Consider the following 95,360-nt stretch of genomic DNA (forward strand, 5'->3'; position numbering starts at 1 on the left):
TATTCCGGCCGTCCCCATCAGAGAATGACCCCATGACCGACCTGTTTTCCAAGTTCGACGCCCTGATCGGCGAGCGCGAGGCTTTGCTCTCGCACGGCGTGCGCGATCCCTATGCGCTGGTGATGGAATCGGTTAAATCGCCCACCGTGGCGATGTGCAACGGCAAGGAAACGATCCTGCTGGGCACCTACAACTATATGGGCATGACCTTCGATCCCGACGTGCTCGAGGCCGGCAAGACAGCGCTCGACAATTTCGGATCGGGCACCACCGGCAGCCGCGTGCTCAACGGCACCTATGCCGGGCACCGTGACTGCGAAGAGGCGCTGAAAGAGTTCTACGGAATGGACCACGCGATGGTCTTTTCCACCGGATACCAGGCGAACCTTGGCATCATCTCGACCATGGCGGGCAAGGACGATTACATCATCCTCGACACCGACAGCCATGCCTCGATCTATGACGGCTGCGCTTTGGGCAATGCGCAGATCGTCGCCTTCCGCCACAACGATGTCGAGGCGCTCGAAAAGCGGCTCAAGCGACTGCCGCCCGAGGCGGGCAAATTGGTAATCCTCGAAGGCGTCTATTCGATGATGGGCGATATCGCCCCGCTCAAGGAGATGGTCGCTGTCTCCAAGGCGGCCGGCGCTATGGTGCTGGTCGATGAGGCGCATTCGATGGGCTTTATCGGCGAGAACGGGCGCGGCGTCGCCGAGGCGGCAGGCGTGATGGACGATGTCGATTTCATCATCGGCACCTTCAGCAAGTCTGTCGGCACGGTCGGCGGCTTCTGCGTCTCCAACCACCCCAAGTTCGAGGTGCTGCGGCTCGTCTGCCGCCCCTATGTGTTCACCGCGAGCCTGCCGCCGTCGGTCGTCGCAACGGCGGCGACCAGCATCCGCAAGCTGATGCACGCGGGCAACAAGCGCGCGCATCTGTGGGAGAACTCCAAGCGGCTGCACCAGGGCCTGCGTGACCTCGGCTTCCAGCTCGGCACACCCGAAGCGCAGAGCGGCATCATCGCGGTGATCATGACCGATATGCTGAAAGGTGCCCAGATGTGGGAAGCGCTGCTCGACCGCGGGCTCTACGTCAACCTTGCCCGCCCGCCTGCAACCCCTGCCGGCATGACCCTGCTGCGCTGCTCGCTGTGCGCGGAACATACGAGCGAACAGGTCACCGAGATATTGGGAATCTTCGAGGCTGCGGGCAAGGACGTCGGGGTTATCTGATGTCCCTCACCGTTCTCCGGCGAAAGCCGGAGTCCAGGGGCGAGATGGCACTTTAGCCGCTCTGGACTCCGGCTTTCGCCGGAGAACGTGGGAACAGCGGCGTTCATCATACCGACCCCTTCAAAACCCCGAAAATTGCTGTATGGGCGGGCGAGAACAGTCCTCCCCAGACAAGGCTTATGCCATGACCGAACTGCTTGCGTTGCGCGATGCCGTACGCGCACACCACCGGGCCGATGAAGGTGCGGTGCTCGATCATCTGATCGCGAACTACGCCCCCTCGCCCGAGCTTCGCGCCCGCATCCGCGCGCGCGCGGTGCGCGTGGTAGAGGATGTCCGCGTGGCGTCCGGACCCACGCTGATGGAAAGCTTCCTCGGCCAATACGGGCTTTCGAGCGACGAGGGGCTGGCGCTGATGACGCTGGCCGAAGCGTTGCTGCGCGTGCCCGATGCCGAGACGATCGATGACCTGATCGAGGACAAGATCAGCCCGGCAAACTGGCGCGAACATTTCGGCAAGTCGGAAAACACACTGGTCAACGCCAGCACCTTTGCGCTGTCGATGACCCAGTCGGTGCTCGAAGGCCCGTCGAGCAGAGGCCCGCTCGATGCGTTGCGCGGTGCGATCAAGCGGCTGGGCGAGCCGGTGATCCGCGCCGCCGTGCGCCGGGCGATGAAGGAGCTGGGCAACCAGTTCGTGCTCGGCGAGGACATGGGCGAGGCGCTCAAGCGCTCGCGCAAATGGGCCGACGACGGCGCGACCTTCAGCTACGACATGCTGGGTGAAGCAGCGCTGACCTTCCCCGATGCCGACCGTTATTTCGCGTCTTACATGGACGCGATCCGCGCGATCGCGGCTGCCGCCAAGACCGACGACATGCGCACCAATCCGGGCCTGTCGATCAAGCTGTCCGCACTCTATCCCCGCTACGAGATGAGCAAGGCCGACGAATGCGTCCCCGCATTGGCCGACCGCGTGCTCGAACTGGCCCGCGCTGCGCGCGATGCCCGGATCGGGCTCAATATCGATGCCGAGGAGGCCTATCGGCTGGGCATGTCGCTCGACATCATCCAGCTGGTGCTGAACGATCCCTCGCTCGCCGGTTGGGACGGCCTTGGCGTCGTGGTGCAGGCGTTCGGCAAGCGCGCCAGCTTCGTGATCGACTGGCTTTATGGCCTCGCCCAGTCGCTCGACCGCAAGATCATGGTGCGGCTGGTCAAGGGCGCGTACTGGGACACCGAGATCAAGCGTGCGCAGGTTGATGGCGTGCCCGATTTTCCGGTCTTCACCAGCAAGGCTGCAACCGACATCTCGTATATCTGCTGCGCCGCGCAGTTGCTCAAGCTGACCGACCGGATCTACCCGCAGTTCGCTACCCACAATGCGCACAGCGTCGCGGCGATTCTCGAGATGGCGGGCAATCGCGACGACTTCGAGTTCCAGCGGCTGCACGGCATGGGCGAACCGCTGCACAATGCGCTGCTGCGCAACGAGAAGGTGCGCTCGCGGATCTATGCGCCTGTCGGCAAGCACCGCGAACTGCTCGCCTATCTGGTGCGCCGCCTGCTCGAGAACGGAGCAAACTCGTCGTTCGTCAACCAGCTTGCGAACCACGCGGTTCCCGCCGAGGCGATCGCGGCGGACCCGTTCGAGCAGCTCGAAGCCGGGCGCGTCGAAGCCGACCGCAAGATCGTCCGTCCGGCTGCAATCTTCGCGCCGTCGCGGATCAACTCGCGCGGCTGGGACCTGGCCAACCGCGCCGACCTCAACGAATTTCTCGAATCGCGCGGCAAGTTTGCAGATAGCCAGTGGCAGTCAGCGCCGATCCTTGCCGGCCATGATCCCGCGACCGCCGCCACCTGCGAGCCGCGCGCAGTCTACAGCCCTGCGCAGCCGGATCGCCAGATCGGATCGGTGATCGATGCGAGCGAAGCGCAGGCCAATGCCGCGATCGCCGCAGCAAAGATTTGGGCCGCACCGGTTGCCGAACGCTGCGCTGCTCTGGGCCGCGCCGCCGATCTGCTCGAGCAGCACCATGGCGAGATTTTCGCGCTGCTGGCGCGCGAGGCGGGCAAATCCCCGCCCGATGCGATCGCCGAACTGCGCGAGGCGGTCGATTTCCTGCGCTATTACGCGGCAGAAGCGCTGGCGGACCCGGATGCCTCGCCGCGCGGCATCATCACCTGCATCTCGCCCTGGAACTTCCCGCTGGCGATCTTCATCGGTCAGATTGCAGCCGCATTGGCGCGCGGCAACGCCGTGCTGGCCAAGCCTGCCGACCAGACCCCGCTGATCGCGCACCTCGCCACCCGGCTGCTGCACCAGGCGGGCGTGCCTGCCGATGCGTTGCAGCTGCTGCCGGGACCCGGCAAGGTCATCGGCACCGCGCTGACCGGAAACGCCGCGATCGGCGGCACCTGCTTTACCGGATCGACCGCCACCGCACAGACGATCAACCGCAACATGGCCGAGCACTGCCCGCCCGATGCGATGCTGATCGCCGAAACCGGCGGGATCAACGCGATGATCGTCGATTCTACCGCGCTGCCTGAACAGGCGGTGCGCGACATCGTCGCATCGGCGTTCCAGTCCGCAGGGCAGCGCTGTTCGGCACTGCGGATGCTCTACGTCCAGCGCGACATCGCCGAACCGCTCAAGGAGATGCTGTTCGGTGCGATGGATGCGCTGACCCTGGGCGATCCGTGGTGGTTGGCCAACGACGTGGGGCCGGTGATCGACCCGCAAGCACGCGACAAGATCGCCGCGCATATCGAGGCGGCCAAGCGCGACGGTCGGCTGCTCAAGCAGCTCGAACCGCCAGCTAATGGATGGTTCGTCGGTCCTGCAGCGATCGCGGTCGACGGCATCGACGATCTCGCCGAGGAAATCTTCGGCCCGGTGCTGCATGTCGCCACTTTCGAGGCGGGCGAAATCGGCGCGCTGATCGACCGCATCAACGCGCGCGGCTATGGCCTGACCTTCGGCTTGCAGACCCGGATCGATGGCCGTGTCGACGATGTCACCGCGCGGGTCCATGCGGGCAACATGTACGTCAACCGCAACCAGATCGGCGCCGTCGTCGGCGCGCAGCCGTTTGGCGGCGAGGGCCTGTCGGGCACCGGCCCCAAGGCAGGCGGGCCACGCTATCTGCCGCGCTTTGCCGAAGCGCCCGGGCCACAGTTCGATTTGCCGCCGCTGACCCGGATCGCCGCGCGCGCCGAGGTCGAGACTGCGCTTGGAGCGCTGCCGCGCGTGACAGAACTCCCGCTCGACACGATGACGATGCCAGGGCCGACCGGCGAATCCAATGTATTGTCGACCTATGCGCGCGGCCGGGTGTTGTGCCTGGGGCCGACGGTCGATGCGGCGCTGGAGCAGGCGCAGGCGGCGCGGTCCGAAGGGTGCGCGGCGCTGATCGTGGTCCCCGGGGCCAAGGGGGTTCATGCAATCGACGGGTTCATCGAGCGCGCCGACCTTGCGCATATGGAAGGTTTCGACGCGGTCGCGGCATGGAGCACCACCGACGACCAGCGCGCGATCCGCCGCGCGCTGGCCGCGCGCGAAGGCGCGATCCTGCCGCTGTTCACCGAAGAGCACTACGCCGCCCGCTGCGTCCACGAGCGCCATGTCTGCATCGACACGACCGCAGCTGGCGGGAACGTCTCGCTGCTGGCTTAACCCACTCCCCTCCCGCACTTTACCTAGCCTCTCCCTTGATGGGAGAGGCAGCACTTTCTGGCCTCTCGCTTGATGGGAGAGGCAGCGAGACTTGGCAGCTTGCTGCCTTAGTCGCAGCGGTGAGGGTGATGGCGCGGCTGGGTATTGGTCGTGCGCTGCAAGAGCCATCGCACAATCCGGAGAGATCACCCCCACCCAACCCTCCCCCATCGAGGGGGAGGGCTTTCGGAAGGGAGAGGCCTAAAGCCGCTCGATCTTCTGCGCGGCTTCGTCGAGGATGGCGGCGACGCGGTGCTTGAATTCGGCATCGGTCTCACCACTGCCGAAACGGTGCGCCATCGCGGCCATCAGGTTGCCGACCGCACGGCCGATCTGCGGACCGCCCGCGCGCTGTTCGCGCTCCTCGCCTGCTTCTGACAACCGCGCCAGCAGCGCATCGGCCTCGTCGCGCTTCTCGGAAAGTTCGGCGATCCCGGCATCGGTGATGCGGAATGCCTTGCGCGAACCTTCGGTTTCGACCGAGGCGATGAGGCCGGTGTCTTCGAGCAGGCTGAGCGTCGGATAGACAACGCCCGGGCTCGGCGCATAGTCGCCGCCGGTCATCTCCTCGATGGCCTTGATCAGATCGTAGCCATGCCGCGGCTCCTTTTCGATCAGCGCGAGCAGCACGATGCGCAGCTCTCCGCTGTCGAACATCCGACGTCGTCCGCGACCTCCCCGGCCGCCTCCGCCGCCGCGACCACCCCGGCCGCCGCCGTCGAAGCTCCAGTTGCCGAAGTCCCAGTCATTGCCCCAGCCACGGCCACCGCCGCGCCCGAAGCTCATTGCGATAAAGGGGTTGCCCGAACCGCGCGGGCCACCGCCCATTTTGAAACGCATACTCATATCGAATCTATCTCCTGCATGTCTCGATTGTTCTAAGATATATCTTAGATACGGTTTGACAAGGGCTATTGTGCGACGGATGCATTTTTCATCCTCTTCCCCCTGTCCGTGGCACCCGCTAGCGTTCCAGCGATGAGTGACCTGTTCGAAACCCTGCCCCCCGCCACCAGCAGCCACCAGCCCGCCGCAGATGCGCCGCTGGCCGACCGCCTGCGCCCGGCGAACCTTGGCGAAATCATCGGTCAGGATCACCTGACCGGGCCCGAAGGCGCGATCGGCCGCATGGTGGCGGCGGGCAAGCTCTCGTCGATGATCCTGTGGGGGCCACCCGGCACCGGCAAGACCAGCATGGCGCGGCTGCTCGGCGAGGCGACGGGGATGCGCTTCGTCGCGATCTCGGCGGTGTTCTCCGGCGTCGCCGATCTCAAGAAAGCCTTTGCCGAGGCCGAGAAGATGGCGGGCGCAGGGCAACGTACCCTGCTGTTCGTGGACGAGATCCACCGCTTCAACCGCGCGCAGCAGGATGGGTTTTTGCCCTTTGTCGAGCGCGGCACCGTCGTATTGGTCGGCGCAACGACCGAAAACCCCTCGTTCGAGCTCAACGCCGCTCTGCTCAGTCGCAGCCAGGTGCTGATCCTGCGGCGGCTCGACGAGGCGGCCTTGGGCGAACTGATCGCGCGGGCAGAAGCGCTGACCGGACGCTCGCTGCCGCTCACCGACGATGCCCGTGCTGCGCTGATCGCTTCGGCCGATGGCGACGGGCGCTTCCTGCTCAACCAGGTCGAGACATTGCTGGCGGTGAAGATCGACACGCCGCTCGATCCGGCAGGGCTGGCCGCGCTGCTCCACCGCCGGATGCCGGTCTACGACAAGGACCGCGAGGGCCACTACAACCTCATCTCCGCGCTCCACAAGGCGATGCGCGGGTCCGATCCGCAGGCTTCGCTCTATTATCTCGCGCGGATGCTGGTGGCGGGCGAGGAGCCGCTGTACGTGCTGCGCCGGATCACCCGCTTTGCCAGCGAAGACATCGGCATGGCCGATCCGCAGGCGCTGGTGCAGTGCCTCGCCGCCAAGGATGCCTATGCGTTCCTCGGCTCACCCGAGGGCGAGCTGGCGATCGTGCAGGCGTGCCTCTATTGTGCCACCGCACCCAAATCGAACGCGATCTATGCCGCGCAGAAAGCCGCCTGGAAAAGCGCGCGTGCCACCGGATCGCTGATGCCGCCGCCCAACATCCTCAACGCGCCGACCAAGCTGATGAAGGACATCGGCTATGGCAAGGGCTATGCCTATGACCACGACCAGGCCGAGGGCTTTTCGGGCGCGAACTATTGGCCCGAGGAAATGGACCCGCAGCGGTTCTACCAGCCGGTAGAACGAGGGTACGAGGCGCGCATCGCCGAGCGGATGCGGGTGTGGGAGGATTTGCGGAAGGGGAAGGGCTAGGCGGCTTTGGAAATGTTCTCGAACAGGTCCCTGACCGCTCCGATGGCATCTCCCTTGTACCGATAGGCGACTGTGCTCTGGCCGATCACCGCGCCCGACTTGTCGCTCAGAAGCCAGCGCCATTGGTCGTCAGGGCCGCGAAACAGCGAAAAGCCTGCCCGCTTTTGAAGTTCCGAAACATCGTTGAATGCCGCCCACTCAGGATCGTCCTCGATTGCGCGCTCGATATCGTCTTCGGTCATGGCGTCCAGCCGTGCCCAATCGGTCAGCGACTCTCTAGGTGCCTCGCCCAAACGCATTCTGGTAATCTTTTCGCTCATATCGCCTTGCTCGCCTCAACGAGATGATCCGGGTTACGCCGTTGCGCATGGTATATACCACAGCGACGATGCGATCGTCATGGTTTATCGTGCCAATGGCCGTCACACGGCGTTCGTCATGTCGGGATTCGATGACGTAGTGATCGAGTCGCGGCCTCGCCCAAACCTCGCCCACATCGATAAAATCGATCTTGTGCTTTTCCAGATTGATCAAGCGCTTGGCTTCGTCCCATTCAAATTCCATAACGCCCTGCCCCATTTGGAGTCCCGATCATGCCGAAGCTTTTCTGTTCTGCCCACGTTTTGAAAGCTATGGCAGGCCTGTCACTGGCACTAGGGTTCATTAGCACACCGCTCAGCGCGCAGCTGATAACACCCGCCGAACCCACCCGGATGGATCGCGCGCAGGCCGCAGGGTACAAGGCGCAGTTCGTCTGCTCGGGGCTGTGGAACGGCAACAAGACGATGGCCGATATCGAGGCGGACGAGCTCACCGGCATCTATCCGCACATCGCCGCGATCGTGCCGACTCTGACCGCCGACATCGACGAGCCCGCGCACCAGGTGAGCGTTGCGTTTGCCGAGGACATGCCGCCGCGCATCGCCCGGCACAATCCGGTCACCGGTTGCACTTCGATGCCGATCGGCTGGACCAGTGACGGCCGCCGCCTGCCCGCCGAATCGCTCGAACGCGCGCAGCCGGGCAGCGCCGATGCGCAAGCCTGGCCGCTGGGCGATGCCAACGCCAGCGACTCACGCATCATGATGATCACGCCGTTCGATACGCTGGTGGAAAGCGCGTTCGACGCGAAAGCGTTCGGCGGCAGGACCAGCGGCGTGGTGATCGTCCACAAGGGCCGGATCGTGCAGGAGCGTTACAAGCCCGGCCACGACATGCACACCGCGCAGCGCACCTGGTCGGTCGCCAAGTCGATCGCGGGCACGTACGTGGGCTTCGTCCGCCAGAAGGGCTTTGCCATCCCCGATGCGCCCGTGCGCGAGTGGAATGTCGAGGGCGATCCGCGCCGCGCGATCACCGTCGATCATCTGCTCCGGATGGGCAGCGGATTGGTCAGCGATAGCCCGGGCAACCGTACCGACGCGGTGTACATGGCTGCAGGCGACGTGCGCCAGTGGACGACCTTGTGGCCGATGCTGCACCAGCCAGGCAGCAGTTTCCGCTATTCCAACAACGACATCCTGCTCGCCACCTTCGCCGCGCGCGATGCCGCGCCCGACCTTCACCCGCACCAGATGTTCGACGCGCTGGGCATGACCCGCACCTGGGCCGAAACCGACTGGCAGGGCAACTACATCCTCTCCAGCCAGGTATGGACCACCGCGCGCGACATGGCGCGGATGGGGCTGCTGTATCTGAACGGCGGCAGCTGGAACGGCTCACGCGTACTCCCTGAAGGTTGGCGCGATTACGTCACCAAACCCAGCGGCCCGCAGCCCGAGGGCGGCGAGTTCGGCTATGGCGCGAGCTTCTGGCTGATGAACAAGAGCGAGGGTGTCCCTGCCGATGCGTTTGCGGCACTGGGCAATCGCGGGCAGCATCTGGTGATCATCCCGAGCCGCGATCTTGTCATCGTACGGCGCGGCTATGACAGCGCGGGCGACCAGTTCGACATCGCCAAATTCACCGCCGAGGTCTTGAAGCTGATCCGCTGATCGATGCGCAGGTTTGAACATTACGCCTGCTTCGACTGGTCGGGGCAGGCGGTGGCGCGGCCCAAGGGGCTGGCGCTCGCGACCATCGGCGCGGAAGAAGGCGCGCGGCCGGTGCTGCTGCGCCCTCAGGGAGGCTGGTCGCGCGGCGCGGCGCTCGAATGGATGCTCGCGCACGCGCAGGCCGGCACGGACATGCTGATCGGACTGGATCTGTCGCCGACATTCCCTTTCGTCGATGCGGGCGGCTATTTCCCCGAATGGGATCAAAGCCCCGCCGATGCCCGCACCCTGTGGGCGATGGTGGACCGCATCTGCGAGGGCGATGCCCATATGGCCGCCAGCAGCTTCGTCGGTCACGTTGAGGCGCGGCGCTATTTCCGCCACGGCAAGGGCGATACCGGCGACCGCTTCGGCCTCTCGGGCGTCGGCCGATTGCGCGAAGTCGAGCGGCACCAGCGGCTGACCGGTCAGGCCAACAGCCAGAGTTGCTTCAATCTGGTCGGCGCGGCGCAGGTCGGCAAATCCAGCCTGACCGGCATGCGGCTGCTGCACAGGCTTGCGGGCCGCATCCCGATCTGGCCGTTCGATCCGGTGCCCCAGGCAGGCCCGGTGATCGTCGAGATTTACACCAGCATTGCCGCGCGCGCAGCGGGCCTTGGTCGCGCGCGCAGCAAGGTGCGCGATGCCGATGGGTTGCACAGCGCGTTGGATCAGCTCGGCGCGTTTCCGCCCGCCCCGTTGATCGCGCATGACGACCACAGCACCGATGCGCTGATCACCGCAGCCTGGCTGCGCAATGCTGTCCATGACATTGACCTGTGGAACCCGCCGGCACTCGATGAGTCGATCCGCGTCACAGAAGGCTGGACCTTTGGCGTCAAATAGAGCATTGGACGCGGCGCAAACGCGCCTTTAGCGCCGCTTTAGCTCAGCTGGTAGAGCAACCGCCTTGTAAGCGGTAGGTCGTTGGTTCGATTCCGACAAGCGGCACCATAAGACGAATATCAGGGGCTGGGGGGCCGAAAAGGTACAAGAGCTAGCCCGCTGATGGAAATACCCCGCACCGAAACCCCTGTTGACGGCATGGCCTGGCATGGCCGCGCACGCGCCTGGATGCGATCGAAACTGGGCGAGCGGACCGGCGGCGTGATCTTTGCCCTGCTGGCAGAAATCCTGATCATTCTTGCTCTGCTTTCGCTGTCGATCTCGCCTCCCGGATCGCGGGTGGACGAGCAGACGCTTACGGTGTTCGGCGTGAGCGAGCAGCCGTCCGAGGACCCGGTCGAAGAGGAAGTCCCTGCCCCGTCCCAGGATGCCGCGCAGTCGCCGCAGCCACAGGAAGCAGAGGCGGTACCAAGCGAGATACCCAGCCCCGTCGTCGCGGCCCAGCCATCGCCATCCCCCGTGCCGCCCGCGATCGTGCCGATGCCATCCGCGCAGCCTGCCCAGCCCAGCGCCTCACCGCAGATCGCCAAACCAAAGGCCAACCCGGGCCGGGTTTATGGCCCGGCGGACAAAGGCGTGCCAGGCGATACCGAGCGCGTCGGGTCCGCCCCCAATGGCGAGCCGCTCTATGCTGCCGCCTGGTACCGCGAACCTTATGACGATGAATTGTCGGGCTATCTGTCGACCGCGCGTGGACCCGGCTCGGCCTTGATCGCCTGCCGCACGGTCCCGGATTTTCGGGTCGAAGATTGCGTTCAGCTGGGCGAAACGCCGACAGGATCGGGAATTGGTCGCGCCGTCATCGCGGCGGCCTGGCAATTCCGGGTCAGGCCGCCGCGCGTCGGCGGGGTTTCAAAGGTGGGAGAATGGGTGCGCATCCGCATCGATTACACCACCCGCAGGCAATGATCACCGCAGGTCAAATGCAGGTCAGCTGATGCCGAAAACGCCGCAGGCGACGCGGTCACCACTCTCGCCCGATGGATCGGTCATCTGATCGTCAGCATCGGCATGGATGACGAAAGCCGCGCCATCGGCATCGAGCATTTCCGAAACCGACGTCCCTTCGATGGTGTACTCCATCTGGCCGGTGCCATCGCCCCCGATCGTCAGATTGGGCATGTCGCCATGATGCTGGCCTTGCGGGTTGCTGAGGCCATGCTTGGCACCCGTCGGGTTCCAGTGGCTACCGGCGGTCTCGAATTTCGGACCTTCGCATTTGCCGGTCGCATGAATATGGACGCCATGATCGCCCGGGGTCATCCCGGCGGCGGTCACGGCCACCACGATGTCGCGCCCACGGCCAGTGACGGTGACCGTTCCTGCGTCGGTCCCGTCGGCCGTTGACAGCGTGGCCATCGCCACCTGCGGCGTTTCGGTGACAGCGGCGGTGGTGGCGTCGTTCGCGGCGGGCTGCGAATCCGGCGTGCCGCCACCGCATGCGGAAAGCGCGAGCGCGGCCGGCAGCGCCGAGGCCGCGAGGAAAAGACGGGTGGGGGTCATGCTAGAGCTCCTGTTGTTTGGTCAACTACGGATCAATGCAGCTGACGTTCCGAAAATGCCGGAGCACCGGTCAATCGGCATTTGACACCCAGCGGTTTTCGCGATTGGCTGGCGCGGTTAACACAACCCCACGCCGGAGCCTCATGACACACACAGCCCCATCCCCCGTACAGACCCTCAACACCACACTGGGCTTCGTCCGGATCGTCGATATCAAGCCAGAAGGGCAAGCGACGCTGGAGTTTCAGGCCGGTCCTCACATGTGCCATTCAGGCGGCGTGGTGCAGGGCGGGTTCGTCACCGGGTGGATCGATGCCGCGATGGCGCACGCCGCGATGGCGATGGCAGGGCCCGATGTCGTGCCGATGTCACTCGAGCTCAAGGTCAGCTTTTTCGCCCCCGCCCGGCCCGGTCTGGTAACGGCCAAGGCCTGGGTGGAACGCCGCGGACGCAGCACATGCTTTTTCGAGGGGCAGTTGCTCGACGCGTCCGGCAAGGTGCTGGCCAAGGCGAGTTCGACCTTGATGCTCGCGGACAAGACGCGGGTGGAACAGGCGTCAAGCAAGGCGGTTGCCGACACGCAATAGCGCCCGGCGCATCGACATCGATGTTAATTGGGCGCGGCGGCCTTCAGATCCTTGAGGAAATCCCGGATGCGCTTGGCGTTGACGCCAAGGTCGCTGCGTCCCACGCGCGAGACCGAACGGACATCGACCTGGCTGCTCAGGCCGCCGGGACCGGGTTGAACGCGAACAACCACATCGTCCTTGAACTTGAACAGCGACACGGTGTCCACGGCCTCCAGTCGCCCTTCCTCGGGGTTCGCGACGGCGATTTCCCAGCCGCGGTTGCGCGCGACCTCCTCGGCCAGCGTCACCGCCTTGTCGACCGGAAGCGGCAGCGTCACCGTGCGCAGGTCGCCATAGGCTTCGCGGTGCAGCAGCTGCCAGCGCTCCCTGGCGTCCATGCCCGCATATTTCGCCTCGCCCCGCCCCGGGATATCGGCAAAATCATCGGGCCGCAGCTTCAGCACCTGAAATTCGGGCGGATTTTCGAGGTTGGTGGTGATGTCGTGAATCTGGGGCACGCTCCTGCCGACGTTGACCCAGTAGCCGATCACCCCCAGAAATCCGACCGCGCATACCAGCCCGATCAGCGTCAGGTTGCGGATCGCGACGCCCTTCTTGCGGTAGAGCAGCAGCACGATCAGGCAAAAGACGAGCGCGACCAGCGCGAGCACGACCGCCGCCATGACGATGCTGAGCCCGTCGAGCTTGGGCCACCAGTCCTGCCCGGCCCCGATCGCTCCGACCAGTGCCATGACCACCGATCCCGCCCCCAGCAACAGGCACAAGCGCGCCAGCCAGATCGATGCGTGCGGTTTTTCGATGGATGTCATGATCGTCCCCTGTTGCCCGTATGACACACATAGGAAAGGAAGGCGGTTTTGGCAAATCGATTAGCCAGCCAGCACCACTGCGGGAAATGATGCTCGACTTGGGGCCTGTGCCTGCCTAAGGGCGCTAGCTCTGTGACCTCATGCAAGCCCGTCTGGAACGATGACAGAATTCACCATAATTCCGCTCGATCAGGTCGATCCCGCCTGGGTCGATGACCTGCTCGATCAGGTGTTCGGGGCCGAGCGCAGCGGGCGGACGATCTATCGCGTGCGCGATAGCCTGGAAGCGCTGCCCGCGCTCAGCTTCGCCGCCATCGATGGCGAAGGGTATCTCGTCGGCACCATCCAGTGCTGGCCGGTTGCGCTGACCGATCCCGACGGCCTGGCCTATCCGATGATCCTGGTCGGCCCGGTCGGCGTCGCACCCGATCATCAGGACCAGGGGATTGGCCGTGCCTTGATGGCGGCGGTGTTCGGCGCGATGGGCGTGGGCGAAAAGATGCCGCTCGTGCTGCTGGGCGATCCCGAATATTATGGCGCCCGCTTCGGCTTCAGTGCCGAGCGGACCGGCGGCTGGTCGCTGCCCGGCCCGTATGAACAGCACCGGCTGCTGGCCTTGGCGCGTCCCGATTCGGTCATGCCGGACAAAGGCACATTGGGTCCCTGGCGGCTGACATGAGCTGCGATTTCGGGCGCCGGGCTTTGCATAGCGTGCCACGCGTGCTTATCTGACAACCCATGCCCTACGATGCCCCCCCCGAGATGCGGGACCTCTCGCTCGCCGAAATCGCCGAGCTGGTTGCCGCGCGCAAGCTGCCCCCGGTCGAGCAATGGTCGCCTGCCGCCGAGAGCGACAGCTATATGCGGATCGCTGCCGATGGCCGCTGGTATCACCAGGACGGCCTGATCTCGCGCCCCGCGATGGTGCGCCTATTCGCCAGCGTGCTGCGGCGCGAGGATGACGGGCGATATGCGCTGGTCACCCCGTTCGAAAAGCAGTGGATCGAAGTCGAAGACGCGCCGTTGCTGGCGGTCGAGGTAAAATCGGAAGGCAGCGGCGAGCAGCGGCGGCTGGCCTTCCGGCTCAACACCGACGAGCTGGTGGTCTGCGGCGCGGACCGTCCCTTGGTGCTGCGCGGCAGCGTCGATGAACCGCGCCCCTATCTGGGCTTGTGGCGCGGCCTTGAAGCGCGGATCGAGCGCAGCGTCTATTATGATCTGGTCGAACTCGCGCTCGCCGAACAGGGCGAAGCCGGCGAAGATGGCGCAGGCCTGCCGATCTGGAGCGACGGCACCTGCTTTCGGCTGGACCGGATCAGCGCTGCATGAGCCTGTTCGACAGGCTCGAACGCGCGCTGGCGGCGAGCGCCGATCATGAATTTGCCGGAATGGATGAGCGCCATATCGCGCCCGAAGGCGGGGTGCACATTCCCGCCGCCGTGCTGATCGCGGTGACCGATCGGCCCGAGCCCGGCGTCATCCTGACCCAGCGCCCCGACTATCTGCGCAGCCATCCCGGCCAGATCGCCTTTCCCGGCGGCAAGATCGACCCGACCGATGCGCACCCGACCGCGGCGGCATTGCGCGAGGCCGACGAGGAACTTGGCATTGCGCCGCATCACGTCCGCGTAATCGGCGAGGCCGACGTGTACCGCAGCGGCAGCGGCTTCGAGATTACACCGGTGCTGGGGATCATCCCGCCCGATCTCACCTACACCCCCAACCCAGGCGAGGTCGCCGACTGGTTCGAGGCACCGCTCGCCTTCGTGCTCGATCCGGCCAACCACGTCCAGCACAGCACCCAATGGAAGGGCGCGGAACGCCGCTATATCGAGATCATGTGGGGTCGCAGACGCATCTGGGGGGTGACCGCGGGCATCATCGCCAACCTCTCGCGCAGGCTTGAAGGGGTGATCGCATGACCCGGATCGACGCCGCATGGGCGCAGCGCGAGGATATCGCCGCGATGCTGGCGGTCTTGGACCCGCAGGGCGACCAGTGCCGCTATGTCGGCGGCGCGGTGCGCGATGCGCTGCTTCAGATCGAGGCGACCGATGTCGACATCGCCACCCGGCTGCTGCCCGATGAGGTCATCGCCCGGCTGACCGGCGCAGCGATAAAGGCGGTGCCGACCGGGATCGAGCACGGCACGGTAACGGCAGTGCTGGAGCTGGGCCCGGTCGAGATCACCACGCTGCGCCGCGATGTCACCACCGACGGTCGTCATGCCGAGGTCGCGTTTACCGACGACTGGCGCGAGGATGCGGCGCGGCGCGATTTCACGATCAACGCGCTGTTCGCCGACCCGCGCACGCTGGAGGTCAGTGACTATTTCGGCGGCGAGGCCGACCTTGCTGCGCGGCTGGTGCGGTTCATCGGCGATGCCGATGCGCGCATCCTGGAAGACCATCTGCGGATCTTGCGCTTCTTCCGCTTTCACGCCCGCTTCGGCGGCGCTGCAGATGCCGATGCGCTGGCCGCGTGCGCCCGGCATGCCGACCGGCTGAAAGCGCTGTCGCGCGAGCGGATCGCGCGCGAACTCCTGCTGCTGCTGGGCAGTGCCGACCCCCTGCCCGCCGCGATGCTGATGGCGCAGGCCGGGATCTGGCCGGTGATCCTGCCCGAAATGGCGGGCGATGGATTGGACAGGTTGCGCACCCTGCTGGCGCGCGAGGCCCGATTGGGTGCAGCGGCCGATCCGCTGGTACGGCTCGCCGCATTGCTGCCGATCGAGGCGCAGGTTGCCGAGACGGTCGCGGCACGGCTGCGGCTATCGAAGGCGCAGCGCGCGGTGCTGGGACGCTACGCCGCACCCTGGCCGGGCAGCGGCACCGCGCGACAGGTGGCGGCTGGCGCCCAGCCGACCGATAACGTCGCCAACTGGCTGCTGCTGCGCGGCCCCGACGCGATGCTGACCCCCGGTTGGGAAAGCCTCAAGGGCTGGAGCGTCCCCGACTTCCCGCTGGGCGGGCGCGATGTTCTTGCGCTTGGAGTCAATGCAGGTCCAGCCGTCGCCCGCGTGCTGGGAGAGACAAAGCGCAGGTGGATCGCCGAGGATTTTCCCGATCGCGACCGGATACAGGAAATCGCCGCGCAGGTTGCAGCGTCGGGAGGCTGACGGCTGATCATCCCATGCGGGTGATCATGTACTCGTAAGCTTCGTCGGCGGGAACGGGCCGCGAATAATAATAGCCTTGGCCGAACGAACAGCCCAGCGCCGCTAAAGTCTGCGCGATCTCGAGCGTCTCGATACCCTCGGCCGTGGTTTCCATGCCGAGCGCACTGGCCAGCGACAGGATTGCGCGGACGATCGCCACCTTGTCACGCTCCTGCAGCATCTGGCTGATGAAGCTGCGGTCGATCTTGAGCACATCGATCGGCAATTGCTGCAGATAGGCGAGATTGGAATAGCCGGTGCCGAAATCGTCCATCGCCAGCGACACATCGAGCCCGCGCAGTGCGGTCATGACCTTGGCCGCGCGGGCCGGGTCGCTGACCACCACCGATTCGGTAAGCTCGAGGCACAACCGTTGCGGGCGCGTCTTGTTGGCGCGCAGGATGCTCGACACCATGCTGGGGATATCGTCGCGCGCAAACTGCGCGGCGGACACGTTGACGCTGACCTTCAGCGGAAGTTCCTCGCCCGCCTTGCGGTCCCATTCGCCCAGCACCTGACAAGCCCGGTCCAGCGCCCAGCGACCCAGCGGCATGATCAGCCCGCATTCCTCTGCGACGGGGATGAACTCGACCGGAGAAATCATCCCGTAATCGGGGTCTTTCCACCGCGCGAGCGCCTCGAACCCGGTGACGAAGCCGTTGGTCATGTCGATCAGCGGCTGGAAATACAGCTCGAGCCGGTCGAGCTCGATCGCCTTGCGCAGTTCGGTCTCGAGCGTGAAGCGGCGGCGCGCCTTGTCGAGCTCTTCGGGCGTGTAGATTTCCGCCTGGCGGGTGTGCTTGGCGCGCTTGAGCGCAATCTGCGACTGACGGATGTAGTTGGCGCAATCGGCCTGCCCGGTCTTGCTGAGCGCAATCCCGATCGCCCCGTCGATCTGGATTTCAAGATCGGACAGGCGATAGGGTTTGAGGAAGATATCGCGAATCCGGCTGGTGATCCGCGACAGTTCGCGCGGATTGGACCCGCGCAAAGGCACGAACAGCGCAAATTCGTTGCCACCGATCCGTGCGACGATATCGGTCTTGCGGACCCGCCCCATCAGGCGGCGTGCGACGGTGATGATCAATTCGTCACCGACGACGCTGCCGGCACATTCGTTGATCTGGCTGAACCGGGCGATATCGAGCGTGATGATGGCGAACCCGGGCATCGCAGCGCGTCCGTCGGTGCCGTGCTCTGCCAGCCGTGTTTCCACCGCGTCTTCGAATCCTGCGCGATTGGGCAGCCCGGTCAGACTGTCGCGCATCGTTTCGCGGCGGAAGCTGTCGTGGGTTTCGATCTCGCTGGTACGATCGATCAGGCTGATCAGGAAATGCGGCCATTCCAGCCCGTCCATCTCGATCCGCGCGGCGGTCACATCATACCGGCGGGTCTTGATCGGATCGACTGCGGTCCATGGACGATGGGCCCTGCCGCTTTCGTTGCGGCTGGCGATCGAAACGAGGTCGGCCACCAACAGCATGTCGATCTGCGACGTGCTACCCGGCATCAGCTGCCGTTCGACAAAGGCGGGGTTGGCCAGCACGATCTGCGGCGTGCCTTCGGCGCGGGTCACGATTGCTGCTGGAATGGGCAACGGGTCGAGCACCGCAGCCACGCCCGGATGCCTGCCAACCGACCGGTCCTTGAGGGACATATCCGGCGCGGATGGCGCGCGCGATCTGGAAGACGGGTTCGGGCTGGGCATATTGGCTGCAGGATTAGCCGCACAATTGTAAAATTAACCTAAACACGCGCAAAAAACGCGTGCGGTCCGAACTATAACTCAGCCATCAAACCGGTTGTTGCGTGGGAAACCATTGGGCGGCAGACGCCCCGCCGCGCCGCGCGCGACGCGCCACAGACCCATGTCCTTTTCGGTGCGTGTCCGACCGCTCTCTCCGCCCATCGTCCAGCTGAGCCCCTCGTCGAGCCGGAATGCCGTGGCATCGGAAAGCGAACCGTCGCGGTAACGCTGGAGCTGCACGCCTTGCCCGCGCGCCATGACCGGCAGTTCGCTGATCGGGAACACCACCAGCTTGCGGTTCTCGCCCACCACCGCGATATGATCGGCGCTGGCAGGGACCGGTCGGATCACTGACAGCTTTACGCCTGTCTTCAGGTTGACGACCTGGCGGCCCTTACGGGTTTCGGCGATCAGCTCGGCCATCTCGGCAAGGAAACCGCGGCCGTTCGAGGCGGCAAGCAGCAATCGGCCTGCCGGATCGTAGGGCATCAGCGCGATGATCTGCGCCTCGTTCTCCATGTCGAGCATGTTGCGCACCGGCTCGCCAAAGCCCCGCGCACCGGGCAGATTCTGGGCACCCAGCGTGTAGAACCTGCCATTGTCGAGCATGATCAGCAGCTTGTCGGTCGATTGCGCGTGGAACGCGAAGGCCGGGCCATCGCCTTCCTTGAACTTGGTGATCTCGGGCACCGCAAGGTCGGCATGGCCCTTCATCGCCTTGATCCAGCCGCGCCGCGACATGATCACGGTCACCGGCTCGCGCTCGATCATCGCCTCGAGCGGGATTTCGCGTGCGGGCGCGGCCTCCTGCAGATCGGTACGGCGGCGGCCCAGTTCGGTGGTCTCGGAATACAGCGCGCGCAGGCTCGCCAGGTCCTTCTTCAGCCGCTTCTTCTGCAGCTTGGGGTCGGCGAGCAGCTTTTCCAGCCCCTCGGCCTCCTTGACCAGCGCATCGTGCTCGCGCCGCAGCTCCATTTCCTCGAGCTTGCGCAACGAGCGCAGCCGCATGTTGAGGATCGCCTCGGCCTGACGGTCGGTCAGCTCGAACTCCGCCATCATCACCGGCTTGGGTTCGTCCATCGTGCGGATGATCTCGATCACCCGGTCGAGGTTGAGATAGGCGATGATGTAGCCGCGCAGCAGCTCGAGTCTTGCCGCGATCTTGTCGAGCCGGTGGCGGCTGCGGTTGGTGAGGATGATGATCTGGTGCCGCAGCCAGGATTCGAGCAGCGGCTTGATCCCCATCACGCCCGGCGTGCGGGTCTCGTCGAGCACGTTGAGATTGAGCGGGAAGCGGACTTCCAGATCGGAAAAGCGATAAAGCGCATCCTTGAGATCATCGGGATCGACGTTGCGGCTCTTGGGCTCGAGCACGATGCGGATCGTCTCGTCGGATTCGTCGCGGATATCGGCGAGGATCGGCAGCTTCTTGTCGGCGATCAGCGTCGCGATCTGCTCGATCAATTTGCCCTTCTGCACCTGGTACGGGATTTCGCTGAGCACCAGCTGCCAGGTGCCGCCGGGCAGTTTCTCGATGCCCGAGGCTTCCCAGTTGCCATCGGCATCCTTGCCGGTGGAATAGCGCGCGCGCAGCCGGAACGCGCCGCGTCCGGTGCGGTAAGCCTGCGAAATCGTCTCGGCAGTATCGACCAGCAGCCCGCCGGTGGCAAAGTCGGGGCCGTGGAACACCTCCATGATCTGCTCGTGCGTCGTCTCGGGCGTGTCGATCAGCAGCATGGCTGCGTCGATCACCTCGGCGGCGTTGTGCGACGGGATCGAGGTCGCCATGCCCACCGCGATGCCGCTGGCGCCATTGGCGAGCAGATTGGGGAACAGCCCGGGGAAGATTTCAGGCTCTTCCTCCTCGCCGTTGTAGGTCGGCTTGAAGGTGACGGTGCCATCGTCGAGCCCGGACATCAGCTCGATTGCGGTGCGCGTCAGCCGTGCCTCGGTATAGCGATAGGCCGCCGCGTTATCACCATCGACGTTGCCGAAATTGCCCTGCCCGTCGACCAGAGGATAACGCAGCACGAAATCCTGCGCGAGCCGGACCATCGCGTCGTACACCGAAGCGTCGCCGTGCGGGTGGTACTTGCCGATGACATCGCCGACGACGCGCGCGCTCTTCTTGTAGCTGCTCGCCGGATCGAGCTTCAGTTGGCGCATCGCCCAGAGCAGCCGTCGGTGCACGGGCTTGAGGCCATCGCGCAGGTCGGGCAGCGAGCGCGCGGTGATGGTCGAGAGCGCATAGACGAGATAACGCTCCGACAGCGCGCGGTCGAACGAGGTGTTCTCGATTTCGGGAATGTCGTCGCCAGACCCGGCGCTCGCGTCTTTAGCCATATGTCAGCCGCGTAGCAGCGCGAATGCGGCAAGGCGAGAGGGGGAACCCGGTTTTCTGGGGAAAATTTGCGGTTACAGCGCTTCAAGAACCGGCGATCACAACGCCACGCCGCCCCTTGCGCTGGGCAAAGCCGGTGGCCCAGCTCAAAATTGCGCCAGTCGGCATTGCCTGACGGCACAACCAAGCCCGGCGCACGCTGGCATCGGCCTTTCCCTTGGCAACCGGACCGGCAGCTTTTGCGCGGACAGGGAAGAAACCGGAAATTCTGTTATCGACCCCATAGTCGACATTACATCAATCGTCGCTCAGGATCTGGCTTGCCGCATAAATCGCGATCAGCTCGTCCGGTTTCGCTTGTGTAGCGACATGAAGGATCAAGGTCCGTTGGAGTTCGACATCGGGATGAAACGCACAGTTCCCGGCGAACCATAGCGCTTCCGACATTGGTTCATCGGAATGCCAAGTCGTCATGACGAACTTTTCATCCGGTATGTGGCCGTAATTAAAGGTTTCAAGGACCGCCCAATCAACCGCGTCGTGCCACTTTTCGCACTCGGCCCCCCAAGCGATTGCATACAGGCAACCGCCTTCTACCAACCATTGGGCGATGCTGTTGCGCCAGTCGTCGGTCACCGTGGTCTCGGAGACAATGACTGCCCGAAGCGGCCCGATGGGTAGCTGTGGTGGAGTCTCGTTTGGAGGCAGATGCACGTATTCCGGTTTCATGCGCTCAGCTTAGGGGAACGGTTCCAATCGGCAATCCCTTGTCCGACAACCACCCATTGTCGGCCATCCGCACTGTTTGAAGCGCCGCCCAATAGCGGACATTGCCATCGGTGCCGAAACCACCTCCCTATCCGGTTTCATGACAGGCCAAATACACGCGCAGACAGCACAATTGCGCGCGCCCGCACAAGCGTCTATAGCGGCGCTGAACTACGCCCCGGCACTGCGCGCTTTGGCCGCCGCTCCGGGGCGTCATGCATTTTATCGGAGTTACCAGCCCATGACCCGCCGCCGTCAGATTTACGAAGGCAAGGCCAAGATCCTTTACGAAGGTCCCGAGCCCGGCACGCTGATCCAGTATTTCAAGGACGACGCCACCGCGTTCAACGCCCAGAAAAAGGGCACGATCAACGGCAAGGGCGTGATCAACAACCGGATCAGCGAGTACGTGTTCACGCGCCTCGCGCATATCGGCATCCCGACCCACTTCATCCGCCGCCTGAACATGCGCGAGCAGCTGATCCGTCAGGTCGAGATCGTGCCGATCGAAGTGATCGTGCGCAATGTCGCCGCCGGATCGATCTGCACCCGGCTGGGCCTCGAGGAAGGCCAGCCGCTGCCGCACACCTTGATCGAATATTGCTACAAGGACGATGCGCTGGGCGACCCCTTGGTCGCCGAAGAGCACATCGCGTGCTTTGGCTGGGCGACGCAGGAAGAGATGCAGGACATCTCGTCGATGGCGATCCGCATCAACGATTTCATGTGCGGCATGTTCGCCGCGATCGGCATCCGGCTGATCGACTTCAAGCTCGAGTTCGGGCGCCAGTTCGATGGCGATTTCTCGCGCATCATCCTGGCCGACGAGATCAGTCCCGATGGTTGCCGTCTGTGGGATCTTGAAACCGGCGAAAAGCTCGACAAGGACCGTTTCCGGCGTGATCTGGGCGGCGAAGTCGAGGCCTATCAGGAGGTCGCCCGGCGTCTGGGCCTGCTCAACGAAGGTGGCGAAAACGAGGTCCTCGATCTCGACAGCCACCGCCGCCGCAAGGGCAAATAAGCGCCGAATTTTTGGCTGATCGCTTTACGTTTCCGTCATCTTGCGTGGCGGGGGCGCGCATGCAACATTTTCGTCACACGCAAACAACAAGCGGGCGGAGATGGATCGAGGCGCGAGGCTTTCATATCGGACGGGACGATCGCTGCTGGCCTGGCTGGCCGCAGTCGCAGTTGCGCTGGGCTCCGCGCCTTCTTTCGCCAATCCGGACGCATCGCCGCCGCCATCGACGCAGACCAGCCAAGCTGAATCCAGCGCCGCAGCTGTCCTTCCGCGCGACGAGGCAGCTGTCGCCAAAGCCTGGGACTATGCCGACAGCGACCTGACCCCCGATCCTGCGATCCGATTCGGCGTGCTGCCCAACGGCATGCGCTATGCCATCCGCCGCAACACCACGCCTCCAGGCACCGCCGTGATGCGGCTGCTGATCAATGTCGGCTCGACCGCCGAAGCCGAAGATGAGCGCGGGCTTGCCCATTTTATCGAACACATGGCGTTCAACGGCACCACCAACGTGCCCGAAGGCGAAATGGTCAAGATCCTCGAGCGGCTGGGGCTGGCGTTCGGCGCGGATACCAACGCGTTCACCAGCTATGACCAGACCGGATATCTGCTCGACCTGCCCAATGTGAACGCCGAGACCGTGGATACGGCGCTCTACCTTTTGCGCGAAACCGCAAGCGAGATCGCGTTCGACGCGGAAGCGATCGAGCGCGAACGCGGCGTGATCCTGTCCGAACTGCGCACCCGCGCAAATTACGCGCAACGCAACCGCGAATCGCTGTTTGCCTTCACCGTGCCCGGCACCCGTATCGCCGATCGCTCCCCGATCGGCGACAGATCGGTGATCGAGACCGCTCCGGCGGAACGCTTCCGCAGCTTCTACGATCGCTTTTACACCCCGGGCCGCGCCACCTTGGTGGTGGTCGGCGACATCGACGTTGCACAGATCGAAGCCAAGATCGTCGCTGGCTTTGGCAACTGGCAGGCCAAGCATGGCGAGGCGCCCGATGCGCCTTTGGGGTCCATCGACATCGCCCGCGCCGACGAGGCCAACATCTTTGCGCATCCCGCGATCGACGAAGTGGTCACCGCGGTCCGCTTCGCACCATTCGTCGACGAGCCAGACAGCCGCGCCGCCCGGCGCGCCAAGCTGACGCGCGCGCTGGGGTACAACATCATCGGGCGCAGGCTGGGCCGGATCGCGCGGCAGGAGAACGCACCTTATGTCGGCGCATCGATCGGGCGATCGGATGTGTTCCGCATGGCCAACCAGTCGGTGCTCAACGTCGCCACCCGCGATGGCGAATGGCAGCGCGGCCTGGCCGCCGCCGAGCGCGAGGTCCGCGCCGCGCTGCGCTACGGGTTCACCGAGGCGGAGCTGGCCGAGCAGCTCGCCAATTTCACCACCGGCTATGAGAACGCGGTGCGCGGCGACCAGACCCGGCCCAACGACCAGCTGGCTGACCAGATTCTGGCAATGGCCAAGGACGGTATGATCGTCACCACCCCCGAGAGCCAGCTCGAGCGATACCTCGCGCTGCGTGATACCCTGACGCCCAAGATCCTGCTCAAGGCGTTGCGTGAGGATTTCGGCACGCTGGACAAGCCGCTGATCCACCTTTCCACCAAGGTCGATCCTGCAGGCGGACCCGACGCAGTGCGCACCGCCTTTGCCGATGCGCGCAAGGCGAAGGTGATGAAGCCCAAGGCGCGCGATGCGCAGGCGTTCGCCTATCAGGATTTCGGCACGCCGGGGGCGGTCGTCGCGGACAGCACGATCGATGATCTCGGGATTCGCACCATTCGCTTTGCCAACAATGTCAGGCTCAACCTCAAAAAGACCGATTTCGACAGGAACCGCGTGCTGGTCTCGCTGCGCATTGATGGCGGCGACCTGCTGTCGTCGCGCGAGAAGCCGGAGGCCACCAGCCTGATGAACATCTTCGTGCGCGGCGGGCTTCAGGCGCACAGCCTGGACGATCTGTACTCGATCTTCGCAGGCCGCGCGGTCTCGCTCAACTTCGGCTCGGGCGAGGATTACCTCGGCGGCTATCTCTCGACAACGCCCGACGACCTGAAGCTGCAGATGCAGGTGCTGACCGCATTCACCACGCAGCCCGGGTATCGCAGCGAGGCGATCAACCAGTATCGCAGCTATCTGCCCAACTTCTACGCGCGGCTGAACGCCACACCCGAAGGCGCGATCGGCAGCAACATTGGCGCGATCCTCTCCGACAACGACCCGCGCTTCTCGCTGGCGGACCGGCACGTGTTCGAGCGGCTGACCTTCGATGACCTGAAAGCCGCGATCGGCGATCGGCTCGAGCGGGGCGCGATCGAGATCGGGCTGGTCGGCGATTTTGACGAGGAACAGGCGATTGCCGCAGTTGCCGCGACCTTTGGCGCGCTGCCCGAGCGCGAAGCGGAGTTTCGCGATTACGGCGAGGCGCGCGCGCGCCGCTTCACCGACAACCGCACCCCGCGCGTGCTCCATCACAAGGGCGAGGCCGACCAGGCGATCGTCGAATTCTATTGGCCGACCACCGACGACGGTGATTACCGCGAGGACGTCCGTCTCCGCCTGCTGGCAGAACTGCTGCAGATCAAGGTGACCGACGAGCTGCGCGAGAGGCTGGGCGCGAGTTATTCGCCGGTGGCGCGCTCGTTCACCTCGTCGATCTATCCGGGCTATGGCTATATCCAGATCAGCACCAACGTCGCATCGCACGATGTCGAGCGGGTGTCGGATGCGGTGCGGCATATCGCGGCGGAGCTTTCCGCCCCGGTGCCGATGGCGGATGCAGTCGTACGCCCCTCGCCGATCGCCGACGACGAGCTGGCGCGGGCACGCACCCCGATCCTGGAAAACATCGCCAACAGCGCGAAGACCAACACCGCCTGGCTGGGGATCGTCGATGCCGCGCAAAGCAAGCCCGCCAAGCTCGACCGCTTCCGGAGCGGCGGCACCGCCTTCGGCACGGTGAGCGCAGACGAACTGCTGGAACTGGCGCGGACCTATCTGCCCCCAGAGCGCGCGGTGCTGGTCCAGTCGCTGTATGACGATGCCGAAGATACCAGCCAGCTGGCCGCGCGCACCGCGCCCGTCATCACCAACGCATCGCCCCGCTGACCGATGTCCTGCCTTCAGTCGCGCGTGCGATAGCCGCTGATGATGCCGAAAAGGAACGCCATGAACAGCGCCAGCTGCACCCGGCCCTGCGGATCACTCCAGCCGACGATCTCGTGACCGAAGCCGAACAGCGCGACAAACATTGCAATTGCCAATCCAGCCATAATGCCCCCGTTTCGGGGAAAAAATATGCGCCACATATTTCCACACGCTTGTTAACGAAGGTTAACGCTGGAGCGCGGTGCGCGGGCTTTGACGCGATAGTGCACGCAGCCCCCTTGCCCCGACGCTGCCGCACGGTATAGGGCAGGCCATTCATTCTGCCAGGAGGACGCCGATGAAGGCCCGCATCCATGTGACCCTGAAAGACGGCGTGCTCGATCCGCAGGGCCGCGCCATCCACCATGCGCTGGAAGGCCTGGGATTTGGCGGCGTCGAAGATGTCCGCGCGGGGCGCCTGATCGAGCTGACGCTGGCCGATGGCACCAGCGAGGCCGATATCGATGCGATGTGCCGTAAGCTGCTGGCCAACATGGTGATCGAAAACTACCGCGTCGAGCTGGTCTGATGAAATCGGCGGTCATCACCTTTCCGGGATCGAACTGCGACCGCGACCTTGCGGTGGCGATCGAACGGGTCACCGGCCATTCGCCGATCCGGTTGTGGCATGGCGAACAGACGCTGCCCGACGGTCTTGACCTGATCGGTGTGCCCGGCGGCTTTTCCTATGGCGACTATCTGCGCTCCGGCGCGATGGCTGCGCGCTCCCCGGTGGTCGGCGCGGTGGTCGAGGCTGCCGAGCGCGGTGTTGCGGTGCTGGGCATCTGCAACGGCTTCCAGATCCTGACCGAAGCAGGGCTGCTGCCCGGCGCGCTGATGCGCAACGCAGGCATCCGCTTTGTCTGCCGGACGGTGCCGCTGACGGTGGAAAACAACTCCAGCCGTTTCACCAGCGGATATGCGCAGGGCGAGACCATCCATATCCCGGTGGCGCATCATGACGGCAACTATTTTGCCGATGACGCGACGCTCGACCGGATCGAGGGCGAAGGCCAGGTCGCGTTCCGCTATGCCGAGCCGGTCAACGGGTCGGCCCGCGACATCGCAGGCGTGCTCAACGCAAAGGGCAACGTGCTGGGCATGATGCCGCACCCTGAACGAATGGTGGAGCCGCAGCACGGCGGCACCGACGGCGCCAGACTGTTCGAGACGCTGGCGCGATCGGTGCTCGAGCGCGCCTGAGCGTTACCCGAAGACCGCAGCGCGGTACTCGCTGAACAGTGCCTGCACGTCCTCGGCGCCCATCGGACGGCCGTAGAAATATCCCTGGATCTTCTTGCACCCCAGGTTGCGGATGACGTGAACCTCGTGTTCGGTTTCTGCGCCCTCTGCGGTCGTGGCCATGCCCAGACTGTCGGCCATCGCAACCACCGCGCGGATGATGGCGATGCTTTCGGGCAGGCCGCGCGCTGCACCCTGAACGAAGCTGCGATCGACCTTGATCGTGGTGAATCGCGTCTTGCTGAGATAGCCGAGCGCCGAATAGCCGGTGCCGAAATCGTCGAGCGAGAGCCCCACGCCCAGCGCCAGTATCTGGTCCAGCGTCTCGCCAGCGCGCGAGCCTTCGCGCAGGAAGACGCTTTCGGTGACCTCCAGCTCGAGCCTTTGCGGGGCCAGGCCCGTCTCCGACAGCGCTTCGACCACGGTCTCGACGAAATCGGGTTCGTACAATTGCTCTGCCGACACGTTCACCGCCAGGCGGATATGTTCGGGCCATAACACGGCCTGCTGGCAGGCGCGGTGCAGAACCCAGTTGCCGATTGGAACCACCAGTCGCGCGTCTTCTGCCAGTGGAATGAACTTGGCGGGCGATACGTGCCCGAATTCCGCGTTGTGCCAGCGGATCAGCGCCTCGAACCCCACCAGCGATTCGCTTTCCGCATCAACGACCGGCTGATAGGCCAGCGTGAACTCGTCCTTTTCGAGCGCCTTGCGCAGCGCCATTTCCATCACGCGACGTTCCTCGGCATGGCTGTGCAGCTTGGGTTCGTACACATTATGGCGTCCGCCGCCCTCGTCCTTGGACCGATACAACGCAAGATCGGCGCTGCGCATCAGCATTTCCACGGTGCGCCCGTCGCGCAGGCCATGCGCAGAACCGATGCTGGCGCCGATGAACAGCGTGTGCTGATCGACCTCGTACGGCCGCGACACGACATCGATGATCCGGGCAGCGAGCTCGGAAATGCGCATGCCGTCGCCGGTGTCGCGCATCACGACGGCAAACTCGTCACCGCCCAGCCTGCCGCACATCTCGTCCTTGCCCATCAGCGAACGCAGGCGAAGCGAGACCTGCGCCAGCAGACGGTCACCGACCAGATGGCCAAGCGTATCGTTGACCGACTTGAACCGGTCGAGATCGATCATCAGGAATCCGCAGCGGGTGTTCCACTGTTCGCACTCCTTCAGCGCCCGGTCGAGCGCCTCGGTCAACTGCAGGCGGTTGGGCAATCCGGTGAGCGTGTCGAAGCGCGCCAGACGGGCAATCTTTTCCGCGCTCTCGCGGCTCTCGGTGACGTCCGATCCCACGCCGCGAAAGCCGATGAAGCGGCCGTTTTCGTCGTACCGGGGCGATGCCGAAAGCGACCACCAGCATGTCCTTTCGGTCCCGACCACCTTGACGACGAGGTTCGAAAAGCTCTCGCGTTTGGTCAGTTTGTCGGAAAGGATATGCAGGCTGGGAGGCAGGTTGCCGCTCTCCCAGTGCTTGCCAGCGATGAGCTGGGTCAGCGGCATGCCTTCGATGTCCTTGGCCTCATATCCTGCGGCAAAGGCGAAGCGCGCGCTGGCAGCGACGATTCTGCGCGAGGCATCGATCTGCCACAACCAGTCGGCATCGCCTTCCTCGAATTCGCGCAGCAGCAGGCTGACCACCTCGTCCTTTTCGGCAAGGCCGACTTCGGAGAGCTTGAACATCAGGAAGGCCCGCGCATTCTCGAACCCAGACAGCGCCAGCAGAATGGAAAAGCATACGATCGCCCCGATGGTGACGATGTCGCCCACCCGCGCAAACGCAACGATCGATGCAGCCATCAACACAAGGTTGAACAGCACCGCGCCCAGCGGAAGGGCGTTGAGCAGCAGCGTTCCGCCAACCACCAGCGCGGCCACGATGGTCCATACCGTCGCCAGCTCGAGCGGCCCGGCCTGGGGCGTGAATGCCAGAATCGGGATGACCCACACAAATGCGATCAGGCTGGTCGCTGCGACCAGCTGCAGCACGGAGCGGCGCGAGACATGGTCGTGATTGACCATCCCGCTCTGCCGATAGACGATGGTGGGAAAATACAGCGCCCCGCTCAGCATCGCCAGCCATCCAGCCAGATGCCACCAGGGGATGAAGCCGGCAAAAAGCTGGCAGACCATCAGCCCCAGCACCAGATTGGTCACCACCCGCAAAATCGCATAGCGGGCCAAGCCGGTATACTGGATGGCGCGGAAATGGTCCCAGTCCCCTGCCGCCGAATCGCGCAGGCCCAGGATGGCCATCACGGGCAGGTCACGCGCCGTGGACGGGTTATGTTTGGTGATGCTCACATGAGCGGGATAGCCAAACAAAGTTAGCGAAGGGTAACTTTAACGGGCGAAAAAGGGTGTCGGCGATCGGTGTCGGGCGTGTCGGGGAGGGTGTCCACCTTCCCCGCAGCGGTGTCATCGACACGCGCTGCGGGCGAAGGGGAAGCTGGCCGCGCCGCCGATTGATCGGCGGACGTGGTTCAGATAACGGCCAGCATGATGACGGCGCTGCTGACGAAGGCAGCGGCCAGATTGAATGCGATACGCATGACGAACTCCTGTCGAATAAGGGAATTTGCCGTGCAGACATCCTGCTCTCTGGGGCGGGAAATAGGTCATAATTGCTGCCATACAAGTGCAATTGTTTTCCATGCACTTGCATTCTTTGCATGTCATTCGTCGCTGGCTAGGCTCGCCCTGGCCGCATCCCAGTTCCGACCGTCAAAAGGCTGAACCTGGTATTCAAGGCCGTGATCGTCATCCAGGCAGCGGAAATCAACGGACCACGCCTCAGGATGAGAACGCGGCTGATAGAAGCTGCGAATGCCGCATATCCGGCAGAACAGATGCTCGGCCGCGCCGGTGCCGAAGCGATAGCTCGACAGGTGATCACCACCTTGCAACAGCCGGAAATCCTGGTGCGGCACGATCAGATGGAGGAACCCGGTCTTGGCGCACATCGAGCAATTGCAAGACAGCAGCCGAACGCTGCGCGCCACGTCCGCCTCGAACCGCACCGCGCCGCAATGGCAGCCGCCGGTGACGGTGACGGGCTGATCAGGGGGGATCGCCAGCGACACTTGCGGTCACTCCACCGTCACCGACTTGGCCAGGTTGCGCGGCTGATCGACATCGGTGCCCTTAGCGACGGCGACGTGATAAGCGAGCAACTGCACTGGGACCGCATAGACCAGCGGCGCGATCAGCGGGTGAACCTTGGGCATCTCGATCGTCGCCAGGCACCCCTCGCCTGCTTCGGCCAGCCCTTCGGCATCCGAGATCAGCACCACCTTGCCGCCGCGCGCGCGCACCTCCTGCATGTTGCTTACCGTCTTTTCAAACAGCGGGCCTGATGGCGCGATGACGATGATCGGCACCGCCTCGTCGATCAGCGCGATCGGGCCGTGCTTCATCTCGCCCGCAGCATAGCCTTCGGCATGGATGTAGCTGATTTCCTTGAGTTTCAGCGCGCCTTCCAGGGCAAGCGCATAATCGGGGCCGCGCCCAAGATACAGCACGTCGCGCGCCTGCGCGATGGTGTGCGCCATCGCCTCGATCTCGGCGTCATACCCCAGCGCCTCGTTGATCGCTGCAGGGGCTTCGATCAGGTGGCGGACGATCTCGGCCTCTTCCCCAGGCGTCAACCGCCCCTTGGCGCGCGCCAGGTTGACCGCCAACGCCGCCATCACCGCGAGCTGGCAGGTGAACGCCTTGGTCGAGGCCACGCCGATTTCGGGGCCGGCATGGGTGGGCAGCAGCAGATCGACTTCGCGCGCCATCGAGCTGGTGGGCACGTTGATGATGCCTGCGGTGGTCACCCCGCCCGCCTTCATGTGGCGCAGCGCCGCCAGCGTGTCGGCGGTCTCGCCCGATTGCGACACGACCACGCCCAGCATGCCGGGTGTCAGCACCGGGTCGCGATAGCGGTATTCAGACGCGACATCGACCTCGACCGGAACGCGCGCCAATTGCTCGATCCAGTATTTTCCGATCATCCCGACATAAGAGGCGGTGCCGCAGGCGATGATCGTCACCCGGTCGATGTCCGAGAGCTCGAAGTCCATCTGCGGTAACGCCACCTTCTGCTCGACCGAACGGATATAGCTTTGCAGCGTCTGCGCGACGACCACCGGCTGCTCGAAGATTTCCTTCTGCATGAAGTGGCGATGGTTGCCCTTGTCGATCAGCGCGCCGGTCACACCCGACAGCGTCACCTCGCGCTCGACCGGCGCATTGTCCGCGCCATAGACCTGCGCGCCCTCGCGGGTCAGCACCACCCAGTCGCCTTCTTCGAGATAGGCGATTCGCTGCGTCAGCGGGGCGAGCGCCAGCGCGTCCGAGCCGAGATACGCCTCGTCGTCACCATAGCCCAGCACCAAAGGCGAACCCAGCCGCGCGCCGATCAGCAGATCGGGATGCTGGCGGAACGCGATGGCGAGCGCGAATGCGCCGCGGAGCTGCGGCAGCACGGTCTTGACCGCGTCCTGCGGGCTGTCGCCGGCCTCGATCCGCTCGCTCAAAAGGTGCGCAACGACCTCCGAATCGGTCTCGCTTTCGAACTTGCGGCCGCGCGCGATCAGCGCATCGCGCAAGCTCTTGAAGTTCTCGATGATGCCGTTGTGCACCAGCGCGACTTCGTCCGTCGCATGCGGGTGCGCGTTCGACGTGGTCGGCGCGCCGTGCGTCGCCCAGCGGGTGTGCGCGATCCCGACATGGCCGGGTGCTGGGTCCTTGGCCAGCACATCTACAAGATTGCGCAATTTGCCCTCGGCGCGCCTGCGCACCAGCTTTCCGTCGTGCACGGTGCACACGCCTGCGGAATCATAGCCGCGGTACTCCATCCGCTTCAAGCCATCGACCAGATCGCCCACGACATCGCGCCGAGCGAGAATTCCAACGATACCGCACATGCAGGAAGGTGCCTTTCAAAGCTGGTAGGGAACGCGGATACCCGGCATCTCTGCCGGAAAATCCTTGGTATTTCGTGTCACAAGCACCCGGCCGCGAATTTGCGCGGTGGCCAGGATGATGGCGTCGGGTGATTTGAGCCGGGGCCTTTCGCGACGAAGGGCTGCAGCCCTGCGCGAAATTTCCTCGTCGATCTCATCGAGTCCAAAGCGGGACAAGAAGCTTGTCGTCCCGCGCACTACTTTATCGTCGCCTTTCGAGAGCACCTCAATCCACGCCATGCGGCTGATCCAGGGGCGCGTACCGAGTTCGACTGCCCGACGTATTTCTGACCGCGCGGGCGGAAACCCGGCGAGAGCATCTATCAGGATGTTGGCGTCGAACGCATAGCCGCTCACTTGGACCCCGGCATCATGACGGGTGGCATCTTGCCTGCTATCATATCCAGGTAGATCTGCCGTTGGCGGTCATCTTCCTCATCGAACATCTCGGGCGACTCGGCGCGGACCTCCTCATAATCATCGTCCCAGTAGTGGGTCCATTCGGCCCGCTTTATCCGGTCGTATTCGCGAGGGTCGCAGCCGATACCAGCGTCCGCCCATATCCCGAACGCCTGGTCAATCCAGCTGGTATCGCCCTCGGCGGGCTGAGGATGATAGGCCGCAACGGCGTCACGCAGAACCGCTGCGCGCGACTTGCCCTGCTCGGCGGCCATCTGGTCGAGTCGTTTGATGTCGTCTTCGGGAAGGTCGGCGAGGATCCGGGGCATGATGATATACTGATATCATATCATGATATCATGTCAAGCTTACACAATGGCCCAATCTTGTCACCGAGGTCAGCACTCCTCCGGACGCCTCGCATTCAACCGCACGCCAGACCATAAAGGCAATCCCGGCGACCAACAGCGCGCACAGCACAAATATGGGGAGAAGCGGATGCTGCCTCATTTGCCCTCGCGTTTCTTCCTGCGCATCGCGTCGTGGAAGCGGTCGGCCCAGCCGGGTTTGACCAGTTGCTCGGCGCGCACCAGGCGCAGTTCGCCATCGGCGACATCGCGCGACACCGCGCTGCCCGCCGCGACGATCGCATCGCGGCCGATCTTGACCGGGGCGATCAATGAGCTGTTCGATCCGATGAACGCGTTCTCGCCGATCACGGTCTGGTATTTGAAATAGCCATCGTAATTGCAGGTGATCGTGCCTGCGCCGATATTCGCGTTCGCACCCACGGTGGCATCGCCCAGATACGTGAGGTGGCTGGCCTTCGCACCGGGGCCAAGCACCGCCTTTTTCATCTCGACGAAATTGCCGACCTTGGCGCCCTGCTGCATCTCCGCACCGGGCCGCAGCCGCGCGAACGGGCCGACCGAACAACCGCTGGCGATGGTCGCGCCTTCGAGATGGCTGAAGGCGTGGATGACAACGTCATCGGCGATGGTGACCCCGGGGCCGAACATGACATTGGGTTCGATCACGACATCGCGCCCGATTACCGTATCATGCGCGAACCACACGGTTTCAGGCGCAATCAGGCTCGCACCATCGGCCATCGCCTGCGTGCGGCGGCGCGCCTGCCAGATGGCTTCTGCTTCGGCGAGTTCGGCGCGGCTGTTGATGCCGATGAGTTCATCGGGGTCGGTCTCCACCACCACCGCGCGGTCACCATCGGCAATCGCCAGCATCACGATATCGGGCAGATAATATTCGCCCGCCGCATTGTCGTTGCCGACGCGTTCGAGCAGCGGCCAAAGATCGGCGGCGCGCACCGCGGTAACACCCGAATTGCACAGCTTCACGCTGCGTTCGTCGTCGCTCGCGTCTTTGAACTCGACCATCTTAGCGATGTTGCCGGCATCGTCGGCGATGATCCGACCATAGGCCTTGGCGTCATCGGGGGTAAACCCCAGCACCGCAACGCGCGGCGCATCGGGCGCGGACAGACGCTCGGTCAGGCGGCGGATGGTATCGGGCTTGAGAAAAGGCGTATCGCCAAAGCAGACAATCGCGATGCCACCGAAATCGGCCAGCGCAGCCTTGGCCTGCAGCGCGGCATGCGCGGTGCCCAATTGCTCGGCCTGATGCGCGATGGCAACGCCGCGCGGTGCAACCGATGCCTCCACCTGCTCGCGTCGTGCTCCCACAACGACGACCTGGCGCGCGGCCCCCGCCGCGCTCAGGCTCTCCAGCAGGTGATGCAGCATCGGAAGACCGGCAACAGGGTGAAGCACCTTGTGCAGATCGGACTTCATCCGTGTGCCCTGGCCTGCCGCCAAAATGATCGCGGCCAGCGCCTGCTCACCCATATTCGAAGTTCTCCGCGTTTCCCAAAGCAGATCGCACAAAGTCTTGCCACGAACCGCTTGCATCTTCCACCTTTTTCGGGCGATGCACGCGCTCATGACAGATTTTCCCTACCAAATCATTGGCTTTGATCTTGATGGCACGTTGCTCGACACCAGCCCCGAACTGACGGTTTCGGTCAACCACACGCTGGCATTGGCGGGGCTGCCGACGCTGACCCAGGACGAGGTCAAGCCGATGGTCGGCCTCGGCGCCAAGCACATGCTGCAGGTCGGACTCGAGCGCGCAGGCAACACCGATCCTCAAGCGTTGCGCGACTATCTGCCGATCCTGCTCGACCATTATGGCGACAATCTCGGCAGCGGATCACCGCCCTATCCCGGCCTGCTCGACGCGATGGCGCGGTTCGACGCGATGGGGGTGAAGATGACCGTCGTCACCAACAAATACGAAAGGTTCGCGGTCAAGCTGCTCACCGAAGTCGGCCTGATCGACCGCTTCGCCTGCGTCATCGGCGGCGACACCATGGGCAAGGGCAAATCCAAGCCCGACCGCGCGCCGATCGACGAGATGATCCGCCGCAGCGGTGGCGAACCGGGGGTGACATCTGCCGCGTTCATCGGCGACAGCATCTACGACGTGATGGCCGCGCACAATGCGGGCATCCCGTGCGTCGTGGTGAGCTTCGGATTTCTGCATCAGCCGGTCGAAAGCCTGGGGGCGGATGCGATCATCGATCATTATGACGAGTTCGTGCCCACACTGGAGCGGATTGCGGCGGGGGGCTAGCTCCCTTTATTCACCCCTCCCCGCCTGTCCCGAGCCCTTCGGCTGGCTGGCAAGCCAGCCGCTCAGGATAAACTTTCCGGCGAGGCCGGAAAGTCGAGGGACGTGCGCGCAACCGTTCGGACATACGTCCCTCGACTTCGCTCGGGAACGCGGAGAGGGAGGCGCATGGGGTGGGCAGGCTACCCTAGCCCCGGTGCCCCTTGCGCCACTTGGTCCACAGGTGCCGCGCCAGCATCGCAGGCGGCATCCGCAGCAGATGCGAGCGAATGTAGAACGCCTGGCGGGTGAGCTTGCGGGTCTTGCGGCCCCAGCCATCGACCGCGGTGATCCGGCGCAGGAACAGCGCATCGCTCGTCGATCCCCTGCCGTTCTCCGGCGAAAGCCGGAGCCCAGGGCCGGCTTGCGCTGTATCCGCCCTGGATTCCGGCTTTCGCCGGAAAACGATAGGGGTGCCGAACAACTGCGCCGACAGTCGCAATGCCCGACCAACCGCGTCGGACAACCCATGCAGTTTCGCGCGCTGCGCCAGTGCCTCGGAAAACCCTTCTTCCTCAACGACAAACTGCCGCACCAGCCGGTCGATGTCCCACAAGTTGCGCATGCCGCCCGACAGATCCCCATCCGCGATCAGATGCGCGGCCGCATGGCAGATGATGTCGGCGGGGCTCAGCACGTAAAGCCCGGACGGCAACACCCGCGCGCTGGCGATCAGCGCGGCGGCATCGGGCTTCGGCCCGGCGGTCAATGGCAGGATCGTGTGATGCACGTCGATCATCCGGTCCCGTGTCGCATGGATCATCGGCGGCAGCTCGTGCATCCATTGCCGGTAATAGGCATCGTCATACGGATCGGGCTTGACCCATTCCCACCCAGCCTTGAACAGCAGCGCCTCGACCTGATCCAGCCCCGAACGCGCCACCAATATGTCGAGATCGCCGATCGAGCGGCCCAGAGCGGCATCATAGCCCGCTGCGGCAAACGCGGTGCCCTTGAGCAGCACGACCTTGCCTGGGTAATCGGCGAGCGCCAGCTTCGCACATTCGGCCTCCCACAACGCCTGGCGCTGGCCGGCGACGTTGGAATGGCGCACATCGGCAAGCACGCGCGCGACATCGGCTGGAACAGGCGCATCGGCAAGCACTTCGGCCAGCGTGCCGATCAGCGAGAGCGCGCGCGCGGCGGACAGCAGGTGCGTCCAGCCGGTCGAATCGAGCCTGGCGACCGAGTCCGGATCGGTGAGCGCGCGCGCGACCGACCAGCCATCGGTCATGCCGCTGCTGCCCTTGCCCCCACTTTGCCCCCCTGCTCGGACCAAAGCCGCTCGACCATCTCGACGCCCTCTTCGCCATCGGCGTAATCGATCGCGCAGGCGGACATCGCGCGGACGAAGCCGGTGAGCGCATCGAACCCGCGCTCGCCCAAGGCGACGTAGTTGGTCGAGGCCTGGGTCAGCCGGACGAAGCTCTCCGCCTCATCGACCCGGCGCACGGCGCGCGGATAGCCGAAGCGCGGGAACAGCAGCAGCGCAGGCCGCGTTTCGCGCGCCATCAGCTCGATCGCCTCGGTGCGCGGGCGCAAGTGGCGGATGGTGCCCTTGGGCGTATCGTGCATCACCGGGCCGAAGCGAGTGTCGTCATCGACCTCGCGCTCCATCGCGGCGATCGCGGTGTTCTTGAGGCTGACCGGGCGCGGAAACGGCGCGATCATCCCGGTATCGGGATCGAGCAGCACGAATTCGTCGCCCAGAAACCGCCAGCCGCGCTCACCGAGCAGCGCCGACAGCGTGGATTTCCCCGCGCCCGACACCCCGGTCATGATCACCGCACGGCCATTGCGCGACACCGCGCTCGCATGCAGCAACAGGTGCCGCCGCCAGCCCAGCGCCATCTGCAGGTTCATCGCCATTTCGGCAGCGAGCAACGCTTGCACGAGCGGCAGCGGAGCCGCATCGGGCAGTGTGAAATCGCCTGCGATGGCGACCTGCGGCTTTATGAAACGCCGCAGCGCCGAGGTCGCCTGCAGCCGCACGGTGAAATCGGGAACGCCCTCGTCTTGCGGGTAATCCTGATACAAATCGCGCAGCTCATCGACCGGCGCGCGCCAGTCGCTACCGATACGGAATCGGGCCGGTCCAACATTGATGGAACAGGAGTGGCGCATGTCTCGCGCCTTACAGCGGGCAGGCACGCTGACAAAATGGAAACAGAAGCTTAGCAGGCCAGGTGAAGCCGATTTGCATCACCCTGATGCAAGCGTGTCACGCATCGGTTACGATTGTTACAAGTCCCAGCGCGCCGAGCTCTGCGAGCCGCTCGCCGACCACGGCTTCGGGCGCTTCGCCGGGATCGTCGCCAACGATATCGAACCGCTCGGCCACCAGCGCGAGCACCTGAGCAGCCGTGGCGCATTGACCGGATTCCAGCCGCGCCAGCGCATCGAGCAGGTCCGGCACCGGTTCGGCCAGCAGATGGGTGATGCCCGATGGCACATGATAGATCGCTTCAAGCCCGCCGAGCGGCACGCGCTTGAGCGCGGCTGTCGGCAATGCCGCAAAGCGTTGCGCGGGCATCGAAATGCGCAAGCCTCCGATCAGCGGCGCGGCATCTGCAGCGAGGCATAGCAGGTAAACCCGCTCTGCCCGTTCTGCAGCTTGCGAATATAGTTGAGATAGGCCTGCGACTGTTCGCGCGAGGTGCCGGGGAGATTTCTGCCCTGCAGCGCCTGGCGGACCTCTTCGCCGGTGAAATCGCGCGGGGATGGCGGGAAGGCTCCGGGCGTATCGGGCGACACCAGCTTGCCGGCGGAATCGATGAACATGCCCTTGCCGCGCTCGGGCACAGGGATCGTGCAGTTGAGCACAGACCCTGCCGTCTGCGCCAGCGCCGGGCGGATGCTGACGACTGCGGACGTGGCGACCGCACCGATCAAGAGCGTGCGCCGAGATGCCGTCCCCCGCGCCAACGGTTCGCCAGCCGCGTCGCGCCCGCCTGTGCCCTTGTCGGCGGCGTCACCCTTGTTGTCGTCGTCAGCGCTCATCTGATATTCCCTGGTGCACTGCATGATCGGCGCACATATTCGGCACAAACCTAAAGACCTTGGGCCCGGCAAAGCAAGCCATTTGATCCGCTGTCCTGCCGCGGGACAGGCGCGATGCGACAGGTAAATCACTCCCGCCCCGTTTCCCCGATAGCGCAGCGGCGCCGGGGCTGATATGTGAGGAGGCCATGGGAGACACTTCGGGATCGGGTCTGAACGGCGGCCGCTTTCTGTTCGCGACAGCCTTGCTGGGCGCGGGCGTAGCGATCAGCCAGTTCGGCAGCAACGGCACGGAGCAGGCGATGATCTGCTTTGCCGCAGGGCTGGTCGCGATCGTGGCGATGGCCGACCTGTCGAGCCCTGCCAAGCACAATCCGCAGGCCGCCGCTCCGATCCGCGAGCCCGAGATCAAGCCGATCAGCCAGCACCGCGACTTCACCAGCTTCATCGACGGCCTCGCCGATCCGGTGCTCGTGCTCACCGGCAACAACGTCCGTCGCGCCAACAGCGCGGCACGCAAGCTGCTGGGCGAATATTGCGTGGGCGAGGATATCCGGCTGGTCATCCGTCACCCGGCGGCAGCCGACCTGCTGGTCGAAGGCTCGGCCGCGGCCGAGGGTCCGATCCAGCTGGTCGGCATCGGCAGCCGCGACCAGCGCTGGGAAATGCTGGTGCGCGACATGCCCGGCGGCGAGCGGATATTGCACCTGTGGGATCGGTCGGGCGTCTATGCCGTCGAGCGGATGCGGACCGATTTCGTCGCCAATGCCAGCCACGAGCTGCGCACGCCCTTGGCCTCGATCAAGGGCTTTATCGAGACGCTCGAGGATAACGAGGCCGGCGCCGATCCTGATACGCGGGCGCGGTTCCTCAATGTCATGTTCCGCGAAGCCAACCGCATGCAGAAGCTGATCGACGACCTGATCTCGCTGTCGCGGATCGAGGCGGAGAAGTTCCGCGTGCCCGACACCCCGGTCGATCTGCCCGATCTGCTGCGCGAGGTGCAGACCGTGCTGCGCCACAGCCATCCCGAACGCGGCGCGGACATCGTGCTCGATATCGCGCCCGGTCTGCCGCCGATGCGCGGCGACCGGATGCAGCTGTCGCAACTGCTGCACAATCTGGTGTCGAACAGCATGAAATACGGCCAGCCCGGCACGCCGGTGACGATGCGGCTGCGCACATCGCGCAACGGCGCGCTGGTGCGGCTGTCGGTCAGCGATTGCGGCGAGGGAATCGCGCCGGAGCATCTGCCGCGACTGACCGAACGCTTTTACCGCGTCGATTCGAGCCGCAGCCGCGCGATCGGCGGCACCGGGCTTGGCCTGTCGATCGTCAAGCATATCGTCGAACGCCACCGCGGCAGGCTGGAAATCGACAGCGAGGTGCAAAAGGGCACGACCATCACCATCACCCTGCCCGCCGACCCGCGCACGCCCCAGATCGGCGGCACCGCCGCGAATCCCGATCTCAGCGTGCCCGCCTGACCCGGGCTGCGAGGTGCTGACGGGTACCTTGTCATAAATCCGTCATGCGGTTGTCATCTTTGGGCAACCCCCCCTCCCTATCCGCACCCGTGTCGGGGGCCGCCATTTCCAGGGAATCGCTGATTTGCGTGTTTCTGGAAGGGCCATGCGTGTCCCTGTATTCCGGATGGACAGGGCTGCGCGGGCGGCCCTGGCTTTAAGAGAGGTTGGGGTTTTGATCAGGAAGCTTGCTTTTGCCTGCCTTCCAGCATTGCTGCTGGCAGGGTGTCAGGACCCGGCATCGACCAACCAGGGCAGCAGCCGGAGCGAGATCCGCATCGTCGGCTCGTCCACCGTGTTCCCCTTCGCCAAGAAGGTGTCCGAGGAGTTCGTCAACTTCGACCCCGAGCGGCGCTCGCCGATCCTCGAATCGACGGGCACCGGCGGCGGAGTCGAATTGTTCTGCTCGGGCGTCGGCGCCAATACCCCCGATATCGTCAACGCATCGCGCCGGATGAAGGCCAGCGAGTTCGAACGGTGCACCGCCAATGGCGTCGATGGCATCATCGAGATCGTCATCGGATTTGACGGCATCGCCCTCGCCCAGTCCCAGAACGGCCCCAAGATCAGCCTGACGGTGGAAGAGTTCTACACCGCGCTCGCGGCGAACCCCTTCGGCAAGGGCCCCAACACGGCGACCCGCTGGCCCGCGATCAACCCGGCGCTGCCCAACACCCGGATCAACATCTTCGGCCCGCCAGCCACATCCGGCACGCGCGACGCGCTGGAAGAAATCATCATGGAAAAGGGCTGCAAGACCGATCCTGCGGTCAGCGCGCTGTCCGACAGCAACAAAGACAGGTTCGAGGAAATCTGCCACTCGGTCCGCACCGATCAGGGCTACACCGACACCGGCGAGAACGACAACCTCATCGTCCAGAAGCTGTCGACCAATCCCGATGCCGTAGGCATATTCAGCTACAGCTATCTGGCCGACAACGCCGATACCGTGCGCGGCGTGCCGATCAACGGCGTCGAGCCAAGCTATGCCACGATCGAGAACGGTACCTATCCCGGCGCCCGCACGCTCTACATCTACGTCAAGAAAAAGCATGTCGACGTCATCCCCGGCCTGCGCGAATATCTTGCCGAGTTCATGCGCGGCGGAGAGCATGAAGGGTATCTCACGCGCATCGGCCTGATCGCGGCACCTGATCGGCTGCGCAATGAAATGCTGGGGCGGATCAAGGCGTTGACCACGCTCAACGGCGCCGAGCTGGAATAGGCCAGGCCATGACCAGCACCGCCATCCTGTTCCTGATTGCCGGCCTCGGGCTGATTACATGGGTGTTCGCGCGCGCACGCGCGGGCCGCTTCATCCAGTCGGGCGCCCCCAGCGTCCACTCGCTGCCCAGCTATCATGGCTGGTACGCCGCGATGTGGGCCGTCGTGCCTGCCATCGCGTTCCTGATCGTGTGGAGTTCGGTCGCGCCGGCGCTCGGCAGCTATGCCGTGCTTGAAAGTCCGCTTGCCGCGCAGCTGCCGTCCGACCCGTTCACCCGCGCCGCGATCCTGTCCGAAGCGCGCGATCTGTCGCGCAACGCCAACCTCAGGGTGTTCAACGATGCCGCCGTGCAGCTGGCGCCGTTGTATGCCGCAGCCGACCGTCAATATGCGCTGATCGGTGCCCTGTGCGCGTTTCTTTTGTGCTTTGCCGGCGGCGCTTATGCCTTCACCCGCATCCGCCCGGATTTTCGCGCGCGCACCCAGGTGGAACGCACGGTGATGCTGGCGCTGCTGTGCGCCTCGCTGATCGCGATCCTGGCGACCTTGGGCATCGTCGCTTCGCTGATCTTCGAGACGGTGCGGTTCTTCAACCTCGTCTCGCCGTTCGAGTTTCTGTTCGGGCTGAACTGGAACCCTTCGGACAAGGTGGTCGATGGCAAGGCAACCGGGTTCGGCGCGGTGCCTTTGTTCTGGGGTACGGTGTTCATCGGCGCGATCATCGCCATGGCGGTCGCAATTCCACTGGGGCTGATGAGCGCGGTCTTCCTGACCCAATATGCCACGCCGACCGTCCGCAAGTGGATGAAGCCGATCCTCGAAATTCTCGCGGGCGTGCCCACCGTGGTCTATGGCTATTTCGCCGCGCTGACGGTGGCGCCTGCGCTGCGCAATTTTGCCGTGATGATCGGGATCAGCGATGCCTCTTCGGAATCGGCGCTGGCTGCGGGCCTGGTGATGGGGGTGATGATCATTCCGTTCGTCTCCTCGATGGCCGACGACAGCATCGCCGCGGTCCCCGGCAGCATGCGCGACGGGTCGCTGGCGATGGGCGCGACCAAGAGCGAAACGATCAGGCAGGTGCTGATCCCCGCAGCGCTGCCCGGCGTGGTCGGCGGGGTGCTGCTCGCGGTCAGCCGCGCGATCGGCGAGACGATGATCGTGGTGATGGCCGCAGGGCTTGCCGCCAACCTGACCGCCAATCCGTTCGCCAGCGTCACCACCGTGACCACCCAGATCGTCCAGCTGCTGACCGGAGATACCGATTTCAACAGCCCGATGACGCTCGCCGCCTTCGCGCTGGGGCTCACCCTGTTCGTCGTCACGCTGCTGCTCAACATCGTCGCGCTGCAGATCGTCAAAAGATATCGGGAAGCTTATGACTGAGGCCGCTACCATGCCCGCAGCCGGGTCCGCCGCAGCGAGCGCATCGCGCAAGACCGACTGGATGGGCGATGCCATGCAGAAGCGGATCGCATCGCGCTATGCCGCCGAGCGGCGCTTCAAGTTCATGGGGCTTGCAGCGGTCGTGCTGTCGTCGCTGTTCCTCGCCTTCCTGCTGTTCGTCATGGTCGGCAATGGCGCCAAGGGCTTCATCAGCACCGAGGCCACGCTGACCGTCGATCTGCCCGCCGCCACCGGCGGCGTGACGCCCGACCAGCTCACCGGCCCGCGCCTGTCCGCCACCATGGCCTCGATCGACATCCGGCGGATCTACGACGACGCGGTGGAGGCGCAATACGGCAGGGACGGCCATCGATACTTCGCCACCACCGCCTGGACCGCGCTGCGTGCCCAGCTGACAGCCAAGCCTGACCTGGTGACGGGCAAGGCGAACTTCTGGCTGCCGACCTCCAGCGAGATCGACCGCGCCGCAAAGGACACATCGACCCCGGAAGCCGAGGCCGATTATTCCAGGCTGCGCCAGGCGGGCGACGTGCGCCAGACGTTCAACTGGAATTTCCTCACCGGCTCCGATGGCACCGATCCTGCACAGGTGGGTATCTGGGGCGCGCTCAAGGGGTCGCTGATCACGATGGTGGTCACGTTGTTCCTTGCATTCCCCGTCGGCGTGCTCGCAGCGGTGTACCTTGAGGAATATGCCGCCAAGAACCGGCTGACCGACCTGATCGAAGTCTCGATCAACAACCTTGCTGCGGTCCCGTCGATCATCTTCGGCCTGCTCGGCCTGGCGGTGTTCCTGCAGTTCTTCGCGATGCCGCGCTCGGCGGCGATCGTCGGCGGCCTGACGCTGGCGCTGATGACGATGCCGGTGATCGTCATCGCCGCGCGCAATGCGATCAAGGCGGTGCCGCCCTCGATCCGCGAGGCGGCCATGGGTGTCGGCGCCAGCCCGATCCAGGTCGTCTTCCACCACGTGCTGCCGCTGGCGATCCCCGGGATCATGACCGGAACGATCATCGGCATGGCGCGCGCACTGGGCGAAACCGCGCCGTTGCTGATGATCGGCATGCGCGCCTTCACCACCACCCCGCCCGATGGCTTCACCGATCCGGCAACGGTGCTGCCGGTGCAGATCTTCCTGTGGTCGGACGAGGTCAACCGCGGTTTCGTCGAAAAGACGTCCGCCGCGATCATCGTCCTGCTCGTCTTCCTGCTCACCATGAATGCGGTCGCGGTCTATCTGCGCAACCGCTTTGAAACGCGATGGTAACGAAATCCATGACCGAATCCGCTCCTGCTCCCAAGATGTCCGCGCGCGACGTAAAGGTTTATTACGGCGACAAGCAGGCGATTAAGGGCGTGTCGATCGACATCGACATGGACAACGTCGTCGCGTTCATCGGCCCGTCGGGCTGCGGCAAGTCGACGTTCCTGCGCACGCTCAACCGGATGAACGACACCATCGCCAGCGCACGAGTCGAGGGCGACATCACGCTCGATGGCGAGAACATCTATTCGAGCAAGATGGACGTGGTGCAGCTGCGCGCGCGCGTCGGCATGGTGTTCCAGAAGCCCAACCCGTTCCCCAAATCGATCTACGACAATGTCGCTTATGGTCCGCGCATCCACGGTCTTGCGCCCAACAAGGCAGAGCTCGACCAGATCGTCGAGAATTCGCTGGTGCGTGCTGGCCTGTGGAACGAGGTCAAGGACCGGCTGAGCGAAAGCGGCACCGCGCTGTCGGGCGGCCAGCAGCAGCGGCTGTGCATCGCGCGGGCGATCGCTGTCGATCCCGAGGTCATCCTGATGGACGAGCCATGCTCGGCGCTCGACCCGATCGCCACCGCCAAGATCGAGGAGCTGATCCACGAATTGCGCGGGCGCTATGCCATCGTCATCGTGACCCACAACATGCAGCAGGCCGCGCGCGTTTCGCAGAAGACTGCATTTTTTCACCTCGGCACCATGGTGGAATATGGCGACACGTCCGATATCTTCACCAATCCGCGCGAAGAGCGGACCCGCGATTACATCACGGGTCGGTATGGCTGATGAGCACATAGATCAGCGACACGGATCGCCGTTCCGGGTTACCCTGGGAAAGACGGCCCCGCCAGCGACTTGATTTGGAAGAAAACGATGAACCACAGCCTGAACGAACACACGCTCAAAGCCTTTGATGGCGATCTGATCACCCTGCGCGGCCTGATCGCCGAAATCGGCGGGCGTGCCGAAAAGGCGGTCGAAGGCGCGATGATGGCGCTCGCCAACACCGACCTCGAACTGGCCAGGCAGGTGGTCGAGGGCGACAAGCGCATCGATGCGCTCGAGGAGCAGATCGACCGCATGGTCATCCAGACGATCGCGCTGCGCGCGCCGATGGCGGACGATCTGCGCGAACTGGTCGCGGCGCTGAAGATTTCGGGCGTGGTCGAGCGGATCGGCGATTATGCCAAGAACATCGCCAAGCGGGTCGCGCTGATCGATCCCGGCCAGCATATCGAGGCGGCCCGGATGCTGCCGGCGATGGCCGATGCCACCCGTCAGCTGGTCGACGACGCCTTCACCGCTTTTGCCAAGCGCGATGCGGATCTGGCAGTGGCCGTCTGCGCACAGGACAAGACGGTCGACGATTTCTACAACAGCATCTTCCGCGCGCTGATCGCGCACATGATCGAAAACCCCGAGCACGTTGGCGCGGGCACGCATCTGCTGTTCATCGCCAAGAACCTCGAGCGGATCGGCGATCATGCCACCAACGTTTCGGAGATGGTCTATTTCGCGGTGACCGGCCAATCGATGAACGAACGCGAGCGTGGCGACGATGCGCTGGCGCCCGACCCCGAATGACCGCATCAACGTTTTGATCGCGACCATTCGCACAAGAAAGCACGAAGACGATGACAACACCCCATCTGCTGCTGGTTGAAGATGACATGGCATTGGCAGAGCTTGTCTCCTGGCACTTCGACAAACAGGGCTTTCGTGTCAGCCAGACCGCCGATGGCGAAGAGGCGATGCTGATCGCGCGCGAGGAACGCCCCGATATCGTGCTGCTCGACTGGATGATCGAGAACCTGTCGGGGATCGAGGTGTGTCGGAGGCTGCGCCGCGACAACAACACCTCGAACATCCCGATCATCATGATGTCGGCACGTGGCGAAGAGGAAGATCGGGTGCGCGGACTGGACATCGGCGCGGACGATTACGTCACCAAGCCGTTCTCCCCGCGCGAGCTGATCGCCCGGGTCAACGCCGTGCTGCGCCGGGTGCGTCCGGCACTCGCTGGCGAAGCGCTGAGCTTCTCCGACATCGAGATGGATACCGTGGGCTACAAGGTGAAGCGCGCAGGCCAGACCATTCCGCTCGGCCCCACCGAGTTCCGCCTGCTGCGCCATTTCCTCGAGCATCCCGGCTGGGTATTCTCGCGCGAGCGGCTGCTCGACAGCGTCTGGGGGCATGACAGCGACATCGAGATTCGCACCGTCGACGTGCATATCCGCCGGCTGCGCAAGGCGCTGAACGCGCATGGCCAGCCCGATATCATCCGCACGGTGCGATCTGCCGGCTATGCGCTGGACAGCGAACTGGCCTGATCGCCGTAACGTCAGCGGCGCTTTACGCGAACGTCAATCGCGCCTGCGGCTGTCCAGGGTCCGCTTGGTGCTTGCCAAGCGCGGCAACATGGCTAAAACCCGCGCCATTCCGCGCGCATTTGCCGCGCCCTGTGTAAAACCTGCCTGAGAGGATTCCTGCCATGACCATCAGTTTCAAGGACCGCGTTGCCATCGTTACCGGAGCAGGCGGCGGCCTGGGCCGTGCTTATGCGATCGATCTGGCCGCGCGCGGCGCCAAGGTCGTCGTCAACGATCTGGGCGGATCGCGCGACGGCACCGGCACCTCGGATGCCGCCGCGCAGGTGGTCGAGGAGATCAAGGCTGCAGGCGGCGAGGCGATGGCCAATGGCGGCTCGGTCACCGAATACGAGCAGATGGTCGAGATGGTCGCCAAGACCAAGGAAGCCTGGGGCGGCGTCCACGTGCTGATCAACAACGCCGGCATCCTGCGCGACAAGAGCTTCGCCAAGATGGAGCCCGCCGATTTCGATCTGGTGGTCAAGGTCCACCTGATCGGCTCGGCCAACTGCACCAAGGCGGTGTGGGAAACGATGCGCGAGCAGAACTATGGCCGCATCCTGATGACTGCTTCGTCGACCGGCCTGTACGGCAACTTCGGCCAGGCGAACTATGGCGCGGCCAAGCTCGGCCTCGCCGGCCTCACCAAGACGCTGTATCTTGAAGGCGCGAAGAACAACATCAAGGTCAACACGCTGGCGCCCGTCGCCGGAACGCGGATGACCGAAGACATCTTCCCGCCCGAAGCCTTTGCCGCGTTCAAGCCCGAGAACGTCGTTCCGGCCGCGGTGTATCTGGTGTCCGAAGACGCGCCGACCAACATGATCATAGGCGCAGGTGCAGGCGCGTTCCACGCGGCCTATGTCACGATGACCCAGGGCGCGGCCCTTCCCGAGGGCGAGCGCACCGCAGAAGGCGTCGCACGGATCTTCGACAAGATCACCGACCGCACCGGCGAGACCGTGCCGCAGTCGGGCAGCGAACAGGCAATGACGATCATGCGCCTGCTGCAGGGCTGATCAGGCAAGAGGCGCCAATATCCCGGATCCGTCACCCCCGCGAAAGCGGGGGTCCCGCTTCTCCGGACGCCAAGGCGCTAAAGCGGGATTCCCGCGTTCGCGGGAATGACGATTGAAATGCGCGAGAGTTACGAGAAATGGGCGCGGCGAGCGATCGTCGCGCCCCTTTTGATTCCGCGCGAAACTGGTGCGCCGCCATCGCGATTCATCACTCGGTGACATTGAGCCGCTATTGCTGCTGCCACCGGAATTGGTGTCGCCGGAATTGGCGTTGGATGTCAGGGGCATTGAGCATGAGCATTTCAGACGGCTTGCGCGGAATAATGACCTTGATGGCTGGCCTTGTCGTGATGCTGTCCGGTTGCGGCAGCGCCTTGCCGGATTATCGCTACCGGCTGACGGTCGAGGTCGAGACGCCCGAGGGGTTGAAGACCGGGTCCAGCGTGGTGGAGGTGTCCACCGCCATCGCGGGCAAGAACAGCATTCCGTCGCCAGGCTATGTTTCCCGCAGGGCGCGGGGTGACGCCGTTACCGTCGATCTGGGCAAGCGCGGCGTTCTTTTCGGGCTGCTGCGGTCTGACGAGAACAGCGACTGGGCTGCTGGCGTGATGTTCGGCTTTGCCCCGGATGTGCCGATACCGCGTGACGCTGATGGCAAATATGACACCGCCGCTCATTTTCGCGCCAGGTACATGGCCATGCTGGAGAACCGTAAGCTGATCGTGCTGCCGGAACGGTTCAAAAGCTCCAAGGGTCTGGCCCGCCCGATGCTGGTGCGCTTTCGCGATATCACCGATCCGACCACTGTGGAGCGCGTCGATCCGGACGATCTCGCGATCAGTTTCGGCGAGGGCGTCAGGCTCAGGCGGGTTACCATTCAGCTGACGGATGACCCGGTGATCACGGGGATAGAGAAGCATTTGAGGTGGTTAGACAGCTACCGCTCGAATAAATTTGACGGCAGCAAATCGAGTATAACTGACAGGCGTAAGAAAAATCTCGCAAGCCAATTATCAGCAGGATCGTTCAGTACGGAGTTTGCCCGATGAACCAAGACGTATTTCTATCCATTCTTACGATGGATGCATACGACCGCGCCTATGGAATTACAGTGACAGGCGCAATCGCCGCCAAACAGCTCGCGTGCCATTGAACACATCGGTCGGCGAAATCGGCGAACCCCTATTCGCTCCAATCACCCCGCGCGATGCCCAGTGCGTGAAGCAGCGCGGTCCAGTCGCCATGCGCGATGTGCGCGTCCGCCGCAGCGATTGCGGCGGGCTTGGCGTGATAGGCGATGCCCGTCCCTGCAGCCTTCAGCATCGGGATGTCGTTGGCGCCGTCCCCCAGCGCGATGACTTGCCGTGCTTCCAATCCTTGTGAGACCGCCTGCTCCATCAGGATCGCCGCCTTGCGCGCGGCATCGACGATGGAGCCTTCAAGCGCGCCGGTCATATGGCCGTGCTCGATCACCAGCCGGTTGGCAAACACCGCGTCGAAACCCAGCTCGGCGCCGATAACATCGGCGAACGAATGAAACCCGCCCGAGACCAGCACGCAATCCGCGCCGCGCTGTGACAGCGTGCGCACCAATGTCCGCGCGCCGGGCATCGGGCGGATGCGATGGCCCAGGCAATCGGCGATCACGTGCTCGCTCAGCCCTTCGAGGAGGGCGACGCGCTCGCGCAAAGCCGCCTCGAAATCGAGCTCGCCCTGCATCGCGCGTTCGGTGATCGCGGCGACCTGCGGCTTGATCCCGGCATAATCGGCAAGCTCGTCGATGCACTCGTTGACGATCATCGTGCTGTCCATGTCCGACACCAGCAGGCGCGGGGCACGCGCGGCTTCATCGAGCACAAGGACGTCGCATGCGGCGCGCAATGGTTCCAGCGCGGCGTCGGCTGTCGCGCGGTCGCCGGTGAAATGCACCTCGCCCACCAGCCCGGTCTCGACCCAATGGCTTTGCCCCACCACCAGCCCAGCCTGGTGCAATCTGTCGGCGGCAGCGTTTAGCTCTCCCGCTGGCAGGGGCTCTGCTGCTATCAGCACGGCTATGGGCACAATCTTTTCCCCCGATACGACCGGAAACACCCCGGCGGTGGCGCTTATTGCCGGACCGACCGCCAGCGGCAAGAGCGGATTGGCGGTGCGCTATGCACAATGGCTTGAAGCGCGCAGCCAGCGGGCGGTGATCGTCAACGCCGACAGCGCGCAGGTCTATGCCGATCTGCGGGTGCTCAGCGCGCGGCCCGAGCCTGCCGAGATGGGCGGGATCGACCACCGGTTGTTCGGCTATATCGATGGCGCCGAGGCGTGTTCCGCCGCACGCTGGGCCGCCGATGCAAGCGCCGAGATCGCCGCAGCGCATCGCGCAGGCGCGCTGCCGATTCTGGTCGGAGGCACCGGCATGTATATCCAGACCTTGCTGCACGGCATCGCCCCGATCCCGCCGATCGACCCTGCGATCCGCGAGGCGGTGCGTGCGATGCCGGTCGGTGAGACCTATGCCGCGCTGAGCCAGGAAGACCCGGCGAACGCCGCGCGGCTCAACGCTGCGGACACGACGCGGGTGGCGCGTGCGCTCGAGATCATCCGATCGACCGGCCAGCCGGTCGCGCACTGGCAGGCGCGCAAGGTGGGCGGCATCGGCGACCAGATCACGCTGCGCCCGCTCATCCTGTACCCCCCGCGCGACTGGCTGCTCGAACGCTGCGACCGCAGATTCGCCGCGATGCTGGGCGGTGGCGCGCGCGAAGAGGTTGGCGCGCTGCTGGCACGCAAGCTCTCCCCCGACCTGCCCGTGATGCGCGCGATCGGCGTGCCTGAGGTTGCTCGGCTGCTGCGCGGGCAGAACGATGCTGCCCAGTGCCTGGCCGATGGCCAACTCGCGACGCGGCAGTATGCCAAGCGCCAGTACACCTGGTTTCGCAACCAGCCGCCTGCGGACTGGAAACGGCTCACAGAACCACTTTCGGATAGTATTTTCATTGATGTTGATATTTTATTCTAACATTAGCCGTTGACACGGCATTTTGTGTCGCATAGAGCGACCCTCACAAGACGTTGCTGCCAGCGTCCTGCCAAAGGTCACACGAATTCCAACCCGGCGCGGGCTGCCTGCGCCGGGTTGATTTTCGCCGGTTTCGATTCTGGCGCGACGTTTGGCAGCTTATGGTTTTGCAACATCGGCCCGCTTTGTCTAAGCGGGCCTCGGTTTTCTTCGAGGATGGGCTTTTTATCATGGCCGAACTGAGCGGCGCGCAGATACTGGTTGAAACGCTGATCGAGCAGGGTGTCGAGGTGATCTTCGGCTATCCCGGCGGCGCGGTGTTGCCGATTTACGACGCGATCTTCGGCCACCCCTCGCTGCGCCATATCCTCGTCCGGCACGAACAGGCCGCCGCGCACGCCGCAGAAGGCTATGCCCGCGCCACCGGCAAGCCCGGGGTCGTTCTGGTCACCTCGGGCCCCGGTGCGACCAACGCGGTCACCGGAATCACCGATGCGCTGATGGATTCGATCCCGATGGTGGTCATCACCGGCCAGGTCGCGACCAACCTGATCGGCACCGATGCGTTCCAGGAGGCCGACACCATCGGCATCACCCGCCACTGCACCAAGCACAATTATCTGGTGAAGGACCCGGCCAAGCTCGCAGCGACGGTGCGCGAGGCGTTCCATATCGCAACGCAAGGCCGCCCCGGTCCGGTGTTGATCGACATCCCCAAGGACGTGCAGGTCGCCAGCGCACCGTATGATCGCGATACACCAGCCCGGCCCAACCCGCGCTACGCGCCGGTGACCGCAGGCATGCCCGACGATATCGAACAAGCTGCGCGGATGATCAGCCAGGCCACCAGCCCGGTGATCTATTCGGGCGGCGGCGTGATCAACGCCGGGCCGCAAGCGAGCGAATTGCTGCGCCAGCTGCAGGCGATGACCGGCGCGCCGGTCACCTCGACACTGATGGGCCTTGGCGCCTTCCCGTCCGAGCACCCTGACTGGCTGGGCATGCTGGGCATGCACGGCACCTATGAAGCCAACATGACGATGAACCGCGCCGATCTGGTGATCTGCGTCGGCGCGCGGTTCGACGACCGCGTCACCGGGCGGCTCGATGCGTTCTCGCCCGAATCGAAGAAGATCCACATCGATATCGATCGTTCGTCGATCAACAAGACCGTGCGGGTCGATCTTGGCATCGTCGGCGATTGCGCCATGGTGCTGCAGCAGATCATCGACCAGCTCAACGCCATCGGCCACGACAAGCGCGATCTTTCCGAATGGCAGGCGCGGATCCAGGGCTGGCGTGCGCGCGAGTGTCTGGCCTATCCGCCCAGCCCCAGCGAGATCATGCCGCAACAGGCGATCGAGCGGCTGTACGCGCTGACCAAGGACCAGAGCCCGATCATCTCGACCGAAGTCGGCCAGCACCAGATGTGGGCGGCGCAGTATTTCCGCTTCGAGCAGCCCAACAAGTGGCTGACCTCGGGCGGGCTTGGCACCATGGGCTATGGCCTGCCCGCCGCAATCGGCGCGCAACTTGGCAATCCGGATGCCCTGTGCATCGATATCGCCGGCGAAGCCTCGATCCAGATGAACATCCAGGAGCTGGGTACCGCGACGCAGTATCGCCTGCCGGTCAAGATCTTCATCCTCAACAACGAATATATGGGCATGGTGCGCCAGTGGCAGCAGCTGACCTATGAGAGCCGCTATTCGGAAAGCTATTCCGATGCGCTGCCCGATTTCGTTGCGTTGGCAGAGGCCTATGGCTGGAAGGGCATCCGCATTTCCGAACCCAGCGAGCTCGACGCAGGCATCCAGGCGATGATCGATCATCCAGGCCCCGTGCTGGTCGATTGCCGCGTCGCCAAGCTCGCCAACTGCCTGCCGATGATCCCCTCGGGCGCGGCACACACCGACATGATGCTCTATGGCGATGAAGTTGCCGGCACGATGGAAGACGAAGCGAAGGCGCTGGTCTGATGCACATCCAGCAAGCAGCATCCGAGCGCCACGTCCTCACCATCACCGTCGACAACGAGGCGGGCATCCTTGCCAAGATCGCCGGGATGTTCACCGCGCGCGGCTACAACATCGAGAGCCTGACGGTGGCCGATATCAGCGAGGACCACGCGGTCAGCCGCATCACCATCGTCACCGTCAGCCCGCCTGCGGTGATCGACCAGATCAATGCGCAGCTCGATCGGCTGGTCGCGGTGCACCGCGTCGCCGATCTCACCGAGCTTGGCCCGCATGTCGAGCGCGAGCTGGCGCTGGTCAAGGTTGCAGGCGCGGGCGATCACCGCATCGAAGCGCTGCGGCTGGCGGACATCTTCCGCGCGCGGCCGGTCGATACCAGCACATCGAGCTTCGTCTTCGAGATCTCCGGATCGTCGGAAAAGATCAACCAGTTCATCGCGCTGATGCGCGAGGTTGGGCTGGTCGAGGTCGCCCGCACCGGCGTGGTCGCGATGACCCGGGGGGCGACCGCGGGATAGAGTCAAGCTAACCACCACATCGTCACCCCCGCGCACGCGGGGGTCCCGCTTCTGCACCAGACATAGCGGGATTCCCGCGTTCGCGGGAATGACGAAACAGATTAGAAATGGGGAAATGACATGCGCGTTTATTATGATTCCGATTGCGACCTCAAGCTGATCGCCGACAAGAAGATCGTCATCGTCGGCTATGGCAGCCAGGGCCACGCCCATGCACAGAACCTGCGCGACAGCGGCGTCAAGGATGTGGCGATCGCGCTGCGCTCGGGCTCTGCCACCGCCAAGAAGGCCGAAGACGCCGGCTTCAAGGTGATGAACAACGCCGAGGCCGCCGCCTGGGCCGATATCGTGATGATCCTGGCGCCCGACGAGCACCAGGCCGCGATCTACGCTGACGATTACCATGCCAACATGAAGCCCGGCGCGGCCTTGGCGTTCGCGCATGGCCTCAACATCCACTTCGGCCTGATCGAGGCGCGCGAAGACTTGGACGTGATCATGATCGCACCCAAGGGCCCCGGCCATACCGTGCGCAGCGAATATGTCCGCGGCGGCGGCGTGCCCTGCCTGATCGCGGTCGAACGCGACGCTTCGGGCAACGCGCATGACGTCGCTTTGGCCTATGCGAGCGGCGTCGGCGGCGGCCGCAGCGGCATCATCGAGACCAACTTCCGCGAAGAGTGCGAGACCGATCTGTTCGGCGAGCAGGCGGTGCTGTGCGGCGGCCTGACCCACCTGATCCAGGCCGGGTTCGAAACGCTGACCGAAGCGGGCTATGCCCCTGAAATGGCGTATTTCGAGTGCCTGCACGAGGTGAAGCTGATCGTCGACCTGATGTACGAAGGCGGCATCGCCAACATGCGCTATTCGATCAGCAACACCGCCGAATATGGCGACATCACCACCGGCCCGCGGATCATCACCTCGGAAACCAAGGCCGAGATGAAGCGCGTGCTCGAGGACATCCAGCAGGGCCGCTTCGTCAAGAACTTCGTGCTCGACAACCGTGCCGGCCAGCCCGAACTCAAGGCCGCGCGCAAGCTGGCAGCGGCGCACCCGATCGAGAAGACCGGCGCGCAGCTGCGTGCGATGATGCCGTGGATCGGCGCCAACAAGCTGGTCGACAAAGACAAGAACTGATCCGTCCTTGGCAACGCCGCCATTTGAAACCCATGCCGCGCAACTCGAATCCCTGAAAAGGGGTTCGAGATTGCGTGCGCTTGGGCCACGCGCGGGCAAGGACTTCGCCTCGAACGACTATCTGGGGCTGGCAGGCTCGACCCTGCTGCACGATGCGCTGCGCGAGGGCATGGCGCTCGGCCTGCCCGCAGGATCTGGCGGATCGCGGCTGCTGCGCGGCAACCACGCAGCGCACGAGGCGCTCGAGGCCGATGCGGCGACGCATTTCGGGTCTGAGGCGGCGCTCTTCTTCGCAACCGGCTTTGCCGCCAATGCGGCGCTCTTCGCCACGCTGCCTCAGCGCGGCGACCTGGTGGTGCATGACGCGCTGATCCACGCCTCTGCGCACGACGGCATGCGGCTCGGGCGCGCCGAGTGCCGCCCCGCCGCGCATAACGATGCGCAAGGATTCGACGACGCCATCACCGCCTGGCGCTCCGAAGGTGGCACCGGGCGCGCGTGGATCGCGGTCGAGAGCCTCTACAGCATGGACGGCGACTGCGCGCCGCTCGCCGATCTGGCCGAGGTCGCGGCGCGACACGACGCGGTAATGGTGATCGACGAGGCGCACGCCACCGGGGTGTTCGGCCCCGGCGGCGCGGGCCTTGCGCACCACCTTGCCGGGCAGCCCAATGTCATCACCCTGCACACCTGCGGCAAGGCCTTGGGCTGCGAAGGCGCGCTGGTCTGCGCACCGCGCGTGGCCATCGATTTCCTCGTCAACCGCGCGCGGCCGTTCATCTTCTCGACCGCGCCTTCGCCGCTCATCGCGCACATGGTGCGCCGTGCCATCGCCATCGTCGCGGCCCATGACGACTGGCGCGACGAGCTGTTCGCTTGCGTGGCCGAGGCCCGGTCCCTGCTGGCGCCGCGTCTGGACGCGCAGTCGGGCGCGACTCAGATCCTGCCCGTCATCATCGGCGACGATGCCCGCACGATGCGGATCGCCGCCAGCCTGCAACGCCAGGGCTTCGACATTCGCGGCATCCGCCCGCCCACCGTTCCGCAGGGCACCGCGCGCCTGCGCATTTCCATTACCCGCAACGTCTCGATGGGTGATATCGGCGCGCTCTCCGAATCACTCAACAGGATCATGATCCCCGCATGAAACCGCGATTTGTTGTAACAGGCACCGACACCGATATCGGCAAGTCGGTGTTCAGCGCCGCGCTGGTGCAGGCGCTCGGCGCAAAATACTGGAAGCCGATACAATCCGGCCTCGAGGGCGAGACCGACACCGGCTTCGTCGAGCGCATGGTCCCCGGATCGAGCCTGCCAGAGGCCTGGCGGCTGGTGACCCCGGCCTCGCCGCACCTCGCCGCCGAGATCGATGGGGTGACGATCGATCCCGATGCACTGACCCCGCCCGATATCGATGCGCCGCTGGTCATCGAAGGCGCCGGCGGCGCGCTGGTCCCCGTCACCCGCCAGACGCTCTACGCCGATGTCTTCGCCCGCTGGCAGATCCCGGTGATCGTCTGCGCGCGCACCGCCTTGGGCACGATCAACCACAGCCTGATGACGATCGAGACATTGCGGTCGCGCGGCGTTCCGATCCACGGCATCGCGTTCATCGGCGATTCCGTGCCTGACAGCGAAGCGACGATCGCTGCGATCGGCAATGTCCTCCGTCTGGGCCGCCTTGCCCGGCTCGACGCGCTGACCCCGCAGAGGCTCGCCGCCGGATTTGCCGCCGGGTTCGACATCGCGGACTTCGCATGACCGGCTCGCCCGTCTGGCACCCGTTCACCCAGCACGGCCTGGGCGAGGACATTCCGCTGATCGCGCGCGGCGACGGCGCGGTGCTGCACGGCGCGGATGGCCGCCAGTGGATCGACGCGATCTCGAGTTGGTGGGTGACGACGCACGGCCATGCGCACCCCCGGATCATGGCCGCCATCCGCGAACAAAGCGAAAAGCTCGACCAGATCATCTTCGCCGGATGGACGCACGAGCCCGCCGAAGAACTCGCGCGCGGCCTGATCGAGATCACGCCCGAGCCGCTGACCCGCGTGTTCTTCAGCGATTCGGGCTCCACTGCGGTCGAGGTCGCGCTCAAGATGGCGCTAGGCTATTGGCACAACCGCAAGCAGGACCGGCACAAGATCATCGTGATGGAACACAGCTATCACGGCGACACCATCGGCGCGATGTCGGTGGGCGCGCGCGGGGTGTTCAACCGCCCCTACGCGCCTTTGCTGTTCGATGTGACCAGCGTCCCCTTCCCCGCTGCCGGTGCCGAGCAGGCGACGCTCGACGCGCTCGATGCAGCGTGCCGCGACGGCGCCGCCGCGTTCATCGTCGAGCCATTGGTGCTCGGCGCCGGCGGCATGCTGATGTACTCGCCCGCCCTGCTCGCGCAGATGGCGGCGATCTGCGCGGTGCACAACGTACTGTTCATCGCCGACGAGGTGATGACCGGCTGGGGCCGCACCGGCACGATGCTGGCCTGCGACCAGGCCGGCGTCGTCCCCGATATTCTGTGCCTGTCCAAGGGGTTGACCGGCGGATCGGTGCCACTTGCGGTGACGCTGGCGCGCGAGAAGATCTTCGCCGCGCACCTGTCGCAGGACCGCGCAGACTGCTTCTTCCACTCGAGCAGCTACACCGCCAACCCGATCGCCTGCGCGGCGGCCAACGCCAACCTTGCGATCTGGCGCGACGAGCCGGTGCAGGCGCGGATCGATGCGCTGGCAGCAGCGCAGGCCGAGCATCTCGCAGCGATCGCCGGGAATCCTCTGGTCACGCAGACCCGCCGATGCGGGACGATTGCGGCCTTCGATCTTGCCGACAAGGCGGACGGGTACCTGTCGAACTGGGCGGTGCATATCGGCGCATGGGGGCGTGCCAACGGCGTGCTCATTCGCCCGTTGGGGAACACGGTCTATGTGATGCCGCCCTATTGCATCACGCCCGACCAGCTTGGCGATGTCTACCGGGTGGTGCGCGAAAGCCTCGATCGCAGCTGACAGGGTGCATCGGTCATTGACTCAATAGCCCACTGCACCCCATTTTAGCGCACCTTTCCCCCTCCCGATGGAGTCTCATCATGCGCAAAACCCTTGCTATTCTTGCCCTTGCCGCCGCAACCCCGCTGATCGCACAAGGCGCGCAGATTCCTGGCCAGCAGGACGCCAGCCGCGTCACCGCCGGCAGCTATGCCACCGATCCCGGCCACACGCTGATCGGTTGGCGCGTCAGCCATTTCGGCTTCAACGATTATTTCGGCATCTTCGGCGATGCGACCGGCACGCTCGAGATCGATCCTGCCAACCCGTCTGCCGCCAAGGTCGACATCACCATTCCGGTGTCGAAGGTGACCACCGCCAGCTCTGGTTTGACCGACCATCTGCTGCGCGCGGGCAAGGACGGCGGCAAGCCCGACTTCTTCGGCCCCTCGCCCGCCGATGCTCGCTTTGTTTCGACCAGCGTCGCGGCGACCGGCAACACCGCCAAGATCACCGGCAACCTGACGCTCAACGGCGTCACCAAGCCGGTCGTTCTCGACACCGAGTTCTCGGGTGCAGGCGCCAATCCGTTCAACAAGAAGGAAACCGTCGGCTTCCACGCGACGACCACGATCAAGCGCAGCGAATTCGGCGTCGCTTACGGCCTGCCGATGATCAGCGACGATGTCGAACTCGATATCAGCGTGGCGTTCGAAAAGAAGTAAGGCGCAATTCTCTCCCCGGCCGCGTGCCGGGGAGAGAATATATGTCTATATATACACTGCGGCCTGCGGAGACGCGTTTTGGCCGTGCTGGCCGTATGGCAAGCGTCATCCTCCCATAAGAAGACACATTTCATGTCATTGCGCTTGCTCTGCTGCGCCGTCGGTTCTGCTCTTCTGGTCTCGCCAGCCTCGGCCACCGAGGACGATTTCAACATCTGGCTCGGCCAATTCGCAACGATCAACGCGAGCGATGACGTCTATGTAAGGCTCGAGGCGCAGGAACGATTCACCAACGATGCGGACCGGCTGGGACAGTTGCTGCTGCGCTCGCTGGTCGGCTATCGCCTCAACAAGGACGTGAACATCGGGGTGGGCTATGCCTATGTCCGCACCAATCCTGTCGGTCCGGTCGAACTGAACGAACACCGATTCTATCAGGAGCTCAATGTCCGCCTGCTTTCGACCGAAGGCGGCCTCACGCTCGATTCGCGCACCCGGCTGGAACAGCGCACCTTCGTCGAACGCGGCGGCACCGCGTGGCGGCTGCGGCAGTTCGTGCAGATGCGCGTGCCGATTACCCCGCACAACAAGATCGTCGCTTATACCGAGCCGTTCGTGGACCTCGACCGAACCAGCGTGCAGCGGGGCGGCGTATCGATCTGGCGCAATTTCGCCGGGGTTTCAGTTCCGCTCGCCAAGGGCGTGGACGTGGTGCCGGGGTATCTCAACCAGTACGTAGTGCGCGACGGGCAGGACCGCGCTGATCACACCTTCAACGTCAACCTGTTCGCGACCTTCTGACCGTAGACCGCGCCGCTTTTTTGCAGAACCTTCGCCTCGCGCTACCATTTTTTTGTTGCGCATATTGCCTTGTTCGCGCAATGACACTGCGATTATGACCGGATCGGCCCTCCTTCTTGGACTGCGACTTACACGCCCTTAGGCGTGTACCGACCGTGTGCGCCGATGCGGCGCGCCACGCCTAAGGGCTTTTTCACCTGCCAGTACGCCCAGCGCCGATCACCGGTTGCGCTGTTTGCTGGCCACCCTTATCGCACCACCAAACAGTCAGGGGCGCCTTTCAGCCATGCCGATGCTCACCGATCCTTCGCAGAAATACCGATCCTTCCCGCGTGTCGATCTGCCGAACCGAACCTGGCCCGACGCGGTGATCACCACGCCGCCGCGCTGGCTGTCGACTGACATGCGCGATGGCAACCAGGCGCTGATCGATCCAATGAATGCGGCCAAGAAGCAGCGCTTCTTCGACCTGCTGGTCAAGATCGGCCTCAAGGAGATCGAGGTCGGTTTCCCGTCTGCTGGCGAAACCGAGTTCAACTTCATCCGCGGGCTGGTCGACGGCGGCAAGATCCCCGATGATGTGACCGTACAGGTGCTCACCCAGTCGCGGCGTGACCTGATCGAGAAGACGTTCGAGAGCCTCGCCGGCGTCCACCGCGCGATCGTCCACCTCTACAACGCGGTCTCGCCCGCCTGGCGCGAGATCGTGTTCGGGCTCGACCGCGCGGGCGTCAAGGCGATCGCGGTCGAGGGCGCCAATATCCTCATGGAACAGGCGGCAAAGTATCCGCAAACCGACTGGCACTTCGAATATTCGCCCGAAACCTTCTCGACAGCCGAGCTCGATTTTAGCCTCGAGGTCTGCGAGGCGGTGATGGAGGTGCTGCAGCCGACGCCGCAAAAGCCGCTGATCCTCAACCTTCCCGCGACGGTCGAGGCATCGAGCCCCAATATCTATGCCGACCAGATCGAATGGATGTGCCGCCACATCAGCAAGCGCGACTGCGTGGTGATCAGCCTGCACCCGCACAACGATCGCGGCTCGGGCATCGCTGCGGCCGAACTGGGGCTGATGGCGGGCGCGGACCGGATCGAGGGCTGCCTGTTCGGCAATGGCGAGCGCACCGGCAATGTCGATCTCGTCGCTTTGGGGCTCAACATGTACACGCAAGGCATGCACCCGGGGCTCGATTTTTCCGACATGGACGAGATCGTCAAGACGGTCGAATATTGCAACCAATTGAAGGTCCCCGAGCGGCACCCTTATGCGGGCGAACTGGTGTTCACCGCGTTCTCGGGCAGCCATCAGGACGCGATCAAGAAGGGCTTTGCCGCGCAGGAAAAGCGCAACGACGAGTACTGGCAGGTGCCCTATCTGCCGCTCGACCCCGCCGATATCGGGCGGTCGTATGAAGCGGTGATCCGGGTCAACTCGCAATCGGGCAAGGGCGGCGTCGCCTGGGTGCTCGAGCAGGACCAGGGGCTGAAGCTGCCCAAGCGCCTGCAGGCCGATTTCAGCAAGACCGTGCAGGCGCTGGCGGATGCGAAGAGCATGGAGCTGTCCTCCGCCGACATCTGGCAGGCGTTCCAGACGCGGTATCGTCTCGATGGCCAGGGCAAATACCAGTTGGTCGATTACGAGGAGCGCAAGGCGGGCAACGACCGGCTGTTCGTCGGGCGGATCATCGCAGGCGGCAAGGAAATCCCGGTCAGCGGGCGCGGCAACGGACTGATCTCGGGCGTGGTCGATGCGCTGTCCGGGGCGCTGGGTATCGCCATCGACATTGCCGATTACCGCGAACACGCAATCGGCGCGGGATCGAAGGCGCGCGCGGCGGCCTATGTCGAATGCGCGGTCGATGGCCGTTCGCCCTGCTTCGGCGTGGGCGTGGACGAGGATGTTGCGACCGCCTCGATCAAGGCGGTGCTGAGCGCGCTCGAGGGGATATGAGGCTTTCAAATCCTACCCCAGCTTGTCTGGGGGGGGTGGGGACCATCCGCAGGATGGTGGAGGGGTTCTTAGCAACCGTCGTTATAGAGCCCCTCCACCATTCGCTGCGCGAACGGTCCCCCTCCCCGAGCAAGCTCGGGGAGGATTTCCATCGCCCCAAGCCGTTTTCATTCAAAACTTAATCGGCTGATTAAGTTTGCCTCTGGACAGCCCATCAACCATGGCTAATGTCGCGGCCATGACCATGCCATCCCCGCTTTGCGACAACCTGCGCCTGCCCGTCATCGGGTCGCCGCTCTTCATCATCTCCGGCCCCGAGCTCGTCATTGCGCAATGCAAGGCAGGCGTGATTGGGTCGTTCCCGGCACTGAACGCGCGGCCGCAGAGCCAGCTCGACGAATGGCTGCACCAGATCACCGAGGAACTGGCCGAATACAACCGCGCCAACCCCGATGCACCCGCCGCGCCCTATGCGGTCAACCAGATCGTCCACAAATCCAACGACCGGCTGGAAGCGGATATCGCCACCTGCGCCAAATGGCAGGTGCCGATGGTCATCACCTCGCTGGGTGCGCGCGAAGACCTGAACAAGGCGGTGCACGACTGGGGCGGCATCACCATGCACGACGTGATCGACGACCGCTATGCCCGCAAGGCGATCGAAAAGGGCGCCGACGGCCTGATCCCGGTGGCCGCGGGCGCCGGCGGCCATGCCGGTGTCACCTCGCCCTTCGCGCTGATGCAGGAAATCCGCCAGTGGTTCACAGGGCCCGTGGCGCTGTCGGGATCGATCGCCAGCGGCGCTGCTATCCTCGCCGCACAGGCGATGGGTGCGGACTTCGCCTATATCGGTTCGGCCTTCATCGCGACGGCCGAAGCGCGCGCTGACGATGGCTACAAGAACGGCATCGTCGAGGGCAAGGCCGCCGACATCGTCTATTCCGACCTGTTTACCGGTGTCTCGGGCAACTATCTGCGCAAGTCGATCGTCAACGCAGGTCTTGATCCCGACAACCTGCCCAAGGGCGACTACAGCACGATGAACTTCGGCTCGGGCGGCAACACCGACGCCAAGGCATGGCGCGACATCTGGGGCAGCGGCCAGGGCATCGGCGCGGTCGACAAGGTCGATACCGTCGCCGACATGGTCGGACGCCTTACCCGCGAATACCACGCGGCGAAGGAATCGCTGCTGGCGCGCTCCGCTTACTGATTTTCGCGAATAAGCGCCTGGATGCAGTTGAATGGCCATCTGGTCATCCGCCGTTAAGGCCGGGTATCGCCTATTCCCCTTCGTTACTTGCCAGTATCGAGGGGGATGGGGCCATCATGCGAGTTTTTAGTGTCGTAGCGACCGTATCAATGGCGATTTCAGCGCCCGCATCGGCGGCCCCCAAATCAGCCCTCCCCGACGAGCTTGTGCTGCGCGGCGACAATGTGATCGATGTGACCATCAACGGAACGCCGCTGAGGCTGGAGGTGCGACCGGAAGCGGCCGATGCCCCCACCCTCAACCCCGACATCGCGGCAAAGCTCGCGCTGAAACCCGGGATGCTGGCGTTCCGCAGCATGGTGGGGTCCGAGAAGGTCAGCGGCAACTCCGCCGTGCACAAGGTCGATTATGGTGCCGGCGCCAAGAACCAGCGGATATTCTGGGCGGACCGCGCGTCGTCTACGCTGGCCGATGGCACGATCAGCCCTGCCTCGCTGCCTTACAAGCGAATCACCTTCCACCTCGGCGCACCGTCTGGCGGGGACCGCGACCTGGCGTTCCCGCTCGACAATTTCGGCTTTCTCGGCCGGCTGGGCGTCGGGACCACGCTCGACATGGATGGAGAGAAGGTCCGCTTGCAGTTCAGCCTGCAGCGTGACGAGACGCTGGTGAGCGCACCCACCGGCAACTGGCTTGCACGCACGCGCGGCGGCAAGTTCACCGGCCGACCGCAGCAGACGTTGATCTATTACGGGATCATGCGTCCCACACGCGAGATGACGCTTGCCCGTCCGCTGCCGTTGGGCGCGCGCCAATTGGCGACAGCCGATGTCCGCTACAGCGATTATGGCGATGCCAGCGGTATTGCCGCCGCCGATGCGGCAGATGCGGATTCGGACGAGATCGTCGTGGTCGGCGAGAAAGAGAAGAAAGTGGACCTGCGCATCGTCGCCGGGAGGCGTTTCCTGCAGGGTTGCTCGACGCTGACCTATGACATGCAGAAGCGCAGCCTGAACTTGCGCTGCGCAGGCAGCTGACCGCTGCCTAGAGCGACCGCGATCCGGTCACATCATAGGCGGTGATGGTGCGGTCATGAATGCCGTGGGCTGCGCTATCGGCCCGCCACTGCGCCATATGCGCGCTGGCGGCATGGGCATCGAACGCAGCCTGATCGACCCCGGCTTCGCTCACACGGATCATTCCAGGTTCGATCACGTCGTGCGCAAAGGCATAATGCACGCAGCCCGGCTCGGCGCGGCTGGCCTCGATCATGCGGGCCATCGCCGGCTGGATCGCCGCCAGCTGCTCTGGCGGGAAGCGGTAATGGCCAGCGATCACGATCATGGTCTGCCCCTTCAGATTTCCAGCTGGCTGCCCAGTTCGACCACCCGGTTCGAAGGCAGGTTGAAGAACTCCATCGGGCTCGCCGAGTTGCGCAGCATCCACGCGAAGATCTTCTCGCGCCACACCGGCATTCCGGGTCGCTCGGCGGTGAGCAGGGTCTGGCGCGAGAGGAAGAAGCTGGTCTGCAGCATCTCGAACTTGCCGCCGCACAGCTCCTTCACGTCCTTGAGCGCCGCAGGAACGTCGGTCGACTGCATGAAGCCATAGCGCAGGATCATGCGGAAGAAGCCATGACCAAGCGCCTCGACCTCGAAGCGGTTGGCGTCGGTGACATAGGGGACTTCCATGATCTGCACGGTCAGGATGACGACGCGGTCATGGATGACCTTGTTGTGCTTCATGTTGTGCAGCAGCGCGGTCGGCACCCCAGTGGTGGCCGATGCCATGAAGATCGCGGTGCCCTTGACCCGGGTGGCGGAGCCTTGCGCGGACTTGACGAACACCTCGATCGGCAGCGCACTTTCGATCATCGTCTCGCGCATCAGCTTGCGCCCGCGCGCCCAGGTGGTGAGCAGCGTGAAGGTGAACGCGCCGATCACCAGCGGGAACCAGCCGCCATCGGGGATCTTGGTGGCGTTGGCGAGGAAATAGGCACCATCGACGACAAGGAAGGTAACGATGACCGGCACCGCCATCCACAGCTTCCATTTCCACATCGCGGTGAACAGCACCGCCATCAGGCAGGTGTCGATCAGCATCGCACCGGTCACCGCGATGCCATAGGCAGCGGCAAGGTTGCTCGACGACTGGAAGGTCAGCACCAGCAGGATCACCGCGATCATCAGCACCCAGTTGATCAGCGGGATGTAGATCTGCCCGCTTTCCGACGCGCTGGTGTGCTTGATAGACAGCCGCGGGATATAGCCCAATTGGATCGCCTGATGGGTGATCGAGAAAGCGCCCGAGATCACCGCTTGGCTGGCAATGAAGGTCGCCGCCGTCACCAGCAGCACGAGCGGCAACCGTAGCATCTCGGGTGCGAGCAGGAAGAACGGGTTCTTGACCGTTTCGAGCGCCTCGATCGGTCCCAGGCCGATGATCATCGCGCCCTGTCCGAAATAGTTGATCAGCAGCGCGGGCATGACGAAACCGAACCACGAGAGCCGCATCGGGCCGCGCCCGAAATGGCCCATGTCCGAATACAGCGCCTCCGCGCCGGTCACCGCGAGCACCACCGAACCGAGCGCGAGGAACGCGAACCAGCCATCGTTGATGAAGAAGCGCACCGCATACCAAGGGTTCAGCGCGAGCAGGATCTCCGGGTTGAAGGCAATGTGATAAACGCCCAGTATCGTGATGGTGATGAAATAGACCACCATGATCGGCGCGAACAGCTTGCCGATCTTGGCGGTGCCCCGCGACTGGATGAAGAACAGGAAGACCAGCAGCCCGACCGCGATCGGGATCACCAGCGGCTGCAGCCCGGGATTGACCACGGTCAGCCCCTCGACCGCAGACAGCACCGAGATCGCCGGGGTAATCATGCTATCGCCGTAGAACAGCGCGGTGGCGAACACGCCGAGCAGGATCAGCAGCCAGCCATAGCTGGTGCGGCTGATGCTGCGCGAGATCAGCGCGACCAGCGCGAGGCTGCCGCCCTGCCCCTTGTTGTCGGCGCGCATCAGGAAGGTCACATATTGCACGCTGACCACCAAGGTCATCGACCAGAAGATCAGGCTGACGACGCCGAAGATATGCTCGGCATCCGGGGTGAGCGGATGATGGCCGGCAAAAGTTTCGCGGAAGGCATAGATCGGGCTGGTGCCGATATCGCCGAACACGATGCCGACTGCGCCGAAAGCGAGCACGGCGACCGAACTGCTGTGCGTGTCGGCATTGCCAGGCTGCTGTGCGACCTGCTCACCCGCCATCGAACCGGCGGACGGCTGTTGCGAAGGCGTGTCTGAAGAATTGTCAGTTATCATCGGGCAGTGTGCGAACGCGAGAAGGCATGCCAGCCCGCGATCATCGTCCCCTTTCGCCTATCGCCAAATCGGCGATGGCACGCGGATTAGCATGGGCCATGATGCGGTGCAATATAATCGCAAACAAGGGATTATGGTTGTATTTCAACGGGTTGGCCGGGAACTGGAGACGACGGGACCGCTCCGGGCATGCCCGGAACGGGCGCTCCGCTCTGCTGGGCGATCACAGCGTCGATCTGAGCGAGTCGTCCGGCCAGGTCCTCGCGCCATTCCGCGTCGGGCGGCGACCGCTCGAGCAGCTCGGCCCAAATGGCGCGCGCCTGCGGCAACCGGCCCGATGTCGCGAGCGCCAGTCCCAGGAAAAACGGCGGCGCGGGGTGGTCGGGCGAGAGCGTCGCGGCCTTCTGATAGGCAAACTGCGATGCAGGCGTCAGCAGCCCGTTGCTGTGCCCAACCAGCGCATTGCCCAGCGCCACCCAAAGGTCGGTGTCCTCGGGGAAGGTTTGCAATCCCTTGCTCAGCGCGGTGGCGGCGGTGGCGAACTTGCCCTGGCGGCTCTGTGCGTCGGCCAGCACCAGCCAGGCGCGGGCATCGCCGAAATTGCCGCCCATCTCGTCGCGCTGCTTGGCGAGGTCCTCATCGAACATGCCAAGCTTTTCGACCGGCTCCTTGGGCGATCCGGCGAGCGAGGGCTGGCCCTGCCAGGCATAGCCCGCAATCCCCAGGAACAGCGCCGCGCCGGACAGTTCCCACGCCTTGCGCGGCAGCTTGCCCAGCCAGATCATGCCGGCCATGATGGCGACGGCCACCAGCAGAACGATCACCCACGCCATCAGCTTTTGTCTCCGGTCGGCCTGTCCCTGCCGAAGCGTTTGCGCGCGACGACCGCGGCGAGCAGCAGCAGCACGACCGGCGCCGCGAACAGCGGCCAGGTCATCGAGGTTATCTGCGGCTGATACGATACCCAGTCGCCATAGCGCTCGATCAGCCATGCGCGGATCGCCTCGGGGTCCTCACCCGCAGCGATCCGGGTGCGCACCTGATGGCGCATATCGCCGGCCATCGGTGCATCCGAATCGGCGATCGACTGGCTCTGGCAGGTCAGGCAGCGCAGCGTCATCATCAGATCCTGCGCGGACTTTTCCTTCGCGGGGTCATCGAGCTGCTTGTAGGCATACGGCGCGGGCGGGAGGGTATCTTGTGCGGTAAGCGGAGCGGCAAGCATCGCCAGCACCATGACCAAAAGCCACATCACCGAGTTCCCGAGCGAAGTCGAGGGACGTGCGCGCAAGGGTAGCGAAAGGTCCCTCGACTTCGCTCGGGAACACGGACCCTTTTTGCGCACACTGAAAATCACTGCGCTTCCTTCAGTTTCTGCAGGATCACAGGCACGTGCTCGCGCCGGATGTCGCCGATATGCTGGTAGCGGATGATGCCCTTGCCATCGATGACAAAGGTCTCGGGCACGCCCGATGAACCCAGATCGAACTGGATCTTGCTGACGTCATCGGCCCCGATCCGCGCATACGGGTTGCCGTTGCGCGCCAGAAACTGCTGCACGTCCGGGCTGCGATCGCGGATCGCGACGCCGTTGATTTCGACCCCGGCATCGGCCAGCTGCTGCAGATAGGGTGCTTCGGCGACACAGGGCACGCACCAGCTGGCGAACACGTTGAGCAGTTTGGGCTTGCCATCGGTGAAGTTGGCGGTGGCCACTGCGGGCCGATCCGGTACCGCCTGCGGCAGATCGAACGCGGGCAGCGGCTTGCCGATCATCTGCGACACGATGGTGCGATCGCCCGGCGCAATCAGCCCGGTGGCGAACAACGCGAACAATCCGCCGAACAGCGCCAGCGGCAACCAGATGGCCCAATGCTTCATGATAGGACGTGCTTCATGCGAGGGCCTCGCGGCCTCCGACGGGCTTTGGTTCGCCATGGGGATCGTCAGGCGCGGCCACCGGTTCGTATTCGGGCTGGTCCTTGCGGCGCAGATCGCGCGCGGTGCGGCCCACCAGCGCCAGGATGCCCCCCAGCCCGATCAGCAGCCCGCCATACCAGATCAGCGGCACGAACGGCTTCCACCACAATCGCAGCTGCCAGCGGCCATCATCGCCCTCTTCACCCAGTACGACATACAACTGCCCGTTCCAGCGGGTCAGCAGCGCAGCATGGCTGGTTGCGGTGGGCGGGGATGAGAACATCCGCGACTGCGGGTTCAGCACCGTCTGGGTCGCGCTGTCGCCATAACTGGTGACCAGCCGTGCCTCGAGCGCGGTCCAGTTGGGCCCGGCAATGGGGTCGATCCCTTGAAGTTCGATCGACCACGGGCCGACCGTGTGGGTCTGGCCGATTTCGCTGGCGACGAGCTTTTCGGTGTTGAACGCGGACTCGGCAGCCATTCCCGCCAGTGCGACCGCAATGCCCAGATGCGCGAGCACCATGCCATAAATGTGCGCAGGCGTGCGGCGCAGGTTGCGCTTCCACAGCGGCAGGATGCTGGCCACCGCAAGCCCAGCGGCAAAGATCAGCCCCAGCAGCGGCAGGATGGCGATATCGCCTGCGAACAGGACGACCAGCGCCAGCGCCACCGCCAAAGCGAGAGCAGGCGCCGCCATCATGTTGACCAGTTTCTTGCCGTTGTCCTGGCGCCAGCGCATCAGCGGACCGACCGCCATGATGACCAGCATCGGGAACACGAAGATCGCGCTGACCGGATTGAAATAGGGCGGCCCGACCGAAACCTTGGTGCCGAACGCCTCGGTGACCAGCGGATAGAGCGTACCCATCAGCACGATGCCCAGAATGCCGACGAGCAGCACGTTGTTCATCACCAGCGCGCCTTCACGGCTGAACAGATGGAAGCGCGAACCTTCGGTCACCGTCGATGCACGCAGCCCGAACAGCGCGAGCGCACCGCCGATGTAGATCGCAAGCAGCGCCAGAATGAAGCTGCCGCGCTCGGGATCGACCGCAAACGCATGCACGCTGGTCAGGATGCCCGAGCGCACGAGGAATGTGCCGACCATCGACATCGAGAACGCGACCACCGCGAGCATCACGGTCCACGCCTTGAGCGCGCCGCGCGTTGCCAGAACGCTGACCGAATGCAGCAAGGCGGTGGCGGCAAGCCAGGGCATCAGCGAAGCGTTCTCGACCGGGTCCCAGAACCACCAGCCACCCCAGCCGAGCGTGTAATACGCCCACCACGAGCCAGCGACGATGCCCAGCGTCAGGAATATCCACGCGCCCAGCACCCATGGGCGCATCGCGCGGGCAAAGGTGGGCCCGACATCGCGCGTCACCATCGCACCGATGGCGAACGAAAACGCGATCGAAAGCCCGACATAGCCGATGTAGAGCGTCGGCGGATGGAAGGCGAGACCGGGGTCCTGCAACAGCGGATTGAGGCCGTTGCCTTCGGTCGGGGCCGGGTTCAACCGTTCGAACGGGTTGGAGGCAAACAGCAGAAAGGCATAGAAACCCAGGCTGACGAAAGCCTGCCCGGCCAGCGTGGCGATCAGCGTGCGATCGTTCAACCGGCGCTCGAGCAGCGCGATCAGCCCGCCTGCAAGACCCATGACGGTGATCCACAGCAGCATCGAGCCTTCATGGTTCCCCCAGGTGCCCGAAATCTTGTAAATCAGGGGCTTGAGCGAATGGCTGTTGGCCGCGACCAGCTTGACCGACAGGTCGCTGCGCACGAACAGGACGATCAGCAGCGCGAACGACACCGCCACCAACACGCCCTGCGCGACAGCCACAGGGCGAACGGCGGGCAGAAACTGCGCGCCCTTGACGGTCAAAGCGTAGCTGCCGAGCCCAAGCTGCAACAGCGCCAGCGCGGCGGCCAGCCACAGCAGCGCCAGCGCGAATTCTGCAATCATGGCTGAGCCACCGTGCCCGCAACCTTTTTGACGTCGGCGCTGGTCATGTCCTTCATCTCGCGCGGGACGTAGTTCTCGTCATGCTTGGCGAGCAGATTGTCGGCCACGAAGAACCCTGCGCGGTCCATCCGGCCTTCGGCGACGACGCCCGATCCTTCGACGAACAGCGCAGGCGTGATGCCCGAGAAGCGCACCGGAACCGTACCCTCGCCGTCCTCGACGATGAAATCGATGGTGACACCGTCCGCCTGCTTCTTGATCGATCCGGTCTGCACCATCCCGCCGAGGCGGATCGCCTGGCCCGGCTCGACCTGCGCTGCGGCCAGTTCGCCGGGCGTATAGAAATAGCTCGCCTGCCCGCGCAGCGCATAGGCTGCGATCAGGCCTGCCGCCAGCAGCCCGACAAAGGCGATGCAGATCAGCACGAGGCGCTGGTGTTTGGCTTTCATCGTGCCGGGTCTTTGGGGGGTGGGCATGTCGGGTGTATCCGGTTCACTTGCGCTTGAGCGCATCCAGCCGCGCTTCGGTGCGCCGCAATGCCATCCAGCAATAGCCGATCAGGGCGATGGTGCCACCTATTCCGAGCCCATAGGACATTATGACATAGGTCCATTGGGTCATGCCGCAGCCAATCTGCGCATCCGCGCCTCGATCCGGATATCGGCAAGCAGGGTGCGCATCCGCATCAGGATGATCGCGCCGAAGATCAGCGAGAAGCCGATCACGGCCATGCCCAGCGGCCAGAGGAACGCCGGATCGATCGCGGACTTGCCCATGGTGATGCTCGCCGGCTGGTGCAGGCTGTTCCACCAGACGACCGAGCGGTTGATGATCGGAACGTTGATCGCGCCGACCAGCCCGAAGATCGCAGCGACACGCGCCGTGCCGTTGCGCCCGGCAGCGGCATCCTTCTGACTCGCGTCAGCCAGCGCCATGTAGCCGAGGTACAGGAACAAAAGCACCAGCATCGAGGTCAACCGTCCGTCCCACACCCACCAGGTGCCCCAGGTCGGCCGCGCCCAGATCGATCCTGTGGCGAGGCACAGCGCGCAAAAGAACGCGCCAGGAAGCGCAGATGCGCGCGCGGCGATGCCTGCGAGCGGGTGGCGCCAGACGAGCTCGACCAGGCTTGCGATGGCGATGCTGGTCCAGCCTGCCATGCCCAGCCATGCGGCGGGAACGTGGATGTACAAGATGCGCACCGTATCGCCCATCAGCCGGTCGGCCGGGGCGTTGAACAGGCCAAGGAACAGGCCGATCGCCACCATGATCACACCCGTGATCAGCAACGCCGGAGTCAGCGGCCGGGCAATCGACAGAAATCGCGTAGGATTGGCAAAACCATGCATGAGCGAGCGTTGCGTCAGCTTCCTTGCGCCGAGGCATATCGGCGTCGTCCCTTGTTGCCACGATGCAGGCACCGCCTCAAGGGAATTTGCGTGGTGGGGGATGCGATCTTCAGCTGTACCCACCTCCGCTCATCCTGAGCTTGTCGAAGGACCCGCGCCCACGCTGGCTATATAGCGGGGCCTTCGACAGGCTCAGGCTGAGCGGAAATGGTTGCGGTCGGCAAACGTGCGTATCAACCCCGACCGATCAGCTTCTGTGCCATCGCGTCGGCGACCGCAGCGGGCGACTGGCCGGTGCTGCGGCTTTCCTGCCAGATGCCGGTCAGCCGCTGGGGGATTCCCGTCAGCCGCGAGTGGACCTCGTCGACCTGCGCGGTGCGGCCTTCGGCCTGCGCGAAATATTCGAGCGCGACCGAGATGATGCCACCCGCGTTGATGACGTAATCGGGCGCGTACAGGATATCGCGATCGACCAGCATGTCGGCATGATGCGGCCGCGCGAGTTGGTTGTTGGCGCCGCCTGCGACGATCTTGACGTTGAGCTTCTCGATGCTTTCCGAATCGAGGATCGCGCCCAGCGCGTTGGGGCTGAACACATCGGCCTCGACCTGCATGATCTGATCGGCAGACACTGTCTGCGCGCCCAACTCGTCGGCCAGCGCCTGCGCGCGATCTGCGTTGACGTCGGCGAGCGTCAGATCGGCGCCTTCTGCCGCCAGCAGCCGGGCCAGCCCGCCGCCGACGCTGCCGGTGCCCTGCACCGCGATGCGCACGCCCTTGAGCCGGTCGGTGCCCAGCTTGAACTGGACCGCAGCCTTCACGCCCTGGAAGATGCCATTGGCGGTAAACGGACCGGGATCGCCACCGGCAGAACCTTCCTGCTGGACCGGCAGGCCCGAAACGAACTTGGTACGCTTAGAGATCGCGACCATGTCGGCATCCGACATGCCGATGTCCTCGGCGGTGACATATCGCCCGCCCAGCGCCTCGATCGCATCGCCGAACGCGGCGAGCATTTCGGGGGTCTTGCGGCTGTCGGCATCGGCGAGGATCACAGCCTTGCCACCACCCATCGGCAGGCCGGCCATGGCGTTCTTGTAGCTCATGCCGCGCGACAGGCGCAGCGCATCGGTGATGGCGCGGCCCTTGTCGGCATAATGCCAGAAGCGCGTACCGCCGCCTGCGGGGCCCAATTTGGTCGAGTGGATGGCGATGATCGCCGACAGGCCCGAGGCGCGGTCGTGCACATATTGCACGGCTTCGTGCTCGTCGAAGTCAGGCAGATCCCAATAGCTTTGCACGCGCCCGTCTCCCCCGGCTGTTCATGACGCGGCGGGGGCTTTGAAGCCTCGACGAAAAGGGCAGATGGGGCGACCGAGGGGTCTCGAACCCCCGACCTCCGGTACCACAAACCGGCGCTCTAACCAACTGAGCTACGGTCGCCACACACTGCACACGCCACGCGGAGGCGCTCCTTAGGAGCGCGCAGGGACAATCGTCAAGCGACGATTGGCGCGGCTCGCTATCTTACAAAGCACAGGGCCAATGCAAGGGAAAATGCGGGAATCGGATGTTTTGGCGCAATTAAATTATGTGGACGTTCAAGGCTCGCCGATCCGCCGGGCGATGATCCGCGCCGGCGTCAGCTGCGCGTCGAGCAGGCTGGTCTGCCGCCAGCGACTCTCACCCTGCGCGATCACCAGATCGAGTTCGAACCAGCGGCTGACGATCTGCGGCTGGGCTTCGATCTCGGGCCCGAAGGTTTGCGACTGCAGCGCCAGCGGCCGCCAGAAATCGGCGATCCGCGCATAGCCCAGTGCCGGGCGTTCGGCGATCAGCCGCCGTGCGCGCTCGAGCGGGATCCGGCCCGGCGCCAGCATCATGATCAAAGGCGCCTGTTCGGGCAGCAGCGTGTTGACGTTGATCGGCGACAGGATCGCATCGGGTAGCGTACAGACCCAGGGTTCGAGCGTGGCGTAAAGCTGCGGCGTCATGCCGTGCAGCGCCTGCACCTCGCCCTTGTCGCGCAGCAGCTGGCCGGCAGTGCGATAGGGTGCATCGCCCTGCATGTAGAACTGGTCCTCGGCGCCTGCGGGCAGCGGCACGGAATCGGTGTCGATCCAGTCGGCCAGCGCATCGGCAAGCGTCGCAGCGTCCTGCGCTGGCACGCCCAAGGCGGTCATCAGCCCGGCGAACTGGCCTATCCCGACCGGCCGCGCCGAAAGGTTGCCCGGCTCGCCTGCGACCACCGAGTTCAGATTGAAGCAGTTGCCCCCGTCGCGCACCGTCGCAGTGACCACCGCGCCCGAGCCGTCGTCGAGCGGCAGCACCGTGGGTGCCCCCAGCCAGCCACCGAAATTGACCGTGCGCGCCGGGCTCTGGTCGAGCCGTCGCTTGATCTCGCGCGCGGCGAAGCTCTCGGCGCCCAGCGCCGCGAATCGCGCGCGGTCGGCAGCGCCGGCATTGCCCGCCAGCCGCACCGCCAGGTTCACCCGGTCGAGGATCAGCGTCGTGACGATCGCCATCACCGCGACCAGCAGCAGCACGCTGAGCAGCGCGATGCCGCGTTCCGAAGGCTTGCCCGGCGCGCTCATCCCCCGCCCCCTGCGACCAGGAATTGCATCACCAGCGGCGCGCCGGGATTGCCGACTTGCGCCAGGGTCAGTTCGATCGCGATCGGCAGTTCGTCGGTCCGCTGCGGACGCCAGTCGGGCTGCCACAGACCCTGCTTGTCGCGAAAGCGCAGCTGCGCCGATCCGATACCTTCGAGGATCGGCACCGGGGCGCTCGTCGCGGCGCCATCCGCCTTGGGCGCGATCGCGCGGGTCAGCCGCCCGTCGGTCAGCGCCCATTCGACCCGCTGCAGGCTCGACGAGCCCGCCTGCGGATCGATCTGCGGCACCTGGCGAGTGAAACCGAGCAGAAGGCGATCGCCGCTCATCAGCGCCACGCGGTCGCTGCCGACCGCATCGCGCGACGGGCGCGGCAGCATCAGCGTCATGTCCTGCGCCATGATCGCCGAAAACCGGCGCAGATCGCCCATCTCTTCGAGCCGCAACGCGCTGCGCGCCTCGGCCTCGACGCTCTGGCGCAGCAGCAGGACGGAAGCGCTCGCGATCATCCCGAAGATGAAGAGAGCGACCATCATTTCGACGAGGGTGAAGCCGCGTTCACCCTGCTTGCACCCCTCCCCGCCTGTCCCGAGCGAAGTCGAGGGACGTTGCGCAACGGTCGCGCGCACGTCCCTCGACTTCGCTCGGGACAAACGGGGGTGGTGCGCACTGGGCTCAATCACAACACCGGCCTCAGCACGGTCAGCGTCACCTCGGGCCCGGCCGCCTGCTTCACCGCCAGATCGACCTTGAGCATCTCGCCGCCCTCGAGCGCGGTCGTGGTACGCCGCCAGGTGAAGGCACGTCCGGCGTTGGTCGCGGCGCCTTGCGAATCGCCCAGCGAGGGCGGGTTGGGGTCGGTCAGCGCTTCTACGGCCAGATTGCGGACCACCACCTCGCTGTACAAGCGGCTGTCGAGCTCTGCGGTCTGCATCAGGCTCGCCCCCTGCAGCTTGATCAGCGCCAGCGCGGCGATCGAGAACACCGCCAGCGCCACCAGCATTTCCAGCAGGCTGAAACCGGCTGATCCGGCAGGGGAACGGTGGCGCAGGGGCATGGGCGCTCATTTAACCGTCAATGCCCTGACACGCCAGCCGTTTGCAGGGTTGAACTGGCGTTGAAATGCGGGCTAATCGGCGGGCGGACACCAGCCGCGCGTGGATCGGACCAATGAGCGAACCCAACACCGCCAGCAATCAATGCAACGTTGCCGCCCTGATGAAGGTACCCGGCATCCAGCGGGTGCCCACGCTGCGGCTCGAGCTGTTCATTCTGCGCAATTTCCTGACGCCGGAGGAATGCGCGACGTTCGTCGCCAAGATCGACACCGACCGCCGCCCCTCGACCATTGCCGACCCCAATGGCGACCATTATTTCCGCACATCGGAAACCTGCGACATGAGCGCCGAGGACCCCGATGTCATCGCGCTCGACGAAAAGCTCAGTGCCCTGTCGGGAATCGACCGCCGGTTCGGCGAGACGATGCAGGGGCAGCGTTACGCCGTGGGGCAGGAGTTCAAGGCGCACACCGACTATTTCGAACCCGGCGGACAGGACTTCGAACGCTATACCAGTGTCGCAGGCCAGCGCACGTGGACCTTCATGATCTACCTCAACGAGCCGGTGGCGGGCGGCGCGACGCGTTTCAAGACCATCGACAAATCGATCAAACCCGAGACCGGCAAACTGGTCGCGTGGAACAACCGCAGGCCCGACGGATCGCTCAACCCCGCCACCATCCACCACGGCATGAAGGTGCGCGAAGGCGCGAAATACGTGATCACCAAATGGTACCGTGAAAAAAGCTGGGGCTGGTGAGGCTCAGAACCTACCGCCCCGGGCCGGCGATGCTGGTCACCGCAGCGTTCATCGGCCCCGGGACCGTCACCGCCTGCGCCAGCGCGGGGATCGGCTTTGGCTACGGCCTGCTCTGGGCGCTGGTGTTCGCGACCGTATCGACGATCATCCTGCAGAATATGGCGGCGCGGGTCGCGATCGTCACCGGCCAGGGGCTGGCCGAGGCGATTCTGGCGGCAGCATCCAGCCCTGCGTTGCGCTGGGCGATGGCGGCGCTGATCTTCGCCGCGCTCGCCATTGGCAACTCGGCCTATCAGGCAGGCAATATCAGCGGCACGGGACTGGGACTGGCGCTGCTGGGACTGGGTGACGATGTCGTTCCTGCTTCGATGCGCGCGCTGGTGATCGGCGTGCTGGCGGCCGTGCTGGTGATCGTCGGCAAGCCCGGCTGGCTCGAGAAATTGCTGATCGCGCTGGTGCTGGCGATGGCGCTGGCATTTGTCGGCGGGCTGATGGTGATCGATGTAGACTGGTCCGCCGCCGCGCGCGGTCTGGTCCCCGGGCTGCCCTCCGCCAGCGTGTTCACCGCGATCGCGCTGATCGGGACGACGGTGGTGCCCTACAACCTGTTCCTCCACGCCGCATCGGTGCGCGGCCAGTTCAGCGCCGACCGGGAGGGAATTGCCGCTGCCAGCACGGACACGGCGGTCTCGGTCACTTTGGGCGGGCTGCTGTCGATGGCGGTGGTGATAATGGGGGCCGCGACCAGCGCGATGGTATCTGCCGGAGGCGGACCGCTGGACGATGTCGCGATGCGGCTTGAAGAGCTTTTCGGAAGCCCGGCGCGGATCGTGTTCGCGCTCGGGCTGGTCGGCGCAGGGTTCAGCTCCTCGCTCACCGCGCCGCTCGCCACGGGCTATGTGCTCGCAGAGATGCTAGCCAAAAATCCGGCCAGCGGGGGCGACATCGAACGGCGCACGCGTATCTTCAAGCGCACCGCAGTGGCGGTGATCGCCATCGGAACCACCTTCGCATTCTTTGCGGTCAACCCGGTCGAGCTGATCCTGATCGCCCAGTCCGCCAACGGCCTGCTGCTGCCGATCCTCGCCGCGTTCCTTCTGTGGGTCGCATCGCGCAAGGCGAGCCTGGGCAGTTTCGCCAATGGACCGGTTGCCAATTTGGCGGGCGGCGGCGTGGTGCTGGTCTGCACATTGCTGGGGCTACGGCTGATCCTGCGCGCGGCGGGCGTCTGGCCATGACCGGCTCGATCGACATCAACGCCGATCTGGGCGAAGAGCCGATGGAAGAAGCGCGCGACATCGCATTGATGCAGCACATTTCCAGCTGCAACATCGCCTGTGGCGGCCATGCCGGGGACGCGGGCAGCATGGCGCGGATGCTGCGCGCCGCGCGCAACGCAGGCGTGGCTCCGGGCGCGCACCCCTCCTATCCCGACCGCGCGGGCTTCGGCCGGACGTCGCTCGATATGCCGGTAGCACAGCTGATCGAATCGCTGCTGGCGCAGGTCGGTGCGCTCGCCGCGATCGCCGAAGACCTCTCGATCCCCCTCACCCACATCAAGCCGCACGGCATGCTGTACAACGACCTTGCCGATCGGCCGGACATGGCCGATCCGGTCGCACAGGCGCTGCACCGCGCGTTCCCGAAACTGGCGTTGGTAGGCCTGGCCCATGGCGCGTTCGAGACAGCGGCGGTCAAGGCGCGCGCGCGCTTCATCGCCGAAGGGTTCATCGATCGCGGCTATACGGCGGCCCGCCGCCTGATCCCGCGCAGCCAGCCGGGAGCGCTGATCACAGGCGACGACGCCCGCGCGGCGCAGGCGCTCGCCATCGCCACCGGGCAACCGCTCATGGCCGATGACGGCTCCCTGATCCATGTCGCGGCACAAAGCCTGTGCCTTCATTCCGACAGTCCCGGAGCGGAACAAACCGCTTTGCGGATCGCCGAGGTGATGGCAAGCAAGGGCATAAGCATAAAAGCACCCGGAGAGCCGCCCGATGACCCTGCCGATCTATTGCGCCGATGACTGGTTGATGATTCGATCGCTTGGCCGGGATCAGGTGGCAGGGCTGGCGCAGGCGGCACGCGATCAGGGGTGGGAAGACGTGGTGCCGGGGCTCGACAGCCTCTCGCTGAGCTGGAACCCGGCAGAAAGATCGCTCGAGGCCGCGCGCAGTGCTGCCGAAGCCTTGCTGGCCGTTGCGCCCGAAACCGTGCCGGACACCACCCCGCCGCCGATCACGCTGCATATCTGCTATGACAGCATATGGGCGCATGATGCCGAAATCGTCGCCGAACTGTTGGGCATCGCCACCGATGCCCTGCCCGGATGGCATGCCGCGCAGACCTGGTGCGTGGCGATGCTGGGGTTCCAGCCCGGGTTCGGTTATCTCACCTGCGATGCGGCAATCCCTGAAATCCCCCGCCTGTCCGATCCGCGCACGCAAGTCGCAGCGGGCTCGGTCGGGCTGCTCGGCCACATCTGCGGGCTGTATCCGCACGCTGGCCCCGGCGGATGGCCGATCATCGGGCGCATCGCCGAGACGCTGTTCGATCCGTACGCGCCATCACCGGCGTTGCTCACCCCCGGCCAGAAGGTGGTGTTCGAGCGGGTTGACCATGCCACGCTGACCCGGATGGCGGGAGAGAGCGCATGAGCTTCACCGTGATCAAGGCCGGCGTCCAGTCGAGCATCCAGGCGGCGCCGTTTCGCGGACTGCGCCGGCTGGCGGTGCCTTCGGGCGGCGCGGCCGACATCCTGAGCCTGGCATTGGCCAACCGGCTGGTCGGCAAGCCGCACGAGGCTGCGGCGATCGAAATTACGCTGGGGCCGGCCGAGTTCCGCGCCGATCGCCCCCTCGCCATCGCGGTCACCGGCGCCCCTTGCCAGGTCGCGATCAACGGCGAAGACGTCGAGCAGCACGAGACGCTGCAGCTCGCCGCCGGAGACACGATCAGCATCGGCCGCGTCTGGGCAGGGTGCCGTATCTATCTGGCGGTGTCGGCGGACATCGCGGTCGCGCCGGTGCTGGGGTCGCAATCCACGCTGATTGCGGCCGGGTTCGGCGGGATCGAGGGTCGTGCGCTCGTCGATGGCGATGTGATCGCGCTGAATGATGGCGCAGAGCAGCTGCCCAGGATCACCACCCCGGCGGAGCTGCAACCGTTCTTTGGCCATGGCTTCGTGCTGCGCGTGGTCGCGGGGCCCGAATCCGACCGGTTGGCGCTCGGCATGTCTGCACTGGCGCGCAAGCGCTGGCGGGTTTCATCGCGCTCGAGCCGGATGGGACTCAAGCTGCAGGGCACCACGATCGATCTCAATTCGGCCGCACCGATCCGCAGCGGCGCGGTGTTCCCCGGCATCGTCCAGTGCCCGCCCGATGGGCTGCCGTACCTGATCGGCTGCGAAGGCCAGACCACCGGCGGCTATCCGCGCGTGGGCCAGGTGATCCGCGCCGACCGGCATCTGATCGGCCAGCTTGCTCCCAACGCCACCATGCTGATGGTGCCCGTCCAGGGCGAACAGGCCGAGCAGATCCATTCAGAAAAGCTGGCGTTGTGGTCGGACTGGCTGCCTGGACTGACGCTGGCCTGAGCCCGGGCAGCGGCGATCAGCCGCCCATGGCCGAGAAGATCATCGGTCCGCCGATCTCGATCGACTTTGCATAGGCCGGGCGCTCGCGCAGCCGTTGCAGATAGTCCGCCGCCGGACGTCCTTCGAGCAGCTTGCTCGCTGCGGCCACCTCGAGCAGATAGGCCATGTTGATGTCCGCGCCGGTGAGCCGGTCGCCGACCAGGAACTCGCGGCCCGTCACGGCGGCGTCGACATGGTCGAGCAATTTGGTGACCTCTGCCCCCAGAAACCCGCCCAGCATCGGTCCAAGACCGCCAAAGCGCGGTGCCAGCGCGGTGAAGATGATCGGGCTGGCCATCGTGCCCTCGGCAAAGTGCAGCCATTCCAGATAGGCGGGGCGGTCCTTGGCGTTGGCGGGGGCCAACCGGCCACTGCCGAAGCGCTCGATCAGATACTCGATGATCGCGCCCGATTCGACCATCACGTGCCCATCGACGATCACCGTGGGGGCCTTGGACAGCGGGTGGACGTCCTTGAGCGCAGGAGGTGCACGGAAGGTCTGAGGGTCGCGCTGATGGCGAACCATGTCGTACGGCGTCCCCATCTCCTCCAACAGCCAGATGACCCGGGTGGAGCGGGAATATTCAAGGTGATGCAGTACGATGCTCATGGCATTTCTCTCCGATATGTTCTGTTTTTGTGGGAATTGCTTTTCGGGATCAGTCGGCGACGATCGTCGCATCGGGGCCAGGCGCCGGCATCAGCGGGACGGGATCGATGAAGCGCGGATCCTTGTCGATCGTCATCCAGTCGGTGAACGGGCGGCCATATACCTGATCGAAGAACTCGTAAGGCAGCCGGAACGGCCGGGTCGACCCGCTGTTCCACAGCATCACGATGCCGTTCTGGGTCGCCGGATCGAACCACATCGCCGCGCGATAGCCGTTGACCGCGCCGCCATGGCCGACCAGCCAGTGGCCGTCATAGATATGGCTGCGCCAGCCCTGGCCATAGCCGTGGCTGATGATCAGCGAATCGGGTCCGCTGCGCCCGCCGCGATAGGTGGCGACGCGCGGGCGGTGGATTTCGGCGCGTACGCCGGGCGAAATCACCTGCGGCGACAGCCCCATCTGCGCCTGCATCCAGCGCGCCAGATCGATGATGTTCGAGCTCACGCCAGCAGCGGCAGGCACGCGGAAATACGCATCGGACAGGGTCTGCACCCTGCCCCCGCGATAGGGCCGCGCCCAGCTGGCCGCGCCGGTCAAATTGGTCATCCCCATGCCGGCGCTGGTCATCCCCAGCGGCGCGAACAGTTGCTGCGCGGCGGCCATCTCGTACGGCATCCTGGTCGCGTTGCCGACGATTTCGCTGAACGCGTCATACGCGACGTTCTGGTAGCTGTGGCAATCGCCCGGCATGCACTGCTGCGGCACGGTGGACAGCATGTTGCGGAGCATCGGCGCAGGGTCGCCCGATTCCAGCTTGCCATCATAGGCATTGCGCGACAGCCCCAGCCGGTGGGCGAGCAGATCGGGGATCGCCAGCCGGTGTTCCGCGCCGCCCGACAATTTGAGGCTGGTGCCGAAAGACGCCAGCGGGGCCGACAGGCTGAGCTTGCCCTCTTCGGCCAGCTTGTAGGCAAGCGTGCCCGCCACGCCCTTTGACACCGATGCCCAGCGAAACACTGTTTGCGGCGTGACCGGCAGACCGGCCTCGCGATCGGCAAAGCCATAGCCGCGCACGAACGCCAGCCGCCCGTTCTCGACCGTCGCCACCGACAGGCCTGCCATTTCCGGATCGCGCATCAGGCGGGTGATGCGCGCATCGAACGCGGCATAATCGACTTTGCCCTGCCAGCGCTCGGGCGTATCGGGCACCAGCAACGTGGCCTGGGCGGCGATCGCCGGAGTGCCTGCAACCACACCGCCGCCGCGCGAAACGTTGAGCCCGATCAGCAGAGCTCCAGCGGCAAGACCGCTTGCGGTCCAGACGATAGGACTGCGCAGCCAGTGCTTCATGCGGCCTCCGATTAAAAATGCGCCCCGGCTGCAATGCGTTAACCGCAGTGTCTGTGCCAATTACCCTGTTTTGCCCTGTAAAGTGCTCAAGAGCAAGCCATGCCGGATTCGGTCTGTCGCCGGTGCTGGCCGGATTGCCGGTTTGCGTGGCACCGTTTAGGGGACCAGACGTTATTGCCGGTCGCGCGACACGCGCTCATCTCGCTCTAGCCGCCGCCGGACACCCAGCGGGCAAAGGACAGCCAGGGCCCCGTCGACCAGACAACCGGGGTCAGCGCAATCCGCGCAAAGACAATCGCCGATCCGATCAGGACGGCGGGGTGAAACCGCCGGGTCGCCAGCCAGTCACGAAACAGCAGCGCAGCGAGCAGAGCCAGCACCACCAGCCCGGACAGCGGCCCGACCGCCTCGCCTGGCAGGCCGGTCATTCCGATCAACCTGCCGGCGGACGGCTGCACCATGTTGATCATTGCGACCAGCATCAGCCTTTTGTGAACGTCGGGTCGGTGGCGCATCGCTAGCGCGGAGATGATCAGTCCGCCGAACACCGGCGCGTCGAGCAGCGGTAACGCCGCCCATGATAGCGGATCGATGCCGGGCGCTGCGGTCAAAGGGCGGTGAATACCGGCGATGCCGACCGCAATCGCCAGCGGAATCATCAGCGCCACCAGCAATATGCCCAACATTCCGAGCTGTCGGTGCACATGCCGCTTGCCTGCCGAGATCAGCCCGACCTGCACCATGAATAGGATGACCCACGAGCTAAACACGATCCCGTGCAGGTGGACCAGCAGGTTGAGCGGCTCCATGGGATGCAGCGGCGGGATGAAGGCGCGCAGATAATAGCTCGGAGCAAACCCGATCACGGTGAACAGCAGGATCAGCGCCGCCATGCGCAGGAAAAAACGATGCTCGCGTTCGGCCTTGCTCGACCCCGCCCCCAAGATGTGCGCCATGATATGTGATCCCCCCGGACAGGCCCGCAGTCTGATATTTTATCGGGGGGAGCGCAATGGATTGTTGAAGCCGGTGGCCGCAGGCCGGATCAGGCAGGCCGGATCAGACCACCGCGCGGTAATCCGCTGCGATCGTGGCAGCGTCTGCAATCTCGGCCTCGTGCGCCAGGTCGCGCCAGGTTTCGGCAAGCGCTGCGCTTTCCCACGCGAACATCGCCGGGTGGCCGAGCATTCGGCCAACCCATGCGGCGGTGCGGTCATCGAGGCGCAGCCCGAAAGTGCGCACCCGGAAAGCGACCGGAGCGAAGAAAGCATCCACCGCGGTGAAGTCCGTACCGGCCAGCCAGGGGCCGCTGAACCGGTCGAGCCCCTCGCAGAAGATTTCCGATATTCGGTCGATATCTGCCTGCAGCGCCGGGGGGATATCGTGCAGCTGCGCACGTACCCCGACGCTCATCGGGCAGATGTTGCGCAGCGCGGAAAAGCCGCTGTGCATCTCCGCCGCCGCGCACCGTGCCCAGGCGCGCGCTGTCGCGTCGGATGGCCAGACACCTTGATGCCGCTCCGCCAGATATTCGATGATCGCCAGCGAATCCCAGACGACCGTGCCGTCATCGTGCAGGCAGGGAACCTTGCCATTGGGGGCAAAGCTGCGGAATTCGGCCGAATTGTCCGGCCCGCCGAACGGAACCAGCCGGTCCTCGAAATCGATCCCCAGCCCGCGCATCAGCACCCACGGCCGCAGCGACCAGCTCGAATAGTTCCGGTTCGCGGTGAACAATGTGTAGGCCATGGTTACTCCGCAGGTTTGAGATGCTGCTTCAGAAAGCGGGTGCTGTCCTCCAGCACCGGGCCCTTGCCGCGGAAGGGTTTGGACAGCGCCATCACCACCTCTTCATGGTCGAGCCCCTGATAGTTGATCATCTCGACCACCGCGCCTTCCTGCTTGAGCCGCGCGGTGAGGTTGATCGCGTTGCGCGGGCGCACGGTGGTGTCCTCGCTGCTGGTGATCAGCAGCATCGGCGGCGCATCGGCGCGCGCGAAGGTGATCGGCTGCGTCACTTCAGGCTCGGGATAGGCCGCCATCGCGTCGATCGAGCGCTTGGTGGTGAACGGGTAGAAGTCGTAAGCGCCGCTGAGGCCCACCACCGCCTTGACGATACCGGGGTCGACGCCAGCCGCCTTGAGCCAGCGCGGATCGAGCGCGAGCAGCACCGCAGTGTGTGCGCCCGCCGAATGGCCGGAAAAGCCGATCGCTTGCGGATCGCCGCCATAACGCGCGATGTTGTCGCGGGTCCACGCGACCGCATCGGCGGCATCCTCGACGAATGCAGGGAAGCGGACCTGCGGCACCTTGCGGTAATCGGGCACGACGACCACGAAACCCTGTTTGGCGAAAGCGCGCCCGGCAAACGCATAGTCCGCCCTCGCACCTTTCACCCAGCCGCCGCCGTGCCAGAAGATCAGCACCGGCCGCTTGTCGCCCGTGGTGGCATCGGCCGCGCGCCAGACATCGAGCGTCTGGCCATGGTCGCCGAAGGGCACGGCTTCGGCCACGAGCGCCGCGCCCTTGCCGCCGCCCGTCACCGCGTCGAGATGGCTCAGCAGCAGCGGCGGAGAGGTCGTCGCGGCGCATGCACCAAGCCCGCCCAGCGCAAGCACCACTATCCCCAGCGCAACCTGCCTGCCGCGCTTCATGCCGCTTTCAGATCGGCAAGATCGGCGGACATAAACAGGGTTTGCGCCGTCCTATCGATATGCGCGCGCAATGGCGGATAGAGCGGCAGATTATACCCGACGACATCAACCGTTACCGCAAGCGGGCTTTCGTCCAGCAGGGTCCAGATCCTGTCGATATCGCCTTCATCCAGACGGCCATAGATCACCAGATCGATGTCGGAATTGCGCCGCGCCCGACCCATTGCATGCGAGCCGAAGACAGCCACTTTGTCTATCCTGTGCGCATATGGCTGCAGCACGGATGCAAGCACCGCCAGCCGTTCTTCATCGAGCTGTGCACTGATCATCACCCATCACCTTGCGCACGAACGGCCAGCAGTGTCTCGTCCAGCTGGCCCATCAGCCCAAGATAGCGCGCTTCGATCGCTTTCACCACCTGCTCGAACATCTTGAGGTTGTAGGTATGCGACATCTTGTTGCGGGCATTGAGCGCCGTCATCCACACCTCGCCATCTTCGATCAGATTGGCCGCGAAGGCTGCCTTCAACACCGCACGCGGGGTAACCGTATCAAGGACGACGCCTTGAAACTCGAGATAATCCTTGATCGTTTTCCAGGCCAGTTCCCAGCAGTATTCGAAGCGCTGCACCGTGCCTTCCTGCTCAAGCTGAGACAGGCCACGCTCCCGAGAGAACTCTATGGCTTCACGCAAGAGCAGATAGGCGCGGTGAAAATTGTCGAACCTGTATTCCCAGCGCGGCCTATCGGCCGGCGTGGGAGCAGGTCCGACCTCGTCAGACGACATAATGCGCCGTCGTCTTGGCCGCGACATCCTCGGCGGTCACACCGGGCGCCAGTTCGATCAGCTGGAACGGGCTGTCGTGATCGGGGCGCTGGAAGACGCACAGGTCGGTGATAATCATGTCGACCACGTTCTTGCCGGTCAGCGGCAGCGTGCATTCGGGGATGAACTTGGGATCGCCGTTCTTGGAGGTGTGCTCCATCACCACGATGATCTTCTTGACGCCTGCGACCAGATCCATCGCGCCGCCCATGCCCTTGATCATCTTGCCGGGGATCATCCAGTTGGCGATGTCGCCGTTCTCGGCGATCTCCATCGCGCCGAGCACGGTGAGGTCGATATGCCCGCCGCGGATCATCGCGAAGCTGTCCGACGAGCTGAAATAGCTCGACGATTTCAGCTCGCTGATCGTCTGCTTGCCCGCGTTGATCAGATCGGCGTCTTCGTCGCCATCGAACGGGAACGGGCCGATGCCCAGCATGCCGTTCTCCGACTGCAGCGTCACCTCGATACCCTCGGGCACATGGTTGGCCACGAGCGTCGGGATGCCGATGCCGAGGTTGACGTAATAGCCGTCCTTGAGTTCCTTCGCGGCACGCGCCGCCATATCGTCACGGGTCCAGGGCATTTTAGGTTACTTAGCCTCCTGCAGTTCAAGCCGCCGTTCGATACGGTCCAGCCGGGAATCTATCCGGTCCACCCGGCGACTGATCGAGGCGATACCCTTTTCCAGGTGCCCCAGCCGCTCACGCGTCTCCATGCCACGCTCGATTTCGGTATCAAGCTTGTCTTCAATACGGCGCAAGCGCTCGATGATCAGGCTTTCGACGTTGTCGTTCATGGCGTGTCGGGCTCCCAGTGCGTTTCCGCCGGGAAGATATCATCAAAACCCCCGCGGATCGACGGGCCGTAGACCGGGTTGGCGAACAGGAACCAGCCATTGCCCCAAAGCTTGTCATACGGCGCTGCGGTCGCCAGCGCGCGGCGTTGCAGCGGGGGCAGTTCGGGCTTGTTGAAACCGTTGCGGAAGTCGCCAAGCTGGTCGCCCGCCATCGCCACCACGCACCAGCGCGCGGCGATCGTCGCGCGGCGCATGTCCTTGCTCGATCCGTCGGCATCGTCGCCCATCAGGAACAGCGTTTCGCCGTGCTTGAAGTCGCCGAGGCCCGCTGCAGCTAGCGTCGCCTCGCTGCCCTTTGCGTTGGCGGTCGACCGGTTGGTGTTGGCGATCGGCGTGATCCCTGCAGCGCGCAACGCGGCCATCGCCTCGATCGCACCGGGCATCGCCACGGCCTTGCCGGTGCCGGTCTTTTCCCACTGTTCCCAGGTCTTGGCGTCGAACTCGGCGCCGCGCAGCGCGAACCAGCGCATCGGCCCGATGTTCCAGATCAGCGTCTCGTCGGCATCGAACACGGCAGCCAGCGGCTTGTTGCCGCAGGGCACCGGGCGCCCGGTGGACTCGTCGATGATGACGCTGTCGGCGGGCCGCGCAGCGGCCTTGGCCAGCGCATAGCTGGTCAGCGCGCCGAAGGTCTGCCGGGACGCGATCGCGCCTTCGGCCGAGCCATAGAGCCATTGCTGGCCCATCGGCACCGAGGGCGCGGAGGCGGGAACAGATGCTGTGGTTGCGACAGGATTGCTTTGCACGGTGGTGCAGGCGGACAGGGCAAGAGAAACGAGGGCCGCAGCGCCAACGACCTTTCCCCTTCCGCTTGCGGGAGGGGTGGCTGAGCCGAAGGCGAAGCCGGGGTGGGCCTGAAAATAGCGGCGGAGCAAGCCCACCCCGGCCTTCGGCCACCCCTCCCGCCTGCGGGAGGGGAGAAAAGCGGACTTCATCACGCGGCCACCCGCTCGCGCACGGTCTTGAACTCGATCTTCTTGTCGTACGGCGCGCCGCAGATCAGGCGCTTGACGTAGATGCCGGGCAGGTGGATGCAGTCGGGATCGAGGCTGCCGGTTTCAACGATCTCCTCGACCTCGGCGACGCAGATCTTGCCTGCGGTCGCCATGGGCTGGTTGAAGTTGCGCGCGGTCTTGCGGAAGATCAGGTTGCCCGCCTTGTCGGCCTTCCACCCCTTGATGATGCACAGATCGGCATAGATTCCGCGCTCAAGGATATAGGTCTGGCCGTCGAAGTCCTTGTGCTCCTTGCCCTCGGCCACCTGGGTGCCGACGCCGGTCTTGGTGTAGAAGCCGGGAATGCCCGCGCCCCCTGCGCGGCAGCGTTCGGCGAGCGTGCCTTGCGGGCAGAATTCGACCTCGAGTTCGCCTGCCAGATACTGGCGCTCGAACTCCTTGTTCTCGCCGACATAGCTCGAGATCATCTTCCTGACCTGGCGGGTGCGCAACAGCTTGCCCAGCCCCTCGCCATCGATTCCGGCGTTGTTGGAGGCGATCGTCAGATCCTTGGTGCCGGCATCGCGGATCGCGTCGATCAAGCGCTCGGGGATACCGCACAGGCCAAAGCCGCCGGCGCAGATGTGCATCCCGTCGAACAGCAGACCTTCCAGAGCGGATGCGGCATCAGGATAGATTTTCTGCATGGCGAGCGGTCTCCCGGAAGTTTGATGGCAGGACAAACGGTCGAATCGTGTCCGTCGGCGTGGACCTAGCGGCACATAACCGCTTTTTCCAGCCATCGCTTGATTTGAATCAATGCTTGTTGCGTCCGGCAGCCGCAATCTTGGCGCACGCGAAACAAGGAGAAGGCACCATGAAATCGATCCTGCTTTATGCCGATGGCGGCGCCGCATTCGAATCCCGGTTTCAGGTGGCGCTGGACCTTGCCCGCAGCCAGTCGGGGCACATCACCTTTCTGCAGGCGACCCCGCTTTCCGGCTTTATCGTGATGGACCCGATGGGTGGCAGCTATGTGCCCGCCAGCATGCTCGAGCAACTGCGCGCCGACGAGGACAGGTTGCGCAATCTGGTCGAGGCGCGGATGAAGGTGGAGGGGCTGCCCTGGGACTGGACCGCTTATGATGGCGATGTCACGCAGGCGGTGATCAGCGCCTCGCGCCTTGCCGACGTGATCGTGCTGTCGCTGGAAAACACCGCCCGCAACGTGCGTCCGCACCCGCTGCTGGCAATTGCCGATGTTGCGGTGGAAACACGCTGCCCGGTACTCGCGGTGCCGACCGATACCAAGGCGCTGTATACCGCAGGCAAGGTCCTGGTCGCGTGGGATGGCAGCCACGAGGCGGCCAGCGCGATGAAGCTGGCACTGCCGATGCTGCAACAGGCAGCGTCGGTGCACCTTGTCACGATCATCGAGCCCAAAAAGGCCGGCGGCTTTCCATCGACCGAGGCGAGCGAATATCTCTCGCGTCATGGCGTGTGCAGCGAACTGATCGAGCGCGAGCGGGGTACGCTCTCGATCGAGGAAGTGATCGAGAATGTCGCGGCCGAGATCGGCGCCGATCTGCTGGTGATGGGCGCCTTTGGCCACAGCCGCCTGCGCGAGGTGCTGCTCGGCGGCGTGACCCGCTATTTCCTCAGGGACTCGAACATTCCGCTGCTGCTGGCGCACTGATGCCCGTCAAGGGGTTGCCCATTGCCGCAGCAGGTTGTGATAGCTGCCGGTGAGCGCGATCAGCGCCGGATCGTCATCGCCGATCCGCTGGCGCAGCGACTGGATGGCGATATCGATGTCGAACAGGATGGAGCGACGGCCCTGGTCCGCCACCAGGCTTTGTACCCAGAAGAAGGAAGCAATGCGCGCACCGCGCGTTACCGGTGTGACGCTGTGCAGGGTGGTGGCGGGATAGAGCACCATATCCCCTGCGGGCAGCTTGATCCGCCGTTCGCCCGAGCCTTCCTCGATGACCAGTTCGCCGCCATCATATTCGGCAGGGTCGGACAGGAACAGGGTGCACGACAGGTCGGTGCGCACTCGCGCGCCGCTGGCCGGATGCGTGCGGATGGCATTGTCGACATGCACGCCGAAGGTGTGGCCTTGCGCATATTGGTTGAACAGCGGCGGGAAGATGCTGTGCGGCAGCGCTGCGGACTGGAACAGCAGGCTGCCGGCAAGCGCCTTGAGCACCGCGCTGCCCAGGTGGACCGCCGCGTCGCTGGTCTCAGGCAGCTGCAGATTGTGCTTGGCCAGCGCCGACTGATATCCCGCCGTCACCCGTCCGTCGCCCCAGGGCGCCGTGGCAAGTCTCTCGCGAAAGTCTGCCACGGCGTCCGGTGTCAGAACGCCTTCGATTTCCAGTATCACCCCACGGTCTCCCCGGCGGGCAGCTGACCCGCGATCAATAGTTCAAGGCGAGCGTCAATAGCGCATTGCGCGAGGCCGAGGGAATCGATTGTGCGCTGGAGAACGACTGGAAGTAATATTCATTGCCGACATTGTAGACGTTGAGCCGCACCGTCGCATACGGATTGACGCGATATTCGGCAAAGGCATCGACCACGGTGTAGGCAGGGACGGTGACCGCGAAGTTCCCGGTCGTGGCGCTTTCCTGGACGTTGCTGCGACGCTGGCCGACATGCTGCAGGCCACCGCCGACGCTCAGTTCGCCGGTGACGTCATACGAGGTCCACAGCGCGACCGAATGCTTGGGGGTGTTGTCCAGACGCTGCCCGGTCTCGAACGCACGGTTCGATTTGATCACCTTGCCATCCAGATAGCTGTAGCCGGCAAACACGTTCCAGCGCGGGGTGATCGCGCCGATCGCCTGCAGCTCGAAGCCCCGCACCCGCTGCTCGCCATCCAGCACGATGGCCGGATCTCCGGGATTGAGCCCCGGCGTGCGGGCGTTGTTGCGGGTGATCTGAAACACTGCGGCCGACAGCTCGAGCTCGCCATCCAGCAGTTCATATTTGGCTCCGGCTTCCCACGCATCGCCGGTCTCGGGCGCGACATCGAAAGCGGAAAAAGCGGTCGGCGGGGCGTTGTTTCCGCCTGCGACCTGCACGACCTCCGAACGGCCCGAAGGTTCGAACGCGGTCCCATAAGCCACATACAGGCTGGCATTCTCGCTGGGCTTATAGATCACTGCGGCGTTGCCCGACCATTCGCGATCAACCCGCGACACATCGACGACGAAGCCTGGCGTGTTGCCCAGGTCGTCGATGCCGCGCACGCGGCTGTCGACATCATCATAGCGAAGCCCGCCGGTGATCCGCCACGAGTTGCCGATTTCCATGGTGTGGAAGACATAGGCAGCCACCGTATCGGTATCGATGCGCGCGCGCGTGCCGTTGAACGGAATGGCGGGCGCTGGACCGAACACCGGATTGAACAGGTTGGTCGCAGGGCCATTGGTATCCAGCCGCCGCCGGTTTTCGGTGCTTTCATCGACGATCTCGAGCCCCGCCACCGTGGTGTGGCGGATATCGCCGGTATCGAACCGCACGGTCAGATTGGTCTGGTTGATGAACAGCTTGTCGGTCTGGAAACGCGGTTTGCGGTTGCCCAGCGCCTGGGTGTTGGCATTGAGCGTGGTGACGTTGCCGACAAAGCGCGGCGCCGAAATGATCGAGTCATTGCGCACGCGGGCATAGCGGGTCTGGTTCTGGATGCTCACCGCGTCGCCGAAATCATGTTCGATCTTGAGCGTGCCCATGTCGGTGACGACGTCGAGATAATCGTTGGAATAGCCGTAATAGTTCGATCGGCGCACGGGCGCGGGACGGCCTTCGAGCCCGGATCCGGCCAGCGACCGGTTGCGGGCGTTGGGGATGCCGAAATCAGGCTGGTCGTGCTGCTCGAGATGCAGATAGTTCAGCGTCACGCGCGTGGCCGTGTCGAGGCCGAAACCCAGCGACGGCGCGATCGCCCAGCGCCGGTTCTGGACCTGATCGCGGCCCGGCTCGTCCGCGCTGTGCGCCATTCCGTTGATGCGGAATGCGATGCCCAGCTCTTGCGAGATCGGAATGTTGATGTCGCCCGTGGCGCGATACTGGTCGTGCGTGCCGATGCTGAGGTCTGCGCCGGTGGTCATATCCATCACAGGCTGACGCGTGACGATGTTGACCGTACCGCCAATGTTGCCACGACCGGCAAACGCCGAGGCCGGACCCTTGGTCACCTCGACCCGGTCGGCATAAAACGGATCGCGGAAATAATTGCCCGGATCGCGAATGCCATCGACGAAGATGTCGTCGCGGCCGGAAAATCCGCGCACCGAAAACGAATCGCCGCCGCCTGGCGGGTTGCCCTCGCCCGCCTGAAAGCTGACGCCAGTGATATTGCGAAGCGAATCGCGCAGCGTCCGCCGCCCCTGTTCTTCGAGCAATTTGTCCGCAATGACGGTGACCGTCGCAGGGGTGTCGAGCACCGGCAGGGTCCGCTTGGGGTCGCTCAGCTCCTTGACCGCATAGCCTGTCACGACGATTTGCTGGTCGCGATCTTCGTCAAATTCGTCAGCAATTACAGCGGAGTCAGCCGAGTTTTCACTGGCGTGTGCTGGGCTGGCGACTGCTGCCAACCCTGCGCAACTTGTTCCCAGGGCAGCAAGCAACTGCCCCCGAACCGAAGAACCCATTCCCACAAAAATCTCCCAGACCCCGATGCTGCCCGCCGCGATAGGGGGCGCGCGCAACGTTTATGCACTCGCTTTTGATATTGCAAGCCGTTCTTAATTGCAGCGCCGCCACACGGCGCGTGCCGCCACGGAGAGGGTTTTTGCTTGCCGAGACCCCGGCAAGGTGCACAAGTATATAGGGCACCGGCGTGCGAGACACTGGCCGACGGATTGGCCAACCAAAGGATTTCTATGTTCAAATTCCTGAAATGGCTGCTGATCCTTGTGGTCGTCGCGATCATCGCCATCGGCATCTGGGGCTATGCACCAGACATCGAGCCGACCGAGCTGCAGGCCCAATATGGCCAGCCACCGTCGCAGTTCATCGAGCTCCCCAATGGCCAGAGCGTCCACGTTCGCGACGAGGGCCCGCGCGATGCACCGGCGATCCTGCTGATCCACGGATCGAATGCGTCGCTGCACACCTGGCAGGGCTGGGTCGATGCACTGAAGGCCGACTATCGTGTCGTCCGCTACGACCAGCCCGGCCATGGGCTGACCGGAGCGCAGGTGAAAGAGGACTACAGCACCGAAGCCTTCCGCGACACCGGCGCTGCGGTGATGAACCGGCTGGGCATCGACCGCTATGTGGTTGCGGGCAATTCGATGGGGGGCTGGGTCGCGTGGAACATGGCGCTGGCCTATCCCAGGCGTGTCGCCGGGCTGGTGCTGATCGACGCCTCGGGCGCTCCCGACACCAAGCCGACCAAGGTCCCCATCGGTTTCCGGCTGGCGCAGAGCGCGGCGGTGCGCCCCATCCTCAAGGTCTTCACCCCGCGCATCATCATCAAGCAGAGTCTGGAACAATCGGTCGGCGATCCGAGCAAGATCACGCCCGAGATGGTCGATCTGTACTGGAAGCTGCTGCGCCACCCAGGCAACCGCGAGGCGACCGTCGCTCGGGGAGATTTTCCGCGCAAGCCAGCCAATGCGCTGGAATTTGCCGGCCTCACCATGCCCTCGCTGATCATGTGGGGCAAGAAGGACACGCTGATCCCGTTGGCCAACGCAACATGGTTCGCGCGCCAGCTGCCCAACGAAACGGTCGTGGTGTATGACGATCTGGGCCATATCCCGATGGAGGAAGACCCGGTGCGCACCGTCGCGGATTTCCGTGCATGGCTTGAAAAAACCGGGCTCAACCTGCCTGCAACAGCGGTGACACAATCAGATCCTAGGGAAGGCCTGGCTAACCCTGGGGAAGGCCCGGCTAACCCGAGGGAAGGCCTGGCCGCCCCTGTGGAGGGCCCGGCCCCCGCCCAACCGGCACTGCCATCGGGGGGCTGACATGGGGGAGCGGATGCACAGTATTGCCGTCTACAATCTGAAAGGCGGTGTCGGCAAGACCACCAGCGCGGTGAACCTGGCATGGTGTTCGGCGGTGCTGTCGTCACGGCGGACATTGTTGTGGGACCTCGACCCGCAGGGCGCGGCCAGCCATCTGATTGGCGACGATCGCTCGGTGAAGGACGAGGCGCGATCGATCTTCGCGCGCGATGTGTCTCCCGACAGACTGGTGCGCCCCTCGCGGATCGCAGGGCTCGACCTGCTGGCCGCAGATCATTCGCTGCGCGGTCTCGACCGGATGCTGTTCGAGATCGGCAAGGCCAAAAGGCTTAAGAAGCTGATCGACGGCCTGGGCAAGACCTATGACCGGATCATCCTCGATTGCCCGCCGGGCCTGAGCGAGACATCCGATCAGGTGCTGCGCGCTGCCGATCTGGTGATCGTGCCGATCATCCCGTCCCCCCTGTCGCAACGCGCATTCGTCGAAGTGCAGGCGTATCTCGACGGCAAATCGGGCAAGCATGCGCCGATGCTTCCGGTGTTTGTGATGGTCGATCGCAGACGCGCGCTGCACAAGCAGGCGCTCGAGCAATATCCCGACTGGCCGGTGGTGCCGATGGCGAGCGCGGTCGAACGGATGGCCGAGGAGCGCATGCCGGTGGGCGCGTTCGATCCCAGGGCGCCGGCGGCACAGGCCTATGCGAAATTGTGGCAGGGTATCGAGCGCAAGCTCGCCGGTTAGAGCGGAAGCGGGTAACGCGCGAGGATCAGGGCGCTGGCGCAGCCGGACACAATCACGAAGCGCAGCACGGCATGCCATGCGGCGTCATTGATCGGGCGGGTAGAGAAAGCGCGGGCTTGGGTCATTGCAACACGATGCGCGCAACCACCTAATAAACCGTAAACGGTGCAGCCTGCGTGGCTGCGCTATCGGATCACCCGTATTTCTACGCCAACGTCCAGCCCATCCCACTGTCGGTCCGCTGTTATCACCGGCACATTTGCTCGCAATGCCAGCGCCAAACACGCGCGGTCTCCCAGCGATAGCCCCCGATAGCGGGTGGGAAGACGCAACGCTGCCGCTGCCTTGGCATCATCCACCGTGAAGGGTTCACGACTGATGTTAAGACGCCCGATCTGCCACTCGGCGAAATCAGCATCAGCGCCTTGCTCAAGACATTTGGTCAGCACTTCGCTGAAGTTGACAGTCGACATCATGCCGCCCCTGATAACTTCAAACACGCCGTTGGTACCCGGCTCCTCAAAAATCATCGCCAACATTACCGACGCATCAACCGCAAACGTCATTTGCGTTGAAACCGTTCGTTGAACCGCGCCGACTCCTCGTCTTCGCGCATCGACTCAAGGCGACGTTCCTGGATGAGCAGATCAACAATGCTGCTGCCATCGGCGGGACGAAAGGGGCGAAAAGCTTCCTGCACCTCGCGGAGCACTTGCGTATCCGATTTGATCACTAGGCTGTCGCCCTCGCGCTCGAAGATCAGCCGGTCGCCCTCATTGAATCCGAGTTCACGCCTCAGGTCGGCTGGGATGACAACTTTGCCGCCTTTGATCAGCTTTGCCGAATAGGTCATAAACGCCTCCATGGGTCACGAATATTATCATAGGACCCAAATAGCGACAATGGCCTAGCCCTCCGCCAGCCTCTCCAGCGCATCCCCTTCGATCCGCCACGGCTCCCAGCCCTTTGAGTGATGCGCGCCGATGTGGTGGTAGAAGTCCTTGGCCTTGTCGTTCCAGTCGAGCACCGCCCAATCCATCCGCGCGCAGCCGCGTGCCTTGGCCTCGCGCGCTAGTGTCGTCAGCAACGCGCGTCCGGTGCCGGTACCGCGCGCCCTGCGGCAGACGAACAGGTCTTCCAGATACAGCGATGGCGCGCCGGTCCAGGTCGAATAGGTCAGCAGCCACAACGCCAGCCCCACGACCTCGCCGTCCATCTCCGCCAGATGCGCGAACACCTGCGGATTTTCGCCGAACAGCGTTTTGCGCAGCGAGTCCTCGGTCGCCTGCACCGCATCGGGTTCGCGCTCGTAGACCGCCAGCGCGATCACCAGCCGCAGGATCGCCGCCTCGTCGCCGGGCCGCGCAGGCCGGATGCTGACGCTCATTCCGCCGCCACGACCTCGGCCTGGCCCGCATCGGAGGCTTCCGCCTCGATCTGAGCCGCCTTGGCTTCGACCAGCCGGACGATGTGATCGACCATGCCTTCGTCCTCGACCGTGTGGTCGGTGATGCCCGACAGATACACCATGTGCTTGCCCTTGCCGCCCCCGGTCAGCCCGATATCGGTCTCGCGCGCCTCGCCGGGGCCGTTGACCACGCAGCCGAGCACCGAGAGCGACAGCGGGGTGTTGATGTGCTGCAGCCGTTCCTCGAGCTTCTGCACGGTGCGGATGACATCGAAGCCCTGCCGCGCACAGCTCGGGCAGCTGACGATGCGCACGCCACGGGTGCGGATGCCCAGCGACTTGAGGATCTCGTAGCCGACGCGCACCTCTTCCTCGGGCTCGGCCGAAAGCGAGACGCGGATGGTGTCGCCGATTCCCGCCCAGAGCAGGCTGCCGATGCCGATCGCGCTCTTGACCGTCCCGCCGACGAAACCGCCCGCCTCGGTGATGCCCAAGTGCAGCGGGCAATCGACCGCATCGGCAAGCTGCTGATAGGCGGCGACCGCGAGGAACAGGTCGCTCGCCTTCACCGCGACCTTGAACTCGTGGAAATCATGGTCCTGCAGCAGCTTGATATGGTCGAGCGCGCTTTCGACCAAGGCCTCGGGGCAAGGCTCGCCATATTTTTCGAGCAGGTCCTTTTCGAGGCTTCCGGCGTTGACGCCGATGCGGATCGAGCAGCCATTGGCCTTGGCGGCGTTGACGACCTCGCGCACCCTGTCCGACGAGCCGATATTGCCCGGGTTGATCCGCAGGCAGGCAGCGCCCGCATCGGCGGCCTCGAGCGCGCGCTTGTAGTGGAAATGGATGTCCGCGACGATCGGAACGCGCGCCGCGCGGACGATCTGCTTCATCGCGGCGGTGGATTCGACATCGGGGCACGAGACGCGGATGATATCGACGCCCGCGTCCTCGCAGCGGCGGATCTGGTCGATCGTCGCGCGCGCATCCGAGGTCAGCGTGTTGGTCATCGTCTGCACGGTCACCGGCGCATCACCGCCGACCGGAACGTTGCCCACCATGATCTGCCGCGACTTGCGCCGGTCGATATCGCGCCAGGGACGAAGCGAGGGGTTGTGGGCGGACATAAATTGCTCTCCAAGTCTGTATCCGGGCTATAGTCGCTCGGGCAGGGTTTGGCGAGAGACGAGGGAGCACGATCGGCATGAAGTTTTTGCGCAAATGGGCGATGGCCACGGCAATGATCGGCATGGCCAGCACCGCCCTCACCCCCGCATTCGCCCAGCAACGCAGCCCCGATGAGCTTGCCGCCCGTCAGCTCTACAGCGATATCGTCGGATTCCGCACCGCACGCGGCCACAAGCAGGTTCCTGCAATGGTCGCATACCTCAAGGGTGCGTTCGTGAAAGCCGGCTTTCCCGAGAGCGACATAGCGGTCACCGACTACGACAGCGACGGCGAGCCGACTCAGGGGCTGATGGTCACCTATCGCGCAAAAGGAACCCCCGAGGCCGGACCGATCGTATTGCTCGGCCATATGGATGTTGTCGAAGCACTGCCCGAAGATTGGGAGCGCCCTCCGTTCACGCTGACCGAGGAGGACGGTTATTTTTTCGGGCGCGGCACGGTGGACAACAAATACGGCATCGCCAGCCTGTCGCACACCTTCATCCGCCTCAAGAAGGAAGGCTGGACGCCCAAGCGCGATCTGATTCTGGTGTTCTCGGGCGATGAGGAAACCGGGATGATCAGCACCCGCGCACAGGCGAAGATGGTTGCAGAGACGATCAAGCCCGCGTTGGTGCTCAACAGCGATGCCGGCGGAATCCGGCTGACCGAGGATTTCAAGCCGATCATGTTCGGCGTGCAGGCGGCGGAGAAGACCTTTGCAACCTTCGAGCTGACCGTCACCAATCCAGGTGGCCACTCGTCGCGGCCCCGCGCCGACAATGCGATCTATGAGCTCGCATCGGCGCTCAAAGCGATCGAGGCCTATCGCTTCCCGGTGCGCGACAGCGCGATCACCCGCGGATCGTTTGCCGAGCTCGGCAAGATCACCCCCGGTCCGCTCGGCGAGGCGATGCTGGCGTTTTCGCGCAACCCTGCCGACGAGGCCGCGCGCGCGACGTTGCTTGCCTCGCCTGCAGCCAACATGCTTGCGACCACCTGCGTCGCGACGATGCTGAAAGGCGGCCATGCCGAAAACGCGCTGCCGCAATCGGCGACCGCGACGGTCAACTGCCGCATCTTCCCTGGCGAAGGCGGCGCGGCTGCGACCGAGGCGACGCTCAAGCAGGTCGTCGGCAACGACAAGGTCGCGTTCAAGCTGGCCACCGATGTCGTCGAAAGCCCGGCATCGACGCTCAACGACGAAGTGCTCGGCGCGGTCAAGGCGGGCGTGCACGCGCGCTTTCCCGACATGGTGATCGCGCCGTACATGGAATCGGGCGGCACCGATGGCATGCACTATCGTGCGCTGGGGCTGAACACCGTCGCGATCAGCGGCGCCGCGATGCGCGATGCCGACATGTTCGCACACGGCCTCAACGAACGCATCCGGGTGGAAGATTTCTACGCCGGGCTCGATCACTGGTACTTGATCCTCAAGCATCTTGCCGACTGAGCGCACAAACCAACGGAGATTGTCATGCC

96 protein-coding genes and 2 tRNA genes are annotated in these 95,360 nt (G+C 64.5%); 47 read left to right on the forward strand and 51 right to left on the reverse strand.

Translation table 11 applies throughout. The annotated features are described in order from the left end of the window. The first annotated feature begins 32 nt into the window (after positions 1–32). Positions 33–1,232, forward strand: a complete 1,200-nt coding sequence (spt, locus tag ACK4R0_RS12155) for a serine palmitoyltransferase (RefSeq protein WP_409674221.1) — start codon at positions 33–35, stop codon at positions 1,230–1,232. Between the two features lie 184 nt (positions 1,233–1,416). Next, a complete protein-coding gene (putA, locus tag ACK4R0_RS12160; protein WP_409674223.1) occupies positions 1,417–4,911 on the forward strand; it encodes a bifunctional proline dehydrogenase/L-glutamate gamma-semialdehyde dehydrogenase PutA in 3,495 nt (1,164 codons plus the stop codon). A gap of 240 nt (positions 4,912–5,151) precedes the next feature. On the opposite strand, the gene ACK4R0_RS12165 is transcribed toward putA, so the two are convergent. Further along, positions 5,152–5,790: a PadR family transcriptional regulator gene (locus ACK4R0_RS12165; RefSeq protein ID WP_409674406.1), complete on the reverse strand. Its 639-nt coding sequence runs from the start codon at positions 5,788–5,790 to the stop codon at positions 5,152–5,154. 138 nt (positions 5,791–5,928) lie between these two features. Here ACK4R0_RS12165 and ACK4R0_RS12170 point away from each other — a divergent pair, with 138 nt between their 5' ends. Next, the gene (locus ACK4R0_RS12170) at positions 5,929–7,245 is read left to right on the forward strand and encodes a replication-associated recombination protein A (protein WP_409674225.1); all 1,317 of its coding nucleotides are present in this window, start codon (positions 5,929–5,931) and stop codon (positions 7,243–7,245) included. Here ACK4R0_RS12170 and ACK4R0_RS12175 read toward each other — a convergent pair. After that, positions 7,242–7,487 carry a hypothetical protein gene (locus ACK4R0_RS12175; protein WP_409674227.1) on the reverse strand — a complete coding sequence of 82 codons (246 nt, stop codon included), beginning with the start codon at positions 7,485–7,487 and terminating at the stop codon, positions 7,242–7,244. The two genes, ACK4R0_RS12170 and ACK4R0_RS12175, sit on opposite strands and share 4 nt — an antisense overlap. A 34-nt stretch (positions 7,488–7,521) precedes the next feature. Next, complete coding sequence (locus ACK4R0_RS12180) at positions 7,522–7,809, reverse strand: BrnT family toxin (RefSeq protein WP_409674229.1); 288 nt, start codon at positions 7,807–7,809, stop codon at positions 7,522–7,524. A gap of 149 nt (positions 7,810–7,958) precedes the next feature. On the opposite strand from ACK4R0_RS12180, the gene ACK4R0_RS12185 reads away from it, so the two are divergent. The 4 genes from ACK4R0_RS12185 (at position 7,959) to ACK4R0_RS12200 (ending at position 11,093) form a co-directional block, all read left to right on the forward strand. After that, a complete protein-coding gene (locus ACK4R0_RS12185; RefSeq protein ID WP_409674231.1) occupies positions 7,959–9,239 on the forward strand; it encodes a serine hydrolase domain-containing protein in 1,281 nt (426 codons plus the stop codon). A 3-nt stretch (positions 9,240–9,242) separates the two neighbouring features. Continuing rightward, positions 9,243–10,124 carry a hypothetical protein gene (locus ACK4R0_RS12190; protein WP_409674233.1) on the forward strand — a complete coding sequence of 294 codons (882 nt, stop codon included), beginning with the start codon at positions 9,243–9,245 and terminating at the stop codon, positions 10,122–10,124. Positions 10,125–10,156: 32 nt separating this feature from the next. After that, a tRNA-Thr gene (locus ACK4R0_RS12195) sits at positions 10,157–10,232 on the forward strand. A 90-nt stretch (positions 10,233–10,322) separates the two neighbouring features. Beyond that, entirely contained in the window at positions 10,323–11,093 is a 771-nt protein-coding gene (locus ACK4R0_RS12200; RefSeq protein ID WP_409674235.1) for a hypothetical protein, read from the forward strand. A 21-nt stretch (positions 11,094–11,114) separates the two neighbouring features. On the opposite strand, the gene ACK4R0_RS12205 is transcribed toward ACK4R0_RS12200, so the two are convergent. Next, the gene (locus ACK4R0_RS12205) at positions 11,115–11,687 is read right to left on the reverse strand and encodes a superoxide dismutase family protein (protein ID WP_409674237.1); all 573 of its coding nucleotides are present in this window, start codon (positions 11,685–11,687) and stop codon (positions 11,115–11,117) included. 143 nt (positions 11,688–11,830) lie between these two features. Between ACK4R0_RS12205 and ACK4R0_RS12210 the strand changes: the two genes are divergently transcribed. Next, the gene (locus ACK4R0_RS12210) at positions 11,831–12,274 is read left to right on the forward strand and encodes a PaaI family thioesterase (RefSeq protein WP_409674239.1); all 444 of its coding nucleotides are present in this window, start codon (positions 11,831–11,833) and stop codon (positions 12,272–12,274) included. A 23-nt stretch (positions 12,275–12,297) separates the two neighbouring features. Here the strand turns inward: ACK4R0_RS12210 and ACK4R0_RS12215 are convergent, their stop codons facing one another. Further along, positions 12,298–13,086, reverse strand: a complete 789-nt coding sequence (locus ACK4R0_RS12215; protein WP_409674241.1) for a DUF1499 domain-containing protein — start codon at positions 13,084–13,086, stop codon at positions 12,298–12,300. 160 nt (positions 13,087–13,246) lie between these two features. On the opposite strand from ACK4R0_RS12215, the gene ACK4R0_RS12220 reads away from it, so the two are divergent. The 4 genes from ACK4R0_RS12220 to ACK4R0_RS12235 are packed head-to-tail and all read left to right on the forward strand — an operon-like array spanning position 13,247 to position 16,204. Then, positions 13,247–13,765, forward strand: coding sequence for a GNAT family N-acetyltransferase (locus ACK4R0_RS12220; protein WP_409674243.1), 519 nt, complete (start codon positions 13,247–13,249; stop codon positions 13,763–13,765). Between the two features lie 59 nt (positions 13,766–13,824). Next, the gene (locus tag ACK4R0_RS12225; RefSeq protein ID WP_409674245.1) at positions 13,825–14,415 is read left to right on the forward strand and encodes a DUF1285 domain-containing protein; all 591 of its coding nucleotides are present in this window, start codon (positions 13,825–13,827) and stop codon (positions 14,413–14,415) included. Further along, positions 14,412–15,008: a CoA pyrophosphatase gene (locus ACK4R0_RS12230; RefSeq protein ID WP_409674247.1), complete on the forward strand. Its 597-nt coding sequence runs from the start codon at positions 14,412–14,414 to the stop codon at positions 15,006–15,008. The genes ACK4R0_RS12225 and ACK4R0_RS12230 overlap by 4 nt, the downstream gene beginning before the upstream one ends. Then, positions 15,005–16,204 carry a CCA tRNA nucleotidyltransferase gene (locus ACK4R0_RS12235; protein ID WP_409674249.1) on the forward strand — a complete coding sequence of 400 codons (1,200 nt, stop codon included), beginning with the start codon at positions 15,005–15,007 and terminating at the stop codon, positions 16,202–16,204. The genes ACK4R0_RS12230 and ACK4R0_RS12235 overlap by 4 nt, the downstream gene beginning before the upstream one ends. 7 nt (positions 16,205–16,211) lie before the next feature. On the opposite strand, the gene ACK4R0_RS12240 is transcribed toward ACK4R0_RS12235, so the two are convergent. The 3 genes from ACK4R0_RS12240 to ACK4R0_RS12250 all read right to left on the reverse strand — a co-directional run bounded on the left by ACK4R0_RS12240 (position 16,212) and on the right by ACK4R0_RS12250 (position 21,060). Beyond that, on the reverse strand, positions 16,212–17,900 hold the full coding sequence (locus ACK4R0_RS12240) for a putative bifunctional diguanylate cyclase/phosphodiesterase (RefSeq protein WP_409674251.1): 1,689 nt from the start codon (positions 17,898–17,900) through the stop codon (positions 16,212–16,214). 129 nt (positions 17,901–18,029) lie between these two features. Next, positions 18,030–20,333, reverse strand: coding sequence for a DNA topoisomerase IV subunit A (gene parC, locus ACK4R0_RS12245; protein ID WP_409674253.1), 2,304 nt, complete (start codon positions 20,331–20,333; stop codon positions 18,030–18,032). A 295-nt stretch (positions 20,334–20,628) separates the two neighbouring features. Next, positions 20,629–21,060, reverse strand: coding sequence for a hypothetical protein (locus ACK4R0_RS12250; RefSeq protein ID WP_409674255.1), 432 nt, complete (start codon positions 21,058–21,060; stop codon positions 20,629–20,631). Positions 21,061–21,340: 280 nt separating this feature from the next. Between ACK4R0_RS12250 and purC the strand changes: the two genes are divergently transcribed. Together purC and ACK4R0_RS12260 are read left to right on the forward strand one after the other, a co-directional pair. Further along, on the forward strand, positions 21,341–22,120 hold the full coding sequence (purC, locus tag ACK4R0_RS12255) for a phosphoribosylaminoimidazolesuccinocarboxamide synthase (protein WP_054133449.1): 780 nt from the start codon (positions 21,341–21,343) through the stop codon (positions 22,118–22,120). Positions 22,121–22,220: 100 nt separating this feature from the next. Beyond that, positions 22,221–25,250: a M16 family metallopeptidase gene (locus tag ACK4R0_RS12260; RefSeq protein WP_409674257.1), complete on the forward strand. Its 3,030-nt coding sequence runs from the start codon at positions 22,221–22,223 to the stop codon at positions 25,248–25,250. Positions 25,251–25,264: 14 nt separating this feature from the next. Here the strand turns inward: ACK4R0_RS12260 and ACK4R0_RS12265 are convergent, their stop codons facing one another. Continuing rightward, positions 25,265–25,393, reverse strand: coding sequence for a hypothetical protein (locus tag ACK4R0_RS12265; protein ID WP_409674259.1), 129 nt, complete (start codon positions 25,391–25,393; stop codon positions 25,265–25,267). 194 nt (positions 25,394–25,587) lie between these two features. On the opposite strand from ACK4R0_RS12265, the gene purS reads away from it, so the two are divergent. Further along, complete coding sequence (gene purS, locus ACK4R0_RS12270) at positions 25,588–25,818, forward strand: phosphoribosylformylglycinamidine synthase subunit PurS (protein ID WP_409674261.1); 231 nt, start codon at positions 25,588–25,590, stop codon at positions 25,816–25,818. Next, positions 25,818–26,492 carry a phosphoribosylformylglycinamidine synthase subunit PurQ gene (gene purQ / locus ACK4R0_RS12275; RefSeq protein ID WP_409674263.1) on the forward strand — a complete coding sequence of 225 codons (675 nt, stop codon included), beginning with the start codon at positions 25,818–25,820 and terminating at the stop codon, positions 26,490–26,492. Before purS ends, purQ begins: the two co-directional genes overlap by 1 nt. 3 nt (positions 26,493–26,495) lie before the next feature. Here the strand turns inward: purQ and ACK4R0_RS12280 are convergent, their stop codons facing one another. The 6 genes from ACK4R0_RS12280 to glmU form a co-directional block, all read right to left on the reverse strand. Next, positions 26,496–28,799 (reverse strand): putative bifunctional diguanylate cyclase/phosphodiesterase, encoded by a 2,304-nt coding sequence (locus ACK4R0_RS12280; protein ID WP_409674408.1) that lies wholly within the window; start codon positions 28,797–28,799, stop codon positions 26,496–26,498. A 419-nt stretch (positions 28,800–29,218) separates the two neighbouring features. Beyond that, complete coding sequence (locus ACK4R0_RS12285) at positions 29,219–29,626, reverse strand: GFA family protein (protein ID WP_409674265.1); 408 nt, start codon at positions 29,624–29,626, stop codon at positions 29,219–29,221. Between the two features lie 6 nt (positions 29,627–29,632). After that, a complete protein-coding gene (gene glmS, locus ACK4R0_RS12290) occupies positions 29,633–31,456 on the reverse strand; it encodes a glutamine--fructose-6-phosphate transaminase (isomerizing) (protein ID WP_409674267.1) in 1,824 nt (607 codons plus the stop codon). A gap of 15 nt (positions 31,457–31,471) precedes the next feature. Continuing rightward, a complete protein-coding gene (locus ACK4R0_RS12295) occupies positions 31,472–31,852 on the reverse strand; it encodes a PIN domain-containing protein (protein WP_409674269.1) in 381 nt (126 codons plus the stop codon). Then, positions 31,849–32,223 carry a ribbon-helix-helix domain-containing protein gene (locus ACK4R0_RS12300; RefSeq protein ID WP_409674271.1) on the reverse strand — a complete coding sequence of 125 codons (375 nt, stop codon included), beginning with the start codon at positions 32,221–32,223 and terminating at the stop codon, positions 31,849–31,851. Before ACK4R0_RS12300 ends, ACK4R0_RS12295 begins: the two co-directional genes overlap by 4 nt. 177 nt (positions 32,224–32,400) lie before the next feature. Further along, positions 32,401–33,759 carry a bifunctional UDP-N-acetylglucosamine diphosphorylase/glucosamine-1-phosphate N-acetyltransferase GlmU gene (gene glmU, locus ACK4R0_RS12305; protein WP_409674273.1) on the reverse strand — a complete coding sequence of 453 codons (1,359 nt, stop codon included), beginning with the start codon at positions 33,757–33,759 and terminating at the stop codon, positions 32,401–32,403. Positions 33,760–33,853: 94 nt separating this feature from the next. On the opposite strand from glmU, the gene ACK4R0_RS12310 reads away from it, so the two are divergent. After that, positions 33,854–34,546, forward strand: coding sequence for an HAD hydrolase-like protein (locus ACK4R0_RS12310; protein ID WP_409674275.1), 693 nt, complete (start codon positions 33,854–33,856; stop codon positions 34,544–34,546). A 184-nt stretch (positions 34,547–34,730) separates the two neighbouring features. Here the strand turns inward: ACK4R0_RS12310 and ACK4R0_RS12315 are convergent, their stop codons facing one another. From ACK4R0_RS12315 to ACK4R0_RS12330, 4 genes are all read right to left on the reverse strand, one after another. Next, positions 34,731–35,816 (reverse strand): nucleotidyltransferase family protein, encoded by a 1,086-nt coding sequence (locus ACK4R0_RS12315; protein WP_409674277.1) that lies wholly within the window; start codon positions 35,814–35,816, stop codon positions 34,731–34,733. After that, complete coding sequence (locus ACK4R0_RS12320; protein WP_409674279.1) at positions 35,813–36,706, reverse strand: HprK-related kinase A; 894 nt, start codon at positions 36,704–36,706, stop codon at positions 35,813–35,815. Before ACK4R0_RS12320 ends, ACK4R0_RS12315 begins: the two co-directional genes overlap by 4 nt. Positions 36,707–36,803: 97 nt before the next feature. Next, positions 36,804–37,115 (reverse strand): HPr-rel-A system PqqD family peptide chaperone, encoded by a 312-nt coding sequence (locus ACK4R0_RS12325; protein WP_409674281.1) that lies wholly within the window; start codon positions 37,113–37,115, stop codon positions 36,804–36,806. A 20-nt stretch (positions 37,116–37,135) separates the two neighbouring features. Further along, a complete protein-coding gene (locus ACK4R0_RS12330; protein ID WP_409674283.1) occupies positions 37,136–37,582 on the reverse strand; it encodes a hypothetical protein in 447 nt (148 codons plus the stop codon). A 188-nt stretch (positions 37,583–37,770) separates the two neighbouring features. Between ACK4R0_RS12330 and ACK4R0_RS12335 the strand changes: the two genes are divergently transcribed. From ACK4R0_RS12335 to ACK4R0_RS12375, 9 genes are all read left to right on the forward strand, one after another. Next, a complete protein-coding gene (locus ACK4R0_RS12335) occupies positions 37,771–39,069 on the forward strand; it encodes an ATP-binding protein (protein WP_409674285.1) in 1,299 nt (432 codons plus the stop codon). A gap of 214 nt (positions 39,070–39,283) precedes the next feature. Beyond that, positions 39,284–40,333, forward strand: coding sequence for a substrate-binding domain-containing protein (locus ACK4R0_RS12340; RefSeq protein ID WP_409674287.1), 1,050 nt, complete (start codon positions 39,284–39,286; stop codon positions 40,331–40,333). Positions 40,334–40,341: 8 nt separating this feature from the next. Then, positions 40,342–41,718 carry a phosphate ABC transporter permease subunit PstC gene (pstC, locus tag ACK4R0_RS12345; protein WP_409674289.1) on the forward strand — a complete coding sequence of 459 codons (1,377 nt, stop codon included), beginning with the start codon at positions 40,342–40,344 and terminating at the stop codon, positions 41,716–41,718. Beyond that, on the forward strand, positions 41,711–43,006 hold the full coding sequence (gene pstA, locus ACK4R0_RS12350; RefSeq protein WP_409674291.1) for a phosphate ABC transporter permease PstA: 1,296 nt from the start codon (positions 41,711–41,713) through the stop codon (positions 43,004–43,006). The genes pstC and pstA overlap by 8 nt, the downstream gene beginning before the upstream one ends. 8 nt (positions 43,007–43,014) lie before the next feature. Continuing rightward, entirely contained in the window at positions 43,015–43,788 is a 774-nt protein-coding gene (gene pstB, locus ACK4R0_RS12355; protein WP_409674293.1) for a phosphate ABC transporter ATP-binding protein PstB, read from the forward strand. 87 nt (positions 43,789–43,875) lie between these two features. After that, the gene (phoU, locus tag ACK4R0_RS12360; RefSeq protein WP_409674295.1) at positions 43,876–44,586 is read left to right on the forward strand and encodes a phosphate signaling complex protein PhoU; all 711 of its coding nucleotides are present in this window, start codon (positions 43,876–43,878) and stop codon (positions 44,584–44,586) included. Positions 44,587–44,636: 50 nt separating this feature from the next. Then, on the forward strand, positions 44,637–45,332 hold the full coding sequence (phoB, locus tag ACK4R0_RS12365) for a phosphate regulon transcriptional regulator PhoB (protein ID WP_409674297.1): 696 nt from the start codon (positions 44,637–44,639) through the stop codon (positions 45,330–45,332). A gap of 161 nt (positions 45,333–45,493) precedes the next feature. Beyond that, positions 45,494–46,390, forward strand: a complete 897-nt coding sequence (locus ACK4R0_RS12370; RefSeq protein WP_409674299.1) for an SDR family oxidoreductase — start codon at positions 45,494–45,496, stop codon at positions 46,388–46,390. 293 nt (positions 46,391–46,683) lie between these two features. Beyond that, on the forward strand, positions 46,684–47,439 hold the full coding sequence (locus ACK4R0_RS12375) for a hypothetical protein (RefSeq protein ID WP_409674301.1): 756 nt from the start codon (positions 46,684–46,686) through the stop codon (positions 47,437–47,439). Positions 47,440–47,572: 133 nt separating this feature from the next. Here ACK4R0_RS12375 and serB read toward each other — a convergent pair whose 3' ends face one another. Next, positions 47,573–48,451 (reverse strand): phosphoserine phosphatase SerB, encoded by an 879-nt coding sequence (serB, locus tag ACK4R0_RS12380; protein ID WP_409674303.1) that lies wholly within the window; start codon positions 48,449–48,451, stop codon positions 47,573–47,575. Here serB and miaA point away from each other — a divergent pair. From miaA to ACK4R0_RS12440, 12 genes are all read left to right on the forward strand, one after another. Beyond that, positions 48,444–49,400: a tRNA (adenosine(37)-N6)-dimethylallyltransferase MiaA gene (gene miaA / locus ACK4R0_RS12385; protein WP_409674305.1), complete on the forward strand. Its 957-nt coding sequence runs from the start codon at positions 48,444–48,446 to the stop codon at positions 49,398–49,400. The genes serB and miaA overlap by 8 nt on opposite strands. Positions 49,401–49,630: 230 nt before the next feature. Then, positions 49,631–51,379 (forward strand): biosynthetic-type acetolactate synthase large subunit, encoded by a 1,749-nt coding sequence (ilvB, locus tag ACK4R0_RS12390; protein ID WP_409674307.1) that lies wholly within the window; start codon positions 49,631–49,633, stop codon positions 51,377–51,379. Beyond that, the gene (gene ilvN / locus ACK4R0_RS12395) at positions 51,379–51,894 is read left to right on the forward strand and encodes an acetolactate synthase small subunit (RefSeq protein WP_409674310.1); all 516 of its coding nucleotides are present in this window, start codon (positions 51,379–51,381) and stop codon (positions 51,892–51,894) included. The genes ilvB and ilvN overlap by 1 nt, the downstream gene beginning before the upstream one ends. A 120-nt stretch (positions 51,895–52,014) precedes the next feature. After that, positions 52,015–53,034: a ketol-acid reductoisomerase gene (gene ilvC / locus ACK4R0_RS12400; RefSeq protein WP_409674312.1), complete on the forward strand. Its 1,020-nt coding sequence runs from the start codon at positions 52,015–52,017 to the stop codon at positions 53,032–53,034. A gap of 7 nt (positions 53,035–53,041) precedes the next feature. After that, a complete protein-coding gene (locus ACK4R0_RS12405; protein ID WP_409674314.1) occupies positions 53,042–54,181 on the forward strand; it encodes an 8-amino-7-oxononanoate synthase in 1,140 nt (379 codons plus the stop codon). After that, positions 54,178–54,795 (forward strand): dethiobiotin synthase, encoded by a 618-nt coding sequence (gene bioD / locus ACK4R0_RS12410; protein ID WP_409674316.1) that lies wholly within the window; start codon positions 54,178–54,180, stop codon positions 54,793–54,795. The genes ACK4R0_RS12405 and bioD overlap by 4 nt, the downstream gene beginning before the upstream one ends. Further along, positions 54,792–56,042, forward strand: coding sequence for an adenosylmethionine--8-amino-7-oxononanoate transaminase (locus ACK4R0_RS12415; RefSeq protein ID WP_409674318.1), 1,251 nt, complete (start codon positions 54,792–54,794; stop codon positions 56,040–56,042). The genes bioD and ACK4R0_RS12415 overlap by 4 nt, the downstream gene beginning before the upstream one ends. An 80-nt stretch (positions 56,043–56,122) precedes the next feature. Then, positions 56,123–56,746: a YceI family protein gene (locus tag ACK4R0_RS12420; protein WP_409674320.1), complete on the forward strand. Its 624-nt coding sequence runs from the start codon at positions 56,123–56,125 to the stop codon at positions 56,744–56,746. Positions 56,747–56,878: 132 nt separating this feature from the next. Beyond that, positions 56,879–57,547 (forward strand): DUF2490 domain-containing protein, encoded by a 669-nt coding sequence (locus ACK4R0_RS12425; protein WP_409674322.1) that lies wholly within the window; start codon positions 56,879–56,881, stop codon positions 57,545–57,547. A 286-nt stretch (positions 57,548–57,833) separates the two neighbouring features. After that, positions 57,834–59,498 carry a 2-isopropylmalate synthase gene (gene leuA / locus ACK4R0_RS12430; protein ID WP_409674324.1) on the forward strand — a complete coding sequence of 555 codons (1,665 nt, stop codon included), beginning with the start codon at positions 57,834–57,836 and terminating at the stop codon, positions 59,496–59,498. Between the two features lie 238 nt (positions 59,499–59,736). Then, entirely contained in the window at positions 59,737–60,711 is a 975-nt protein-coding gene (locus ACK4R0_RS12435) for an NAD(P)H-dependent flavin oxidoreductase (RefSeq protein WP_409674326.1), read from the forward strand. Between the two features lie 116 nt (positions 60,712–60,827). Further along, positions 60,828–61,748 (forward strand): hypothetical protein, encoded by a 921-nt coding sequence (locus tag ACK4R0_RS12440; protein ID WP_409674328.1) that lies wholly within the window; start codon positions 60,828–60,830, stop codon positions 61,746–61,748. Between the two features lie 7 nt (positions 61,749–61,755). Here ACK4R0_RS12440 and ACK4R0_RS12445 read toward each other — a convergent pair whose 3' ends face one another. The 14 genes from ACK4R0_RS12445 to gspI all read right to left on the reverse strand — a co-directional run bounded on the left by ACK4R0_RS12445 (position 61,756) and on the right by gspI (position 72,944). Then, complete coding sequence (locus tag ACK4R0_RS12445) at positions 61,756–62,055, reverse strand: putative quinol monooxygenase (RefSeq protein WP_409674330.1); 300 nt, start codon at positions 62,053–62,055, stop codon at positions 61,756–61,758. Between the two features lie 11 nt (positions 62,056–62,066). Then, the gene (locus ACK4R0_RS12450; protein ID WP_409674410.1) at positions 62,067–63,986 is read right to left on the reverse strand and encodes a potassium transporter Kup; all 1,920 of its coding nucleotides are present in this window, start codon (positions 63,984–63,986) and stop codon (positions 62,067–62,069) included. A 185-nt stretch (positions 63,987–64,171) separates the two neighbouring features. Continuing rightward, positions 64,172–64,873, reverse strand: coding sequence for a tetratricopeptide repeat protein (locus tag ACK4R0_RS12455; protein ID WP_409674332.1), 702 nt, complete (start codon positions 64,871–64,873; stop codon positions 64,172–64,174). Beyond that, positions 64,873–65,292 carry a cytochrome c-type biogenesis protein gene (locus ACK4R0_RS12460; RefSeq protein ID WP_409674334.1) on the reverse strand — a complete coding sequence of 140 codons (420 nt, stop codon included), beginning with the start codon at positions 65,290–65,292 and terminating at the stop codon, positions 64,873–64,875. The genes ACK4R0_RS12455 and ACK4R0_RS12460 overlap by 1 nt, the downstream gene beginning before the upstream one ends. 101 nt (positions 65,293–65,393) lie before the next feature. Beyond that, positions 65,394–65,921 carry a DsbE family thiol:disulfide interchange protein gene (locus ACK4R0_RS12465; protein WP_409674336.1) on the reverse strand — a complete coding sequence of 176 codons (528 nt, stop codon included), beginning with the start codon at positions 65,919–65,921 and terminating at the stop codon, positions 65,394–65,396. A 13-nt stretch (positions 65,922–65,934) separates the two neighbouring features. Beyond that, positions 65,935–67,926, reverse strand: a complete 1,992-nt coding sequence (locus ACK4R0_RS12470; RefSeq protein WP_409674338.1) for a heme lyase CcmF/NrfE family subunit — start codon at positions 67,924–67,926, stop codon at positions 65,935–65,937. Then, entirely contained in the window at positions 67,923–68,375 is a 453-nt protein-coding gene (gene ccmE, locus ACK4R0_RS12475; protein WP_409674340.1) for a cytochrome c maturation protein CcmE, read from the reverse strand. The genes ACK4R0_RS12470 and ccmE overlap by 4 nt, the downstream gene beginning before the upstream one ends. A 43-nt stretch (positions 68,376–68,418) precedes the next feature. Next, a complete protein-coding gene (locus ACK4R0_RS12480) occupies positions 68,419–68,547 on the reverse strand; it encodes a hypothetical protein (RefSeq protein ID WP_409674342.1) in 129 nt (42 codons plus the stop codon). Continuing rightward, a complete protein-coding gene (ccmC, locus tag ACK4R0_RS12485) occupies positions 68,544–69,275 on the reverse strand; it encodes a heme ABC transporter permease CcmC (protein WP_409674344.1) in 732 nt (243 codons plus the stop codon). Before ccmC ends, ACK4R0_RS12480 begins: the two co-directional genes overlap by 4 nt. A 233-nt stretch (positions 69,276–69,508) precedes the next feature. Continuing rightward, positions 69,509–70,576, reverse strand: coding sequence for a Leu/Phe/Val dehydrogenase (locus tag ACK4R0_RS12490; RefSeq protein ID WP_409674346.1), 1,068 nt, complete (start codon positions 70,574–70,576; stop codon positions 69,509–69,511). Positions 70,577–70,641: 65 nt separating this feature from the next. Then, a tRNA-His gene (locus ACK4R0_RS12495) sits at positions 70,642–70,718 on the reverse strand. Between the two features lie 158 nt (positions 70,719–70,876). Next, positions 70,877–71,869 carry a type II secretion system minor pseudopilin GspK gene (gene gspK / locus ACK4R0_RS12500; RefSeq protein ID WP_409674348.1) on the reverse strand — a complete coding sequence of 331 codons (993 nt, stop codon included), beginning with the start codon at positions 71,867–71,869 and terminating at the stop codon, positions 70,877–70,879. Continuing rightward, positions 71,866–72,570: a type II secretion system minor pseudopilin GspJ gene (gene gspJ / locus ACK4R0_RS12505; protein ID WP_409674350.1), complete on the reverse strand. Its 705-nt coding sequence runs from the start codon at positions 72,568–72,570 to the stop codon at positions 71,866–71,868. Before gspJ ends, gspK begins: the two co-directional genes overlap by 4 nt. Beyond that, positions 72,567–72,944 (reverse strand): type II secretion system minor pseudopilin GspI, encoded by a 378-nt coding sequence (gene gspI, locus ACK4R0_RS12510; protein WP_409674352.1) that lies wholly within the window; start codon positions 72,942–72,944, stop codon positions 72,567–72,569. Before gspI ends, gspJ begins: the two co-directional genes overlap by 4 nt. Positions 72,945–73,057: 113 nt before the next feature. Here gspI and ACK4R0_RS12515 point away from each other — a divergent pair, with 113 nt between their 5' ends. From ACK4R0_RS12515 to ACK4R0_RS12535, 5 genes are read left to right on the forward strand one after another with little or no spacing between them, the layout of a single operon-like run. Continuing rightward, positions 73,058–73,705 (forward strand): prolyl hydroxylase family protein, encoded by a 648-nt coding sequence (locus ACK4R0_RS12515; RefSeq protein ID WP_409674354.1) that lies wholly within the window; start codon positions 73,058–73,060, stop codon positions 73,703–73,705. Next, positions 73,702–74,943, forward strand: a complete 1,242-nt coding sequence (locus ACK4R0_RS12520; protein WP_409674356.1) for an Nramp family divalent metal transporter — start codon at positions 73,702–73,704, stop codon at positions 74,941–74,943. Before ACK4R0_RS12515 ends, ACK4R0_RS12520 begins: the two co-directional genes overlap by 4 nt. Next, positions 74,940–75,731, forward strand: a complete 792-nt coding sequence (gene pxpA, locus ACK4R0_RS12525) for a 5-oxoprolinase subunit PxpA (RefSeq protein WP_409674358.1) — start codon at positions 74,940–74,942, stop codon at positions 75,729–75,731. Before ACK4R0_RS12520 ends, pxpA begins: the two co-directional genes overlap by 4 nt. After that, positions 75,703–76,362: a 5-oxoprolinase subunit B family protein gene (locus ACK4R0_RS12530; RefSeq protein WP_409674360.1), complete on the forward strand. Its 660-nt coding sequence runs from the start codon at positions 75,703–75,705 to the stop codon at positions 76,360–76,362. Before pxpA ends, ACK4R0_RS12530 begins: the two co-directional genes overlap by 29 nt. Beyond that, positions 76,359–77,300, forward strand: a complete 942-nt coding sequence (locus ACK4R0_RS12535; RefSeq protein ID WP_409674362.1) for a biotin-dependent carboxyltransferase family protein — start codon at positions 76,359–76,361, stop codon at positions 77,298–77,300. Before ACK4R0_RS12530 ends, ACK4R0_RS12535 begins: the two co-directional genes overlap by 4 nt. A 16-nt stretch (positions 77,301–77,316) precedes the next feature. Here ACK4R0_RS12535 and ACK4R0_RS12540 read toward each other — a convergent pair whose 3' ends face one another. The 11 genes from ACK4R0_RS12540 to ACK4R0_RS12590 form a co-directional block, all read right to left on the reverse strand. Next, entirely contained in the window at positions 77,317–77,949 is a 633-nt protein-coding gene (locus ACK4R0_RS12540) for a glutathione S-transferase family protein (RefSeq protein ID WP_409674364.1), read from the reverse strand. A 49-nt stretch (positions 77,950–77,998) separates the two neighbouring features. Next, positions 77,999–79,300 (reverse strand): serine hydrolase domain-containing protein, encoded by a 1,302-nt coding sequence (locus ACK4R0_RS12545; protein WP_409674366.1) that lies wholly within the window; start codon positions 79,298–79,300, stop codon positions 77,999–78,001. Between the two features lie 206 nt (positions 79,301–79,506). Continuing rightward, positions 79,507–80,256, reverse strand: a complete 750-nt coding sequence (locus ACK4R0_RS12550; RefSeq protein WP_409674368.1) for a hypothetical protein — start codon at positions 80,254–80,256, stop codon at positions 79,507–79,509. Between the two features lie 103 nt (positions 80,257–80,359). Next, positions 80,360–81,049 (reverse strand): glutathione S-transferase family protein, encoded by a 690-nt coding sequence (locus ACK4R0_RS12555; protein ID WP_409674370.1) that lies wholly within the window; start codon positions 81,047–81,049, stop codon positions 80,360–80,362. A 2-nt stretch (positions 81,050–81,051) separates the two neighbouring features. Next, entirely contained in the window at positions 81,052–81,954 is a 903-nt protein-coding gene (locus tag ACK4R0_RS12560; protein ID WP_409674372.1) for an alpha/beta hydrolase, read from the reverse strand. Further along, the gene (locus ACK4R0_RS12565; protein ID WP_409674374.1) at positions 81,951–82,283 is read right to left on the reverse strand and encodes a nucleotidyltransferase family protein; all 333 of its coding nucleotides are present in this window, start codon (positions 82,281–82,283) and stop codon (positions 81,951–81,953) included. The genes ACK4R0_RS12560 and ACK4R0_RS12565 overlap by 4 nt, the downstream gene beginning before the upstream one ends. Next, positions 82,283–82,741, reverse strand: coding sequence for a nucleotidyltransferase substrate binding protein (locus ACK4R0_RS12570; protein WP_409674376.1), 459 nt, complete (start codon positions 82,739–82,741; stop codon positions 82,283–82,285). Before ACK4R0_RS12570 ends, ACK4R0_RS12565 begins: the two co-directional genes overlap by 1 nt. Further along, entirely contained in the window at positions 82,731–83,366 is a 636-nt protein-coding gene (locus ACK4R0_RS12575; RefSeq protein WP_409674378.1) for a 3-oxoacid CoA-transferase subunit B, read from the reverse strand. The genes ACK4R0_RS12570 and ACK4R0_RS12575 overlap by 11 nt, the downstream gene beginning before the upstream one ends. Before the next feature lie 6 nt (positions 83,367–83,372). Then, on the reverse strand, positions 83,373–83,579 hold the full coding sequence (locus tag ACK4R0_RS12580; RefSeq protein ID WP_409674380.1) for a hypothetical protein: 207 nt from the start codon (positions 83,577–83,579) through the stop codon (positions 83,373–83,375). Further along, positions 83,576–84,325 (reverse strand): HAD family acid phosphatase, encoded by a 750-nt coding sequence (locus tag ACK4R0_RS12585; RefSeq protein WP_409674382.1) that lies wholly within the window; start codon positions 84,323–84,325, stop codon positions 83,576–83,578. Before ACK4R0_RS12585 ends, ACK4R0_RS12580 begins: the two co-directional genes overlap by 4 nt. Before the next feature lie 248 nt (positions 84,326–84,573). After that, the gene (locus ACK4R0_RS12590) at positions 84,574–85,281 is read right to left on the reverse strand and encodes a CoA transferase subunit A (protein WP_409674384.1); all 708 of its coding nucleotides are present in this window, start codon (positions 85,279–85,281) and stop codon (positions 84,574–84,576) included. A gap of 170 nt (positions 85,282–85,451) precedes the next feature. On the opposite strand from ACK4R0_RS12590, the gene ACK4R0_RS12595 reads away from it, so the two are divergent. Then, on the forward strand, positions 85,452–86,270 hold the full coding sequence (locus ACK4R0_RS12595; RefSeq protein ID WP_409674386.1) for a universal stress protein: 819 nt from the start codon (positions 85,452–85,454) through the stop codon (positions 86,268–86,270). A gap of 6 nt (positions 86,271–86,276) precedes the next feature. Here ACK4R0_RS12595 and ACK4R0_RS12600 read toward each other — a convergent pair whose 3' ends face one another. Both ACK4R0_RS12600 and ACK4R0_RS12605 read right to left on the reverse strand, forming a co-directional pair. Beyond that, positions 86,277–86,960, reverse strand: a complete 684-nt coding sequence (locus tag ACK4R0_RS12600; protein WP_409674388.1) for a Fe2+-dependent dioxygenase — start codon at positions 86,958–86,960, stop codon at positions 86,277–86,279. Positions 86,961–86,994: 34 nt separating this feature from the next. After that, positions 86,995–89,076: a TonB-dependent receptor gene (locus tag ACK4R0_RS12605; RefSeq protein WP_409674390.1), complete on the reverse strand. Its 2,082-nt coding sequence runs from the start codon at positions 89,074–89,076 to the stop codon at positions 86,995–86,997. A gap of 387 nt (positions 89,077–89,463) precedes the next feature. Between ACK4R0_RS12605 and ACK4R0_RS12610 the strand changes: the two genes are divergently transcribed. Continuing rightward, the gene (locus ACK4R0_RS12610) at positions 89,464–90,558 is read left to right on the forward strand and encodes an alpha/beta hydrolase (RefSeq protein WP_409674392.1); all 1,095 of its coding nucleotides are present in this window, start codon (positions 89,464–89,466) and stop codon (positions 90,556–90,558) included. Between the two features lie 13 nt (positions 90,559–90,571). Next, a complete protein-coding gene (locus tag ACK4R0_RS12615) occupies positions 90,572–91,300 on the forward strand; it encodes a ParA family protein (protein ID WP_409674394.1) in 729 nt (242 codons plus the stop codon). A gap of 185 nt (positions 91,301–91,485) precedes the next feature. On the opposite strand, the gene ACK4R0_RS12620 is transcribed toward ACK4R0_RS12615, so the two are convergent. The 4 genes from ACK4R0_RS12620 to ispG are packed head-to-tail and all read right to left on the reverse strand — an operon-like array spanning position 91,486 to position 93,835. Next, positions 91,486–91,866 carry a type II toxin-antitoxin system VapC family toxin gene (locus ACK4R0_RS12620; protein ID WP_409674396.1) on the reverse strand — a complete coding sequence of 127 codons (381 nt, stop codon included), beginning with the start codon at positions 91,864–91,866 and terminating at the stop codon, positions 91,486–91,488. After that, positions 91,863–92,153: an AbrB/MazE/SpoVT family DNA-binding domain-containing protein gene (locus ACK4R0_RS12625; RefSeq protein WP_409674398.1), complete on the reverse strand. Its 291-nt coding sequence runs from the start codon at positions 92,151–92,153 to the stop codon at positions 91,863–91,865. Before ACK4R0_RS12625 ends, ACK4R0_RS12620 begins: the two co-directional genes overlap by 4 nt. Positions 92,154–92,207: 54 nt before the next feature. Next, complete coding sequence (locus ACK4R0_RS12630) at positions 92,208–92,687, reverse strand: N-acetyltransferase family protein (protein WP_409674400.1); 480 nt, start codon at positions 92,685–92,687, stop codon at positions 92,208–92,210. Then, a complete protein-coding gene (gene ispG / locus ACK4R0_RS12635) occupies positions 92,684–93,835 on the reverse strand; it encodes a flavodoxin-dependent (E)-4-hydroxy-3-methylbut-2-enyl-diphosphate synthase (RefSeq protein ID WP_409674402.1) in 1,152 nt (383 codons plus the stop codon). The genes ACK4R0_RS12630 and ispG overlap by 4 nt, the downstream gene beginning before the upstream one ends. Before the next feature lie 77 nt (positions 93,836–93,912). Here ispG and ACK4R0_RS12640 point away from each other — a divergent pair, with 77 nt between their 5' ends. Further along, entirely contained in the window at positions 93,913–95,331 is a 1,419-nt protein-coding gene (locus tag ACK4R0_RS12640; protein WP_409674404.1) for a M20/M25/M40 family metallo-hydrolase, read from the forward strand. The last annotated feature ends 29 nt before the right edge of the window (positions 95,332–95,360 follow it).

The sequence above is a fragment of the Blastomonas sp. genome (assembly GCF_046294995.1).
Taxonomy (GTDB): domain Bacteria; phylum Pseudomonadota; class Alphaproteobacteria; order Sphingomonadales; family Sphingomonadaceae; genus Blastomonas.

Coding starts and splice junctions, on each gene's coding strand:
- ACK4R0_RS12555 (WP_409674370.1), bottom strand. CDS start 81,049: ATGGCCTACACATTGTTCACCGCGAACCGGAACTATTCGAGCTGGTCG.
- ACK4R0_RS12330 (WP_409674283.1), bottom strand. CDS start 37,582: ATGAGCGCTGACGACGACAACAAGGGTGACGCCGCCGACAAGGGCACA.
- putA (WP_409674223.1), top strand. CDS start 1,417: ATGACCGAACTGCTTGCGTTGCGCGATGCCGTACGCGCACACCACCGG.
- ACK4R0_RS12310 (WP_409674275.1), top strand. CDS start 33,854: ATGACAGATTTTCCCTACCAAATCATTGGCTTTGATCTTGATGGCACG.
- ACK4R0_RS12335 (WP_409674285.1), top strand. CDS start 37,771: ATGGGAGACACTTCGGGATCGGGTCTGAACGGCGGCCGCTTTCTGTTC.
- ACK4R0_RS12220 (WP_409674243.1), top strand. CDS start 13,247: ATGACAGAATTCACCATAATTCCGCTCGATCAGGTCGATCCCGCCTGG.
- ilvC (WP_409674312.1), top strand. CDS start 52,015: ATGCGCGTTTATTATGATTCCGATTGCGACCTCAAGCTGATCGCCGAC.
- ACK4R0_RS12590 (WP_409674384.1), bottom strand. CDS start 85,281: ATGCAGAAAATCTATCCTGATGCCGCATCCGCTCTGGAAGGTCTGCTG.
- ACK4R0_RS12280 (WP_409674408.1), bottom strand. CDS start 28,799: ATGGCCATCCTGGGCCTGCGCGATTCGGCGGCAGGGGACTGGGACCAT.
- ACK4R0_RS12465 (WP_409674336.1), bottom strand. CDS start 65,921: ATGAAGCATTGGGCCATCTGGTTGCCGCTGGCGCTGTTCGGCGGATTG.
- gspK (WP_409674348.1), bottom strand. CDS start 71,869: ATGAGCGCGCCGGGCAAGCCTTCGGAACGCGGCATCGCGCTGCTCAGC.
- ACK4R0_RS12440 (WP_409674328.1), top strand. CDS start 60,828: ATGCGAGTTTTTAGTGTCGTAGCGACCGTATCAATGGCGATTTCAGCG.
- ACK4R0_RS12575 (WP_409674378.1), bottom strand. CDS start 83,366: ATGCCCTGGACCCGTGACGATATGGCGGCGCGTGCCGCGAAGGAACTC.
- pstB (WP_409674293.1), top strand. CDS start 43,015: ATGACCGAATCCGCTCCTGCTCCCAAGATGTCCGCGCGCGACGTAAAG.
- ACK4R0_RS12450 (WP_409674410.1), bottom strand. CDS start 63,986: ATGGCGGGTGAGCAGGTCGCACAGCAGCCTGGCAATGCCGACACGCAC.
- ACK4R0_RS12580 (WP_409674380.1), bottom strand. CDS start 83,579: ATGAACGACAACGTCGAAAGCCTGATCATCGAGCGCTTGCGCCGTATT.
- ACK4R0_RS12235 (WP_409674249.1), top strand. CDS start 15,005: ATGACCCGGATCGACGCCGCATGGGCGCAGCGCGAGGATATCGCCGCG.
- ACK4R0_RS12315 (WP_409674277.1), bottom strand. CDS start 35,816: ATGACCGATGGCTGGTCGGTCGCGCGCGCGCTCACCGATCCGGACTCG.
- miaA (WP_409674305.1), top strand. CDS start 48,444: ATGGGCACAATCTTTTCCCCCGATACGACCGGAAACACCCCGGCGGTG.
- ispG (WP_409674402.1), bottom strand. CDS start 93,835: ATGTCCGCCCACAACCCCTCGCTTCGTCCCTGGCGCGATATCGACCGG.
- ACK4R0_RS12300 (WP_409674271.1), bottom strand. CDS start 32,223: ATGCCCCGGATCCTCGCCGACCTTCCCGAAGACGACATCAAACGACTC.
- ACK4R0_RS12630 (WP_409674400.1), bottom strand. CDS start 92,687: ATGAGCGTCAGCATCCGGCCTGCGCGGCCCGGCGACGAGGCGGCGATC.
- leuA (WP_409674324.1), top strand. CDS start 57,834: ATGCCGATGCTCACCGATCCTTCGCAGAAATACCGATCCTTCCCGCGT.
- ACK4R0_RS12545 (WP_409674366.1), bottom strand. CDS start 79,300: ATGAAGCACTGGCTGCGCAGTCCTATCGTCTGGACCGCAAGCGGTCTT.
- ACK4R0_RS12480 (WP_409674342.1), bottom strand. CDS start 68,547: ATGACCCAATGGACCTATGTCATAATGTCCTATGGGCTCGGAATAGGT.
- ACK4R0_RS12265 (WP_409674259.1), bottom strand. CDS start 25,393: ATGTTTGTCGCGCTGTTCGGCTTCGGTCACGAGATCGTCGGCTGGAGT.
- ACK4R0_RS12325 (WP_409674281.1), bottom strand. CDS start 37,115: ATGCCCGCGCAACGCTTTGCGGCATTGCCGACAGCCGCGCTCAAGCGC.
- phoU (WP_409674295.1), top strand. CDS start 43,876: ATGAACCACAGCCTGAACGAACACACGCTCAAAGCCTTTGATGGCGAT.
- ACK4R0_RS12375 (WP_409674301.1), top strand. CDS start 46,684: ATGAGCATTTCAGACGGCTTGCGCGGAATAATGACCTTGATGGCTGGC.
- ACK4R0_RS12515 (WP_409674354.1), top strand. CDS start 73,058: ATGAGCGAACCCAACACCGCCAGCAATCAATGCAACGTTGCCGCCCTG.
- ACK4R0_RS12610 (WP_409674392.1), top strand. CDS start 89,464: ATGTTCAAATTCCTGAAATGGCTGCTGATCCTTGTGGTCGTCGCGATC.
- purC (WP_054133449.1), top strand. CDS start 21,341: ATGACCCGCCGCCGTCAGATTTACGAAGGCAAGGCCAAGATCCTTTAC.
- glmU (WP_409674273.1), bottom strand. CDS start 33,759: ATGGGTGAGCAGGCGCTGGCCGCGATCATTTTGGCGGCAGGCCAGGGC.
- ACK4R0_RS12565 (WP_409674374.1), bottom strand. CDS start 82,283: ATGATCAGTGCACAGCTCGATGAAGAACGGCTGGCGGTGCTTGCATCC.
- ACK4R0_RS12625 (WP_409674398.1), bottom strand. CDS start 92,153: ATGACCTATTCGGCAAAGCTGATCAAAGGCGGCAAAGTTGTCATCCCA.
- ACK4R0_RS12230 (WP_409674247.1), top strand. CDS start 14,412: ATGAGCCTGTTCGACAGGCTCGAACGCGCGCTGGCGGCGAGCGCCGAT.
- ACK4R0_RS12320 (WP_409674279.1), bottom strand. CDS start 36,706: ATGCGCCACTCCTGTTCCATCAATGTTGGACCGGCCCGATTCCGTATC.
- ilvB (WP_409674307.1), top strand. CDS start 49,631: ATGGCCGAACTGAGCGGCGCGCAGATACTGGTTGAAACGCTGATCGAG.
- ACK4R0_RS12175 (WP_409674227.1), bottom strand. CDS start 7,487: ATGACCGAAGACGATATCGAGCGCGCAATCGAGGACGATCCTGAGTGG.
- gspI (WP_409674352.1), bottom strand. CDS start 72,944: ATGCCCCTGCGCCACCGTTCCCCTGCCGGATCAGCCGGTTTCAGCCTG.
- pxpA (WP_409674358.1), top strand. CDS start 74,940: ATGACCGGCTCGATCGACATCAACGCCGATCTGGGCGAAGAGCCGATG.
- ACK4R0_RS12540 (WP_409674364.1), bottom strand. CDS start 77,949: ATGAGCATCGTACTGCATCACCTTGAATATTCCCGCTCCACCCGGGTC.
- ACK4R0_RS12250 (WP_409674255.1), bottom strand. CDS start 21,060: ATGAAACCGGAATACGTGCATCTGCCTCCAAACGAGACTCCACCACAG.
- ACK4R0_RS12585 (WP_409674382.1), bottom strand. CDS start 84,325: ATGGGCCAGCAATGGCTCTATGGCTCGGCCGAAGGCGCGATCGCGTCC.
- ACK4R0_RS12205 (WP_409674237.1), bottom strand. CDS start 11,687: ATGACCCCCACCCGTCTTTTCCTCGCGGCCTCGGCGCTGCCGGCCGCG.
- purQ (WP_409674263.1), top strand. CDS start 25,818: ATGAAATCGGCGGTCATCACCTTTCCGGGATCGAACTGCGACCGCGAC.
- pstA (WP_409674291.1), top strand. CDS start 41,711: ATGACTGAGGCCGCTACCATGCCCGCAGCCGGGTCCGCCGCAGCGAGC.
- ACK4R0_RS12550 (WP_409674368.1), bottom strand. CDS start 80,256: ATGGCGCACATCTTGGGGGCGGGGTCGAGCAAGGCCGAACGCGAGCAT.
- phoB (WP_409674297.1), top strand. CDS start 44,637: ATGACAACACCCCATCTGCTGCTGGTTGAAGATGACATGGCATTGGCA.
- ACK4R0_RS12570 (WP_409674376.1), bottom strand. CDS start 82,741: ATGTCGTCTGACGAGGTCGGACCTGCTCCCACGCCGGCCGATAGGCCG.
- ACK4R0_RS12420 (WP_409674320.1), top strand. CDS start 56,123: ATGCGCAAAACCCTTGCTATTCTTGCCCTTGCCGCCGCAACCCCGCTG.
- ACK4R0_RS12200 (WP_409674235.1), top strand. CDS start 10,323: ATGGCCTGGCATGGCCGCGCACGCGCCTGGATGCGATCGAAACTGGGC.
- ACK4R0_RS12260 (WP_409674257.1), top strand. CDS start 22,221: ATGGATCGAGGCGCGAGGCTTTCATATCGGACGGGACGATCGCTGCTG.
- spt (WP_409674221.1), top strand. CDS start 33: ATGACCGACCTGTTTTCCAAGTTCGACGCCCTGATCGGCGAGCGCGAG.
- ACK4R0_RS12225 (WP_409674245.1), top strand. CDS start 13,825: ATGCCCTACGATGCCCCCCCCGAGATGCGGGACCTCTCGCTCGCCGAA.
- bioD (WP_409674316.1), top strand. CDS start 54,178: ATGAAACCGCGATTTGTTGTAACAGGCACCGACACCGATATCGGCAAG.
- ACK4R0_RS12370 (WP_409674299.1), top strand. CDS start 45,494: ATGACCATCAGTTTCAAGGACCGCGTTGCCATCGTTACCGGAGCAGGC.
- ACK4R0_RS12455 (WP_409674332.1), bottom strand. CDS start 64,873: ATGGCGTGGGTGATCGTTCTGCTGGTGGCCGTCGCCATCATGGCCGGC.
- ACK4R0_RS12615 (WP_409674394.1), top strand. CDS start 90,572: ATGCACAGTATTGCCGTCTACAATCTGAAAGGCGGTGTCGGCAAGACC.
- ACK4R0_RS12470 (WP_409674338.1), bottom strand. CDS start 67,926: ATGATTGCAGAATTCGCGCTGGCGCTGCTGTGGCTGGCCGCCGCGCTG.
- ACK4R0_RS12595 (WP_409674386.1), top strand. CDS start 85,452: ATGAAATCGATCCTGCTTTATGCCGATGGCGGCGCCGCATTCGAATCC.
- parC (WP_409674253.1), bottom strand. CDS start 20,333: ATGGCTAAAGACGCGAGCGCCGGGTCTGGCGACGACATTCCCGAAATC.
- ACK4R0_RS12640 (WP_409674404.1), top strand. CDS start 93,913: ATGAAGTTTTTGCGCAAATGGGCGATGGCCACGGCAATGATCGGCATG.
- ccmC (WP_409674344.1), bottom strand. CDS start 69,275: ATGCATGGTTTTGCCAATCCTACGCGATTTCTGTCGATTGCCCGGCCG.
- ilvN (WP_409674310.1), top strand. CDS start 51,379: ATGCACATCCAGCAAGCAGCATCCGAGCGCCACGTCCTCACCATCACC.
- ACK4R0_RS12185 (WP_409674231.1), top strand. CDS start 7,959: ATGGATCGCGCGCAGGCCGCAGGGTACAAGGCGCAGTTCGTCTGCTCG.
- ACK4R0_RS12170 (WP_409674225.1), top strand. CDS start 5,929: ATGAGTGACCTGTTCGAAACCCTGCCCCCCGCCACCAGCAGCCACCAG.
- purS (WP_409674261.1), top strand. CDS start 25,588: ATGAAGGCCCGCATCCATGTGACCCTGAAAGACGGCGTGCTCGATCCG.
- ACK4R0_RS12530 (WP_409674360.1), top strand. CDS start 75,703: ATGACCCTGCCGATCTATTGCGCCGATGACTGGTTGATGATTCGATCG.
- ACK4R0_RS12435 (WP_409674326.1), top strand. CDS start 59,737: ATGACCATGCCATCCCCGCTTTGCGACAACCTGCGCCTGCCCGTCATC.
- ACK4R0_RS12535 (WP_409674362.1), top strand. CDS start 76,359: ATGAGCTTCACCGTGATCAAGGCCGGCGTCCAGTCGAGCATCCAGGCG.
- ACK4R0_RS12445 (WP_409674330.1), bottom strand. CDS start 62,055: ATGATCGTGATCGCTGGCCATTACCGCTTCCCGCCAGAGCAGCTGGCG.
- ACK4R0_RS12620 (WP_409674396.1), bottom strand. CDS start 91,866: ATGACGTTTGCGGTTGATGCGTCGGTAATGTTGGCGATGATTTTTGAG.
- ACK4R0_RS12190 (WP_409674233.1), top strand. CDS start 9,243: ATGCGCAGGTTTGAACATTACGCCTGCTTCGACTGGTCGGGGCAGGCG.
- ACK4R0_RS12415 (WP_409674318.1), top strand. CDS start 54,792: ATGACCGGCTCGCCCGTCTGGCACCCGTTCACCCAGCACGGCCTGGGC.
- ACK4R0_RS12165 (WP_409674406.1), bottom strand. CDS start 5,790: ATGCGTTTCAAAATGGGCGGTGGCCCGCGCGGTTCGGGCAACCCCTTT.
- pstC (WP_409674289.1), top strand. CDS start 40,342: ATGACCAGCACCGCCATCCTGTTCCTGATTGCCGGCCTCGGGCTGATT.
- ACK4R0_RS12215 (WP_409674241.1), bottom strand. CDS start 13,086: ATGACATCCATCGAAAAACCGCACGCATCGATCTGGCTGGCGCGCTTG.
- ACK4R0_RS12460 (WP_409674334.1), bottom strand. CDS start 65,292: ATGTGGCTTTTGGTCATGGTGCTGGCGATGCTTGCCGCTCCGCTTACC.
- ACK4R0_RS12210 (WP_409674239.1), top strand. CDS start 11,831: ATGACACACACAGCCCCATCCCCCGTACAGACCCTCAACACCACACTG.
- ACK4R0_RS12180 (WP_409674229.1), bottom strand. CDS start 7,809: ATGGAATTTGAATGGGACGAAGCCAAGCGCTTGATCAATCTGGAAAAG.
- ACK4R0_RS12425 (WP_409674322.1), top strand. CDS start 56,879: ATGTCATTGCGCTTGCTCTGCTGCGCCGTCGGTTCTGCTCTTCTGGTC.
- ACK4R0_RS12560 (WP_409674372.1), bottom strand. CDS start 81,954: ATGAAGCGCGGCAGGCAGGTTGCGCTGGGGATAGTGGTGCTTGCGCTG.
- ccmE (WP_409674340.1), bottom strand. CDS start 68,375: ATGAAAGCCAAACACCAGCGCCTCGTGCTGATCTGCATCGCCTTTGTC.
- glmS (WP_409674267.1), bottom strand. CDS start 31,456: ATGTGCGGTATCGTTGGAATTCTCGCTCGGCGCGATGTCGTGGGCGAT.
- ACK4R0_RS12240 (WP_409674251.1), bottom strand. CDS start 17,900: ATGTCCCTCAAGGACCGGTCGGTTGGCAGGCATCCGGGCGTGGCTGCG.